The sequence below is a fragment of the Clostridium sp. MCC345 genome (assembly GCF_018785345.1).
GTDB classification, from domain to species: domain Bacteria; phylum Bacillota; class Clostridia; order Lachnospirales; family Anaerotignaceae; genus Anaerotignum_A; species Anaerotignum_A faecicola.
This window is the reverse complement of the sequence record NZ_WQPP01000017.1, coordinates 1-115,343: the sequence shown is the minus strand read 5'-3', so window position 1 is coordinate 115,343 and position 115,343 is coordinate 1. Positions and strand designations below refer to the sequence as shown.

The following is a 115,343-nucleotide window of genomic DNA, read 5'->3' as shown; positions in this document are numbered from 1 at the left end:
GCTGGCGGCGTTTGGCTATAGTGTGGTTTTGCCGCGTGTGCTGCCTTTGCAGTATCGGGATATTGTGGAGCAGTATGCGGCGGAATATGGCTTGGAGGAGGCCTTTGTGTATGGTGTAATTTTCTGCGAAAGCCATTTCGAGCCGGATGTCATATCCTCTGCGGATGCCATTGGGCTGATGCAGGTGACGGAGGAAACGGGAAAATGGGCAGCGGCACAGATGGGACTTGACCCCGCAGCCATTGACCTGACCGATCCGGATACGAATATCCATATCGGCTGCTGGTATTTAAGCTGGCTGACAGAAAAATTCGGCGGTGTTTCGGAAACGGTTCTGGCAGGCTATAACGCAGGGCATGGCAGCGTGGCGCGGTGGCTTGCGGATGAGGAAATGAGCTGGGACGGCATTACGCTGGATGAAATTCCATACGAGGAAACGAAAAGCTATGTGAAACGGGTGAAGCTGGCGGAGCAGGCATATCGGCTGCGGCTGCGCCTGCAAGCGTATCTGGAGGAAACTCCGCTTGGTGTGTATGCAGACAGAACTGCGGATTTGGAAGGAAATGAAGAATGATGAAAAAAAGGATTTTTCTCCTTTTGCTGATTTTCTGCCTTGGGCTTGGCGGCTGTGGCAAGAAGGAGGAGCAAACGAAGAAGAAAACGACGGCAACAGAGGAAACAGGCATTGCATCCAAAGACGCAATGCTGACGCTTTCCATGCGGATTCCGGAAACGCTGAATCCGTTGCTGAACAGAGAAGAAACGGTTGATCGTATCCTCAAGCTGCTGTTTCTGCCGCTGGTTGATTTTGACGAAAGCGGCAAGGCATGCCCTGCCGTGGCGCAGAATTGGGAATTTTCGGCGGATGGCAGAAGCCTTTCCATGAATCTGAACAGCAATATCAGATGGCAGGATGGAACGGCACTGACGGCAGATGATGTGGTCTATTCCGTCAATACCCTGCGAAATGCCCCGGAGGATGCGGTGTATAAGCAGGTGATGAACTATGTGAGCGGCTGCAGCAAAACGGGAACGAATTCCGTTGTGATTACCTTCCGCGACAGCTTCAGCTCAAATATTGATGCGCTGCGATTCCCGATTATTCCTGCCGGCTATTACAGCGGACAGAGCGATACGAATACGAAGCCTGTCGGGGATGGCCCGTATGAAATGGAATCCTATCAGCAGGCATCGGAAATGAAGCTGAAGGCAAGTGCGTCCTATTATGGGAGTACGCCGCAGATTTCCGAAATTCGCGTGAAGATGACTGCCGGAGAGGAAACGGATATCAACGCGTTTGAGCAGGGCATGACAGATGTGCTTGTGACAAACGCTATGGATGCAGGCAAATATGCAGACGAAAGCGTTTCGGGGATGCATCAGTTTACCTCAAATCAGTATGATTTTATCGGCTTCAACTTCCGCAAGGAGCTTTGGAAGGATAAATCTGTCAGACAGGCGGTTGCGTATGCGGTGCCGCGGGATAATCTTAAGGAAAGCGTGTATCTGAATTATGCCGCTATGACGAATACGCCCATCAACCCGAAAAGCTGGCTTTACGAGGAAAACGTGGCGACGTATGAATATAATCCAACAATGGCGACAACCTTCCTGAAAAACAGCGGCTGGACGGATGCGGATAAGGATGGCAAGCTGGAAAAGGAAATCAGCGGCATAAGGCAGAGCCTGCGCGCGACCATTCTGGTAAATCAGGAAAACACGGGGCGGGTACAGATTGCCTCGAAGCTGAAGGAGGAGCTGACGGCGATCGGTTTTGAGGTGACACTGGACAAGGTGGACTTTGAAACCTATCAGCAGAGCTTGGAGAGCGGACAGTTTGACCTTGTGGTGGGCGGCTGGAAATGCTCAGAGGTGACGGATTTAACACCATTTTTCGGCACGGGCGGCAGCCTAAATTATATCGGCTACAGCGATGCGGATATGGATACCCTGCTGACGGCGGCAAGGACGGCAGTCGGCGAAGGGCAGACGCTTCTGGCTTATAGCAGCTTGCAGAAAAAGCTTGCCGAGGAGCTGCCTTATATCAGCATTGCCTACCGCAATCAGGCGGTTTTTGCATCTAAAAATATCGGAGGAGAAGTACATCCTGTGGAAAGCAATGTGTTCCGTGGGATTGAAGCGTGGACGTATCAGAAGGGGGAATAAGGATGTCTGAAATCAGAACAAATCCTTTTACGGGCGAGATGTCACTTTATGCGGAGAACAGAAGAAATCGCCCCTATGAATTTGTCCATAATACAGAAAGAAAACATGCAAACAGCGAGAAATGCCCCTTCTGCGGCGGACATGAGGCATGGACACCGGATGCCATTTATCAGGATGGCCCTAACGGGGCATGGCAGATGCGCGTGTTTCCGAATAAATTTCCGACTGTCCGAGAGGATTGTACGGATGCGGCAGAGGAGCCGTTTTATACCCAGACCGCAGGAAGGGGAAGGCACGAGATTCTGGTGGATACGCCTGACCATGATGCTACGATTGATACCTTCGATGCGGCGCATATCGCAAGCATTTTGCAGGTATTACAGGATAGACTGCATTTTTTCCGCAATCGTGCAGATACGCAGTATGTGCAGATTTTCAAAAACTGCGGGCCCTCCGCAGGGATGAGCATGCACCATTCGCATTGGCAGGTGGTGGGGCTGCCTGTTGTGCCGAAGCGTGCGGCAACCATGGCGGAGGCTATGCGCAGAGAGGACTGCCTGTTCTGCAAAATGCTTGCCTACGAAAAGGAAACGAACAGGCGTATTGTGGCGGAAACAGAGCATTTTCTTGCGCTTACGCCCTACGCCGGACGCTTTGCCTATGAGCTCTGGCTTGCCCCGAAGGCACATCAGCGTGATTTTGGCGAAATGAGCGCGGAAGAACGGCAGGAGCTTGCGGCACTTTTGCGGAAGATGCTTGGAAGGGTAACGGGGATTCGTGAGGATATTGGCTATAACATTTGCGTGATGGATGGCCCGAGAGATACGGATTTCCATTGGCATATTGAGATTTTGCCAAGAATCGGCGGCTTTGCCGGGTTTGAATTTGCGACCGATTGCTATATCTGCATGGTCAGCCCCGAAAATGCCGCGGTGTATTATCGGAAAGAGGAAGCAGAATAAAAAATAGAAAATGAAAAAGGGCGTTTCTCAAAGAAAGAGAAGCGACCTTTTTGGTTAGAGTGATTTTTGTTACAGCAATTCCTTGTAATCGCGGAAGGAGCAGTCTGCCAGTGCGGTGATTTTATCCACATCCGTCTGTCCGCGAAAGTCCTCATCCAGAACGGCATATACCCGGAAGCCTGCCGCCTTTGCGCCTCTTACTGCATAGAGCGCATCCTCGAATACGGCAGTTTCCTCCAATGTGCCACCCATTTTTTCCATGGCGGTCAGAAATGCCTTACCATCCTCCTTGTAAACCCCCAGCTCTGTGCAGGTCAGGATGCAGTCGAAATATTTGCGGATATCCAGACGGTCTAACGCAGGCTGGATATACCCTGCTTCGGATGCTGTGAGGATGCACATCTTCACACCCTTTTTTGCCATTGCCTCCAGATATTCCTTCGCGGAGGGACGCAGGGGAATAGTGTATTTATATGCATCTGTTACATAGGATGTAATTTCATCCACAATCTGCTGTGCGTCAAACGGAACGCCTAAATCATTCCTGAAATATTCCGCCGTCTGGTAAAGCGTCAGTGTTTTTACAACATCATGGATATCCTCCGGCACTGCAAAGCCGTGTTTTTCCAGAAAGGCTGCGCCGGTGCCGTGCCATGTGGGCATGGAATCAATAAGAGTGCCGTCTAAATCAAAAATAATATACTTCATGTCTAAAATTCCTTTTCTTATCTGTATTTGTCGATTTTTTTCGTTGGTGGTCAATGCGCCTGCAAAAATTTTAGCATTTTTCATGGAAATTGACAAGAGCGAGATGGGCGGCGAAAAATGGCGATTCTGATTTATTCCCTTCGGAAATATATTGTTAGAAAAAACAACGCGGAGGGAAATTCGTATGAAGGCTTGGAAACGGATACATATCACAAAAAAACGGGCGGCATGCGGCGTGCTGGGGCTTTTGCTGCTTGCGGCAGCGTATATGGGCGTGCCAAGGGCGGCGGAGAAGGTTTTTGCCGTTGCAGAGGGGGAAAGAAGGCTGCCGATTTATTGCGTGCAGACGGAGAAGCCACAGGTTTCCGTCAGCTTCGATGCGGCTTGGGGAGCCGATGATACGGATGAGCTGCTGCGGATTCTGAAGGAAAATGGCGTAAAGGCAACATTTTTTCTTTGCGGCTATTGGGTGGAAAAATATCCGGAGGAGGTGAAGAAAATCGCCGCGGAAGGGCACGATTTGGGCAACCATTCCGCTACACATCCGCACATGAGTCGGATTTCCTCCGAGGAAATTGCGCAGGAATTGCAGAAGTGTCATGAAAATGTGAAGAAGCTTACGGGAGTGGAGATGGAACTGTTTCGCCCACCCTTTGGGGAATATGATAACCATGTGATTGAAACAGCGGAGCAGAATGGGTATTATACCATTCAGTGGGATGTGGATAGTCTGGATTGGAAGGAACAGGGAGCGGAGGCGGAAATCAGGCAGGTGTTGGAGCATAAGCACCTGGGCAATGGTTCCATCATTCTGTTCCACAATGATGCGAAATACACCCCTAAGGTATTGGACACGATTCTCAAGGGAATCAAGGAAAAGGGGTTTGAGATTGTGCCGATTTCCCAGTTAATTCATCGGGAGAATTTCGAGATGGATCATGAGGGACGGCAGATTCCGAAAGGTAAAGATGTATAAAATCAGTCTGAATACGAGAGAAGTTATAAACAACAGGCGTATTCCGATACTGTATTTTTAGGCAATCAGGGGTGCAATGTTCGATTTCGAACACTGCACCCCTTGTTTGTCCATTGTTCTCTTTGGACTTTTTTTATAAGATAAAAATGATGAAACAATAATTCGTCCACACCTAATGCCGAGGTTTGGATGGATGGCTATGTTGGAGTGTTTCTCTGAAATGAAAACATCAGAGGGAAGCCCGGAGGTTTGGTCGGTACCAATGGGGCGGCATTCTTCCGACAGCAATTTGCTGCGGATAAAATCACCTGAGGACAGAGCGGAAAGAAAGGAAGAAAGACTATGAACGTTGCAAATACCATCAAAAAATTGGGTCTGGAACAGGCGTTTGATTACCTGTATAAAGACCCGGAAAACAACCTGCTGAAGCTAATGAATTGGGCGGACAAATTTTCCGATGGGGAATTTGTATCCCAACGTAAGGCAATTCGGGAAGCAATAGAAAATCCTGCGCACCCTTACCATGACTATATCCTGCATATCATCCATGATATCGACCCGGAGGTCATGAAAACGTTAGCTGTTAATTTCTTCATCAATGCCAGCTTAATCGGCTGGTCGAAGCAGGAAGGAAACCGAGCAAAGTATAACTGTAATGTTCCCTGGGCGATTCTTTTGGACCCTACATCTGCCTGCAATCTGCACTGCACCGGATGTTGGGCTGCCGAGTATGGCAATAAGCTGAATCTTACCTTTGATGAGATTGACAGCATTATTCAGCAAGGCAAGAAATTGGGTGTCTATATGTATATCTATACCGGCGGTGAGCCGCTGACGAGAAAGAATGATCTGATTCGGCTGTGCGAAAAGCATAATGATTGTGTATTCCTTTGCTTTACGAATGCGACATTGATTGATGAAAAGTTTGCCGATGAAATGCTGCGCGTGAAGAACTTTATTCCTGCCATTTCTTTGGAGGGGGACGAGGTTTCCACGGACAGCCGCCGCGGACAAGGAACCTATCAGAAGGTCGTTCGGGCAATGAAGTTGCTGCATGAGAAAAAGCTGCCCTACGGCATTTCCTCTTGTTATACCAGCGTGAATTACGAGAAGATTACATCGGATACATACTATAACAGTCTGATTGACATGGGTGCTTATTTCATCTGGTACTTCCATTATATGCCGGTTGGCAATGATGCTGCGCCTGAACTGCTGCCAAATCCCAAGCAGCGTGAAACCGTTTATCACCGTATTCGCCATCTGCGTGCCACGAAGCCTTTGTTCGCCATGGACTTTCAAAATGATGCGGAATATGTGGGCGGATGTATTGCCGGAGGCAAGCGGTATCTGCATATCAATGCAAACGGGGATGTAGATCCTTGCGTGTTCGTGCATTATTCCAACGCTAACATTCGGGAATGTACGCTGTTAGAGGCACTGCAAAGCCCGATTTTTATGGCATATCATGATAATATGCCTTTTAATGATAATATGCTCCAACCTTGCCCTATGCTGGAAAACCCGGAACGCCTGCGGAAAATGGTTGCGGAAACCGGCGCACATTCCACCGATCCGCAATCTCCGGAAACGGCGGATCATCTGTGTGGGAAGTGTGATTCCTATGCGAAGTGCTGGGCACCGGAGGCTGAACGGCTCTGGAGGGCTGAACAGGAAGAAAAAAAGCACATATAAAGGATGAGCGCCGCAGGAGACTGCGGCGCTTGCTTATTCTTTTATAGCCGACTTAACGGCAGTCTGCCCGATGGATTTTTGTAGAGCGCGAGTTTCTACGCCCTCCATTAAGGAGCAGATTCGTTCGATATCCGTTTCCAGATCATACTGCATTTCGGCATCCAGCCAATCCAGTAAATAGCCGACTACGATACACTTATAATGGTGATTCAGGATTTCGGCATCCCTTGCGGGAATGGAAATCGTTTTGGAAATACTGGCAAAATATGCATTGACCGCGTACTGTGTCAGTCGGTTGATATAAAACAGAAAGGTTTCCAAGGGGACTGCGCGGTATACATGAAGGATTGCTTGCTTATGTGCCTCCCCATATTGCAGAACAGGCTTAATGCAGTCCAATGGGCGACCCGGTGTGTAATGGTACGCAATCAGAGCGTTGACCTTTTCCTCCATCATTTCCAAAAGCAGGGAGGGAATATCCGGAAAATGATAATAAAAGGTGTTCCGGTTGATGTCGCAACGGTTTACGATATCTTTCACTGTAATTTTATTGATAGGGCGTTCTTCTAAAAGCTGAGCAAACGCCTCTATAATAGAAGCTCGTGTTCGTCGCATATTAACCTCCAGACTATACGGCTTGAGTTCATCCAAATTAGTTGCCTGTTTTATTCCATCGTTCTACAATAGCAGACAATATAATGGGATTATAACAAAAATTGCTTTGGAAAACAAGAAAACATCGCTGGAATTGGGAAATGCAAATGGTATGGGGGATAAAAACAGGAAAAATCGGATGCATGGATAATCGGCTGCATGGCTGCATGAAGAGAAGCCGTAAAACGAAGGACAATTTCCATTTCCTGTGTATGCAGATAGGGAAGATTTATTGCTGTGGAAAAGGAAGATGGGATTATTGTACCCAAAAAGAGAAAGAACCACAATATTTAGTTTTCAACATTCTTGTACATACTAAATATCGTGGTTTTCATTCAAATAAAAAATCATCCGACGCATTTCTTACAGGGGGTCAGCCCTCTTGCGAGCGCCTTCTCCAGCGTAGATGCAATATAGGTGCCGCCATTGCAGGAGCCGCTATAGTGGTACCGTTCGTTTTGTCACAAAAGATGACAATTTAACAGAAAAAGTCGATTTATTTCGGCAGTCTCTGCCGCACAACCTCATACAGCAGTACCCCTGCGGCAACAGAAGCATTCAGGCTTTCTGCCTGCCCCGGCATGGGAATTTTCACCCACGCATCGCAGAGTGCGGCGGCATCCTCACTGAGACCGCGTGCCTCGTTGCCAATGAGAAAGGCACAGGCATCCTGTAAGGGCAGAGCATAGGGATAGCGATTGCCCTTCAGATGTGCGGCGTAAAGCGGAATCTGCTTTGCCTGCATTTTTTCCGAAAGGGTATGCAGGTCGATATTTTGGAAGACAGGCACATGGAACAGACTGCCCATGGTGGCGCGCAGCACCTTCGGGTTATAAAGATCAACACTGCCCTTGCTGAGAAAAACGGCATCTGCACCGCAGGCATCCGCCGTACGAATGACCGTCCCCAGATTGCCGGGGTCATTCAGCTCTTCCGCCAGAAGGAGAAAGGGCGTTTTTTTCGCAAGCACCGCATCTGCATCCCAATCCAGCTTTTTGCAGACCGCCAGAATTCCCTGTGGGTTTTCCGTATCGCAGACGGCGGCAAAGAGCGCATCTGTCAGACAAAGCACCTCTGCCTTTTCTTCGTAGGGGGAAAGGTCGTTTTCTGCGGCAAAGGCATCGCTCACCGCATACGCAAGCACCTCCCAATTCTTCGGGATTTCGCGGATAAAGCGCAGTCCTTCCGCGATGAAAAGCCCCTCCTTATCGCGATTTTTCTTTATTTTTAAGCCGTTCAGCCGCTTGATCCATTTGTTGTCGCGGCTTTCGATTCGTTTCATGGTATCACCTCGCTTTCTATGATAAAGGAGAAGCTCCTGCTTTGCAAGAAAAAGGATGCAAGCGACGGGAAAATATGGTACAATCAGGGCAAAGAGAGCAGAAAAAGGAGGTTTTTACCTATGACACCACAGGAAAAAAGAAAAGAGCTTTTGAGCGCAACTCTGTTGAAAAAGCTGGAACGCCGCCATTTTGAAGCATACTACTGTCCCACAGCGACAGAAGCCATCGAAAAGGTGCTGTCCCTCATTCCGGAAGGCAGCAGTATCACATGGGGTGGCTCCATGACCATTCGCGATATGGGGCTGACAAAGGCGGTAAAGGAAGGCAATTATAACGTCATTGACAGAGATACCGCGGCAAATCCTGCCGAAATGCGTGAAATGATGCGTCAGGGACTCTTGTGCGATTACTATTTGACCAGCACCAATGCCATTTCCGAGGATGGCGTTCTGGTAAATATTGATGGGACAGGCAACCGTGTTGCGTCCATCTGCTTCGGGCCGAACAATGTGATTGTTCTGGCGAGCCTGAGCAAGGTGGCACAGGATGTGGATGCGGCAATCAAGCGCGTGAGAGGGTACGTTGCACCTGTCAACAGCATGCGCTTCATGGGGAAAACCCCTTGTGCAGTGGACGGCACCTGCCATAACTGCGTTTCCGAGGAATGTATTTGTAATCAGATTCTGGTGACAAGAGTCTGCCGCCCGGCAGGCAGAATTAAGGTGATTCTGATTGGCGAGGAATATGGATATTAAGATTTAAGTTGAAAACGGGCGCACCTTTTGTGGGAAGGCTTTTTCAGAAAGAGGGTTGCAAATGAACAAGCAAAAGCATATCAGTATTCGTATAGACGAAGAAGTATTGAAAAAATTTCATTATGTTTCCAGATACAACGGACGTTCCGCCAGCGGGCAGATTTTATACCTCATCAATCAATGTATTCGCGAATTTGAGAAGGAGCAGGGCGAAATCGAATTGGAACGCCCGAACCCTTGATTTTTCTCCCCAATCTGCTACAATAATGAGGTTAGGAGAGTACGATTTACGAAGGAGAAAAAATAATGGAAGAAATGGTTTTTCAGATTGGGCCCATTCGTCCGCCCAGTGAGGCAAACAGCCTGCTTTTGCGCGTGACGGTGAACTGCCCTTGGAATAGATGTAAATTCTGTATGCTGTATAAAAAATACGATTTTCATACCCGTTCCGTTGCGGAGGTGAAGAAGGATATCGACACCATGGCGGAGCTGCGTGACCGTATTTTGCAGTATAAAACGGCGAACGGCTGGGATATACAGGCAATCAACAACGAATATCAGACTTTGACGACAGATGATCAGCGTTGGTGCTATCAGATGGTGTTCCGCTGGATGACAGAGGGGGACTGCAATTCCATCTTTTTGCAGGATGCGAATACGATGTGTCTGCGTGCGGATTGGCTTGCGGAAATCATCCGTTATGTGCGCGTGAAGCTGCCCGAAATCAAGCGGATTACCTCCTATGGCAGAGCAAACACGCTTGCGAAAATTACCCCGGAGGATTATAAAATGCTCAAGGAGGCAGGCCTAGACCGTATCCATTCCGGCTACGAATCTGGTTCCGATAAGGTGCTTGCGCTGATTGAAAAGGGCTGCACGCAGGAGGAACAGATTATCGGCGGCAGAAAGGTGAGAGAGGCAGGGATTGAGCTTTCTATCTACTTTATGCCCGGTGTCGGCGGCAGGGAGCTTTCCGATGACAACGCCATTGAAACGGCGAAGGTTATCAATGCGGTGAATCCGAATTTTGTCCGCCTGCGTACCTTTGTGCTGCGTACCGGCTCACTGATGGAGGAGGTGCGCGATGCCGGCGGCTGGACGGAGGATACCGATATGAATAAGCTTTTGGAAATTCGCAAGCTCTTAGCGCATATCGACCCGACAAAGGCAAACGGCAGAATCACAAGTGACCACATCATTAACCTTTTACAGGAGGTCAACGGCGATATGGATACCGACCTGCCCTGGATGCTGGAATATATTGATTCCTTCCTTGCCCTGCCCAAGCTGGAGCAGAGAAAATATCAGATGGCGCGCCGCATGGGCTTCCCTCTGGACTGGAAGCAGCTTTGGCGGATGCGCGAGAGTGACCAGAAAATCGTTGAGGATTTAGCGAAAAATATCGTAGATGAAAAGGATTGGGAAAAGAAACTCCATACCTATATGGATCATTATATTTAAGGAGGTGCCGCAATGGCAAGAGAAACGGTTTTTACGGCAATTATCCCTGCAATTCTAATCTTCTTTCTGGTCTTCTTTAATATCAGAAAAATGCAGAAGCAGGCGAAGATTATGAAAATGGAGCATGAGGGCAAATGCGGCGGAGGCTGTGCAGGCTGCGCCCACAGCAAAAGCTGTCATTCCGAGAAGAAGGATTTATAAGAAAAAAAGAATCACCTCAAACTGATTTTTCTGTCAGCTTGAGGTGTTTTTTTATGCTTCTCCCTTTGTTTTGCTTTCGTGCTCGTTGCGGTAGCGTGTCATTAAGCCGTGGAACAGCTCTTCTGCCGTCGGGGGTGTAAAGCTGATGGCATTTGCGCCTGCCGCTACGGTTTCACGGATGCTTTCCTGCGAGGGACCGCCTGTTGCAATGATGGGCAGGTCGGGGTAGCGTTCGCGCAGAATCCGCACTACCTCCGGCGTGCGTGCCGCTGCAGATACATTGAAAATCGTCGCACCTGCTTCCAGACGAGCATCGATGTCCGTATTTTCATCCAGAACGGTTACAACAATGGGAATATCGATGATATCTGCAATTTGCGCGATGACATCGTTCGTTGTCGGCGCATTCACCACAACTGCCATTGCCCCGAAGGCTTCGGCATCCTTCGCAAGCATGACAACGCGCGCGCCTGTGGTTGTGCCGCCGCCTACGCCGCAGAAAACGGGCAGGCTGGAGGTGGAAACAATCGCATCAGCAATAATCTGCTGGGGCGTAAAGGGATATACCGCAAGTACAGCATCTGCGTTGCAGTTGCGAATGGTGGCAATATCGGTAGAAAAAATCAAGGACTTGATGCGTCGCCCCATAATCACAATCCCGCTGGCGGCATAAATTTCATCCGGCATGGTTACGATATGGTGGCTTCTCAGCTTTGTCTTGACGTGGGGAATCTTTTTTTCACGGTCGAGCTTGATATGGTTCATTGGGGCACTTCCTTTCTGCATTTTATTTTTCCTAGCGTTCTTCTATATTATACGGCAGAGAAAATACACTTGTCAATAAATATGGAAGGAACTGGAAGGCTGCCGCCGTACTTGACAGCAGGACGCTTTTTCATTAAACTAGAAAAAAGAATCAGAAGGTAATATGTATTTTGAAAATTTTTAAAGGAGGATGACCTTGGAGACTTATATAGGTCTGATACTTTCCGTTTTGCTCAACATCATTTCGTTGGTGCTGATTGGGAGGTATCGTGTACAGGAAAACGAAAAGGATGTGACGGAGGAGGAAATCCGTCAGATGGTGGACGCAGGCGGTGACAGCGGTACGATTGATGAAAACGTGAAGGAGATGCTCAATAATATCTTTGAGCTGAGCAACAGCTCCGCAGGGGATATTGCCACCCATAGAACCGATATTGTTGCTGTTCCCGTGGATGCAACTCTGGAGGAAATCAAAAACGTCACGGCGGAGGAAAAATATTCCCGTATCGTGGTGTATGATGATAATATCGATAATATTGTCGGGGTGTACCATGTGAAGGATATGGTGAAATATATCCTTGCGGATGTAACCCGTGTGGAGGAGGGGCATTTCCATCTGAAGGAAATCCTTATGAAGCCCTATTTTATCCCATTTTCCAAAAAGGTGGACGAGCTGCTTGCGGAAATGAAGGTGAAGAAGGTACACATGGCAATCGTCATTGATGAATACGGCGGCACGGCAGGCATTGTCACCATGGAGGATATCATGGAGGAAATCTTCGGGAATATCTTCGATGAATATGACGAGGAAGAGGAAGAGGACATCACTGAGGTTTCGGAGGGTGTTTACCGCATTGACGGCTCGACCGATTTGCAGGACGTAGAGGAACAGCTTGGCATTACCTTCGAGGAAAATGAGGACTACGATACCCTTGGCGGCTATCTCATCGGGCAGCTGGGGCATATCCCTGAGGAGGGCGAAACGATAGAAATGAAGCTTTGCGGCTGGCTCTTTAGCGTAGAGCTGTTTGAGGAGAAGCGTATCCTCAAGGTTCTGGCAACAAAGCTGCCGGAGGAGGAAAGGGAAGAAGCCGAAGCAGAAAAAAAGGCTGACGAGGAATAAAAAAACGGACACGATTGATTTTTTTTCGGTCGTGTCTTTTTTGTGCCTGCATAGAACCTGCACAGAAGATTTTGTCCATCCATACCTTAAAGTAGAACACAAAAAAGCAGAACGCAAGGAAAGGATGGAATTTCTGATGCCCAATAATAATCGGTATGAAATAAGTGAAGCTTTACAAATGCCCCTGCCGCTGACCAAGGAAGAAGCCATGCAGGAAACGCTGACGCAGGAGGAGAGCGCCGCGCGCCGCTTTCCGATTCTGCCGAGCAATGCAAATGTGACGGTGATTCCCATTATTCCGGGGATTACGCTTTTTGGCTACATCCGCTTTCTGAATGCAAGCCCCGTGGAAACGCGCGTGGATATTTACGCCAACGGGCGGAAGGTGGCTGCTGATTTGCGCTATCAGCATTTTACGGAATATATGAAGCTGTTTCCGGGGTGGTACCGCATTGCAATTTACCGCGCAGGAACCGTCACAAATCCTCTGACCGTTCTGCGCTTGCAGGTGCAGTCCGGCGGCATTTATACCGTTGCGGTGACAGGTCTGGCAGATGCGCTTTCTACGCTGACCATCGAGGACAGCCACCGTTACCTCAGCCCTAATCGGGCGTATATCCGCTTTGTGCAGCTTTCACCGACTGCCCCTGCTATGGATGTTTACTGGGATGACCGCATGGTGCTTTCCGATTTACGCTATGAGGAAATCAGCCGCTACCTCACCACAGCTCCCGGCAGTCATAATCTTAAGCTGCGCGAGACTGACACAGGCAAAATCCTTGTGGAGCATCCCAAAGTGAACCTCAAGGGCGGCAAGGCGTATACGGTTTATGTGGTTGGCAGCCGCGCGGACAGGGCAGGTCTGCAGGTGCTGATCCCCCTTGAGGGTGTGACCTATCTGGACTTCGGAAAGTGAGAAATTTATGGATTTTTTCTCAAAAAACCTGTACGAATGGCGTATCCTTTGTTATACTATTGTCAATACCTATCGTGAAAAATCACGATAAATTTCAGTATAACCGAATAAAGGAGAATCATCATGTTAAAAGGGAAAACTGTTGTTCTGGGTGTAACAGGCAGCATTGCTGCGTATAAAATGGCAAATGTGGCAAGCATGCTCGTGAAGCTGCATGCGGATGTGCATGTGATCATGACGGAAAATGCCTGCCAGTTTATTACGCCTGTTACCTTTGAAACACTGACCGGCAATAAATGTATGGTAGATACCTTCGACCGCAATTTCCAGTTCCATGTGGCACATATTTCCATCGCGAAAAAGGCGGATGTGCTTCTGGTTGCGCCTGCTTCCGCAAATGTGATTGGCAAGCTGGCAAACGGCATTGCGGATGATATGCTGACGACAACGGCTATGGCCTGCACCTGTCAAAAAATCGTTGCGCCTGCCATGAATACCAATATGTATCATAACCCCATTTTGCAGGATAATCTGAAAAAGCTGGAGGGCTATGGCTTTACGGTGATTGCGCCCGAAAAGGGACTGCTTGCCTGTCGGGATATCGGGGATGGAAAAATGCCCTCTGAGGACGTTCTGGTGGGGCATATCCTGCGTGAAATCGCGCATGAAAAAGACCTTGCCGGCATGAAAGTGATTGTCACCGCAGGTCCGACACAGGAAAGCGTAGACCCTGTGCGTTATATTACAAACCACTCCACAGGAAAAATGGGCTATGAGCTGGCGAAGGCGGCAATGCTGCGCGGCGCGGAGGTAACACTTGTCAGCGGTGTGACAAATCTGGAGCCCCCTATGTTTGTGGATTATGTGCAGGTAAAGAGCGCAGGGGATATGTTTGAGGCAATGAAGTCTCGTTTTCTGGATAACGATATCATCATCAAGGCGGCGGCGGTTGCGGATTATAAGCCCAAAAGCTACAGTGATGAAAAAACAAAGAAAAAGGACGGCGAAATGTCCATCGAGCTGGACAGAACACAGGATATTCTGAAATATCTGGGCGAGCATCGCAGAGAAGGTCAGTTCTACTGCGGCTTCTCCATGGAAACCCAGAATATGCTGGAAAATTCCCGCGTGAAGCTGGATAAGAAGAATATTGATATGGTTGTCGCCAATAACCTTAAGATTGCAGGCAGTGGTTTCGGCACGGATACGAATGTGGTAACGATGATTTCCAAGGAGGAGGAAATTCAGCTGGAGCTTCTGAGCAAGGCTGAGGTTGCACATAAGATTCTGGATGAAATTTTGAAACTGAAGGCAATGAAGGGCTGAAAACAGAATGGCTGGAAATAGAATAGCTCTGTCGCATGGAAGGTCTGCGGCAGGGCTTTTCTTGCGAAATAGGCAGATTGCATAAAAAAGAGACGGAATTTTTGTATGCGATAACGTCTGTTTTATTCGTAAAAACGGTCAAAACAGATTGACAAAGACAAATGCAAATGATACAGTAACAGTAGAAATGCGTCATAACGCACGCATTTGCGCCATTGACCTTCGATGGCGGTTGGTTCGAACCAAGGAGGAAACACATGGATGCGATGAGCAGCAGAATCTCGGAAAATCTCAGACAGATTCGGAAGGAAAAGAAGCTTAGCCTTGACAGCATGGCAGAGCAGACGGGAGTCAGTAAAAGCATGTTGGGGCAGATTGAAAGAGGGGAATCCAGCCCCACGGTGGCAACGCTCTGGAAGATTGCGACTGGGCTGCATATTTCCTTTACCGCTCTTTTGGAGGGCAGGCAGACAGAAACCCAGCTCATCCAAAGGGGCGAGGTTTCCCCGCTTTTGAGCGATGAGGGGCGGTTTCGGCTGTTTCCCTTTTTTCCCTACGATGCAGAAAGAAGATTCGAAATGCTCAGCATTGAGCTGGAGCCGGGCACTCGCTCGGAATCTGTTCCCCATGAGGATGGAACAGAGGAATTTGTACTTGTTTTTGAAGGCGCACTGCGGCTGACTGTGGATGGTGTGGAATATGTGGTAGAGGCGGGCGAAGGGATTCGCTATCTTGCCAATAAGCCCCATGTTTATGAATGTCACGGCACGCAGAAGACAAAAATCTGTATGGTCATTTATTATGACAAATAAAAAATAACCGTTATAACGGATTTTTTGCGCCGAAGCGAAGAAAGGGCTAGGTGAATCAGATGAGCATTACACCCAGAATTGAGAAAATCCGTCAGAACTATATCAATACCAAGCCGTCCATTTCCTATGAACGCGCAAGAATCTGGACAGAATCCTTCAAAAGAACGGAAGGCATGCCTGCGCAGATTCGTACCGCACAGGCGTTTTATGATACCTGTAATGAGCTTTGCGTCAATATTTTTGAGGGCGAGCTGATTGTCGGCGCAAGCGGCGAATATCGCAAATGCGGCATTTTGACACCCGAATTTGCGTGGAAATGGGTCGATGATGAAATGGATAACTTTCCGAGCCGTCCACAGGACCCCTATGAAATGACGGACGAGCAGAGAGCCTATATCAGAGAAAATATCTTCCCTTATTGGAAGGGAAAATCCGTTGAGGATGCTTTTCTGGCGCGCACCTCCGCGGAAACAAAGAAAATCGGCGTAGATACGGGCTTTGTGGATACCGACTCCAAATGGCGCAACGGCATCGGCGAAATGTCCCCGGACTATGTGGATCAGCTGTTCCCCAAGGGCTTCGGCGGCATTAAGAAGGAAGCAGAGGGCTACATGGCAGAGCTGAACGAAGCGATCCCCGAAGAAAAGGATAAGCTGATTTTCTATCGTTCCATCGTTCTGGTTTGCGATGGTATCGTGCGTCTGGCAAACAGATATGCCGAAAAGGCAAGAGAAATGGCGGCAGAGGAAAAGGACGAAGCGAGAAAGGCGGAGCTTCTGGAAATTGCGGCAACCTGTGAAGCCGTTCCCGAAAATCCCCCGAAATCCTTCCGTGAGGCAATCCAGTTCACATGGTTCGTACAGCTGGGCGGCATTATCTCCGAAAACCCTCTGGCATTGAACCCCGGACGCTTCGACCAGTATATCTATCCTTATTATAAAACAGATTTGGATGCAGGCAAAATTGATTACGATACCGCACTGGAACTGGTAGAGTGCCTGTGGCTGAAATACAGCGAATGGGCTTGGACGATTTCCGCAAACACAGCGGACTTCTTCGCAGGCTATACCAACTTTGAAAATCTGACCGTCGGCGGCACCACAAAGGACGGCAGGGATGGCACAAATGATATTTCCTATATGGCAATTCAGGCAACGAAGGAAACGAAATGCCATCAGCCGACCCTGAGCTGCCGTATCCATGCGGATTGTCCTCCCGCATTTATGGAGGCAGTGACAGACCTTGTTTCCACAGGCAGTGGCTTCCCTGCAATCCATAGCGACAGAACAGGCTACGAAATGCTCCGTAATCTGGGCTATGAACCTGAGGACGCAAGAGACTGGAATAACTGCGGCTGTGTTGTACCTCATTCCAGAAAGACCTTTGAATGGACCTCCTCCTGCAATATCAGCTTTGCGGCGGCATTGGAATTTGCGCTGAATGAAGGCAAGAGCCGCCTGACGGGTGAACAGGTTGCCCTGCCCGAAAAAGACCCGAAAACCTTTACCTCCTATGAGGAAATCGAGGCTGCGTTGTTCAGACAGTTCTCCTATATGGTAAAGCATGGCGTGATCAGCCTGCTGACTGCGCAGAAAATCCATAAGGAACAGGCACCCCGTCCGTTCCTGTCCGCCTGCAATGAATATTGCGTGAAAAACGGCAAGGATCTGGTGGACGGCGGCGCAAAATACAACATCGGGCCTGTATTCACAGGCGTTGGGCTTTCCGTTACGGCAAACTCTCTGGCTGTAATCAAAAAGCTGGTATTTGAAGAAAAGAGCGTAACGCTTTCCGAATTGATTGATGCACTGAACAACAACTGGGAAGGCTATGAAGCCCTGCGTGCAAAGGCGCAGGCGGTACCCAAATACGGCAATGACGATGATTATGTGGACAGCATTGCGAAGAAGCTGGCAGATTATTTCTATCATGATGTAACATCCTATAAGGATATCTACGGGCATCATTTCGTAACGGCGTTCATGGGTATTTCCAACTACCTGCCGACCGGTAAGGTGCTTGGCGCAACACCCGACGGCAGAAGGGCGAAGGACCCCATCAACGAGGGCGTTTCCCCTTATACCGGCACAGATACCTCTACCTGCCTTGCGGCACTGCGTTCCTCCGCAAAGCTGAATCACGATATTCACAGCGGCGGCACACTGCTGAACCTGCGTCTGAATCACGATTTGGTTGCAACAAAGAGAGGGCGCGCAAACCTTGGCGCAATGCTCCAATCCTATTTTGCACTGGGCGCATTCCATGTGCAGTTCAACACCATTTCCAACGAGGTGCTGAAGGATGCACAGGCGCATCCCGAAAATTACAGAGACCTGCTGGTTCGTGTGGCAGGCTACAGTACGCAGTTTGTCAATTTGTCGAAATCCATGCAGGATTCCATCATGGCAAGAAACGCACATGAGGAATTTTAAGACAGCATAAAAATTGCCGCAGATGCAAAGCGTCTGCGGCTGTCGATGAAAAAGAAAGAAAGGGAATGGCTATGAAGGGTTATCTGATGCAGATGCAGCCGTTTTCCGTCAATGACGGGGATGGGATTCGTACCACGATTTTTCTGGCAGGCTGTCCGCTGCACTGCAAATGGTGCGCGAATCCGGAGGGACTGAGGCAGCACCCTGTTGTCGGCTTTTACGCAAGGCTGTGCATCGGCTGCGGCGCGTGTGCGGCGGTCTGTCCCAAGGGAATCGGCATTGACCTGAATGCAGAACGGGGAAAATGCGTCAGCTGCGGTGCATGTGTGGCGGCTTGTCCCAAGGGGGCAAGAAAAGCGCTTGTTTCTCTGGCGGATGCGGATGAAATCATTGCGGAAGCGGCAAAGCATCAGCTTTTTTACCGCAATTCCGGCGGCGGCATTACCTTTTCCGGCGGCGAAGCAACGGCGCAGCCTGAGCTTCTGGAGTATCTTTCCTCCCGTCTGTATGATATGGGCTTCAGTCTGGATATAGAATCCTGCGGCTATTTTGAATTTGAACGGGTACGCAGCTCTCTGGAACGGATGGATTTGATTTTTATGGATTTGAAGCACATGGATTCTGCCCTGCATGAAAAATTTACGGGTGTTCCCAATGAACGGATTCTGGAAAATATCAAGCGGCTGGCGGAGCTTTCGGCAAGAGTGGTCATTCGGATTCCGACGATTGAGGGCGTGAATGCGGATGAGGAAAATATCCGCAAAAGCGGCGAATTTGTGAAGAAATATCTGCCGCGCGCCGAAATGGAGCTTCTGCCGTATCATAAATTTGGCTTTGGGAAATATGAGGCACTGGGGATAGATTTGCCCGATGCCGCATTTGGAACTCCCACAAAAGAAAAAATGGAGCATCTGAAGGGGATTTTGCGGGAAATCGGCATTTCTCTTGCGGACTTCAAATAAACAAAAGAAACAGACATCCTGTCACAGGTGGGCGCACCTTCCTGACGGGATGTCTGTTTTTATCTGTTTTTGCCTTATATATGATAGTATTCGTATTTCTTGACGAAGCAGAAGCCTGTTGCCCCCGGACCGGTGTGGGTGGAGATGGTCGCGCCAATCTGGAAGGGAGGCAGGAATTCCATGCCGGGAACCGTTTCCTGCAGCAGAGCATAAAAGCTGTCCATATCGTCCCAGATGGTATTTGTGCCGGGCATTGCGATATAATGTGCGGGATTTTCGCCGGTTTCCTTGAAATGCTTTGCGGTGATGGATGCAATCTGTGCAAGTCCTTTTTTTCTGGCACGGCAGATACCGCCTGCGCAGATTTCGCCGCCCTTTAAAATGATGATGGGCTTGATTTTCAGAAGTCCTGCGGAAATGGTAGCAACCTTGCCGATGCGTCCGCCAATCTCAAGATAGCTTAAATCCCCGACCATGAAATGAATGCGGGCATCCTCTCTTGCTTTTTCCGCGTATGTAATCACCTCATTCAGAGATTTTCCGTTCTTCTGCATCCGCGCCATTTCCATCAGAAGCAGGGCCTGCGCGCCTGTTGCCACCCAGGAATTGATGACGTGAATCTGCGCATGAGGGAATTCCTCCTCCAGCATGGATTTTGCCGTTACCGCAGATTCCAGAGAGGCGGTCAGCGTGCGCGTCATGGTGATGCAGATGATGTCCTTGCCTGCTTCGAGGGCAGGGCGGAATGCATCCATATAATCCTGAATGGAGGGCAGGGAGGTTTTGGGGTAGCCCTTTTCCTCTGTCATATAGCGAAAATATTCCTCTAAAGAGATTTCTTGAATTTCCTTATAATAAGTTTCATGGTCTATCGAAATATAAAAGGGAATCAACCCGATTCCTAATTCCTTTGCCTTTGCAAAGCCGATATCACAGGCACCATCGCTGAAAATTTGATACTCTGCCATACTATTCTCTCCTTACCTTCAGACGTTCAAATGATTCTGCGGAAATGGTCTTCCGCGGTGGTCTTGCTATACTATAACAAATCAGAACGGAAATTTCAACATCAGAAACACATTATGTAGTATAAAAAACCACAAAATATTGTTTGTGCATGAAAGCACTGCGTTTCTGCTGCTTTTTTGCAGAAAAAATGACAGGATTTTCTGTACGGGAATTTAACGGGAGAGAAGGGAAAGAACTCCTTGCCAAACAAGAAAAAATAAGTTAGACTAAAATAAGGGGAAGTACCCCCAAAAAGAAAAGGAGGTGAAAACATGAAACGAGTATTAGAGCTGATTATAAGCTTGATTGCAACAGCGGCGACCTATGCGTTAATGCATGTAGTGCTTTTTATGGACTTATTCAAATTTCAACATAAATTGCCGGTATATGTACCTACGGTGATAGCGGTAATTGTCGGACTTATATTTTATTTTCTACTTGCTACGCCATTGGCAGGTCTGCTCCTGAAACGGCTGAATCAGACAGAGGAACGCCTTTCCAAAATGAACTTGAAGGAGCTTTCGCTTTCCGTTATCGGCTGTATTGTCGGGCTGGTTCTGGCGAACCTCATCGGCATGGCATTCAATGGCTTTGGCGCACTTGGCACGTTTATCGTGGTGCTGTTGAACATCCTGTTCGGGATTCTGGGGATTCGCGTTGCCAGAAGAAAGAAGGATGATGTGAACGTGCGTACGCTGAAGGAGGTGCTGATGACAACCCCTCCCAGCACGGCGGAGGATTCCATTTACGGCAGACCGAAAATTCTGGATACCAGTGTTATCATTGACGGAAGAATTCTGGATTTGCTGCAAACAGGCTTTATCGAAGGGAAAATCATCATCCCTGATTTTGTTCTGGAGGAGCTGCGCCATATTGCGGATTCTGCGGACAGCCTGAAGCGTCAAAGAGGGCGCAGAGGTCTGGATATTCTGAACGAAATTCAGAAGCAGCTGGCAGTTCCTGTAGAAATTCAGAGCTTTCATCCCGGTCAGCAGATGGAGGTGGATTCCATGCTGCTGAAAATGGCGGACAGCATGGATGCCTTCGTGGTGACGAATGACTTTAACCTGAATAAGGTTGCGGAATTTCAGGGCGTGCGTGTGCTGAATATCAATGAGCTTTCCAACGCGGTGAAGCCTGTGGTTTTGCCGGGAGAAGAAATGGTGGTTACCATCATCAAGGCAGGCAAGGAAGCAGGACAGGGCGTTGCGTATCTGAACGACGGCACGATGATTGTGGTAGACGGCGGCAGTAAGCACATCGGCGAGACGATTACGGTGATTGTGACGAGCGTATTGCAGACAGCGGCAGGACGTATGATTTTTACAAAAATGATTGCTGCGGCATAAATAAAGAGAGCAAAAGTGCGAAATCAGCCTGTTTGATTTCGCATTTTTGCTGAATCGGGAGGAAAAAAAGATGAGCATCAGTACGGCTGTGATTGTAGCGGCAGGAAAGGGCAGACGCATGGGAACGGAAATCAGCAAGCAGTTTCTGCCCCTTTGCGGAAAGGAAATTCTTGCACATACGGTTGAAAAATTTGAAAAAGCGGCGTGTATTCGGGATATCATTCTGGTGACAGGAGGAGATGCCCTGCAGGATGTGCGGCAGATGGCGCAGGAATACGGCTGGAAGAAAATCATTTCCGTAACGGAGGGGGGAAAGGAACGGCAGGATTCTGTATTCCTTGGCTTGCAGCAGGTGCCGCAGGATACGGAAATTGTGCTGATTCATGATGGTGTGCGTCCGTTTGTGACGGAGGAAATTCTGGAACGCTCCATTGCGGCGGCAAAGGAGACAGGCGGCTGTGTGGCAGGGGTGCCTGCGAAGGATACGATTAAGGTATGCGATGCGGAGGGTTTTGCGATTGCCACGCCGGACAGAAGTACCCTCCGGCAGATACAGACTCCGCAGACCTTCCGCCGAAAGGAAATTCTTGCGGCATACGAAAAAGCGAAGGCGGACGGCTTTCTGGGAACGGATGATGCCTCTGTTGCGGAGCACAGCGGCTTTCCTGTGCGGGTTATCATGGGCAGCTACCGCAACATCAAAATCACGACAAAAGAGGATTTGCTGATTGGCGCGGCATTTTTGAAGGAGGAAACCGAATGAAAACAGTGACGATTTATACGGACGGCGCATGTTCGGGCAACCCAGGCCCTGGCGGCTATGGCGTTGTGCTGCTGTATGGCAGTGCAAAAAAGGAGCTTTCCGCAGGCTATCGTCTGACAACAAATAACCGCATGGAGGTGCTTGCGGTTATCAAAGGACTGGAAGCATTGAAGGAGCCTTGCAGGGTGAACCTCTACAGTGACTCGAAGTATGTGGTGGATGCGATAGAAAAGGGCTGGGTTGTGAAATGGCGGCAGAACGGCTGGATGCGGAACAAAAAGGAGAAGGCTTCAAATGTTGACCTCTGGGAGCGGCTGCTTTTGCTGCTGGAAAAGCATCAGGTGACCTTCCTCTGGGTGAAGGGGCATGCGGACAACCCCGGCAATGAAAGATGCGATGAACTGGCGCGGATGGCAATCCAGAACGGAGCCCTGCAGGAGGACGAAAATTATGGGAAAATGTAATGCTTTGTCGAGCGAATCCCAAGTGATTCACTGGAAATCGGATTGACACTGACGGAAATTTATGCTAATATCAAACTGTAACAAATTTTTATCTATCTCAAGTAGGAGGATTTTAAAGAATGAAAAAAGGTACAGTAAAATGGTTTAACGCAGAAAAAGGTTTTGGTTTCATCTCCGTACCTGGTGAAGACGATGTATTCGTACATTTCTCCGCAATTCAGGCTGAAGGCTACAAAACACTGGAAGAAGGCCAGGAAGTTGAATTTGAAGTAGTACAGGGTGCAAAAGGCCCTCAGGCTGCAAACGTAACACGTGCTTAATCGATTTTCTTTATTTGACCTAAGTGCGAAAGCATTCAGACATATATTTGAGCTTGGTTATGCAACAAAGAGGCTCTCCGTCAGGAGAGTCTTTCTTTATGCCGAAAAAGTGTATTTTTTTGGAAATTATCGGCAGATGGGGGCGTTTTTTTCTTTGGAATCGTTGCATCCGAGAAAATGGTGTGCTACAATTAAGTGTCACACAGAAGATAATGTAAAAGAAAAACTTGAAACGATTGGAGTAATTCTAAATGAGTCAGAATATTGAAAATATCAGAAACGTAGCGATTATTGCCCACGTTGACCACGGCAAAACCACATTGGTGGATCAGCTGCTCAGACAGAGCGGTATCTTCCGTTCCAATCAGGAGATACAGGAAAGAGTCATGGACAGCGGCGATATTGAACGGGAAAGAGGGATTACCATTCTTTCCAAAAACACAGCCGTAAACTATGGCGATACCAAAATTAACATCATTGATACCCCCGGACATGCCGATTTCGGCGGCGAGGTAGAGCGTGTGCTGAAAATGGTAGACGGCGTTGTGCTGGTGGTGGATGCGTTTGAAGGCCCTATGCCCCAGACAAAATTCGTTTTGCGCAAGGCATTGGAGCTGAATCACCCTGTTGTTGTTTGCGTAAATAAGGTGGACAGACCCGAAGCACGCCCTGATGAGGTTGTGGATGAGGTTCTGGAGCTGTTCATGGAGCTGGATGCAAACGAAGACCAGCTGGATTCTCCCTTTGTATTCGCATCTGCAAGAGGCGGCTATGCGTCCGAGGATGCCAATGCAAGAGAAGGGGATATGAAGCCCCTGTTTGAAGCAATCATCAACCACATTCCTGCACCCAAGGGGGACGTGCATGCACCTGCACAGGCTCTGATTTCCACGATTGACTACAGCGAATATCTGGGCCGTATCGGCATCGGTAAGATTGAAAACGGCGTACTGCGCGTCAATGACGAGGTTGTCGTTCTGAATATGCACAATGCGGAAACACAGAAAAAGGTTCGTATCACAAAGCTGTACGAATTTCAGGGCTTGCAGAGAGTGGAGGTAAAGGAAGCGAGCGTCGGCAATATTGTTGCGCTTAGCGGCATTGAAAATATCATGATCGGGGATACCATCTGTTCCCCCGAAAAGCCCGAACCTCTGCCCTTTGTGAAGATTTCCGAACCCACACTGGCAATGAATTTCTCTGTAAATGACAGCCCCTTCGCAGGGCAGGAGGGGAAATATGTTACCTCCAGACAGATTCGTGACAGACTGTTCAAGGAGCTGAATACAGATGTCAGCCTGCGTGTAGAGGATACGGATAATTTGGACAGCGTGAAGGTTTCCGGCAGAGGGGAGCTGCATCTTTCCATTCTGATCGAAACACTCCGCAGAGAAGGCTACGAATTTCAGGTTTCTAAGCCGGAGGTGCTGTTCAGAGAGATTAACGGCAAGAAATGCGAGCCTATGGAGGCGGTAACGATTGACGTTCCTGAGGAATTTGTCGGCAATGTTATCGAAAAGCTGGGCAGCAGAAAGGGCGAAATGACAAATATGTATCCTGCAAAGGGTGGCTATACCAGACTGGAATTTTCTATTCCTGCAAGAGGTCTGATTGGCTACCGCAGTGAATTTATGACGGATACCAAAGGCAACGGCATTATGAACTCCCTGTTTGATGGCTACGAACCCTATAAGGGGGATATCGTGACCCGTTCGCAGGGCTCTCTGGTTGCGTTTGAAAGCGGCGAAGCAATCACCTATGGTCTGTATAACGCGCAGGAACGTGGGGATCTGTTCATTGGCGCAGGCACAAAGGTTTACGAGGGCATGGTTGTCGGCAGAAATGCCCGTGCGGATGATATGGATATCAACGTATGCAAGAAAAAGCAGCTGACAAATACCCGTGCGAGCGGCTCTGATGATGCGCTGAAGCTGACACCGCATATCACGATGTCTCCGGAGCAGTGCATGGAATTTATCAGTGATGATGAGCTGCTGGAGGTAACACCCCAGAATCTGCGTATGCGGAAAAAGATTCTGGATAATACCCAGCGCAGAAAGGCGAAAAACCGCGCAAACAGCTAAGAAGCGGTTCTGATTAGGATTTTTGGGAAAGAGGTGCACCATGGCGGCAAAAGCGAAGAAAAAGGGCGGCAGCTTCGTAAAACAGGCGGCAATTCTGGCGGCAGCCAGCCTGCTGGTACGTTTTTTGGGCTTTATATACCGTTGGCCCTTAACCAATATGATTGGGGACGAGGGGAATGCGATTTATGCCGGCGGCTACTATATCTATACCTTTCTGCTGATTTTGTCCTCGGCAGGACTGCCTGCGGCAATTTCTAAGCTGGTTTCCGAGCGAATCGCACTGAAGCAATACCGAAACGCACACCGCGTCTTTCAGGCGGCATTGGTGATTTCCACCTGCTTTGGCACGTTCTTTGCAGTTGTGATGGGACTTGGCGCACACCGACTGGCAGATATGATTGATATTGCGGACAGCTATTATTCCCTGCTGACGCTTTGCCCGACTTTGGTGATTGTTGCTATCATGTCCGTATTCCGCGGATATTTCCAAGGGATGCGTACCATGGTGCCGACCGCGATTTCTCAGATTGTAGAGCAGGTGTTCAACGCCTTTTTCAGTGTGTATCTGGCATGGGTGTTTATGAGCATCAATATTCCGGAAGGGATGACGAAGAACATTCCTCTGGCATCTGCCGGTGGTACGATGGGGACGGGCATTGGCGCTTTGGCAGGTCTGGTTGTGGTGGTCTTTGCCTACTGTCTGATTCGCCCGTATCTGCTTTGGAGAGCAGAGCGATGCAAGCAGCCCTACGAGGAAACGAAGCGTGAGCTGATGGGCAGAGTTTTGCAGACGGCATGGCCCATCATCGCAGGTACGGCGGTATTCAGCATTACCAACCTGATTGATATGGGGATGGTGGTAAGAATTTTGCAGCAGATTGGATTTTCCGAAGCGAACGCAAAGGCTTTGTACGGACAGCTTTCCGGGAAATATGTCACGCTGACCACACTGCCCGTTACGATTTCTACGGCGGTTGCAACAGCGGCTTTGCCGAGCATTGCCACATCGGTAAAATTGAAGGAGCGGAAGCAGGTACGCAGAAAAATGGCGCTGACCTACCGCATTTCCATGATTATTTCTGTGCCTGCGGCGGTTGGTATCAGTGCGCTTGGGCCGCAGATTATCCACATGCTGTTTCCCAGTGCAAGCGACGGCGGTACACTGCTGACGGTTGGCGGTGTTTCGATTATCTTCCTTGCGCTCTGCCAGACCTCTACGGGGATTTTGCAGGGGATTGGACATATTAAGGTGCCCGTGGTCGGTGCGATTCTGGGTGCCATTACAAAGGTGATTCTGAACATGGTTCTGATTCGGATTCCTTCTATTAACGTTCTGGGGGCGGTGCTTTCCACAACGGGCTGCTATCTGGTTGCAGGCGTTTTTGATGTAATCATGCTGAGCAGACTGACGGGAACGAAATTTGATATCATGGGTAGCTTTCTCAAGCCGATTATCGGCTCTGCTGCCATGGCGGCGGCAACACTTGGCAGCTATCATGTGTTCTATCAGCTTTTGCAGAGCAACACCATCGCGACACTGCTTGCAATCTGCATTGCGGTTGCGGTGTATGGTCTGGTGATGCTGCTCATCAAGGGTATCGTGGAGGAGGACTTGCAGACAGTGCCCGGCGGCGGCAAGCTGATTCGCGTTTGCAGACGGCTGCATTTGTTATAAAAACAGAAATCCACCGAATGATTTTGCGGAAGATTCGGTGGATTTTTCTATAAAAAAGGATTTTTTTGGATACATTTTGAAAAAATATAAAATCTGTTGTTGACAGAAAGAATATCCTGTGGTAACATGTAAAAGTCGCTGAACAAAAGCGGTAAAAAATATCGAGGCGTGGCTCAGCTTGGTAGAGCGCTACATTAGGGATGTAGAGGTCGCAGGTTCAAATCCTGTCGCCTCGATTTTTATAAAAGATTTATAAAAAAATTCTTTCGGAAGCTTTTGAAAGAAGAAAAAAGAATTGACAGGAATATAATCCTGTGGTATCATAATTAAGCCGCTGAATAAGCGGTAGGAATATCGAGGCGTGGCTCAGCTTGGTAGAGCGCTACATTAGGGATGTAGAGGTCGCAGGTTCAAATCCTGTCGCCTCGATGGCAGTTTAAGAGACGAATATGATTCGTCTCTTTTTTCATATTCGGCAGTGATTTGAAAAAAATTGGAAAAAGAGAGAATCGGCACGACCTACGGAGGTGAACCGTTTATGACCGACCAGAACGAGGCACGATTGGTCAAGAGGGCGAAGCAGGGGGACATGCACGCCTTTGAGGAACTCATTTTACAGCATGAAAAGATCGTTTATAACGTGGCACTGCGCATGATGAACCACAGCGAGGATGCGAAGGATATTTCGCAGGAGGTGTTTCTGAAGGCGTATCGGAATATCGGAAATTTTGACGAACGGTCGCAGTTTTCTACATGGATTTACCGCATTACGGCGAATACCTGCATTGATGAAATGCGAAAGCGGAAGGGCAGGCAGAGTTTTTCGCTAGAGGAAGAGCTGGAAGGCGAGGAAGGCAGCATGCAGCGGCAGGTTGCGGATGCGGGCGAAACACCGGAGGAAAGCATGCTTCGAGAGGAGCAGAAAAGCGAGGTTTTACAGGCATTGGAGAGCCTTTCGCCGGAGCATAAGGTGGCGGTTATCCTGCGGGATATCAAGGGGCTTTCCTACGAGGAAATTGCGGAGATTCTGGAGCTTACGCTGGGAACGGTGAAGAGTCGTATTTCCCGTGGGCGAAATCAATTAAAGCAGGAAATTTTAAAATTACGGGAACAAGATGCACATTTTATTCGTCATAAGAGAGGAAAGGAGGGAAGGCAATGAATTGTGATAAAGTGAAAGAGCTGCTCTGGGCGTATTTGGAAAACAAAACCACGGCAGAGGAAACAGCAGAAATCGAAACGCATCTGGAAGGCTGTGCGGCTTGCAGAGAAGAGCTGGCGCAGCAGAAGGAAATGAAAAACGCTTTGGCGAGCCTTCCTGACGAGGAACTCCCTGAAGGCTATCATACAGAGCTGATGCAGAAGCTGCAGGCGGAACGCAAGATTGTGCCTTTCCCTGCAAAGAAGAAGCATGGCTGGAAGCAGATGAGCATGATCGCGGCGGCGGTGCTTGTGGTTGTGGTGGCAGGCGGCACGAGGGGGATGCTGGAAATGCGGCAGAACCAGAACGAGGAGATAGAGCAGATTCTGTTTGAGAATACTGCGCTGACGGCGGATACGGGCGAGGAAGCGGCAGAACAGATTGCGGCGGACAGCGCGACAGAGAACAATGCGGCGGAAAAATCCGATACCAAGGAGGATTTTTCTGAGCAGGAAACAAAGAAGGTAAAAAAACCTGTTTCGCAGAAAGTAGCACCAAAAGAAACAACTCCGAAAGAAACAACTCCGAAAGAAACAACTCCGAAGGAAACGGCAAAGTCTTTTCTGCCGGAGGGAGCGGCAACCATGCCGAAAGCAGCTTTATATGCAAGTGAAGCGGAAAATGCGATGGACAGCGAGACATTGGTGAGCGGCACACGCGCTGCGGACAGCGATGCGGCGGACAGCATGACACTTCAGGTGGCGGAAAAAGAGACAGCCTTGCAGGCAATTCGTAAGAGCATAGAGGAAGCCGGCGGTTATGAGGGAAGCAGTGTGGATGATGTGATTCAGGCGGTGATTCCTGTGGCAAATTATGCGGATTTTCTGGAGCAGGTCGGCAAGCTGGGCGAAATACAGGCGCTTTTCCAAGGCGAGGCGGACGGTGCATCGCACACAATCAGCATTTCGGTAACGGAAAAATAAAAAGGGACACGGTGGATTTTTGCGAGAAAAGCCGTGTTCTTTTTTTGCTGAAATTTTCTTGGGGACAGAGAATTTTGATATGTTTTGCAAAAAATAGCTTGACAAATCTCTGACAAACGCATATACTGGTCTCGTAAATAAATAGAATCTTCAGGGCAGGGTGAAAGTCCCTACCGGTGGTACAGCCCACGAGCCGCAAGGCATGATTCGGTGAAACTCCGAAGCCGACAGTATAGTCTGGATGAAAGAAGATGGATGAACGTAGGAAAAGTGTTTCTTTTCTGTGTCTTTTTGAGATATCTGCTCTGGATTGTTTTTGAACATTCCGGAGCTTTTCTTATTTGGGCACAGGGAGTCTTTTGGTGTGTGTTTCTGATGCTCTGAGCGATTCTGTTCGGAGCATTTTTTATTTTGTATTTTTGAAATCTGTCTGGAGGGATTCTATGAAGGATTCAGAATATATGGAGCTTGCACTCATGCTTGCGAAAAATGGGCTCGGATGGACGGCACCGAACCCGATGGTAGGGGCAGTGCTTGTGAAGGATGGTGAAATCATCGGTCAGGGGTGGCATGAAAAATGCGGTGAGCCGCATGCAGAGCGAAACGCATTGGCAAATTGCAAAAAATCGCCGCAGGGAGCGACGCTTTATGTCACATTAGAGCCTTGCTGCCATCAGGGTAGACAGCCGCCCTGTGTAGATGCCATTCTGGAGGCAGGCATTCGGCGCGTGGTGGTCGGTTCGGCAGACCCCAATCCGCTTGTGGCAGGAAAGGGAATTCGGATTTTGCGAGAGCATGGCATAGAGGTAACGGAGCACATGCTGGAGGAGGAATGTGATCGCTTGAATGAGGTGTTTTTCCACTATATTCAAACAAAGCGTCCCTTTGTGGTAATGAAATATGCGATGACGATGGACGGAAAAATTGCAACCTACACAGGTGCATCCAAATGGATTACATCGGAAACGGCAAGAGCACATGTGCAAGAGCAAAGGCATAAATATACTGCAATTATGGTGGGTGTGGGAACGGTATTGGCAGATAATCCCATGCTGAATTGCAGGATGGAGGGCGGAAAAAATCCGATTCGCATTATTTGCGATACACACCTTCGCACACCGTTGGATACGCAAATTGTTGCAACGGCGAAGGAAATACCGACCATCCTTGCAACCTGCTGTGCGGATAGGGAAAAACAGGAGGCATATCTGGCGGCAGGCTGTCAAATCCTACAGGTGAACGAAAAAAACGGGCATGTTGATTTGCAGGAATTGATGCAAAAATTAGGTGAGCGGGAAATTGACAGCATTCTGATAGAGGGTGGCGGCACACTCCATTGGACAGCATTGGAGGAAGGCATTGTGCAAAAGGTACAGGCATATATCGCACCGAAATTATTCGGCGGACGGACGGCAAAAACCCCCATCGAGGGGCAGGGCGTTGCAACGCCGGCGGAGGCATTTTATTTAAAGAACAGCAAAATCATTCCTCTGGGAGAGGATTTTCTGATAGAGAGCGAGGTGAGCAGAGATGTTCACGGGAATTGTTGAGGAAATCGGAAGGGTTGAGAGAATCAAGCACGGACAGCATTCTGCGGTCTTGACCATTCATGCGGATACGGTTTTGGAGGGAACCAAAATCGGTGACAGCATTGCGGTCAACGGCATTTGCCTGACGGTAACAGAGCTATTTTCGCATGGCTTTTCCGCAGATGTGATGCACGAAACGCTGAACCGTTCCTCTCTGGCAGGGCTGACAATGGGAACGCCTGTGAATCTGGAAAGAGCTATGGCGGCAGACGGACGCTTTGGCGGGCATATCGTTGCAGGCCATGTAGACGGTGTGGGAAAGGTGATCCGCGTGCGTCGGGATGATACAGCCATTTGGTATACCATACAGGCGAAGGCGGAGCTGATGCGATATATCGTTGAAAAGGGCTCCATAACCATTGACGGCATTAGCCTGACAGTGGCGGAGGTCGGAGAAAGCGAGTTTTCCATTTCTGCCATTCCGCATACGGTCAGCCAAACCATTTTGAAGAACCGCAGAGAAGGCGATTTGGTAAATCTGGAAACGGATATCATTGGAAAATATGTAGAAAAGCTGATTTGTCCGAAAGCAGAGCAGCAGCCGAAAAATACAATTACAATGGATTTTTTATCGAAATACGGATTTTAAGGAGGAGAATACATCATGCAGTTTAACACAGTAGAGGAAGCGCTGGAGGAATTGCGCAACGGCAAAATCATTTTGGTAACAGATGATCCCGATAGGGAAAACGAAGGGGATTTCATCTGCGCGGCAGAATTTGCAACCACAGAAAACATCAACTTCATGGCATGCTATGGCAAGGGCTTGATTTGTATGCCTATGTCTGAGGAATATGTGCGGAAATTGCGGATTCCGCAGATGGTACAGCAGAATACGGATAATCACGAAACAGCATTTACGGTTTCCATCGACCATGTGGCAACCACAACAGGCATTTCTGCGGCAGAACGCTCTATCACAGCGCTTGCATGCGTTTCGGATGATGCAAAGCCTGAGGATTTCCGCAGACCGGGTCACATGTTCCCTCTCCTGGCAAAGAAAAACGGCGTTCTGGAACGGGAAGGGCACACCGAAGCAACCGTTGATTTATGCAGACTGGCAGGCTTGAAGGAATGTGGGCTGTGCTGCGAAATCATGCGTGAGGATGGTACCATGATGCGTACGCCTGAGCTGATGAAGCTGGCAAAGCAATGGGATATCAAATTCATTACCATTCGGGATTTGCAGAATTACCGCAAATGCCATGAAAAGCTGGTAGAACAGAAGGCAGCTGTTAAAATGCCCACGAAATACGGTGATTTTATGGCGTATGGCTTCGTCAATCTGCTGAATGGCGAGCATCATGTAGCACTGGTAAAGGGCGATATCGGCGATGGCAAGGATGTGCTTTGCAGAGTTCATTCCGAGTGCCTGACAGGGGATACCTTCGGCTCCCTGCGGTGCGACTGCGGACAGCAGTTTGCCGCTGCTATGACGCAGATTGAAAAGGAAGGGCGCGGCATCCTGCTTTATATGCGGCAGGAGGGGCGCGGCATCGGCTTAATCAATAAGCTGCGCGCCTATGAATTGCAGGAGCAGGGTATGGATACCTTGGAAGCAAATCTTTCCCTTGGCTTCAAGGGCGACCAGAGAGAATACTATATCGGCGCACAGATTCTGCGCGAATTGGGCGTAAAAAGCATGCGTCTTTTGACCAACAATCCCGATAAGGTATATCAGCTGGAGGAATTTGGGATTGAAATTACAGAGCGCGTGCCGATCCAGATGGATGCAACAACACATGATTTATTCTATCTGAAAACAAAACAGGAACGCATGGGGCATTATCTGAAATATTAAAGAATCTGAAATATTAAGGAAAAAATGAAAGAAAAGAGGGAATAAAAATGAAAACATTTGAAGGTAAACTGGTATCGAAGCAGATTAAAATCGGTATTGTAGCGGCAAGATTCAACGAATTTATCACAGCAAAGCTGTTGAGCGGCGCGATGGACGGTCTGGTGCGGCATGATGTAGCGGAAGAGGATGTCAACGTGGCATGGGTGCCCGGCGCATTTGAAATTCCCCTGATTGCATCCAAAATGGCGAAAAGCGGCAAATATGATGCTGTGATTTGCTTAGGCGCAGTGATTCGTGGCTCCACCAGCCATTATGATTTTGTCTGCAACGAGGTTTCCAAGGGGATTGCGGCGGTTTCTCTGGAAACAGGCATTCCTGTGATGTTTGGCGTGCTGACAACGGAAAACATCGAACAGGCGATTGAACGTGCCGGCACAAAAGCAGGCAACAAGGGCTACGATTGTGCGGTCAGCGCGATTGAGATGGTAAACCTGATTCGGGAACTGGAGAAATAAAAGGGCTCTTCGGATATAGATTTGGCAAATAGGCTGCTTCTGCTATTAAATAGGTAGAAACAGCCTATTTTATTGTAGAAAAAGCGGAAAAAGACAAATGTCCACTAGACAGAATGCACAAAAACGTGTAGACTATATTGTAAAATTTGAGGGATATGCTTTAGCGTTCTACTTGACTAAAGCGTTAAAATGCGATACACTATTTTCAGAACAGAAAGGGTGTGGAATTTGAATGAAACCGGAAGAAATGCTTTTGAAAAAAGAGGAGCGGGTCAGCTTCAGCCTGCGTGCCTTATTTGAACAATATGGCTATCGAAAATTTAAGATGAGCAAATTTGAGGAGTACGATTTTTATGCGGAGAACAGAAGCTTTCTGCACAGCGAAGCCATCCTGACCTTTACGGGACTGGACGGCAAGCTTTTGGCACTCAAGCCGGATGTGACCCTTTCTATTGTGAAGAATACGAAGGGAAGCCGAGATACGGCAGAACGCGTGTATTATAACGAAAATGTATACCGTGCCAGAAAGGGCGCAGGTGAATACAAGGAAATCATGCAGGTTGGCTTGGAATATATCGGCGAGGTGGATGCATACGCCACGCTTGAGGTGCTTTTACTGGCGCAGAAAAGCCTGAAAACCATCAGCGACGCTTACATACTGGACGTTTCTCACATGGGCTTTGTGGCAGGGCTGATGGAGGAGGTTGCTTTGCCTTATGCACAGCAGGATAGAATCCTCGATTGCATCAGCGAGAAGAATATTAACGGGATTCGCGCAGTTTGTAAGGAAAACGGCGTTGCGGCGGATTTGACTGAGAGATTGGAGGGACTGGCGAGTCTGTATGGCAGTCTGGAGGAAACCCTGCCGCAGGCGAAGGCACTTTGCTGTAATGAAAAAATGGAGCAGGCGGTGCAGGAGCTGGGAAATATCCTGCGGTGTCTGAAAATCGGCGGCAATGAGGAAAAGGTGAACCTCGATTTTTCCATCGTGAACGATATGGATTACTATACGGGCATCATTTTTCAGGGCTTTATCAACGGTGTGCCCAGCAGCATTCTCAGCGGCGGCAGATATGACAACCTGCTGCGGAAATTGGGTAAGGATGCGGATGCCATCGGCTTTGCGGTTTATCTGGATTTGTTGGAACGCTTTGATTCCAAGGAAAAGGAATACGATGTGGATACACTCCTGCTTTATGAGGAGGGCGCGGATGTGGCGGCTCTGGCGCAGGCGGCGCAGATGCTGACCGATAACGGGCAGAGCGTTCTGGTGCAGAGAAAAAATACGGGAAACGTGAAATATAAGCAGCTGCTTTGTATGAAGGATAGGGGGCTTGAAATCGTTGCGGAACTGGATTAACATCGCACTGCCGAAGGGCAGATTAGGCGAAAAGGCGTATGATATTTTTGAGGCAATCGGCTATGGCTGTCCTTCTATTCATGAGGGCGGCAGAAAGCTGATTTTTGAAAACGAGGAAAACGGCGTGCGGTATTTCTGGGTAAAGCCCTCGGATGTGGCGGTTTATGTGGAACGCGGCGCGGCGGATATCGGTGTAGTCGGGAAGGATATTCTTCTGGAGCAGTCCTCGGATGTGTATGAGCTCTTGGATTTAGGCATGGGCAAATGCCGCATGGCGGTGGCAGGCGTGAAGGGAGAACGTCCCGATGGGGGACATACCCTGCGCGTGGCAACAAAATTCCCCAATATCGCAAGAGAATTTTACAGAAAGCAGAGCAGAGAAATTGATATTATCGAATTACATGGTTCGATTGAGATTGCCCCGATTCTGAAAATGAGTCATGTCATTGTAGATATCGTGGAAACGGGAACAACCCTCCGAGAGAATAATCTTGAGGTGATTGAAACGGTTGTGCCAATCAGCGCAAGGCTGATTGCGAATAAGGTCAGCTATAAGTTCAATAATGCAAGGATTCGCGAGCTGTGCGACAGGATTGCGGAGAATCTGGAAAAAAAAGACTGATAAGAAGAAATGAGGTGAAGGCATGATTCGAACCTATGCTTACAAAGACATTAAAATAGGAGAAATTTTTGCAAGAGAGGAAGAAAAAACGAATGTGGCGGACGTGGTTTCGGAGATTATCGCAGAGGTACGCAAAGGCGGCGATGCGGCACTGAAACGCTATGCAGAGCAATTCGATGGCGCGGCACCTGCGGTGTTTGAGGTTTCCGAGGAGGAACGGGCGGCGGCGTATGCACAGGCGGACGCGGCGTTTCTGGAGGTTTTAAAGGAAGCGGCGGCGCATATTCGTGCCTTCCATGAAAAGCAGAAACGGATGGATTTTGTGCTGACGGAGCGCGAGGGTGTTGTGCTTGGGCAGAAAATTATTCCTCTGGACAGAGTGGGACTTTATGTCCCCGGGGGGACGGCAAGCTATCCCTCTACGGTGCTGATGGATTGTATTCCTGCAAAGATAGCAGGGGTCAAGGAGGTTTGCATGGTAACGCCGGCGAAGGATGGGAAATTAAACCCCGATATCATTGCGGCGGCGGAAATCGCAGGGGTTGACCGTATTTTCAGAATCGGCGGCGCACAGGCGGTTGCGGCGCTTGCGTATGGCACGGAAAGCATCCCTCGTGTGGATAAAATCGTAGGCCCCGGCAATGCCTTTGTTGCAGAAGCGAAAAAGCAGGTGTTCGGGCAGGTTTCGATTGATATGATTGCAGGGCCGAGCGAAATTCTTGTGATTGCAGATGGCAATTCCGATGCGGAAATCATTGCGGCGGATTTGCTTTCGCAGGCGGAGCATGACAAAATGGCTTCGGCGGTTCTGGTGACGGAAAGCGAAGCCTTGGCACAGGCGGTAACGGCAGAGCTGGAACGGCAGATTGCACTGCTCCCCAGAACGGAAATCGCAAGAGCATCCATTGACAATAACGGAAAGATTATTCTGGTAAAGGATATCGCGGAAGCCATCGCGGTTTCCAATGAAATTGCACCGGAGCATCTGGAGGTTTCGGTGGATGAGCCGTTTCGTTATTTGGCGGATATCCGCCATGCCGGCTCGATTTTCCTTGGAAGAAACGCACCCGAAGCCTTGGGAGATTATTTCGCAGGGCCGAACCATACCCTGCCGACAAGCGGTACGGCGCGGTTTTCCTCTCCCTTGGGCGTGGATGATTTTGTGAAGCGTTCTTCCTTTACTTACTATACAAAAGAGGCACTGGCGGCGGAGGCGGAGAAAATCGGTTTCTTTGCCAGAAGAGAGGGCTTGGAGGCACATGCCCGTTCCGCTCTGGTGCGAAAAGATAAGGGGGTTATCCAATGAGCAGATTTATGAGTCCCCGTTTTACGGGCTTGGAGGCATATACACCCGGCGAACAGCCACAGGATCAGCAGTATGTAAAGCTGAATACGAATGAATCGCCCTATCCGCCCTCGCCTGCGGTGGTGGCGGCGATTTCTGCCGAGGAGGTCAGCAGGCTGAACCTTTACCCCGACCCGACAGGCAGGGTGCTGAAGGAAAAGCTGGCGGCGCTTTATGGCGTGAAAGCAGAAAATATCTTCCTTTCCAACGGCTCGGATGATATTCTGAATTTCGCCTTCATGGCGTTTTGCGACAGCGAAAGAGGGGCGGCATTCCCCGAAATCAGCTATGGTTTTTATCCTGTTTATGCCGACCTTTATCATGTGGACTGTGTGAAAATCCCTCTGAAAGAGGATTTTGGCGTGGATTATCGGGATTACTGCAATATCGACAGAATGGTTGTGATTGCGAACCCCAATGCGCCCACAGGGATGGAAATTTCCCTTGCGGAGATTGAGGAAATTCTGAAAACGAACCCGAACCGAATTGTGCTGATTGATGAGGCGTATATTGATTTCGGCGGCACCAGCTGTGTGGATTTGATTCGGAAATACGATAACCTGCTTGTGGTACAGACCTATAGTAAATCGCGCTCCATGGCAGGGGCAAGATTGGGCTTTGCCATTGCAGATGCAGGCATCATTGCGGATCTGGAAAAAATCAAGTATTCCACGAATCCCTATAATATCAACCGTTTGACACTGCTTGCAGGCGAAGCGGCGGTGGAAAGCAATGCTTATTATGTGGAAAATGCGAAGAAAATTGCGGCAACCAGAGATATGACGACTCAAAAACTCCGCGAGATGGGCTTTACCGTTCTGGATTCCAAGGCGAATTTTATTTTTGCAAAAAGCAACGCCGTCAGCGGCAGGGTGCTTTATGAGGAATTGAAGAAAAAAGGCGTTCTGGTGCGCTTCTGGGGCAAGGAAAAAATTGAGGACTTCCTGCGCATTACCATCGGCACGCCCGAACAGATGGAGGTTTTATTTGCGAAAGCAGCGGAGATTTTGCAGGAGCAGAAAGGGGATTGACATGAGACAAAGCGAGATTATCAGAAAAACCGCGGAAACGGATATTTGCCTTTCCCTTTTGCTGGATGGGTCGGGAAGGAGCAGTGTGAACACAGGCGTTGGCTTTCTTGACCACATGCTGACGCTTTTCGCAAAGCATGGCAGATTTGATTTGGATGTGGTCTGCAAGGGCGATATTGAGGTGGATGACCACCATTCCGTAGAGGATATCGGGATTTGTCTGGGACAGGCGTTTGCCGATGCTCTGGGCGAGGGCAGAGGAATTGCCCGTTACGGGGACATCACTCTGCCGATGGATGAAGCGCTGCTTCTGGCGGCGGTTGACCTTGGCGGCAGAAGTCATCTGGAATATGGTCTGGAAATTCCGACGGAAAAGGTTGGCACGTTTGATACGGAATTGGTGGAGGAATTTTTCATTGCCTTTGTGCGAAATGCAAAGCTGAATCTGCATCTCTTACAATTCAGAGGAAAAAATTCCCACCACATTATAGAAGGAGCCTTCAAGGCAACGGCGCGCGCCTTAGCGAAGGCAGTCGCGGTGCAGAAGGATTATGCGGATGAAATTCCATCCACGAAGGGGGTGCTTTGATGATTGCGATTATTGATTACGGCGTGGGGAATCTGTTTTCCCTGCAAAGCTCTCTGAAATTCATCGGGGCAGACGCGGAGGTCACGAATGATATTGCCAAAATCAAGGCGGCGGATAGAATCATCCTGCCCGGCGTGGGTGCGTTTGCGGATGCGATTCGGAAGCTGCGTGAAAGCGGCATGGAGCAGGTTGTTCTGGAGGAAGCGGCAAACGGCAAACCCTTGCTTGGCATTTGCTTAGGGATGCAGATGCTTCTGGAAAAAAGTTACGAATATGGCGAGCATGCAGGCTTAGGCTTGGTTGGCGGCAGTGTAAAGCCCATTGCGCCTATGATTGGGGAAGGGCTGAAGGTGCCGCATATTGGGTGGAATCGGCTGATTTTTCCGAAGGGCAGAGAAAAATCTAAGCTGTTTCAATACATCAATGAGGGCGACTGTGTCTATTTTGTACATTCCTACGCAGGGGTGGATTGTGATGCCTTTGTTTCTGCGAGAACGGAATACGGCGCAGAGCTGACAGCGGCGGTGGAGCGCGGCAATGTATACGGCACGCAGTTTCATCCCGAAAAAAGCGGCGAGGTCGGCTTGCAGATTCTAAAGGCATTTTGCGAATTGTAAGAAAGGGGGAAGGATTCGATGGAATTATTTCCTGCGATTGATTTGATTGACGGCTGTGCGGTGCGCCTGGTGAAGGGCGATTATGCACAGAAAACGATATACAGCGAGAATCCTGCGGCAGTAGCGCGCTCCTTTGCGGCGGCAGGGGCGAAATATCTCCATGTGGTTGATTTGGAGGGCGCGAAGAACGGCGGTACGCCTAATCTGGAAACCATCCGCACGATTGTGAGGGAAAGCGGGCTTCTGGTTGAGGTCGGCGGCGGCATCCGTTCCGAGGAAGTCATCAAGACCTATCTGGATGCAGGCGTATTCCGTGTGATTCTGGGGACAGCGGCGGTGCAGAACCCTGCCTTTCTGGAGGAAATGGTGCGGAAATACGGTGAGAAAATCGCGGTCGGCGTAGATATCAAGGATGGAAGGGTTGCCATCAAGGGCTGGACAGAGGTTTCCGAGGAAAGCTGCTTTGCCTTCTGCGAAAAGCTGCAGAAAATCGGCGTGAAAACGATTATCTGCACGGATATTTCCAAGGATGGTCTGCTTTCCGGCACGAATCTGGAATTATATCGACAGCTTTCCGAAAAATGCAAGGTGGATATCGTTGCAAGCGGCGGTGTAACTACGCTGGATGATGTGAAAAAACTTGCGGAGATGAAGCTTTATGGCGCGATTCTCGGCAAGGCACTTTATACGGGCAATATTGACCTCGCGGCTGCCGTGACACTCACAAAGGAGGGAAACGAATGATTACAAAAAGAATCATCCCCTGTCTGGATGTCAAGGATGGCAGAGTAGTCAAGGGGGTCAAGTTTGAAGGGCTTTCGGATGTTTCCTCTCCTGTGGAGCTAGGGAAATACTACAGCGACTGCGGCGCAGATGAATTGGTGTTTTATGACATTACGGCATCGGCGGAGGGCAGGGTGCTGTTCACCGATATCCTGACAGAGGTGGCGCAGAATATCTTCATTCCGCTGACGGTTGGCGGCGGCATCAACACCCTGGAGGACTTTGACCGCGTGCTGAAATGCGGCGCGGATAAGGTGAGCGTGAACAGCGGCGCAATCAGAAACCCTGAGCTGATTCGCGAGGCGGCGCAGAAATACGGCAATCAGTGTGTGGTGCTTTCTGTGGATGTGAAGCGCGTGGATGGGAAATTCATGGTATTTGCCAAGGGCGGCAGAGAAAACACCGGCATGGAGGCATTGCCTTGGATTGCGCGCTGCGTCGAAATGGGCGCAGGCGAGGTGGTTGTCAACAGCATTGATACGGACGGCGTGAAGCAGGGGTTTGATTTAGAGCTGCTGAAGGAGGTCTGCGCTTTGGTGAATGTGCCCGTGATTGCATCGGGCGGCGCAGGCTGTATCGAGGATTTTGTGACGCTGTTCCGGGAAATTCCCGATATTGATGCAGGGCTTGCGGCATCCATCTTCCATTTCGGTGAGGTGGAAATTTCCGCATTGAAGGAACGGCTTGCGGCGGAGGGCATTATCGTCCGCAGATAAGAGAAGGAAGGGAGAGAAAACCGTGGTAAACATAGATGAATTGCGTTTTGATGAAAAAGGGTTGATTCCTGCGGTTGTAGTGGATACCTACAGCAAAAAGGTTTTGACCGTGGCATATATGAACAAGGAAAGCCTTGCCATCAGCATGAAGGAGGGCAGAACCTGCTTTTGGTCGCGCTCTCGTCAGGAGCTTTGGCGCAAGGGCGAAACGAGCGGCAATGTGCAGCATATTGTCTCCATTACGGCGGACTGCGACAGGGACGCGCTGACGGTTGAGGTTGTGAAGGAAGGCCCTGCCTGCCATCTGGGGACAGAATCCTGCTTCTCCGATTTCGTGTATCTGAATCCTGCGTATCAGTCCTTCTCGGTGGATGGCTTGATGGAAATGCTGGAGGGCAGAAAAAAGGAAAAGCCCGAAGGCTCTTATACGACCTACCTTTTTGAAAAGGGCTTGGATAAGATTCTGAAAAAGGTCGGCGAGGAATGTACTGAGGTTATCATTGCGGCAAAGGCGGAGGACAGAGCCGAAACGATTTATGAAATTGCGGATTTGACGTACCATGTGATGGTGCTGATGACAGAGCAGGGGATTTCCCTTGCGGATATCCGCAAGGAGCTGGCAAAGAGACACATCATTGACCATAAGGTAAAGCAGGAGAAGATGACAAAATGAGATTTCCGAACATGAATTTTCATACCCACACCACCTACTGCGACGGGAAGGAAACGGCGGAGCAGATGGTGCAGGCGGCGATTGCGAAGGGCTTTACGCGCCTTGGCTTTTCGGGGCATGGGTTCAATGATTTCCGCCCGGAGGATCAGGAGGTCTGGTGCATGCGTCCGGAGGATGTGCCGAAATATCAGGCGGAGGTGCGCGCCCTTGCGGAAAAGTATCAGGATAAGATTGAAATTCTCTGCGGCGTGGAGCAGGATGCCTGTTCGACTGCGCTGACAGAGGGCTTTGATTATGTGATTGGCTCTGTGCATTATGTGGAGAAGAACGGGATGTATTACTGCGTGGACGAAAGCCCTGAGGTGCTGGAGCAGGGCATCCGCGAGGGCTTCGGCGGTGATGTATATGCGCTGACGAAGCGGTTCTTTGAGATAGAGGCGGAGGTAGTCTCCCGAACAAATGCGACCTTTATCGGACATTTTGACCTTGTGACGAAATTCAACGAGGGCAGCCGTTACTTTGACCCCATGGATAAACGTTACAGAACGGCGGCGCTTTCCGCAATGGATGCCCTTTTGGAAACAGGAAGGCCGTTTGAAATCAATACCGGCGGTATGTATCGCGGTCTGCGGACGGAGCCGTATCCCTCCTTGCAGCTTCTGCGTGATTTGAAGGAGCGAAGGGGGAAAATACTGCTTTCCAGTGACAGCCATAACGGGGCTTCTCTTGGCTTCCGTTTTGCCGAGGTGGCGCAGGCGGCGAAGGAGATAGGCTTTGACTCTGTTCTGGTGCTGAAAAAGGACGGCTGGGAGGAGTTTAAATTATTATAGGAACTTAAATTATTATAAAAGAGGAATTAAAAAATGCTGTCTGCAAAGGAAAATCTGCAAACAGCATTTTATTTTTGATGAAGCTTTGATGTTTTCAGCCGTTACAGCGGAACTTTGCCGCCACATCGGGATTTTTTTCGGCATATTCTGCCGCCATATCTGCCAGAGTGATATTATCTACAACCTCATCCAGTGCCACCTTCATTTTCTTCCAGATGGAAAGGGAAACGCAGTGGTCGGAATTGGCGCAGTTGGGATGGTCAACACAGTCCACAGGGGACAGAGAGCCTTCCAGCACACGCAGTATCTCGCCGACGGTGGTTGCTTCGGGAGGATTGGTCAGCGTATAGCCGCCCTGTGCGCCACGGAAGCTTTTTACCAGACCGGACTTGGTCAGTGGGTTGATAATCTGTTCCAGATATTTTTCGGAAATACCCTGATCCTTGGCGATTGTCTTTAAGGGAATCGTGCCATTGTTGTAATTCAAAGCCAGTGCAAGCATCAGACGGATGCCGTAACGGCCTCTTGTTGAAATCTTCATAAGGTCACCTCGCTCGTCTTTCGTATGATTTCGGTGGGTATGATGTTACGCTTCTTCCTGCCAGCCCTTGCAGATATCGACCCATTCTACGCAGTTGCCGTAATGATAAAGCTCATCGCAGGTCAGCTCGATTGCGGAATTGCTGCTGCCTGCCGCAGGGAATACGGTATCAAAGCGCTTCATAGAGATATCGGCATAAGCCTTTGTGCCTTCGGGCAATGCGAAGGGACAGACACCGCCGACAGCATGACCGGTTGCTTCTAGGGTTTCTTCAGGAGAGAGCATTTTTGCCTTTAGACCAAAGGTATCCTTGAATTTGCGGTTATCAATCTTGGTATCGCCTGCAACACAGATAACGATGGGGCCCTCCTTGCTCATCAGACAAAGCGTTTTTGTGATGCGTGCAGGGATAACGCCTGCTGCCTGTGCCGCCAGCTCAACGGTTGCGCTGGATTGCTCAAATTCAATAACCTCCTTGGGGCAGTTCATATTCTTCAGATATGCTCTTACTTTTTCGATAGACATGGTACCTCTCCTTTGTTTCCTTTTTGTTTCATTTTGTTTCTTTTTGCTATTTTATCGGGGAAATTTCTCCGAATGGTTTCTATTCATACTCAGCATAGCAGAAAAGCAGCCTTTATGCAAGCAAAATACTAGGAAAACAAGGAAAAGAAAAAGTGGTTGTTTTTTTAAGAAACCTATGGTAAAATATTTTTAAACTTTGCTTATGGCGTGATTGCAAAGCAAAGCGATTGCATCGGTATTGTTATGCAAAGTCTTTAAGAATTCCTAACCATGCGAAAGACGAAGCGATGATGATACAAGGAAAGGCCCTTTTATATCCCCGTATAAGAGGGCTTTTTATTTTTTGGAGGGCTTTTTATTAGGTATAATTTTTTTCGGGGAAACAGAAGACGGATTTTGTGTTCTCATTCTTGACGAAGGAATTTTCAGATGCTATACTCAAACTTGATTTAATATGGAATAAGAATCGAGGAATGAATATGATTCGAAATATACTGGAATATCTGGAGAAGACGGCGAAACGCCTGCCTGATAAAATCGCTTTTTCCGGTGCGGAGGGGACGATTACCTTTGCAGAGCTGGAGGAGACGGCAAAGCGCATCGGCACATACCTGACACGATTCGGCGGCAGAAGCTGCCCAATCGCGGTGATGATGCAGAAAACGCCTGTTTCTGTGGCGGCATTTCTGGGTGCGGTCTACAGCGGCAATTTCTATACGCCCATTGATGTGACCATGCCGAAGGAGCGTGTGCTTTCTATTCTGCATACCTTACAGCCGCAGGTGCTTCTGATTGATGAAAAAAGCCGAAAGGCGGCAAATCATCTGGGCTATGAGGGGGAAATCATCGTTCTGGAGGAGCTTCTGGAAACGGAAATTGATGATGCACTTTTGCGGAAAATCCGCCGCTCTGTGATTGATACAGACCCTCTGTATGCGCTTTTTACCAGCGGCTCAACAGGGGTACCCAAGGGCGTTGTCATCAGCCACCAAGCTGTTGTGAATCTGACGGAATGGTACACCGAAGCGTTTTCCATTTCCGATGCGGAAATCATCGGCAATCAGGCACCGTTTTATTTTGATTCCTCTGTAAAGGATTTGTACGCGGTGCTGAAAACGGGCGCGCAGATGGAAATTATCCCGAAGATGCTTTTTTCCTTCCCGAAAAAGCTTCTGGAATATCTGGAGGAAAAGCAGATTAACTATATCGACTGGGTGCCTTCTGCACTGTGTATTGTGGTGAATACAGGGGCGCTGGAGAATTTCCAACCCTCCTATCTGAAGAAGATTATGTTCTGCGGCGAGGCAATGCCGACCAAGCAGTTCAATCAGTGGAGAGAAAAATATCCCGATGCTATGTTTGCGAATATCTATGGCCCGACGGAAACAACGGTGGACTGCACCTATTATATTGTAGACAGGGAATTTGCGGATGATGAGCCTCTGCCAATCGGCTATGGCTGCCGCAATACGGATGTATTCATTTTGAATGGGGACAGGCTTGCGGCAGAGGGGGAAAGCGGTGAGCTTTGCGTGCGTGGCAGATGCCTTGCGCTTGGCTATTATAATAACCCCGAAAAAACGGCAGAAGCCTTTATCCAGAACCCTTTGAATCCGTATTATCCCGAAAAAATTTATAAAACGGGAGATATTGTGAAATATAATGAACGGGGCGAAATCGTCTTTCTGGCAAGGAAGGATCATCAGATTAAGCACATGGGACACCGCATTGAGCTGGGCGAGATTGAAACAGCTGTCAATTCCATTGAGGGGATTGAAACGGGCGTTTGCCTTTATGACGAAGGAACACAGCGGATTCTGCTGTTCTACTGCGGCACGGAGGAAATGACACAGGCATATATTCTGAAATGCCTGCGCGATAAGGTGCCGAAATATATGTTCCCGAATCTGATGTTAAAATTGGAAAAAATTCCCCAGACTTTGAATGGAAAGATAGACAGATTGGCTTTAAAGGAGTATTATGATAACGATAAGCAAAATACCTGATGGAAAAAGCTGGGTAGATGCAATCGCTCAGTATCGTTCCAAAGGAATGCGGACAAATTTTTACGCTGCGGCGGAGGAATTCCTTCCGCAGTTGCAGTGGCTTTCCGAACTGAAATTTGACGGCGGCTGTTATCTGTTCCATGAAAAGGAAAAGCAGATTGACCTGTATTTCTTTCTGGAGCAGGGGAGAAAGGCGGAACAAATCCCTGTGTTTGACAAGTCTGTACTTCTGGAGCAGGTCGGCGTGACGAAAGCACCGCCTGATTTGGCAGAATGGGAGGAAATCGGCTTTGTGCGCTATTTGCAGCGAAAACGGCTCTTTCTTTCCGCAAGGAATGTGGAAAAAACAGAACGCGTACCTTCCTTTGCAAAAGAAGAAGAAGCGGAAACAATTCTCGCGTTGATGCAGCAGTCCTTTGAGCCGTATACCTCGGCTTTGCCCGATTTGGACACCCTGCGGCAGGATATCCGTGAAAACCGTGTGCTTGCGGCAAGGGAGGGGGAGAAGCTTCTTGGTTTTCTGCGCTTCGGCAGAGAAAAGAAGGTATCCGTCCTCTGGCAGATTGCGGTTGCGCTGGATGGCAGAGGAAAGGGCATTGGAAGCGGTCTGGTGCAGGATTGGCTTGTCATAGAGAGAGATGAGGCTGCAAAATTTCAGCTTTGGGTGCGGGAGGATAACCCTTCTGCGTTAAGGATGTATGAAGCATCGGGCTTTTTGCCGGACGGCAGAATCGCTCCGGTGATGATGAAAAAGTAAGAGAGAGAAAGGAAATGAAACATGGAAACATTACTGAAAATTCTGGCAGAACTGAGACCTGACGTAGATTTTGAGGAGAACAAGGAATTGGTTGACAGCGGCGAGCTGGATTCCTTCGATATTGTTTCTCTGGTAGGCGAGCTGTGCGATGAATACGATATCGAAATCGGCGCAGATGAAATTGTTCCCGAAAACTTTAACTCTGTAGAAGCAATCTGGGCATTGGTGCAGAGATTGCAGGAGGACTAATCAATAAGAATTATGGAGGAGTAAAGCGGTATGGCATTTACATCATTTCGATTTATCGTTTTTCTTGTACTGGCTGCCGCAGCATATTTCCTGACACCGAAGCGTTGCCGATGGGTAACGCTTTTTGTTGCTAACTATGTATTTTATTTTATTTCCGGTGGGCGGATTTTTATTTATCTGCTGGCAACCACGGTGACTACATATCTGGCAACGGTGAAAATCGGGGATATGGCGGCGAAAAACAAGATTGCCTTTAACGAGGCAAAGGCGGAATTGGATAAAGAGGGCAAAAAGGCATGGAAAGCCGCCTTTGCAAAGAAAAAGAAGCGGATTCTCATCCCGACCCTGTTGTTCAACTTTGGGATTCTGGCAGTGCTGAAATATTCCGGCTTTGTGACAGAAAACCTGAATCTGCTGTTTGCAAAAATCGGCATTGGGACGGAGCTGCCCGTTTTTCGGTTTCTTCTGCCCTTGGGCATTTCCTTCTATACCTTTCAATCCATGGGGTATCTGATTGATGTTTACAGAGAAAAGCAGGAGCCGGAGCGGAACTTTTGCAAGCTGGCGCTGTTTATTTCCTTTTTCCCTCAGATTGTGCAGGGGCCTATTTCTCGCTTCGGCACATTGGCGGAGCAGCTGTTCCGCGCGAATGAATTTTCCTATACACGCATCAAGTTCGGCGTACAGCTGATGCTCTGGGGTGCGTTCAAGAAAATGGTCATCGCGGATAGAGCGGCGGTTCTGGTGGATAATGCGTTTGGCTTTCCCGAAACCTTCGGCGGCACCTATGTTGCGGCAGCGGCGTTGGCGTACGCCATCCAGATTTACGGCGATTTTTCCGGCGGGATTGATATTGCAACAGGTGCGGCGCAAATTTTTGGCGTAACGCTGGATAAAAACTTTGAACGCCCCTATCTGGCAACCTCAATTCCCGATTATTGGCGCAGATGGCACATGACGCTCGGCGCATGGTTTCGGGATTATGTGTTCTATCCCTTGTCCCTGTCGAAATTCTTTTCCCGTCTGGGGAAGAAATGCAGAGGGATTTTCGGGAATTATATCGGCAAGCTGATTCCCGTGCTGATTCCGCAGTTTATCATATTCTTCCTCATCGGTATCTGGCATGGGGCAGAATGGAAATATATCGCCTTCGGCTGCTATAACGGTACGCTCATCGTGCTTGGTATTCTCTTTGAACAGCCCTTGCAAAAGCTGGTGAAAAGGCTGGCGATTCGCACGGACTGCATCAGCTGGCGGATTTTTCAGGTGCTTCGCACGCTGATTCTGGTTGCAATCGGCAAGATTATCACGCGCGCACCCGGCGTTTCCGCAGCGAAATATATGATTACCTCCATGGTAAAGAACTGGAATACGGATGTCCTGCTTGAGGGCGGACTTTTGACGATGGGTCTGGATGTGAAGGATTTATGGGTGCTGTTCCTGTCCTGTCTGGTTCTGCTTTCTGTCAGCCTGATGCAGGAAAGCGGCATCAGAGTAAGAGAGACCCTCGCGAAGCAGAACCTCTATTTCCGTTGGGTGATTTATCTGGGTGCCTTGTTCTCCCTGATTCTTTTTGGCGTGTATGGCTTGAATTATAACGCCGCTGACTTTATTTACAGGGGGTTCTGAGTATGAATAGGAAAGAGTGTTTGAAAATTATGGTAAGATGTGTTGCATTTGTGGTGGTTTTCTCCATGCTCTTTGGCAATGCGACGGATTTGCTGATGCGGCATGATGATGAATCCAATGAAATTCATGCCTTTTACAGTGAACCGGAGGATACGATAGATGTGCTGTATGTCGGGAGCAGTCCGCTTCTGCGTGGGGTATCTCCGATGGTGATGTGGCAGGAGCATGGCTTTACGGGCTATGTCCGCGCGTCGGCATTGCAGGCACCCTCTGTCAGCTATGGACTTTTGGCGGAGTCGCTGAAATATCAGAATCCCGAGCTGGTAGTTCTGCTCTGCGATAATATCTTTTCGGATTACGATTATGCAGAGCGGGAAGGGGATTTACGCCGTGGACTGGACGGCATGAAGATGTCGAAATATAAGCTGGATATTATCAAAGAGGTGACAGCTGCGGATGAATCGCAGTCCATGCTGTCCTATGCCTTTCCGCTGATGCGCTACCATGACCGCTGGAAGGAAATCAATCTGGCGGAGGATAAGCCGGAGCCCCTGCTGGAGCATTCCTTTAAGAAGGGAAATGTTTATCTTAGAGAGATTGCGCCGCAGGCCTACCCCGAAAACTTCATGGAGCCGACAGGGGAAACTGCCTCCTTTGACGAGAGCGCAAAGGACTATATTGAAAAATCCATCGCGCTTTGCAAGGAAAAGAATATTCCCGTTCTGCTGCTGCATCTGCCGAAAATGAGCTGGACGTATGCGCAGAGCGAGGCACTGGAGGGTTTTGCTGCGGCGCAGGGTGTAACCTATCTGGATCTGGACAGAGCGGAATACAGAGAACAGCTTGGCTTAGACCCGCAGGTTGATTATTATGATCAGGGACACATGAACCTCACGGGGACAATCAAGCTTTCCCGTTGGCTTGGCGCTTGGCTCGATGCGCAGTATAACCTGCCAGACCATAGAGAGGATGCCGCAATCAGCGCGGAATGGAACGCGGATTTCAAGGAATACGCCGAGAAAACAGGCTTACAGGAATAAAAAAGAGAACGATGCTTTTCCCGTGGGGAAGGACACCGTTCTTTTTTATTTGGTGAGATTGAGGACTGTTTTCTTCTGCTTTTTGGCAAGGCTTGCGAATTGCGCTGCGCCGCCCCAATCATGCGTGATATAGGTCACAACGAAATGCGATTGTTTCAGCATCCATTTGTTGCGGTAGGAAATGGCGAAACGTTTCGGAGCGGCTTCAATGCCATCGGGCAGAAGGGAAGGAAAGGGATACGCAAGCTTTTTTGTGGGGAGATAGGCAAGCACCACCGCACAGCGAATGTGGGGGTAGTCCTGCATGAGTTCCGCCAGAGTGGAACGCACCATTGCATCAAATGCGCCATGATTGCCGACATAGAAGGTATCAACGGACTGCGCATCAATCAGATGGATGAGGGCTTGCTTCAGATTTGGCTCTATGGAGGATGGGCAGTCGCGATGCCCAAAGAATGTACAGACAGACATAAACTCACCTCAAAATAATATTACCCATATACGGGTAACTCTATTGTAAATCTTCTTTATTTCATAAGTCAACCCAAATTCGGGTAAGGTGCAATTATTTTGTTGTTATTATCATATCAACCTATATATGGGTAATGATGATAACGAGGCGATAATCATGGACTACTCGGAGATTTACAGAAAACGAATACGAACGCTTTGCGAAGAACGGGGCATTTCCATTAACAGGCTTGCAACAATGAGCGGCGTGAGCCAATCCACGCTGGACAACATTATGCGTGGGTTATCGAAGAACCCGAATGTAAGGACGATGCACAAGGTTGCCAATGCTTTTAACATGACCTTGGCAGAGTTTCTGGATTTTGAAGAGCTGAACGAATATTCCTTTGAGGATCATATGGAAGAACAATAAAAAAGGAGCCTTTTGGCTCCTTTTTTCTATCATTTTCTCTTTTTCCCGTAGGTTTTTTCTTTTTTTGCAATTTCGATATGCACCCGCTTGCCCTTGATTTTTGCGTGCTTCATGCCATGCAAAATATCTCTGACAAATTCGTTCGGCACATCCACAAAGGTGTATTCATCAAAAATGGCAATTTCACCCAGTGTTTTCCCCGGAATACCTGCCTCATTCGCAATCGCACCCACGATATCCTTCGCGCGGATTTTGCTTTTTTTGCCGGCATTGATGAACAGGCGTACCATTTTTTCGCCTTCGCCGCCGTAAAGCTCCGTGCCGCCCAGATTGATATCATCCAGTGCATCAATATCATCTGCATTGACATCAGAAAGATGATCCTTCAATAACGCCGCCGCAATGTCAATGCTGGTGTAATCCTCCTCCATCAGGCGGTCAACGAGGTGGATATATTTCGTCAGATGTCCTTCCTCAATGATACCCTTGATTTTTTCAAGATAAATATTGGTTTTCATTTCCTCTACATCGCTGAGGGTAGGCAGTTTTTGCTGCTGAATCTTCGTTTTGGTGTAGCGCATGATGTCGCGCAGCTTGTAGATTTCCTTGCCGACGCAGAAGGTAAATGCCTTGCCTGCCTTGCCTGCACGCCCTGTACGCCCAATGCGGTGTACATAATATTCCTCATCCTGCGGTACATCATAGTTGAATACCACATCAATATCGTCAACGTCAATCCCTCTTGCGGCAACATCTGTCGCAACCAGAATTTCAATCGTGCCGTTGCGGAATTTCTGCATGACCTTATCACGCTGTGCCTGCTTGAGGTCGCCATGCAGCCCTTCTGCGAAATAGCCGCGTCCCTGCAGCATTTCCACTAAATCATCCACGCGTTTTTTAGTATTGCAGAATACCATTGCCAGCTTGGGGTCATACACATCAATGATGCGGCAGAGGGCATCCAGCTTTGTTTTTTCCTTTACGTCAAAATAATATTGCTCGATATTAGGAACGGTCAGCTCCTTGCGTACGATTTTGATAAATTCGGGGTTCTTCTGGAACCGCTTTGTGATATCCAGAATTTCGGGGGAAAGTGTTGCGGAGAAGAGCAGTGTCTGATGCTCCTCCGGAATTTTCACCAGAATGGTTTCGATATCTTCGCGGAAGCCCATATCCAGCATTTCGTCCGCTTCATCCAGAACCATCATCTGTACGGTTTCTGCCTTGATGGTTCTTCTTCTCATGTGATCCATCACGCGCCCGGGTGTACCGATGACAACCTGTGTGCCTTTTCTCAGTGCGGCAATCTGCCTGTCGATAGGCTGTCCGCCGTAAATGGGCAGAACGCGGATGTTGTCCTTATATTTCAGCAGCTTGCGGAATTCCTCGCTTACCTGAATCGCCAGCTCTCTGGTGGGGCAGAGGATGAGCGCCTGCAAGCGTCTGTCCTCAGGGTTAATGCGTTCCAGAAGGGGAATTCCGAAAGCGGCGGTTTTGCCTGTCCCTGTCTGAGACTGTCCGATGATGTCCTTGCCTTCTAAAATAACGGGAATCGCCTGGCTCTGGATGGGGGTTGCTTCTTCAAAGCCCATATCCAGCACTGCGCGGCAGATTTCGTTGGAAATATTCATATCTTCAAATCTTAAGTGTTCCATGTTTTCTTCCTTTCTCAAATTAAAGCCATAGATTTTTATAATAACAGGAAAATGCAGGGATTGCAAGCGATTTTTCTTGATTTATCAAGGGATTCTGCGGGGTTTCGGCTTTTTTATGCGCAGAATTTATGGTACAATAATAAAATAGCGATAGGGGGGATGAGGATGACAGTATTTTTTCATGCACATATAGACGAACTGGAGTATATGCTGCGTATCGCGATTGCGGCACTGTGCGGCGGCATCATCGGCTTTGAGCGCAGCCGTATGCGCAAGGAGGCAGGTTTGCGGACGCATATTATTGTTGCAGTTGGTGCTGCACTTCTGATGATTGTTTCCAAATACGGCTTTACGGATATTTTGGATACGCCCGGAATACGGGTGGATGGCTCTCGTGTGGCAGCAAATGTCATTACGGGGATTTCCTTCCTTGGGGCAGGGGTTATCTTCGTGCGCGATGTTTCTATTAAAGGGCTGACAACGGCGGCAGGACTATGGTCGATGGCAGGGGTTGGGCTTGCGATTGGCGCAGGGATGTATGCAATCGGGATTTTCTCCACCGCGCTGATTATGCTGATTCAGGTGTTCGCGCGCGGAAAGCTGCGCAAGCTGGACGGCCCTGTCCGTGATACCTTCAGCATTACCTACGAAAATATGCCGAATGGCTTGGAGGCGTTGAAGGCACAGCTGAAAAACCGCAATATTTTTATTCATCATATTGAGATGGAAAAGAATCCGGATGGGACGGTAAAGGTGATACTGGATGTCAGCCGTGAGCATGCCATCACCTGTACGGATTTGGCAGATATCTTCGCGGAGGATGAAAAAATTAAGGCGTTCCGCTTATAATGAGAAAGAGAACCGAGTGTTTAGGTGTGTTCCAATAAGAAAACGTGAAGAAAATGAAATAGCTGAAAGTTTGCGGATACAAGGAAGTTTCCCGCAGACATCCTTTGACTTAGGCTGTCAAGGGGAACTGACGCAATAGCCGCAGCTTTCAGCATTTCAGAATTCAAGGTTTCTTATTTGGGCGCACCTTTAGGAGCATTCGGTTTTTTTATTGCCCGAAAGCCTGCATACTTTCCCAAAACCCTGCCATACTAACCAAAACAGATGGGAAAGGCGGGGTGAAATGGATATTTATATTAAGCCTGCGGAAAAGGTGCAGCTTGTGGGGAAGCGAGAGGTGCTTCTGCGCGACGTTGCGGAGGTTTTTCTGAGCGGACAGACGGCAGGCGAGGCAGAGCGGCTTGTGGTTTTTCGGATTCCGGAGGAGCGAAAAAAGACGTATCTCCTCTCTGTGGTGGATTTGATACAGGCGCTCAATCGGAAATACCCCGATGCAACAGTGAACAACGTCGGGGAAATGGATATCCTGATTGAATATCTGCCGCAGGCAGAGGGGCGCAATCTGCTCTGGGTCTGGACGAAGGTGGCGTTTGTTTCTCTGGTGCTGTTCGTGGGAGCCTCCACAACGATTATGTGCTTTCATTCGGATACACAGCTGCCGCTGATTTTTGAAAATATGTATTATCTCTTTTTTGAGGAAAGCAAGGAGGTGCCGAAGCTGCTTTCCATTCCCTACAGCATTGGTCTGGGGCTTGGCATTATCGTTTTCTTCAACCATTTTTCAAAAATCACGCTCACGCAGGACCCGACCCCCATTGAAATTGAAATGACGACCTACGAGAAGGAAACCAACGCCAGCGTGATTGACCATCTGAACCGCCGTAAGGGGGGCGCATGATGCTGAAAACGATTTATCTGATATTTTTGGGGCTGACCTCCGGCTGCATGGTAGCGGCAGGCACATTTGCCTTTATCGCTGCCATCGGCATTGTGCCGCGCATGGCAAAGCGGACGGAAACACAGCGGTTCATCCGCGTCTATGAGGATGCCATTGTGCTTGGGGGAATCTGGGGGACAACGGCAATGTTTATCAGGTATCGTCTGCCCTCTGTGCCGCTGCTTCCGGGCTGCTATGCGCTCTGCACGGGGATTTTCGTGGGGGTGCTTGCAATGGCACTGACAGAGGTGCTGAATGTCATTCCGATTCTGCTGCGGCGCACAAGGCTGACAAAGGGTCTGCCGTGGCTCATTCTTGCGTTTGCGCTGGGGAAGGTGTGCGGCTCTCTGGTGTATTTTCTGGTGGACGGATTTTATGTGCTTTAAAGCTATTGAAAAGGGGTGATTTGATTGGATACATCCAAGCAGGCACAGCAAAGCTATGATGCAATGGTAAAAAAGGCTTCGCCCAACAGTCCGATTCTGAGCAACTGCGTGAAAGCGTTTATTTCGGGTGGTCTGATTTGTGTTCTGGGGCAGGCGTTGCTGATGCTTTATACGAAAAAGGGGATTTCCGAAACGGATGCGGCACTCTGGGTTTCCATCACGCTGATTGGAATTTCTGCGGTGCTGACTGCCTTCGGTTTGTATGAAAAGCTGGGAAAATTCTGCGGCGCAGGCACGATTGTGCCGATTACGGGCTTTGCCAATTCCGTTGTTTCCCCTGCGATTGAGTTCAAAAAGGAGGGGATGGTATTCGGCATGGCGGCGAAAATGTTTATTGTCGCAGGCCCTGTCATTGTTTACGGCACGCTGACCTCTATGGCGGTCGGGCTGATTTATTATCTGGTAAGGGTGGTGTGAGGATGAGCAAGAGGATAGGCAGGCAGACGGTGCGTCTTGCGGAAGGAGTTGTGATTCTTTCCGCGGCATCCACCGTAGGCCCGAAGGAGGCGGAAGGCCCTCTGGGGAAATATTTTGACCAAAAGACAGAGGATGCGCTTTTTGGGGAGGCTACATGGGAGCTGGCAGAAAGCAAATTTGTGGAGAAAAACATGGCGCTGACCTTACAGAAGGCAAATCTGAAGGCGAAGGAGGTCGATTATATTCTCTGCGGCGATTTGCTGAACCAATGCACCGGCTCAACCTTTGGTGTACGGCAATTTGAAATTCCGTTTTTCGGCTTATTCGGTGCCTGCTCCACGATGGGCGAAGCCATGAGCCTTGGGGCAATGCTGATTGACGGCGGCTTTGCGAACCACGTTCTGGCAGGAGCATCCAGTCATTTCTGCGCGGCGGAAAAGCAGTTTCGCTTTCCTCTGCCACTGGGGACACAGCGTCCGCCAACCGCGACATGGACGGTGACGGGGGATGGCGCGGTGGTTCTGGCGCGAAAGGGGAATGGACCGAAAATTGTAGAAATCACTACGGGGAAAATTGTGGATATGGGCGTAACGGATGCGAATAATATGGGAGCGGCAATGGCTCCTGCCGCGGCAGATTTATTGCAGACACATTTTGCGGATACGGGCAGAACGCCGCAGGATTATGATGTGATTGCAACGGGAGATTTGGGAACGGTCGGCAGAGAGCTGGTGGTCGAGCTTCTGGCGAAGGCAGGCTATGAAATGGACAGCCGCTATACGGACTGCGGCATTGAAATTTTCGATAACGAAACGCAGGATACCCATGCAGGCGGCAGTGGCTGTGCCTGCTCTGCGGTAACATTCTGCGCCTATTTTTATCCAAGGCTGCTTTCCGGGGAAATCGGGCGCATGCTGTTCATCCCGACAGGGGCATTGATGAGCCCTACTTCTTCTCAGCAGGGGCAGTCTATCCCCGGCATTGCGCATGGACTTGTGATAGAGGGCTGCAAAAAGGGGGCGAAGAAATGACGGAGCTTTTGAAGGCTTTTTTAGTGGGAGGCTTGCTTTGCGTCATCGGACAGCTTCTGATTGATAAGACAAAGCTGATGTCGGGGCGGATTCTGGTGCTGTATGTCTGCATCGGGTGCATCCTTGGCGGCTTGGGAATTTATCAGAAAATCGAAGGCTTCGGCGGCGCAGGGGCAACCGTTCCGCTTACGGGCTTTGGCTTTCGCCTTGCGGAGGGGGTCATGAAGGAGGTTGAGCACGCAGGGATTCTCGGCATTTTTACGGGCGGCATCAAGTCCGCCGCGGCAGGGATTACGGCGGCTGTTTTCTTTGCATTTTTTTCCGCGCTTTTTGCAAATCCAAAAGAAAAATAAAATAAAAGGTGCGCCCAAATAAGAAAACTTGAATTCTGAAATGCTGAAGGCTGCGGCTACTGCGTCAGTTTCTTCCTGTTTTCTTATTGGACATACCTAATGCAAAATTTATGGTTTTTGCAGAAAGACCTGCAAAAATCGAAAGGATGAGCAATCCTCTCTGAATTATTGCCAAAAAATTCTATGCAAGTTTATGTATTATTCAATATACATTTTGCGGCGAACGTGCTATAATAAGGATAACAAAAAAATAAAAAGGAAGTGGAGCCCATGCACAGCGCTATTGGGTCCCGCAAGGATTTCAATAACTTGGATGAAGATCAGTTGTTGGCGGAGTATAAGGTGTGTCTGGAAGGACTTCTGGAACACGAGCAGGTTCTCAAGCTGGACTTGCATACACAGCATTGCAATACAAGCAGACTTCAGCATAGTATAAATGTATCCTATTACAGCTTTCTGATTTGCTACAAGATGGGGTGGGATTATCATTCCGCAGCCAGAGCAGGGTTACTGCATGATTTGTACTTTTATGATTGGCGGGTAAAGAAATATATTCGTTCCAGCCATTCCTCTTGGCATCCGCGCATTGCGCTTCTGAATGCACAGAAAATCACAAAGCTGAATAAGGTCGAAATGGACGCGATTCGTAAGCATATGTGGCCTTGTACACTGATTCCGCCCCGTTATATCGAATCCTATGTTGTTACCTTCGTTGATAAAATCTGTGCTGTCTGCGAATTTGCAGAACGCAGCTACGCAGAGGCAGCAAAGAAAGTCGTACGGAGATTCAGAAGAGGCTTTGTTTCTTAATCCTTGACGGGACGTATGCAGACAGAACATTACAATTTCATACGTTTTTTTGGAAGTGACAGAAAAATAATCAATCAAACAGATAAAGCAGAAAAAGGAATCCTCCGTATGAGAAATCTACGGAGGATTTTTTATGTGCGAAAAATATCAGCCGTTTTGTCTGGGGTAGACCATATTTTCCTCTTTGATGCAGGAAAGCACCTCATCCACGAATTTCTGACATTCGATTCTGGTGATGCCGAGGTTGTGGTCAAGGTAATTGCCGCACATTTCGGGCTTTGCGGCAGGGATTTCCTCGTCAAAGTCCGCCATATACTGATAGCAGTCCTTCATAATTTCCGCCACATCCGCAGATTCCAGATCTCCCTTGAAGATGACATACATCCCTGTGCGACAGCCCATGGGGCCGACATAGATGGTTTTATCCGCCCAGACGGGGTGCGCGCGGAAGAAGGTTGCCATCAGATGCTCGATGGTGTGCATCACGGAGGTATCCATCACCATTTCGCGGTTCGGCTCCTTCATGCGAACATCAAAGGTTGTCAGAATGCCGTCACCGACGGTATCCTTTCTGGAAACATAAATTCCGCGGAGCAGTCGATTGTGGTCAATGCCAAAGCTTGTTACGTCCATTTTTTTCATCCTTTCCAATTTGTGTTTCATTGCTTTTCATTGTACCTATTTTCTGTTCGGATTGCAAGGGCTTCCAATAATACTGTATACCTATAGGAATTGCGTTGCATAATAGAAAAAAGTTCGCTATAATGTGAAAAAGCAACATTTTTTCGGAAACAAAAGATAAAAGAGAGAGAAAGAAGGCATGCAATATGGGCAAGGTTTTGACAAGAGAGGAAGCTTGGGAATTACTGAACGAATATAATAAGGAGCCATTCCATCTGCGCCACGGCGAAACAGTTGAGGGCGTGATGCGCTATCTGGCACAGGAGCTGGGCTATGGCGACGAGGTGGATTTCTGGGGCAATGTCGGTCTGCTGCACGATTTGGATTTTGAACAGTGGCCCGAGGAGCACTGCGCCAAGGTGCAGGAGCTGATGCGGGAAAGAGATATTGACGAAAGAATGATTCATGCGGTGGCAAGCCATGGCTACGGCATCTGCTGCGATATTGAGCCGGAGCATGAAATGGAAAAGGTGCTTTTCGCTGTGGATGAGCTGACAGGGCTGATTGGTGCGGCGGCGCTGATGCGTCCCTCCAAGAGCGTAAAGGATATGGAGCTGAAATCCGTAAAGAAAAAATTCAAGGATAAGCATTTTGCCGCAGGCTGTGACAGAGAAATCATCAAAACAGGCGCAGAACGTCTGGGTTGGGAGCTGGATGAGCTGATTCAGAAAACACTGGACGGCATGAAGGCGGACGAAAGAAACGCATAAAGCGTATAGTGGACAATGGTGGACACATAATAGACAATAGTGGACACATACCGGATATATAGTGGACAATAGTGGACACATACCGGACACCTCTTTTCGGGAGAACGATTCTTTCCGAAGGAGGTGTTTTTCTTTTCGGAAAAATAAGAAAAAATCAAGCACTTCTTAATAGAAAATTTCTTTTTTATGGGGGAATTTTGTTGTATACTATAAAATAAGGCGGAATATTTACAAAAGAAACGGAGATGAGGTTTGTGAGAGAGCATTTGAAGGATTGCAGGCGCATTGTTGTGAAGGTAGGCACCTCCACGATTACCTATCCAAACGGCAGGCTGAACCTGAAACGGGTGGAGGAGCTGGCTTGGGTGCTGACGGATTTACGCAACCGCGGCAAGGATGTTATTCTGGTTTCGAGCGGCGCGATTGGGGTCGGCGCAGTGCGTATGGCAATGAAAACACGCCCGACTGCTGTGCGCGAAAAGCAGGCGGCGGCAGCTGTGGGACAGGCAATGCTGATGCAGATTTATCATAATTTTTTCGACAGGTATAATCAGACGGTGGCACAGGTGCTTCTGACAAAGGAGGAGTTGAGCAGCGACAGCCGCTATGAAAATACAAAAAACACACTGGAAACCCTTCTGGAAATGGGCATTATTCCTATCGTCAATGCAAACGATACCATTTCCACCTACGAAATTGAAATTTCCGATAATGACCGCCTTTCTGCCATGGTAGCGGAAATCATTCATGCGGATTTGCTGTTGCTGCTGACGGATATTGATGCGCTTTATGATAAGGACCCGCGCAACAATCCCGATGCAAGGCGCGTGGCACATGTGGCAGCGGTGACGGATGAAATCAGAGCCATGGCGGGGGAGAAAAAGGGCTCGGAATTCAGCGTAGGCGGCATGAAAACAAAGCTGCAGGCGGCAGGCATCTGCCTTGCGGCAAATGTAAAAATGGCAATCGCCAACGGCGAAGATCCGAAGGTCATCCACCGCATCATCGATGGAGAGGACATCGGTACGCTGTTTGGCTGATACAGGAAATGATGAAAAAAGAAAAGCTTGAGAAAAATTGGAGGTTCACACAATGAGTTATTGCCCGAATTGCGGCAGACAGATTCTGGATGAAAGTCTGGGCTGCCCTGTATGTAATGTAAGAAATAATATTGACCCGACCAAAAAGCCCGTACCCACGGAACAGACGGATGAATATAAGGAAGGCAACAGCTTTCGGGAGGAAGCAAAAGCGGAGCAGGCGGAAACCGTGGATTCCTTTACCGTAGAGGAAGCCGACGGCAAAACACACCACTTTGAGACCAACGAGGAAACCGGTGATGCCGAATATAAAAAGAAAAACACCGTAGATGCGGATGCAAAAATCCCGACTGCAATCAAAGTTCTGGTTATCGTGCTGATTGTTGCGGTTGGCGGTCTGGGCGCGATTGCGGGCTGCGTGGCAGGCGTTGCGCTGAGCAAAAGCCCCTCTGAGGATTACCGCCACTTCGGGAAAACCATGATGACGGTCAGCATTGTGATGCTGGTGCTTTCCTTTATCTGCTGTGTGCTCGGCACAGCGGCAGGTGCGTTCTCCAACATCATGTACGAAACCTTTTGATAGGCTATGTTTCTGACAAGAATGGGCTCTGCTGTCTGTCACAGGATGGCAGAGCGTAGCTTTCTCTGGGGGCAGGGAACAATGCCACTTTGCGCCCGCTGTACGGGAATTTATGTCGGGGTGCTTCTGGCGTTTTGCTTTCTGCTTCTGAAAAGACGGATGGACGCAGGAAGACCCTTTTCCAAGGGACAGGCAATGCTGACGGCGCTGATGATTCTGCCGATTGGGATAGACGGACTGGGCAGCTATTTCGGCTTTTGGGAAAGCAATCAGCTGATGCGCGTGCTTTCGGGCAGTCTGGTGGGGGCGGTTGTCCCCGGTTTTCTGCTGCTGGCGGTCAATTTTGACCCTGCACAGGGCAACAAACAGCCGATTTATGAGCATACAACGGAGCTGCTTCTGCTTTTGCTGCTTTCCGCAGGGCTTGGCTTTGGTCTGTGGCTTGGTCTGCCGTTTGCAGGCGTGCTTGCGGTTGCTTCTGTTCTGGGGGAAATTCTGCTCTGGGGCGGCTTTGTCTGGCTGCTTCTGAAAAATCTCTGCGGCAGGAAACGGCTTCCGTTCTGGCAAATCTCTTTGGCGGCGGCGTTTCTGGGTCTGTATGCGATAGGAGGTTTGATGCAGTGAAAAAGGAATTACGGCAAAGGGCACTTGCGGTACGCAATGCCTTAGAAAAACGGGAGGAAAAAAGCAGACAGATTGCGGCGCATATTCTGGAGAGTGCGGCATATCAGAATACAGAGCGGATTTTTACCTTTGTGAGCATGGGCTCCGAGGTGGAAACGGAGGAAATTATCCGACAGGCGTGGCAGGATGGGAAAGCTGTTGCCGTGCCGAAAACGGAGAAGCACAGAGAAATGCACTTTTATGAAATCCGATCCCTTGCGGAGCTTTCGGAGGGGCGTTTCGGCGTAAGAGAGCCGAAGGGCGGCGCAGTCTGCGTCCCGAAGGAGGGAGATTTGCTGCTTGTTCCCGGCTTATTGTTTGATGGAAAAAAGAACCGCCTTGGCTATGGCGGCGGTTATTATGATACCTATTTTGCAAAGCATAAGGAAGGAAAGAGAATCGGGCTTGCGTTTGCGGCGCAGCGTTTCGCGGAGGAATTGCCGACGGAGGAAACGGACGTGCCGTTAGATGCAGTCATAACGGAAAACGGATGGGAGGAATGAAGATGAGCAGCTTGATTGAAATGGGACAAAGAGCGAAGGATGCGGCGGTGGTTTTGGCAACCCTGTCCACCCCTGCGAAAAATAAGGCGTTGCTTGCCTCTGCGGATGCCCTGCTTGCGGCAAAGGCAGAGATTCTGGCGAAAAATAAGGCAGATGTGGATGCGGCAGTGGAAGCAGGCATCAAGGGCGCATTTATCGACAGACTGACGCTGACCGAGGCGCGCCTTGCGGATATGGCAGAGGGGCTGCGGCAGGTGGCAAAGCTGGATGACCCTGTAGGCGAGGTGCTGTCCATGAAAACACTGGACAATGGACTGGTGATTGGACAGAAGCGTGTCCCCATGGGTGTCATCGGGATTATTTTTGAAGCACGCCCGAATGTGGCGGCGGATGCCTTCGGACTTTGCCTGAAAGCCGGCAGTGCGGTTATTCTGCGCGGCGGCAAGGAAGCCTTTCAGACGAATCAGGCGGTGATTTGCGCTCTGCGCGGCGCATTGGCGGCAGAGGGTCTGCCGGAGGACTGTGTGCAGATGGTTCCCGATACCTCCCGTGAAACGGCAAATGAAATGATGCGGCTGAATGGCTATTTGGATGTGCTGATTCCGCGCGGCGGCGCAGGCTTAATCAACAGCGTGGTGCAGAACAGCACCGTTCCCGTCATCCAGACGGGCGTTGGCAACTGCCATGTGTTTGTGGATGAAAGCGCGGATTTGGAAAAGGCGGCACGCATCGTCATCAATGCGAAAACACAGCGCCCCGGAGTTTGCAATGCCTGCGAAAGTCTGCTTGTGCATGAAGCCATTGCGGAGAAATTCATGCCGGAAATCGGGAAGGCATTACAGGAAAGGAAGGTCGAAATCCGTGGAGATGAAGCCACACAGGGATTGGTTTCGGGCGCAGTGCCTGCAACGGAGGCGGATTGGGCAACCGAATATGAGGATTATATCATTTCCGCAAGGGTGGTAAAGGATATTGACGAAGCCATCCGCCATATCAGAAAATACAGCACCGGTCATTCCGAAGCCATCGTGACGGAAAATTATACCAATGCACAGCGTTTTCTGAATGAGGTGGATGCGGCAGCGGTGTATGTCAATGCGTCTACGCGGTTTACGGATGGCGGTCAGTTCGGCTTCGGTGCGGAAATCGGCATCAGCACGCAGAAGCTGCATGCGCGCGGCCCTATGGGGCTGAAGGAGCTGACAACGACAAAGTATATTATCTACGGAAATGGTCAGATCAGAGAATAAGCAGGAGGAAAAATCCATGCAGGACAAACATTATTTGGATGACTGGATTCATGTGCCCATTTGCCAGAAGGGGGATAAGCTGTATCATTACACAACGGCGGAAGGCATCCGCGGCATTGTGGAGAATCGGGAATTTGTGGCAACGAAAAGCGATTTTCTGAATGATAAGATGGAATTTCAATATGCCGTTGAGGTGATGGAGCGGCTGATTGAAAGATATATTGTGAATACGGATTTGCGCATGCAGTTTTCCGCAAAGCTGAAGGCGGAAATTGACCGTATCGGCATTATTTCTTCTGCTCATGCCGCTTTGGATGAGGATGAAATGAGCTTTTATGTGGTGGCATTTTCCAAGCAGAATAATAATTCTCTGCTCTGGGCAGAATTTACGGATTTTCGCGGCTATTGTCTGGAATTTGATTATGAAAAGATTGTAGAGGGCTTCCGGCATCGCGTATTCCTGCACGGAACGGTGATTTATGATGAGGAGGAGCAGATGAACGGGCTTCTGGAAAGTCTGCTTTCCTGCATCCATAGCCTTGTGGAAAAGGGAGCGAAGGATTTGCAGGGCTTTTTCGAGGAGGACGCAATTCCTTCGGAGGAATCGCTGAATCAGCTGGTCGATGCAATGGCGGTGGTCTGCTCTGTGTATACAATGTTTTTCAAAAAAAGCTATTTTGCAGGGGAGGAGGAATATCGGTTCATTTTTCCGCCGCTGCATTATGAGAAGGGGCAGGATAGACCGCAGTTTCGCCTGCTGGATCAGATTTTTCTTCCCTATATCATGGTGGAGCTAGAGACGGAGCAGCAGGAGCTTCCCTTGCAGAGTGTCATGGTTGGCGCAAAAAACAACAGCGATATTGCCGTGCGTGGCATGAAATATTTTCTGAAAACACAGGGACTGGATATTCCCGTTTTGCTTTCGGATATTCCTCTGCGGTATTAAAAAAAGAACAGCCTGTAGGAAGTTGCTTTCGTACAGGCTTTTTTGTTGGATTTGACTAATTTCTGCCCTTCGGGTAAAATATAACAATACGGCATTTTGCCAAAAACTATCGCAGAGAGGATTTGAAACTATGAATGGTTCTTTTTTGGTAATACTTCTGGGGATTCCGGGGATTCTGGTGGCGACAACCGTCCACGAATTTGTCAGAGCACTGACCTCAACGGTTCTGGGGGATAATTACCCCAAAAGTCAGGGACAGGTGACGCTGAACCCCGTCAAGCATTTTGAGCCCATCGGCTTTCTGATGATGCTCTACAGCGGCGGCTTCGGCTGGGGCAAGCCTGTGGAAACGAGTGCATTATATTATAAAAACAGAAAAAGAGATACGCTTCTGGTTGCGATTCTGCCGACCGTAGTCAATCTCATTCTGGGTCTGGTGTTCCTTTTTGCTTACGGCACATTCCGGAGCAAGGGGTATTATATCGGCACACTGCTTCATTATCTGGCATATTATAATGTTGCGCTGGCGGTGTATAATGTACTGCCTGTTGCGCCTATGGACTGCACAAAGGTGCTTGCGGTGCTGCTGCCGGCAAATCAGTATTTCAAATATATGCAGAATGAAAAGCTGATTCAGATGCTGTTTCTGTTCCTGCTGTTCTTCGGGATGATTACAGGCTTCATGGATAAAATCATTTACGCGGTGCTTTCCCTGTTCGGCGGCATGATTGGTTTGATGTAAGCATAAGGAAGGGAATTCTATGGAGACAATCAATATCAGACTGGCAGCGTTTGAAGGCCCTTTGGATTTGCTATATCATCTGATTGAAAAAAACGAAATTGATATTTATGATATTCCCATTGCGGCGCTGACAGAACAATACCTCGCCTATCTGGATGCGGCAGAGGACAGGGATATGGACGGCATGAGCGAATTTTTGCTGATGGCGGCAACGCTGCTTGAAATCAAAAGCAAGCTGCTCCTGCCCAAGCCGAAGGCAGAGGAGGAGGAAGGCCCCGACCCCAGAGAGGAGCTGGTACAGCGCCTGCTGGAATATAAGCGGATTAAGGACGCAACGGAGACCCTCAAGGAGCGCGAGGAGGAAGCGGCGCTTGTGTACTATAAGGAAGCGGATGCCTCTGTGGCAAAGCTGAAGGAACAGCCGCCGCAGGAATTGGAGGATTTATTGCAGGGCATCACCATGGATGACCTCTATCAGGCGTTCCGACAGGTGATGGCGAGAAAGGAAACCAAGGAGGATAAGGTGCGCAGCTCCTTCCGTTCGGTGCAGAAGGATTTATTTACCGTTGGCGAAAAGATGGAATACATCCGCGATATGCTGATTCTGCATCCGCATGAAAAAACAGCCTTCCATACCATTTTCCGCAGAAATGCAGGGAAGATGGAAAGGGTTGTGACCTTTCTGGCGCTGTTGGAGCTGATTAAGCAGAAGGAAGTGCAGATTACGCAGGAGAAAAACTTTGGTGAAATTTTCATCAGCAGATATGATGAAGGAGGGGCAGAATGAGATTATCGGAGCTAGAAGCGGTTGTGGAGTCCCTGCTGTTTATTGCCGGTGACGCGGTGCCCTTGGCATCCATCGCGCAGACGATTGAGCTGGATCAGGCAACGACGCGGGCAGTCGTGCTTTCCCTTGCGGATAAATACGAGAAGGAAAAACGGGGACTGCGGATTGTGGAGATTGCGGACGCGTATCAGATGTGTACGGCGGCGGAATGCTTTGAATATATCCGCAATATGTATAAAAGCCCACAGCGGCAGGGACTGACGCAGTCCCTTCTGGAAACGCTGGCGATTATCGCCTATAAGCAGCCGATGACGCGCGCGCAGGTGGAGGAAATTCGAGGGGTCAATTCTGACCATGCGGTGACGAAGCTTCTGGAAAAGCGGCTGATTTGTGAGATCGGGCGGGCAGATACCCCCGGCAAGCCGATTTTGTTTGGCACAAGCAAGGAATTTCTGCGGTATTTCGGCTTTAAGAGTATTCGGGAGCTGCCGCCTTTGGAGGAAGAAAATTCGGAAGAAGCCAAGGAGAAGGATGCGGAAACAGAGTTTCATACATAAGCGAAAAACAGAATAAAGATAGCAGGAGGAGGGATGCCTATGAAACGGAGAGCAATTCTTTTTTTCCTGCTTTTTTTATTGCAGATGGGAAGTGTGCCGACCCTTGCCGCAGAGCCGACCGTTGCGGCGCAGGGTGCAGCGTTGATTGACGGAAAAACAGGGCGGCTGTTGTGGGGGAAGAATGCGGACGCACCCCTTGCGATGGCAAGCACCACGAAGATTATGACGGCGATACTGGTTCTGGAGCAGGCAAGCCTGACGGAGGTTGTCACGGTCAGCAAAAACGCGGCACAGCAGCCAAAGGTACACATGAGCTTGCAGGAGGGAGAGCAGTGGCAGGTCGGAGATTTGCTTTCTGCCATGCTCCTGCGCTCCTATAATGATGCGGCGGTGGCACTGGCGGAGCAGACTTCGGGAAGCGTGGAGAAGTTCTGCGCGGAAATGACGAAAAAGGCAAAGGAAATCGGCGCAAGGGATACGGTTTTTGGCTCGCCCAACGGACTGGACAGCCACCTGACAGCGGAGCAGCACCACTCCACCGCCTACGATATGGCGTTGATTGGGGCGTATGCGCTGGAAAACGAAACCTTTCGGGAGATTATCGCACAGCAGGAGATTTATGTGTCTGATTTGACGGGAAAGCACTCTTGCAGTGTGACAAATGCAGACCGCTTTTTGCAGGAATACAGCGGTGCGCTTGGCATTAAAACAGGCTACACCAATCGGGCAGGGCATTGCTTTGTCGGCGCGGCGGAACGGGACGGCGTGCGGCTGGTTTCGGCGGTGCTTGGCAGTGGCTGGGGGGATGCAGGCAAGCAGAAAAAGTGGACGGATACGAAAGCCCTGATGGACTATGGCTTCGCGGTCTTTCATCCCTACGAGGCAGTGCAGGCAGGGGAGAGTTTCGGGGAAATCCGCATTACCGATTCCCCGACAGCGCAGATGGAAACAATTCTTGCAGAGGGCTATACGGCGTTATTTTCTGATGCGGAAATCGAAAAACTGTACCTGACGGCAGACTTGCCAAAGGAGCTTGCCGCGCCTGTGCAGCGGGGCGAAAGGCTGGGGCAGGCGGTGCTTTGGCTTGGAGAGGAGCGGCTTGCGGCGGTGGATTTGCTTGCGGCAGAGGATGCAATGCCTTATACCCTTGCACAGCGACTGCTTCGCCTTGCGGAGAGGTGGCTCGGCTGGAGAGATTGGGAAGATTAGAGAAACTTTTGACTTTCTGCGAAGGCTCATGTATACTGAGGAAAATCGAATGAAAAATACAGGTTGAGAACGGAGTTAAGATATATGGAAGAAAAATTGGAACGATTGCAGAAATTTCTGGCTGAGGCAGGCGTGGCATCCCGCAGAAGGGCAGAGGAGCTGATTGCACAGGGAAAGGTGAAGGTCAACGGGAAGGTTGTAACCGAAATGGGGCTGAAGATTGACCCCGAAAAGGATGAGGTGTCCTATCTGGACAGGAAAATCAGCAAAAAGGACACCAAGCTTGTCTATCTTATGCTGCATAAGCCGGTCGGCTATGTGACAACGGCGAAGGAGCAGTTCGGCAGACCTGCGGTGGTAGACCTCATTAAGGGCGTGAACGCGCGCATTTTTCCTGTCGGGCGTTTGGATTATGATACATCGGGGCTTCTGCTCTTGACAAATGACGGAGACCTGACCTATAAGCTGACGCACCCCAAGCATGATGTAGAGAAAACCTATATTGCGAAGCTATACGGTGTGCCCGATGAGGGGGCATTGCAGAAATTCCGCAGGGGCGTTGTGATTGATGGAAGGAAAACGAAGCCTGCGAAGATTCAGATTCTCGAAAGAGAGAAGGACGGACGCTTCTGCACGGCGGAAATCGTGATTCATGAGGGCAGAAATCGACAGGTGCGTAAAATGTGCGAATCAATCAAGCATCCTGTGGCACAGCTGCAAAGGGTGGCAACGGGAGAACTTACGCTGGGGGATTTGCCGAAGGGGAAATATCGACATCTGACAGAGAAGGAAATCAGATATTTAAAGAGATTATAAAAAGAAGGGACTGCTTTGGGAGTTTTCCAAGGCAGTCTTTTTTACTTGAAAGGCGGTAGTGCTTGCCGTATAATATATACTTAGGAAACTATTGAGAATAAGGAGGAAAAGCCTCGTGGAACAGAACAAAACAAGATTTTACCTCATTCGTCATGGGGAAACGGATTGGAACAAGGGCGGTCGTTATCAGGGCTGCACGAATATACAGCTGAATGATGCAGGCAGGGAGCAGGCGCGTCTTCTGGGGGAACGCTTCAAATTCCTGCCGCTGGATGTGGTCTATGTATCCCCTCTGGACAGGGCGGTGGCAACTGCGGCACCGTTGGCGGCGGCGCATGGGCTGACCCCCATTCAGGATGCACATTTCAGAGAAATCAACTTCGGCGAATGGGAAGGACATACCATCGCGGAGCTGAAGGAAAAATATGGCAAGGCATATATAGATTTTTTTGAAAATCCTTTTGACCATCCTGTGCCCGGAGAAGGTTCCTTTCAAAATGCGATGGATCGCGCATTGGAAGGCTTTGCAGCACTGGCAGAGCGCCATAAGGGGCAGAATGTCGCGATTGTTTCACATGGCGGACTGCTGCGCGTGATGCTGGTCGGTCTGCTTGGCATGGGGGATGAATTTTACCGTAAGACATGGATGACAAATACCTCTGTGACGATGGTGGATGTGATGGAGGACGGCAGAAAGCTGCTCATGACCTTAAACGATAAGGCGCATCTGGAAATGGCAGAGCTGTTTGAAAAGGGTGAAGAAAAATGAAGAAGAAAATTATCGTGGTCGGCGGCGGTGCGGCAGGGCTGATGGCGGCAGGACGCGCGGCAGAACGGGGACATGAGGTACACCTCTACGAAAAAAATAACCGCATCGGGAAGAAAATCCTGATTACGGGCAAGGGACGCTGCAATGTGACGAATGACAGCGATGTGGAGGGGCTTCTGGAAAATATTCCCGGCAATCCCTATTTTTTATACAGCGCCTTTTACCAGCTGGACAGCTTCGGCTTGCAGGAATTTTTTAAGGAGCAAGGGTTGGAGCTGAAGGTGGAGCGCGGCAAGCGTGTATTTCCTGTGTCTGACCGTTCTCTGGATGTGGTGTTGGCATTGGAAAAATACCTCAAGAAAAATGGGGTAAAGCTGCATCTGGAAAGTCCTGTGGAGGGTATTCTGATTGCAGACGGCAGGGCAGAAGGGATTCGGCTGAAAAACGGAAAGGAAGAAAGGGCAGACGGCGTGATTGTCTGCACGGGCGGTCTTTCCTATCCCGGTACAGGCTCTACGGGGGATGGCTACCGCTTTGCGAAGGCGGCAGGACATCATGTGACGAAGCTGTACCCCTCTCTGGTGCCGCTCAGAACAGAGGAGGACTGGTGCCATGAGCTGATGGGGCTGAGTCTGAAAAATATTGAAATTACGATAAAAAATAAGAAGGGCAAGAAGGTTTACAGTGACTTCGGGGAAATGCTGTTTACGCATTTCGGCGTTTCCGGTCCTGTGATTCTGAGCGCGAGCAGGCATATCATTCTGACGATAGAGGAAGGATATCGGCTTTACATTGACCTCAAGCCTGCGATGGATGAGAAAAAACTGGATGCGCGTATTCTGCGCGATTTTGAAAAATTTGCGAATAAGGATTTTGCAAACGCACTGGATGCGCTTCTGCCGCAGAAGCTGATTCCCGTTATCATTCGTCTTTCGGGGATTGATGCGCGCAAAAAGGTAAACAGTGTGACGAAGGAAGAAAGAAAGCGTCTGGTTGGGCTTTTGAAGGAACTGCCGCTCACGATTACGGGGACAACGGGCTATAACGAAGCGGTTGTGACCTGCGGCGGGATTCAGGTGAATGAGATTGACCCTGCGACGATGGAGAGCAAATTTGTGAAGCAGCTGCATTTTGCAGGTGAGGTTCTGGATGTGGACGCATATACGGGCGGCTTTAATCTGCAAATTGCATTTTCCACAGGCTTTGCGGCAGGGAATGCGGTTTGCGCGGAATAAGGAGGAAAAAAAGCATGAAACGATTTGCCATTGCGGTGGATGGGCCTGCCGGCTCAGGAAAAAGCACCGTTGCGAAGATGGTTGCCAAGAGACTGGGCATTATTTATGTGGATACGGGCGCGATGTACCGTACGGTTGCGCTGTTCTGCACGGAGAAGGGCATTGCCCTTGCGGATGAAGCGGCTGTGGTTGCGGCGCTGGCAGATTTGCAGATGAAAATTGTACCGGAGGAGGGCGGTCAGCGCATTTTTCTGAACGGAAGGGACGTTACGGCGGAAATCCGCACGGCGGAAATCGGAAAGGGTGCATCCACGGTTGCGGCGTATCGGCAGGTGCGTGCGCGGATGGTGGAGCTGCAGCAGGAAATGGCGCGGGAGCATTCTGTGATTATGGATGGCAGAGATATCGGGACGGTTGTTCTGCCCGATGCCGAGGTGAAGATTTATCTGGATGCCGGCGTGGAGGAGCGTGCGCGCCGTCGTGTGGGCGAATTGCAGGAAAAAGGCGAAACGGCGGATTTTGAAGAAATCAAGAAAATGATTCTTGAGAGGGATTACAACGATATGCACAGAGCGCACAGTCCCTTGAAAAGGGCGGCAGATGCGGTTTCTCTGGATTCGACAGGCATGGGCATTGATGCTGTGCTACACGCCATTTTAGATATTGTTGCGGAAAGGGTGAAAGAAAAATGAAGGATACAGAAAAGAAATCATGGGTCTATTATGTAGCGATTTTTCTGGTGAAAATCTGGTATGCCATTATGTTCAAGGTGGAAATCATCGGGAAGGAAAACATTCCCGAAACCGGCAACGGTGTGATTTGCAGCAACCATTACAGCAATTATGATCCTGTTTCCACGGCGATTTATCTGGACAGGCTGCCGCATTATATTGCAAAGAAGGAATTATTTAAAAATAAGCTGTTTTCATGGGTGCTTGACCAGTTGGGCGTATTCCCGATTGACCGCAAGGTTTCTATGGATATGAAGGCGGTCAAGACAGCAATCAAGCTTTTGAAGGAAGGCAAGATTGTCGGCATTTTTGCGGAAGGCAGACGGGTAAAGGCAGGCGAGGACGTTGCGGCAAAGGCAGGCGTGGCGCTTTTTGCGATGAAGGGAAATGCACCTGTGATTCCCTGCGCCATCAGCGGCACCTATAAATTCCGCAGCAAGCTTACGATTCGCTATGGTGAGCCGCTGACGTTGGATGAATTTCGGGATAAAAAGCTGACAACAGAGCTGATGGGAGAAATCACGAAGGTGATTATGGATAAGGTGGAAGAATTGAAGGTGAAGGAATGAGCAATGTAACACTGGCGGCATCCGCAGGGTTTTGTTTTGGCGTGAAGCGTGCGATTGAGATGGCGTATGCGGAAATAGAAAAAAATAACGGCGCACCGCTGTATTCCTATGGTTCTCTGATTCATAACAAGGAGGTCACGAAGGACCTGGATGCCAAGGGGCTGCATATCATTGAAAGCCTGGACGGGATTGACGAGGGTACGGTTGTGATTCGTTCGCACGGTGTCGGAAAGTTTCTGTATGATGCGCTGGAGGAAAAGGGCATGCGAATGGTGGACGGCACCTGTCCGTTTGTCAAGAAGATACACACGATTGTGAATGAAGCGTGGAATCAGGGCAAAAGCATCATCATTGCCGGAGACGGCAAGCACCCGGAGGTGCAGGGCATTAACGGCTGGTGCGGCAATACAGCCGTTATTCTGGAAAGCCCTGAGGAGGCAAAGGCGGCGGTGCTGGATACGGAGAAGGACTACGCCGTTGTGGTGCAGACAACCTTCCGCCAGAGCAAGTTTGACGATATGCTTGCCATTTTGCGGCAGAAGGGTCTGAAAATGGAAATTTCCCAGACCATTTGCTCTGCGACGGAAAAGAGGCAGAAGGAAGCCATGGAGCTTTCCCGGAATGTGGATAAAATGATTGTCATCGGGGACAAAAAAAGCTCTAATACACAAAAATTGGTTGAGATTTGTAAAAAAAATTGCGAGAATACGGTTCATATTGAAACAATTTGCGATTTAGTGTTGAAAACTTTCAAGAAGGATGATAGAATAGGGATAACTGCGGGTGCGTCCACACCACCTGCAATAATTAAGGAGGTAGTAGTTACTATGAGCGAAATTGAAAATGTAAATGTTGAAGAAGTGAGTTTTGAGCAGATGCTGGAAGATTCTCTTGTTACCCTGCACACAGGCGATGTTGTAAAAGGCACCGTTATTCAGGTTGTAGGCGAAGAGGTTTCCGTTAATCTGGGTTTCAAATCTGACGGTGTTATCCCCAGAGGCGAATTCAGCAGAGATACAACAGTAGTTCCCAGCCAGGTTGTACAGCCCGGTGATGAAATCGAAGTTTTCGTTGTTCGTGTAAATGACGGCGATGGCAATGTACTTCTGTCCAGAAAGCGTATCGAAGAACAGAAGGGCATGGAAGATATCGAAAAGGCATTCAATGAAAAAACAGTTGTTACAGGTACTGTAACAGACGTTGTAAAGGGCGGTCTGATTGCAGTTGTAAACGGCGTAAGAGTATTCATTCCTTCCTCTCAGGTTTCCAACAGATTCATCGAGGATCTGAGCGTATTCAAGGGTCAGGAGCTGGAATTCAATATCATTGAAATGGATAGAGTAAAACGTCGTATTATCGGCGGCAGAAAAGATCTGGTTGAAAAGGAAATCGCAGCAAAGAAGGCAGCTCTGTTTGAAACAATCGCAGTTGGCTCCAAGATTGCAGGTACTGTTTCCAGACTGACAGACTTCGGCGCATTCGTTGATCTGGGCGGCGTAGATGGCCTGATTCACATTTCCGAAATGAGCTGGGGCAGAATTTCCAACCCCAGAGAGGTTCTGAAGGAAGGTCAGGAAGTTGAAGTATTCGTTCTGGATGTAGATAAGGAAAAGGGCAAAATCAGCCTGTCCCTGAAGGATGCAGACAAGAACCCTTGGAAGCTGGCAGCTGACAAATATGCAGTTGGCTCCATCGTTGAGGGTAAGGTTGTTCGTATGGTACCCTTCGGTGCATTCGTTGAACTGGAACCCGGCGTAGATGGTCTGGTACACATTTCCCAGATTGCAAACAAGCACGTTGTAAAACCCGAAGATGAACTGAAGGTTGGCGAAATCATCAACGTGAAGGTTCTGGAAGTAAATTCCGACCAGAAAAAAATCAGCCTTTCCAAGAGACAGGCAGATGCTCCTGTGGAAGAAGCTCCCGCAGCAGAATAATCCCGTGTGCAAAAGCTCCCATTGTGGCGTGACCATGGTGGGAGTTTTTTATTGATATTTTTTATTGAAATTTTATATATGCAAATTTTGAATAATATTAAAAATTTTCATAAAAATGCGTAATTGATAGAAAAAACATTAAAAAATGATAAAAAAACCGACATTGTTATGTCTGCATTTTTATGGTATACTTTTTAGGTAATTTCGTGGGATAAAGGAGGAAAGTGCATGAATAAGCATGAAATTTTCCGTTTTATTGACCATACTCTGCTGAAACAGAACGCAGTCTGGGAGCAAATCCGTGAGATTTGTCAGGAGGGAATGGACTTTGGAACGGCCTCGGTATGTATCCCACCTTCTTTTGTGAAGCAGGCCGCGGAATTTGCGGGAGAAAGACTTCCTATCTGCACGGTGATCGGGTTTCCGAACGGATACCAGACAACGGCAGTGAAGGTCTTTGAAGCAGCAGAAGCGGTACAAAACGGCGCAGCGGAGATTGATATGGTCATCAATATCGGCTGGGCAAAGGCAAAAAGCTATGATGCGATTTTGCAGGAAATCAATGCGGTGAAGGATGCCTGTGGTGAGAAGCGGTTAAAGGTCATCATTGAAACCTGCTTGCTGACAGAAGAAGAAAAAATTGCTCTTTGTGATGTGGTGAGCCGCTCTCGGGCGGAATTCATCAAAACCAGCACAGGCTTTGCCGGCGGCGGGGCAACGCTCGCGGATATTCGGCTGTTTAAAAAATATGTAACAGGGGATACGAAGATTAAAGCGGCAGGAGGCATCAAATCAGTTGCCGATGCGGAGGCTTTTCTTGCGGCAGGGGCTGACAGACTGGGCAGCAGTTCCCTTCTTGCCATGCTTCGGCAGGAAATCAAGCAGTAAGGCTGCGGAGGGAAGCTTCGGCAGCTCGTAAAAATGGGAAAAAGAAAAAGGGAGGAATTTATAATGAGTTTATTAAAGAAATTTGCAGCTATGGCAATGGTAGCAGTAATGGCAGTTGGCATGACAGCATGCGGCGGCGGTGATGATGCTGCGGACACAAAAACATATGTAATCGCAACAGATACAACCTTTGCGCCCTTTGAATTCCAGAATGACGCAGGCGAATATGTAGGCGTTGATATGGATCTGCTGGCTGCAATTGCAGAAGACCAGGGCTTTAAATATGACCTGCAGTATTTGGGCTTTGATGCGGCTGTACAGGCACTGGAATCCGGTCAGGCTGACGGTGTTATCGCAGGTATGTCCATCACACCCGAAAGACAGAAGAAATTCGACTTCTCCGATCCTTATTTCGACAGCGGCGTTGTTATGGGTATCGCAGAATCCAATAACGATATTAAATCCTATGAAGACCTGAAGGGCAAAAAGGTTGCCGTTAAGAGAGGTACAGAGGGCTATGATTTTGCTGAATCCATTAAGGATAAATATGGCTTTGAAACAGTTGTATTCGATACCTCCGATGCAATGTGCATGGATGTTAAGGTTGGCAACAGCGTAGCCTGCTTTGAAGACTACCCCGTACTGGGCTATGGCATCACACAGGGCAACGGTCTGAAAATGGTAACAGATAAGGAACAGGGCAGCTCCTACGGCTTTGCAGTTGGCAAGGGCGAAAATGCAGAGCTGCTGAAAATGTTCAACACAGGTCTTGCTAACCTGAAAGAAAATGGCAAATATCAGGAAATTCTGGATACATATATTCAGGAATAATTCCTTAAGGAGTAGTGCCTCATGAGTAGTTTTTTTGAGTATGTGGGACAGTGTATGCCGCAGCTGACATTAGGGCTGAAGCTTACACTGCAAATGACAGTCTTTTCATTGATTTTGGCTGTGGTTGTCGGTATGGTGATGTGCTTGTTCAGCATTTCCAAGGTGAAGCCTCTGAACTGGATTTCGGGTATTTATCTGAGCCTGATTCGTGGGACTCCCCTGATGGTACAGGCATTCTTCATCTATTTCGGTATCACAGGTGCGTTACATATCCGGATTACATCCTTTAGTGCAGCGATTCTGGTTCTTTGCCTGAATGCCGGCGCATACCTTTCCGAAATTTTCAGAAGCGGTATTGCAGCAGTCAACAAGGGACAGATGGAAGCGGCGAGAAGCTTGGGCTTGCCTTATGGCGTTGCGATGCGAAAAATCATCCTGCCGCAGGCAATCCGTATCGTGATTCCTTCCGTGCTGAACCAGTTTATTATCACTTTGAAGGATACCTCTATCCTTTCCGTTATCGGCTGCGGTGAGCTGATGCGTCAGGGTCAGCTGATTGTATCAAGAAACTATCAGAGTTTCCAGACCTATGCGATTGTTGCGGTTATGTATTATGTTGTTGTAATCGTGCTGACAAAAGCATTCCAGCTGGTTGAAAGGAGGTTGTCAAACAAATGATTAAGGTAAAAGTAGAAAAATTGCAAAAAAGCTTTGGCAGCCTTGAGGTTTTGAAGGGGATTGATCTGGAAGTCAAGGAAGGGGAAGTCGTTTGTCTGATTGGTCCTTCCGGTTCCGGCAAATCTACATTTCTGCGTTGCCTGAATCGTCTGGAAGAAACGACTGCAGGTACTGTTATTGTTGACGATAATGATATTACAGATCCCAAATGCAATATCAATAAGGTGAGAGAAAATATCGGCATGGTATTTCAGCAGTTTAATCTGTTCCCTCATCTGAATGTATTGGAAAATATTATGCTTGCGCCTGTGGACAGAAAGAAGCTGACAAAGGCGGAGGCAAAGCAAACAGCGGAACGCCTTCTGGCTACAGTTGGACTGGCGGAAAAGGCAGGAGAATATCCGCCGAATCTTTCCGGCGGACAGCAGCAGCGTGTTGCCATTGCACGAGCTTTGGCAATGAGTCCCGATATTATGCTGTTTGACGAGCCTACTTCCGCGCTTGACCCCGAAATGGTCGGCGAGGTTTTGGAGGTTATGAAGCAGCTTGCAAGGGATGGCATGACCATGATTGTAGTAACGCATGAAATGGGCTTTGCCAGAGAGGTTGCTGACCGTGTGATTTTTATGGACGGCGGCTATATCGTGGAGCAGGGGACACCGGCAGAGGTGTTTGGCAATCCGCAGAATAAGAGAACGCAGGATTTCCTGAATAAGGTTCTGTAAATACAATCCTATCCATACAAAAACAAAGTCTCGGATTTTTTATCCGGGACTTTTTTATGTATACGTTTTTCTTTGCATAAAGCAGGAAGGTATTGGGAAAAGTGAAATTGAATTTAACAAAGATTTTACAAAACTCATGCGAAATGACAAGTGCAGAAAAGAAAATTTGTTAAGATTCTGTTCATTCGGTGGAAATTGCCAAAAACCGATGATTTTTCATTGCGGCTGTCTATTGTTTATGATATCATTATTCAGGATGTAAAACAAAGATTTTACATGGTTTTTAGGAAAATTTTACAATCGAATCGAAGAAAAAACGGAGGAAAAAATGAGTTCTATAGTAATTCCCTTTATTGGTGGTCTGGCGATGTTCATTTATGGCATGAACATCATGGCGGATGGCTTACAGCACGCTGCCGGCTCCAAAATGAAGAAGATTCTTGAAGTGCTGACGCAGAATAAGCTGATGGGCATTGCGCTGGGTGCATTGGTTACGGCGATTATCCAAAGCTCCTCTGCCACAACGGTTATGGTTGTCGGCTTTGTAAACGCAGGGCTGATGAATCTGACACAGGCAATCAGCGTTATCATGGGTGCGAATATCGGTACAACCATCACGGGTTGGTTGGTTTCCGCAGGTGAATGGGCAAAAATGTTCAGCCCCTCTACACTGGCACCAATCGCAGTTATGGTCGGCGTAATCATAACGCTGGTGGGGAAAAGGCAGCAAAGCAAGGATGTAGCCGGTATCATCATTGGGTTTGGTATCCTTTTTATCGGTATGAATACCATGTCTGATGCGGTTTATCCCCTGAGAGAATCCGAGGTATTTAAGACAGCCTTTATTTCTATGGGCTCTAATCCTTTTCTGGGGATTCTGGTCGGCGCAGGCGTAACGGCGATTATCCAGAGCTCCTCTGCATCACAGGGTATCCTGCTCTCTCTGGCATCCGCAGGGCTGGTTCCTACGAATGCGGCAGTATTCATTATCATGGGGCAGAATATCGGTACCTGTGTGACTGCAATTTTAAGCTCTGTCGGTGCAAGCAAAAATGCAAAATGCGTTGGTACGATGCATCTGACCTTCAATATTGCGGGTACGATTATTTTCAGTATTCTTGCAATGTTTCTGTTTGCGAGACTGGACCCTTCCTATGGCGAGGGCATTATCAATATGACGCAGATTTCCTTTATCCATACGGTTTTCAACGTGGGTACAACGATTATCCTGATGCCCTTCAGCGGCTATATCATCAAATTTGCCATGAAGGTAAACGGCCTCAAGGCGGTGGAAACAAAGAGCGACGAGGCAGAGCTGGTGCATCTGGACAAGCGTATGATGTCCACTCCTTCTGTTGCGGTAGAGGGCGCAAAGCTGGAAACCATCCGCATGGGGCGTATTGCGAGAGAGAACCTTTCCTTGGCACTCTCTACGCTTTCTGACCACGATGAGGAAAAGATGGCAGATGTAAAGCAGAGAGAGTTTGTCATTGATAAGCTTTGTGATAATATTTCCAAGTATCTGATTGATTTGTGTATGTTGCATTTGAGCGATAAGGATAATGAAATGGTAACCTCCTTGCTCAACACAGTCAGCGACATGGAGCGTGTGGGCGACCATGCGGAAAATATCGTGGAATTGGCGGAAGAAATGAAGCAGGAGGGGATTTCCTTCTCCGATACGGCTTTGGAGGAGCTGAACGAAATGTCCACTACAACACTGGGGGCATACGACAATGCGGTGAAGGCGTTGGAGCTGGACGATATCACCTATGCCGTAAAGACCTCCTTCTTAGAGGATCAGGTTGATGCGATGGAAAAGAAGCTGCGCGCAGGGCATATCGAGCGTCTGTCCAATGCGGAATGCAGTGTTAACGCCGGGATTCACTTCATCGACCTTCTGGGGAATCTGGAACGTGTTTCCGACCATGCAATGAATATTGCGCAGGTTGTGCTGAATGAGCATAGAGCGGAAAAGAATTTCCATGAAGAAAAAAACGTGGAATGATTGACAATATAAAATGAGAACGGAGCCTTAGATTTTCAGGAGTCTTGCAGACCCCTTTGGGTCTAAGGCTTTTTTTGAAAGGGGGAAGCAATATGACGGCTTTGATGAAGATACAATCCTTTATTCAGGCGTATGTGAAGGCGATTGCGTCCATTCTGGATGTAGATGTTACGATTGTGGATAATGAATTGGTTCGTGTGGCTGGAACAGGCATTTATGCGGACGAGATTGGCAAAACTGTGACTCACGCGAATTTTTTTCATCATATTCTGGTTTCCGGCGAGAGCGGCAGTATTACGGACAGCATGGTGGATTTGAATTGCAAGGGCTGCGAAAAGCGCACAACCTGCAGAGAGCTTGCGAATGTTGCCTATCCCATTTTCAAGGAGGGGGCTGTGGTCGGCATCATTTCCATCATCGCCTTCAGCGAGGGGGAACGAAAAAACCTTCTGGAAAACAGAGGGCAGATGGAGGAATTTCTGAAATATATGTCTGTCCTGCTGGAAAGCAAGCTGTATACGGACGAGGCGAAGGAGCGTCTGGAACAGCAGCTGCAGGTGGTGCATGATGCGGAAAAGGGATGGTCCTTCGTTGGGGACAGCCCGAAAATGAAGGAAGCCATTCGGATTGGCAAAAAGGTCGCAAAATCGAATTCGACCGTTTTTCTGCGCGGTGAAAGCGGCACGGGGAAGGAGATTATGGCGAAGATGATTCATGCCCTGAGTGACCGTCGTGATAAGCTGATGATTTCTATTAACTGTGCAGCAATTCCCGAAAATTTGGTCGAAAGCGAATTATTCGGCTACGAGGAGGGCGCGTTCACAGGGGCGAAAAAGCATGGCTCCATCGGGAAATTTGAGCTGGCGCATGGCAGTACGATTTTTCTGGATGAAATCGGGGATATGCCTCTGCCGGTGCAGACAAAGCTGCTGCGCGTGCTGCAGGAAAGCGTGGTGGAACGGATTGGCGGCACGAAGCCGATTCCCATTGATATCCGCGTGATTTGTGCGACGAATAAAAATATTGAGCAGATGGTGGAGGAGGGGGCGTTCCGCGAGGATTTGTATTATCGGCTGAACATCATCCCCATTGAGCTGCCGCCCCTGCGCAAGCGTAAGGAGGATTTGCCTGCGCTGATAGAATATTACATTGCGTACTATAATCAGAAGCTGGGAAAGAGCATGCGCGGCGTTTCGCCTGAGGCGCTGCAGACGCTGACAAGCTATGACTGGCCGGGGAATGTGCGTGAAATGAAAAATATTATTGAATATCTGGAAAATATTGCAGAGGGAGAAATCATTCAGCTTTCGGATTTGCCCGACCATATCGTGATGCGCTCCGGCAAGGGCTTTGAGGATTGGTCTCTGGACGAAATTGTGGAGGACTATGAAAAGCGTGTGCTGAGCAGCATGGTGAAGAAGGGCGCAACGCTGGAGGAAAAAAATCAGCTGGCAGAAAATTTGAAAATCAGCCGTGCAACGCTGTACCGTAAGCTGAAAAAATATGATTTATTATAATTCTTAAAAATGAGAATCGTTATCAGAAATGAGAATTTTTGTGTATAAAAAATACATCCATAATTTTGGATATTTCCGGTAAAAAAACAGGGGATTTTCTGCTGTGATGCAGACAGAAAAAAGAATCTGTTTTTGCATGACGTACAGGAAAAAGAACAATCCGAAGAAACCGGAATTTCATTCTCATATATGAGAAAACAGAACGAAAAAACCGCCGAAAACTGGCGGTTTTCTTTTTGGCACGATTCTTGCTCTATATATCCGCAGAAGGAAAAAATAAAATGATTGGGAGATATAGGAGGAAGAATTATGGATATGAATTTAGTATTTGACGCAATCAAAGCAGAAATGAAACCCAGTATGGGCTGTACCGAACCCGTTGCACTGGCACTGGCGGTTTCCAGAACCTGTGAGCATCTGGATGCGCCCACACAGAAGTTGGAAATGCTTATCAGCTCCAATATTTTTAAAAATGCGTACAGCGTACAGATTCCCAATGCAGGGACTTACGGCATTGAGCTGGCGTGCGTGCTGGGGATGCTGCTGAGCAAGCCCGGCAATACCATGGAAATTTGCGCGGGCATCAAGCCTGAGCATGTGGAAAAGGCGAAAAAGCTCGTTGCGGAAGGCTTTGTGCATGTAAAGGTTCTGAAAAGCAGTCAGTTCTACATTGAATGTACTGCAACAGACGGCAAGGATACCGTGCATACCATCACAGAGGACGAGCATGACAACCTTGTGTTCTGCGAAAAGAACGGCGAAGTGCTGTTGGATAAAAGAGTGAAGAAGGAAGCGGTCGACAGCGAAGAAAAGGAAGGCACCTTTGATGTAACAAAGCACACCTTCTCTGAATTTTATCACTGGGCAAACGAGGTGGATGTTGCGGATTTGCAGTTCATTAAGGAAGCCATTGACATCAATATGGAAATTGCGAAAAAGGGCATGGAGAAAAAATATGCCTTCGGCGTTGGCCCTACGGTACAGGATCTGCTGAAAAAGGGTCTGCTGAAATCTGACGTTGTAACAGCAGTCAGAAGTATTCCCGCGGCGGCGGCTGACTTCCGTATGAGCGGCGGCAACGGCTCCGTTATGACCTTCTGCGGCAGCGGCAACCAGGGCATTTCCACCACACTGCCCATGGCGGTATTCGCAGACAGAATGGGCATCCCCGAAGAAAAGCTGCTGAGAGCGGAATTCATGGGCATGCTGATGATTATGTATATGAAGAAATACGTTGGTCGACTGAGCCCCGTTTGCGGCGCAATGCTGGCAGGGACAGGCTCCGCGGCAGGCATGGCTTACATGATGGGCGGCACAGTTGCACAGGTAAGCGGCGCAGTACAGAACATGATGGGCTCTGTTGCCGGCATCTTCTGCGATGGCGCAAAGGGCGGCTGTGCGGTGAAGGTTGCAGCCTGCGCGAGTGAAGCGGTTTATGCGGCAATGTATGCAATGGACGGCAGTGTAATCGGCGTTTCCGATGGTATCAACAGCACAAAGGCAGAGGATACCGCAAAGAACCTTGCAAAGCTGAGCCATGAAGCACTGGATACCCTCGATATGAAGGTAATCGAAATCATGCAGACAAAGAAATAATCAAAAAAAGATTCAAAAAAAATTCGATAAGAAAATTCTGAAATAGCCAAACAAAAGCCCCTGTACCTTGAAAAGAAGGTGCAGGGGTTTTTATGTCCGAAAAATTATAGCTGAATCATATCGTCAATCATATTGCTGATTTTATCACGGCTGATTTTTTCGAGAATGGCTTTTTTCACAAAGCCATCCTTCGTAAAGCCAAATTCGGCAATATATTCCTCCAGCAAAGCGTAGGTTTCCGCATCCAGCGTAACGGAAAGCTTTTTGGTTGTCGGTTTTTTCGCCGTTGCTTTTTTTGCTGTTGCTTTGGTTGTGGCTTTCTTTTCTGCCATGCACACACTCCTTTTTGGTTCATTTATTTGCTCGGAAGATAGGATGCTTCCTTCAGGATAAAGCCGCCCTCCACAGGCTGATAGGTCAGCTGCAGCTCGCCGCAGGCGGTATCCGGTGCGGTTTGCAGCAAAAGGGTTGCGGTCAGCGTGTTTTCCACAATGCGATAGGTTACCATATCACTGAAAACCAGCTTGCCATAGCTGCCTAAATCGGTAAAGGTATGTACGCCTTCCTTCGTGGAAAGCTGATAGGTTCCGTCCTTTTCGGTAATCAGCGGTTCTGCGATTTCACGGGGATCGGGTACGAAATATTCCTCTAAGGTTTCTTTATCGTAAGCGACAATGCCTTCCACATGGAAGCCGCTGCCTGCGCCAACTGTGAAAATCACATAAATTTCATCCTTGCCATCGTTATTTAAGTCTGCAAGTGTAAGTGTCGGTGCATAGCTGCCGTCCACCAGACAATTTAACTGAAATTGCTCCTGCACATCCTTTGAGGTTAATACGAAATTTTCGTTTCCCTTATACACCAAAGAGATGGATTCCTCCGGAATTTCCGCAACAACCGTTGCAGCTGGGGGTACGGTTACTTTTTTCAGCATCGTAGTTACCTCTGCCTCGGCAACTGCGGCAGAAGGGAGAACATATTCCTCCGTACCAAGGAACACACCGCTGCCATACGCCCACTGAATTGCGGGAATGGCATAGGGTGTGATATCCGAAGCATCTGCAAAGCTGAGAATATTCGTGTTTTCTCCAACGGAAACATCATAGCCCTTATAAGCGGCATAGCGATAGAAAATGGCTGCAAGCTGTTCTCTTGTGATTTTCTGATTCGGCTCAAATTTTCCGTTACCGTAGCCGCTGACGATTTTGGCTTCCGCCGCCCAACGAACGGCATCTGCCGCAGTATCGGCAACGTCCGTAAAAGGCAGAGCATAATTGATGACGGGTGCGCCTTCCTGCTGCCACAGCAGGCTGATGACATCCTCTCTGGTGGCGGCATCTGTTGCTTCAGCAGCAAAAGCCGGTGCGGATGTACCCATAACCATAGCAGCACTGAGGGCGAGGAGCAGGGGGTGTTTTCGATTCATTTTGTTTCCTCCTTTATCAGAACTATGATTTTTCTTCTTTTCATCAGTATAGTGTGAGGGAAAAAAGAATGCAATAGATTTGAAAAAGTTTAAAGCTTTTGCAACAAAATTCACATTTTTTTACAAAGCTAGAAATGAAATTTTAAAAAAAGAAAAGGCTTCTGTTATGATTTCAAAAAAACAGTGCATACTAGGTTTGTACCAAATTTGAGGAGGGATTTTTATGGAACGCTGCAATGAGTGTATCAAATGTACTGTTGAGCAGTGCAGACATCACCACAACACAAAGAATTACTGTACACTGGAATCCATTCAGGTGGGCACACATGAAATGAATCCGACCAAAGACCAGTGTACGGACTGTATGTCCTTTGCTGTAAAATAACGAAATGAATGGAAGAAGCGGGTGCTTTGTACAGACAAGGTATCCGCTTTTTCTGTTGCATTGCGGCGGTATTTTATCGTACAATGGGAAGGAAACAGGAGGTAGGAGCATGAAGATTTATTTTGTACGTCACGGTGAAACGGATATGAATGCCAGAAATATGTTCTACGGCTGGTATGATGCGGATATCAATGAAAAGGGCATCGCGCAGGCGGAGGAGCTGAGAGCGGCATTTGAAACGATACATATTGATGCGATTTATTCCAGTGATCTGAAGCGCGCCTATCATACGGCGGAAATTATTGCGAACGGCAGAGAAATTCAGCCCGTTCCCGAAATTCGGGAGTTATATTACGGTGATTGGGAAAACCGCACATGGGAGGAAATGTCCGAAGCGGATTTAGAGGAATGGCATGGCTGGCTGACCGATTGGGTAGACAGAAGGATGCCAAACGGGGAAGCCTTTATGGAATTTTATGACCGCGTGATAAGAGGATTGGAGCAGATTATCAAGGAAAACAAGAGCAAGCATGTTTTAATCGTATCACATAATGGGGCTTTGAGTGCCATGCACTGCCATCTGACGGGGGCAGGCCCCAAGGCGTTCTGGCGGTTCAATTCCAAGCAGGGGCATTACAGTGCGGTCTGGGTTTCGGGAGAAAAGCGGACGTATGACTGCATGAATTACCCTGCGGTGTGGAAGGAAAATCGAAAATAAGCTGTCCACTTCATAAGGACAGACTGGCGCGAAATCGTTGATTTTATCGAAAAAACAGGAATCGGGAAAAAGTTTTTTCTGTAAAGGAAAAATACTTGACAAGGAGAGATTTCTCTGGTAGGATAGGTAAGGTGATTGTAAAGTAGTTATCCTTTACAGGAGGCAGGAAGAACATGGATGATATTTTGCAGCTGACTTTGCTTTATGATTTTTATGGCGAATTGCTGACGGAAAAACAGAAGCAGGTATATGAACTGCATTATCAGAACGACCTCTCCCTGACGGAGATTGGCGAGGAATTATCCATCAGCCGGCAGGCTGTCCGCGATCAGCTGAAGCGGACGGAGAAAATCCTTCTGGATTATGAGGAAAAGCTGCAGCTGGTTTCCCGTTTTCAGGCACAGAAAAAAGCCGTGCAGGAAATGAAGCACATCATGGAGGGACTGGAAAAGAAAAATCCGGACGCATCTGTGGTGAAGGCAATCGCAAAAATGAAAAAAATCGCTGACGATATCTTGTCCTGAAAGGAGGTCGCGATTGATGGCATTTGAAAATCTTTCCAATAAGCTGCAGGAGGTATTCAAGCAGCTGAGAAGTAAAGGCGTGCTGACGGAGGCAGATGTAAAGGCTGCCATGCGAGAAGTAAAAATCGCCCTTCTGGAGGCAGACGTTAACTTCAAGATTGTTAAGGAATTTATTAAAAAGGTAACAGAGAGAGCTGTCGGTACGGAGGTACTGCAGGGGCTGAATCCCGGACAGCAGGTTATCAAAATCGTAAACGAGGAACTGATTGCGCTGATGGGCTCCACACAGGCGCAGCTGACCTTTTCCAGAAAGCCGCCCACTGTTTTCATGATGGTTGGTCTGCAGGGTGCAGGTAAAACAACCACAAGCGGCAAGCTGGCAGGACAGCTCAGAAAGCAGGGCAGAAGTCCTTTGTTGGTTGCTTGTGACGTTTACAGACCTGCGGCAATCAAGCAGCTGCAGGTGGTTGGGAAAAATTACAACATTCCCGTATTTGAAATGGGCACAGAGGTCAGCCCTGTGGAAATTTCAAAAAAAGCATTGGAGTATGCGGCACAGCAGCATCATGATGTTATTTTAATCGATACGGCAGGTCGTTTGCATATCAATGAGGAGCTGATGCAGGAGCTGCAGGACATCAAAACGGCAGTCAGACCGCAGGAAATTCTGCTTGTGGTCGATGCAATGACAGGGCAGGACGCAGTTACGGTTGCGGAAAGCTTTGACGGTCAGTTAGGCGTAGATGGTATTATTCTGACAAAGCTGGACGGTGACGCACGAGGCGGTGCGGCGCTTTCTGTCAGAAGCGTAACCAACAAGCCTATTAAATATATCGGTATGGGCGAGAAGATGGAGGATTTGGAGCCGTTTTATCCCGACCGAATGGCATCCCGTATTCTGGGGATGGGCGATGTACTTTCTCTGATTGATAAGGTGCAGGCGAATATTGATGAGCAGGAAGCGCTCGATATGGCAAAGAAAATGCGTGCCAACGATTTCACACTTGAGGATTTTCTTGCGCAGATGCAGCAAATTAAGAAAATGGGGCCCTTGAAGGATTTGCTCGGCATGATGCCCGGCATTCCCGGAATGGGCAAGCTTGATCTGGAATCGGCGCTCAATGGGGTAGACCCCCAGAAGGAAATGGCAAGAACCGAAGCCATTATCCAATCCATGACGAAGGAGGAAAGAGCAAATCCTTCCATTCTGAATGGACCTCGAAAGAAACGTATCGCCGCAGGCTGCGGCAGAAGCATTGCAGATGTCAATCGCCTCATCAAGCAGTTTGAGGAAATGAAAAAAATGATGAAGCAGATGAACAATATGCAAAAAGGGAAAAAGGGTAAATTTCCTTTCTTCCGTTAAACAAAGACACTTATTCCGTCAGGATTAAGAAATAAAAGGCAAAGAAAAAATAAGAATTTTTAAAAGCAGGAGGACAAAATCATGGCAGTAAGAATCAGACTGAAAAGACTGGGCGCAAAGAAGGCACCTTTTTACAGAATCGTTGTAGCAGATTCCAGAACATCCAGAAACGGCAGATCTATCGAAGAAATCGGTATCTATGATCCTACAAAGGAACCCGTTGTTCTGAAGGTAGATGCAGAAGCAGCAAACAAATGGCTGGCAAACGGCGCACAGCCTTCCGATACAGTAAAGGCTCTGCTGAAAAAAGCAGGCGTAATCGGCGAATAAATCCTATTTAAGGGAGGCCGATTTATGAAAGAATTGTTAGAAGTCATTGCAAAAAGACTTGTGGAACATCCCGAACAGGTTGTGGTTGCAGAAACAAATAACGAACGTGCTTTGATTCTGGAACTGAAGGTTGCTCCCGAGGATATGGGTAAGGTCATCGGCAAGCAGGGCAGAATTGCAAAGGCAATCCGCACTGTGGTAAAAGCCGCCGGCATCCATGAAGACAAAAAAATCATCGTGGAAATTGTGCAGTAAGCAGAGGAAAACGGTGACGGCGGTGGGATTTTTCCTGCCGCCTTTTTCATATCAGATAAAAAGGAATGGGTTTCATATATGGAAAATTATTTTGAAATCGGTAAGATTACCGGAACACACGGGATTCGCGGCACGATGCGCGTTTTCCCGACCACGCAGGACCCGACGCGCTTTGAGCGGCTGAAGGAAATTACCGTGGAGATTCGCGGCAAGCAGGAGCTTTTTCACATTCAGAAGGTGGCATATCAGAAAAATATGATTCTGCTGACGGTAAAGGAAATCAATGACATCAATGTGGCGGAGCTGTATAAAAATGGGCGGATTTTGATTCCCGATGCTGCTGCGATTCCTCTGGAGGAGGATGAATATTATACCCGCGACCTCTATGGGATGCAGGTTGTGACGGATGAGGGGGAAGCGCTGGGCGAGCTTGTGAAGATTTACGAAACGGGCGCGAATGATGTGTATGCGGTGAAAAAGGATGGGGACGCAAAGGAGCTGCTGATTCCTGCCATTAAGGACTGCATTTTGAAGGTAGACATTGATGCGCGCGTGATGACGGTACATCTTTTGGAAGGACTGAGATAAAATGAAGCAGTTTTTCGTGTTGACGCTGTTTCCCGAAATGATAGAGCAGACGCTTTCACACAGTATTATGGGCAGAGCGCAGAAGGAAGGGCATATTTCCGTGGAGGCGGTCAATATTCGTGATTTTACGCTGAATAAGCATAAGCATGTGGACGATTATCCCTATGGCGGCGGCGCAGGTCTGGTGATGCAGGGACAGCCGATTTATGATGCCTATCAAAGCCTTCTGCCGAAAGCGGAGCATGCGCGCGTGGTTTTCATGACACCGCAGGGCAGACCCTTTACGCAGCGTGTGGCAGAGGAGCTGGCGCAGGAGGAAAATTTGGTTTTTCTTTGCGGACATTATGAGGGCATTGATGAACGCGTGATTGAGGAAATTGTGACGGATGAAATCTCTCTGGGGGATTTTGTGCTGACGGGCGGCGAGCTTGCGGCAATCACAATCATTGATGCGGTTTCCCGTCTGGTGCCGGGGGTGCTTGGAAAGGAGGAATCCTTTGAGGATGAAAGCTTTTCCGAGGGGCTTCTGGAATATCCGCAGTACACGCGTCCGCCTGTGTTTATGGGTAGAGAAGTGCCGGAGGTGCTGCTGAGCGGACATCATGGAAATGTCGCGAAATGGCGGAGAGAGCAGGCACTCATTCGTACTGCAAAAAAACGCCCCGATTTGCTGAAAAAGGCGGTGCTGACGAAACAGGACATTGCATTTTTGCAGAAGCAGGGCATTACAATAGAAGAAACGGAATAAAAAAAGGAGCTGTTATTCAGTTCCTTTTTTGTATACACAGATATTTATTTGCTTGATATTTATTTGTTCATATTGCGGATGTGCATATAAACGGTGTTTTTGGAAATACCCAGATGGTTTGCGATGGTGATAACGGAATCCTTCAGATTGAAGATGCCCTTCTGATACAGCAGGGAAATAATTTCCTTATTCTTATTGGAGGAAGAAATCGTGAGATTGCTGTAAACGGTTTTTTTGGCATCCTCCAGTGCATTCAGCATCAGCTCCTCTGTATTTTCTACAAAGGTTTCGGAGATATTTTCGGATTCTGTTTTCGTGATGGGCGTGAAGGTCTGCATGAAGGAAAGCAGGGGGGTATTCAGATAATAATTGATGCAGAACAGCCCGATAATCTGGTGCTTCTCCCCAAGAATGGCGGAAATAGACGCTTTAAAGGCTTCGCCGCGTTTGTTTTTGGCAAAGTAGGTGACGTGGTTCATGCCGGGGGTTGCCATCATTTTATTGACAAAATTCAGTGTAACCTCGGAAATGGGCGCACCAACCTGTCTGCCGGAAAGATGCCCATTCACAATTTTGACAACAGAAGCATCCAGCTGTGTCAGGTCATGAATGATGACCTCGCAGTTTTCTCCCCAGAATTCTGCCAATCCGTCCGCAGACAGCATATAGGATTCCAAAATGGCTTTTTCTTTTTCGCTCAGAATTGTAATTGAATGATCCATAGAGTACCTCCATGCACAAATAAGCTGTTTTTACAGCTTGAAAAACGGTTTTTATGTTCTTATCATACAGGAAAGGCAGATGTTTTTCAAGAGGGGAATCGTAATTTTGATGAAAAAATTTAATTTCGCTGAACAAATTGTTACCATAAAACAAAAATTGGAAATCCGTTAAAGGAGCGTTAAGAAAATCCGTATCCGTCTATCTTAACGGAAATTTTATAGTTTTCGGAGAGATTCTTTTTTATAATAAAAACAGGTAAAGCAAAAGCGACATAAAGGGGTGGGTCAGAATGAGAAAAACCTTGATTTATAAAAAAAGAGTACAGGATGAAACAGGCAGAGAATATATCCTGTGGTATTCTCTGGTGATTCGTGTCGCAGAGCACGGGCGGATTTATGGCGTGGAAATAGAAAAAACAAACGAATACGGACGGCAGGAGCGGGCGCTGATTGCCGGTATCTCCGAAGAAAAAAAGGAAACACAGTATTTTCTGGAAAGACTCTGGTGCGGAGCTGCCATGCCGGCAGAGCTGAATGCGCTGTATGATGATTATATCGGCGAAAAGGAATGGCAGGATGACAGAGGAATTTACGTCGCTTGCTAAGAGAAATCAAAGCCTTGGTTTAAAAGCTAAGGCTTTCTTTTTTTGCAAAAAAGCATGCTTGTAGGATATCGTGGGAGGCAAAATGGATGGTTTTTGTAGGAATTGGTGAAAAATCGGGGCGGAATGAAAAAGATTTCTCCAAAATACAAGGGGTAAAACCGTTGCAAATGGGAAATGCGACCGTTATAATGAAAAAATAAAGTGGCGGTTTTTCTACGAAAGAAAGGAACAGTATATGAGCGAAAAGGTTTCTGTACCCGAAATTTTTGGGATGAATGTATTCAACGATGCAATGATGCGTGAGCATCTGCCGAAAAAGGTTTACGAGGAATTGAAAAATACCATTGAACGTGGGGAAATGCTCAATTCCGAGATTGCGGATATTATTGCCAATGCAATGAAGGATTGGGCGATTGAGCGCGGCGCAACCCATTATACGCACTGGTTTCAGCCAATGACAGGGATTACGGCGGAAAAGCATGATTCCTTTTTAGCGCCTCCCTCCAACGGAAGAGCAATTATGGAATTTTCCGGCAAGGAGCTGATTAAGGGGGAATCCGATGCGTCCTCCTTCCCCTCCGGCGGTCTGCGTGCGACCTTCGAGGCGCGTGGCTATACGGCTTGGGACTGTACCTCTCCTGCATTTTTGCGTGAGGATGCGGCAGGGGTTACCTTGTATATCCCGACGGCGTTCTATTCCTACACAGGCGAAGCACTGGATAAAAAAACACCTCTGCTGCGTTCCTGTGAAGCGGTCAGCAGACAGGCAATGCGTATTGTGCGTCTGTTCGGCAACCAGACTGCGGAAAAGGTAACGGTCAGCTGCGGCGCAGAGCAGGAATATTTCCTGATTGACAAAAATCTTTATCAGAAAAGAAAAGACCTGATTTTTACAGGGCGTACCCTTTTTGGTGCGGCTCCCCCGAAGGGGCAGGAGATGGACGACCATTATTTCGGCAGTATTAAGGAAAGAGTTGCCTGCTTCATGCACGAATTGAATGTGGAGCTATGGAAGCTGGGTGTGCCTGCAAAGACACAGCACAACGAGGTTGCACCTGCACAGCATGAGCTGGCACCGATTTTTGAGGACTGCAACAAGGCAACAGACCATAACCAGCTAATTATGGAGGCAATGAAGCGAATTTCCGGACACCATGATATGACCTGCCTGCTGCACGAAAAGCCCTTCGCAGGCGTGAACGGCAGCGGCAAGCATGTAAACTGGTCTCTGAGCACGGATGATGGGCAGAATCTGCTTGATCCTGGGAAAACACCGCATGAAAACGCACAGTTCCTTGTATTTCTGTGCGCGATTATCAAGGGCGTGGATGAATACCCTGAACTGCTGCGCCTTTCTGCAGCCAACCCCGGCAACGATCATCGTCTCGGCTCGCAGGAGGCACCGCCGGCAATCATTTCCATCTTTCTTGGCGACCAGCTGCAGGATATTTTCGACCAGATTGAGCATGGCGGAGCAACAAGCAGCCTGCAGGGCGGCAGAATGAGGGTTGGTGTAAACACGCTGCCCGCACTGAAAAAGGACGCAACGGACAGAAACAGAACCTCTCCCTTTGCCTTTACAGGGAATAAATTTGAATTCCGCATGCCGCCTTCCTCTGCATCCATTTCCGGTCCGAATTTCTCCCTGAACACGATTGTGGCAGAGGAGCTGCAGAAATTTGCGGATGAGCTGGAGCAGGCAGAGGATTTCAACGCGGCAGTGCATGAGCTGGTACGCAGAACCTATGTGGAGCATAAAAGAGTCATTTTTGACGGCAATGGCTATTCTGAGGAATGGCTGGAGGAGGCGACACGCAGAGGGCTGCCCAATATCACCAATTCCGTGGATGCGGTACAGGCATTTCTGGATGATAAGGTGGTTGAGCTGTTCGGCAAGCATGGCGTTCTGAGCAGCATCGAATTGCAGGCAAGAGCGGAAATCCGCTATGAGGCCTATATCAAGCAGATTAACATTGAAGCAAAAACCATGCTTGATATGGCATCCAAGCAGATTCGTCCTGCGGTTGTGAAATATGCAGGGGAGGTTGCGCAGGCGATTATCGCCATGAAGGCTGTCGGCATGGATACCACCGCACAGGAAGAAATTTTGCAGGATATCAATGAAAATCTGAAGCTGCTCCACGAAAAGCTGAAGGTTCTTGAAGAAGAAACCGAGCGCGCAGGGGCATTGCAGGAGGATAATAAAACACAGGCATTCTTCTATCGTGACCATGTATTCAAAGCAATGAAGGAGCTGCGGGAGCCTGCCGACCGACTGGAGCTGCTGGTGGATGAAAACAGCTGGCCTCTCCCGACCTATGGGGAGCTGCTTTTCAACATATAAGCTTATTGTATGACAAGTTAAGAGCAAAATAAAAAAGAAACCACGTTTTTTTAAATGTATTTTTGAAGAAACGTGGTTTTTTCGCGCTTATCGACACTTTTTTGACAGACAAAGAACGATATTATTTGTATGACAAGTATCGAATAAATGCAAAAATTATAGATAAAATCATTGAAAAGTATAACTTTTTTACAAATGATAGTTCGGATACAATATATTTTTGACGGTTTATATGTCAAAAATTATGTATTTTTTTAAATACGAAGCAAAAAATCTGTGAATTTTCTTGCAACTGAGAAAAAGTTGCGTTATAATGAGACCGAGGCAAGAGAAAAACAACAAAAAAATATCTAAAATATTTTCTTGATAAAAGCATAATTTATTAAATTTTCATAGAATGGCACTTTTGAAATACATTTATTGGAAATTTTGCATAAAGGTATTGTGAGAGAAACCCGAAATGGTTTGGAGGCGAAAACGATGGTAGCTGACGACAGAAGAATCAGAATTATCACAGGTCACTACGGCAGCGGCAAGACTGAATTTGCAGTCAATTATGTCAAGAAGCTGCGCGAGAGCGTAGACGGAAGGGTAGCCATTGCCGATTTGGATATTGTAAATGTTTATTTCCGCTCCAGAGAGAAAAAAGAAGAGCTGGAAGAAAAAGGAATTCAGGTAATTGCATCCAACTTGGATACGGCAGTTGCGGATGTTCCTGCGGTTTCCGGCGCGATGACGATGCCTGTCATCAATAAGGAATATCAGTATGTGGTAGACCTTGGCGGCAACGATGTCGGCACACTGGTGCTGGGCAGAATCAAACCTCTTTTGGATCATGCGGAAGCAGACTTTTTTATGGTAGTCAATGCCTACCGCCCGAATACCTCTACACCTGAGGGTATTATCGAGCAGATGGAAAATCTGGAATATGCGGCTGGGCTGAAGGTGACAGGCTTCATCAATAACACGAACCTTGTTAGAGAGACAACGGCGGAATGTTTGCTCCATGGGGACGAAGTATTGAAGGAGGTAACAAAACGCACAGGGGTTCCTGTGAAGTATGTTTCCTATGTCAAGGATGTAATGACAGAGGAAATACCAGAAGGACTTTCTGGGGAGCTTTTCCCTATGGAGTTTAATATGAGAAAGACCTGGATGTAAATTCAAATATTTATGGAGGTGTATTTTGAATGGCAAAAGGTAAAGTAACGATCAATGAAGTGATTTGTAAGGGTTGCGGCCTTTGTGTATCTGTTTGTCCTAAGAGCGTACTTGCTCTTTCTACAACAAAAATCAATCCCGCAGGTTACAATCCCGCAGAAATGATCAACGAAGATTGTATCGCTTGCACAAGCTGCGCAAAGATGTGCCCTGATTGTGCGATTGTAGTAGAAAGACTGGACTAAGAGAGGAGGAATTTTCAATGGCAAAAGTTTTGATGAAAGGCAACGAAGCAGTTGGTAAAGCGGCTATTGAGGCGGGTTGCAGATATTTCTTTGGCTACCCCATCACTCCTCAGTCCGAAGTACCTGAATATTTATCTGTTGAATTACCCAAGGTAGGCGGCACATTCGTGCAGGCTGAATCCGAGGTGGCAGCAATTAACATGGTTTACGGTGCAGCAGCAGCAGGCGCAAGAGTGCTGACAAGCTCTTCTTCCCCCGGTATTGCACTGAAGCAGGAAGGTATCGGTTACATCAGTAACGCAGGCCTGCCCGCAGTTATCATCAACATGATGCGTGGTGGCCCGGGCCTTGGTACCATTCAGCCCGGTCAGGCTGACTATAACATGACAGTAAAGGGTGGCGCAAACGGCGACTACCACAACGTAGTTCTGGCTCCCGCATCCGTACAGGAAGCTGTTAACATGGTTATGGAAGCATTCGATATCGCTGACCAGTATCTTCTGCCCGTTATCATTCTGGCTGACGGTCTGATTGGTCAGATGATGGAACCCGTTGAATTCAACTACGTTCCCAGACCCAACCTGCCCGAAAAAACATGGGCTCTGGTAGGTCACTACGGCGCAGAAAGAAGCAACATCAAAAACCTGGTTATCGAACCCGATGAATGTGAAGCATGGAACCATGATCACTTCAAGGTATATGATGAGGTTGTGAAGAACGAACAGGCTTGGGAAGAATACAAGATGGATGATGCAGAATATGCATTCGTTTCCTACGGTACAGCTTCCAGAGTTGTTAGAACAGCAATCGGCTATCTGAGAGCAGAAGGCTACAAAGTAGGTATGATCAGACCTAAAACACTGTGGCCCTTCCCTCAGAAGGCATTCGATAAATTCAATGATAAAATCAAAAAGTTCCTGGATGTGGAAATGTCCATGGGCCAGATGGTTCCCGACGTTGCATACGCATGTAACGATAGAAACAAGGTTGCATTCCACGGCAGAACAGGCGGTAACGTACCTACTGTAGATGAAATTGTTGAATTTGGTAAAGAAGTTATGGGAGGTGACAAATAATGGCAGTTGTATTTGAAAAAACAAAAGGTTTAACAGACGCGAAATTGCATTATTGTCCCGGTTGTGCACACGGTATCGTACACAGACTGGTAGCAGAAGTTCTGGAAGAAATGGGCGAGCTGGGCAACTCCATCGTTGCAGTTCCCGTAGGTTGTGCAGTATTTGCAAACAACTACTTCAACATTGACGCAATCCAGTGTGCGCATGGTCGTGCTCCCGCAACAGCAACAGGTATCAAGAGAGTACATCCCGAACAGACAGTATTTACATATCAGGGCGATGGTGACCTTGCTTCCATCGGTACATGTGAAATCGTTCATGCAGCAGCGCGTGGTGAAAAGATTACAACAATCTTCATCAACAACGGTATCTACGGCATGACAGGTGGCCAGATGGCTCCCACAACTCTGCCCGGCATGAAGGCAACAACAGCTCAGAACGGCCGTGACCCTAAGGTAAACGGTAACCCTCTGCGCGTTTCCGAAATGCTGGCATCCCTGACAGGTCCCGCATACATCGAAAGAGTATCCATTTCCACACCTGCACAGGTAGCAGCTGCGAAGAAAGCAATCAGAAAAGCATTTGAAATCCAGAAACAGGGTCTGGGCTTCACCTTCATCGAGGTTGTAGCTTCCTGCCCTACAAACTGGGGTCTGACACCCGTAAAAGCTATGGAATTTGTAAGAGAAAAAATGATTCCTTACTATCCTCTGGGCGTATATAAAGATATCACAGTAGAGGAGGGCAAATAATTATGAGTACATTTTCTTCTATCATCGCAGGTTTCGGCGGCCAGGGCTCTCTGCTGATGGGTAAAATTATGGCTTATGCTGGCATGCTGGAAGGCAAAGAAGTTTCCTGGTGTCCTTCCTATGGTCCCGAAATGCGTGGCGGTACTGCAAACGTAAACGTAATCATTTCCGACGAAAATGTTGGTTCTCCCGTTGTTACAAAGGATGCAGACTGTATCGTAGCACTGAACCAGCCTTCTCTGGATAAATTTGTAGGCGTTGTAAAGGAAGGCGGCGCTCTGGTTGTGAATGCTGACCTTTGCACCGTTGGCGCTGTAAAGGATGGCGTTAAGGTATACGCTGTTCCCGCAAACAAAATTGCAACAGACAACTTCGGCGGCTCCAAGCTGGCTAACCTGGTTATGCTGGGTGCAGTTGTTTACGCAACAGGCGCAATTGATATTGCAGGTCTGGATGAAACATTCGCACATGTTTTTGAAGGCGGCAAAGCAAAATTCATCCCCAACAACAAAAAAGCATTTGAGTTGGGCTATGAATATGCAAAAAATCTGTAATCTTATACAGTAAAATTCGTCCTGTATCCGAAAGGGTACAGGACTTTTTTATATTTGCAGCAGAAGGGATTGTAATATTTTGTCGAAATCAGCAGAGACTTCTCTTGTTTTCTGAAATCATGCGTGCTAAAATGAAGAAAATATTCAGTATTTTGATGGATTGAAAACATGATAGGGGGGGAATGAGGATGGAAGAACAGCCGCAGCCTTTGGAAAAAGAAACGGCAGAGATAAACGGAAGCAAAACACACAGGCTAAGGGTTGTTATTGTATTTTTATTCCTGCTTACGGTATTCCTCGTTTCTGTATATACCTTTATTTTGCAGAGAAATTACAGCGAAAATACACTGGAATCGGCTGTAGAATGGAATACTCAGTGCGCTGATGCCATTCATAAGCTGGTGCTGCAAAAATTAACCGGAGAGGATTACAAAAATATTTCTACGATTGCGGATATGCAGTCAGAACGCTATCAGAGGCTGCAAAAGGAGCTGAGCGAGCTGCGAAAGCTGAATCCCACCCGCTATCTTTATACAGCGAAGATGGGGGCGGATGGCAGACCGATTTATCTGATTGATGGGCTGGATTTGGATGCAAAGGATTTTGCCTATCCCGGAACGTACATAGAAAAAGAAATGGTTCCGTATATCGAAGCGGCGCTTGCAGGAGAAACCGTTTATTCGCAGGAAATCGTGGACACCGCATGGGGGCATATTTTCACAGCCTGCTATCCGGTGCGCGAGGATACCGGCGAGGTTATCGGTGCGATTTGCATGGAAATGGATATGGAGCATACCTATAAGCTGCTGGAGCAAAGCAATCGTGCGGCGGTGAAGATGGCTATGTTTGCGGCTATTGTTTTGGTGCTGTTTGCCTTAGGTGCGTATTGCCTGATACAAAAAAGCAGAACGAAAAGCGAGGAGCAGCAGGAGCAGCTGCAAAAGGCGGTTGAGGCGGCGGATGCAGCCAATGAAGCAAAATCGGTGTTTTTGTTCAATGTGAGCCACGATATTCGCACGCCCATGAATGCGATTATTGGCTATGCCGAGCTGGCGGACAGAAATCTGGACAAAAAGGAGCTGCTGCGAAGCTATTTGGAAAAAATCGGCATCTGCGGACAGAAAATGCTGTCCATACTGGATAACGTACTGGAATTATCGAGGATTGAAACGGGCAATGTGGTGCTGGAGGAAAGCGCGGCTGAAGCAGAATCGGTTCTGGATGACTGCCTGCACATGGTCAGCGCGGAGATTGAAAAGAAGCACCAGACCTTGACCATTTCCAAGGATATCGTCTATCCGTATATTTATATGGATATCTCCCGTTTTACGGAAATCATTCTGAATTTAATCAGCAATGCGATTAAATATACAGGCGAGGGCGGTACAATTCACTGCTCCGTGCGTCAGCTTCCTGCACAGAAGGATGGCAGATGTATACAGGAGCTTTCCGTCAGCGATAACGGGATTGGCATGTCAGAGGAATTCCAGAAGCATATTTTTGAATCCTTCACCAGAGAACGCTCCTCTACGGTCAGCGGTGTGGAAGGTACGGGGCTCGGCATGGGTATCGTGAAAAAGCTGGTGGAGATGATGCATGGCGAGATTAAAATACACAGCAGAGTGGGGGAAGGATCGACCTTTACGATTCGGATTCCCTGCCGTATTGCGGCTTTTGAGGACACACAAACCAAGCGCGCACAAGCCCATCCGAATGGCAAGCCGCTTGCGGGTAAGCGGATTCTGCTTGCAGAGGATAACGATTTGAATGCGGAAATCGCGATTGCGCTTCTGGAGGAGGAAGGACTTCTGGTGGAGCGCGCGGCGGACGGCGTGAAATGTATGGAAATGCTGGAAAAGGCACCGGCGCATTTTTATGATCTGATTCTGATGGATATTCAGATGCCGATTCTGGGTGGCTATGATACCACAAGGAAAATCCGCAGAATGGCGGATGCCGAAAAGGCAGCTATTCCGATTATCGCCATGACGGCAAATGCCTTTGCGGAGGACAAACAGCGTGCGCTGGCGGCAGGCATGAATGACCATGTTGCAAAGCCGATTGATATGAATAAGCTGATTCCGACCTTGCAGAAATATATATAAGCATTTGTGAGAGGGTATCGTTTCATCAGAAAATTGACGAAAGGGTACCTTTTAAAGAAACGAAATACCGATGAAGGATAGGAGGAGCGTGCCTGTCCTTTGTTGGTATATAAGGTATTTTTTTCAATACCTTCCTTTTTATATTTCTTAAAATTTGTTTAAACGCTTGACAAAAGCATTTTTGAACGCTATTATCGAAAAGTAGTCTTGTGTAACTTTATGTCCTTTGTAGATTGCTGCAAAGGGCGTTTTTTGTTCTAAGCTTGAGGCTTTGAAGAAGGAAAGGCAATCTAACAAGGAGTTTGATACAAATGGGAAAAATAAAGTTCAAAAAGCCTGATATCAAGGGCTGTTTCGGCAAGCTGAAATCTCTGAAATGGGCAGATATGAAGAACGGTATTCGTGCGATGAAAAAGCGGCAGGCGGAAAAGGAAGCGGCATACCGCAACAGCCGCTTTGCACAGAAAATGCAGAAGCTTTATCCCTATATGAACCGCTATTCACTGATTTTGCACGGCATTTGGGCAATCGCCATCAACTTTCTGATAGAGGCAATGTCCCGTCATTCTGTGGTGGCGGCAATTTCGTATTCGCGTGTTTCCACGAAGGCATTTCTGTATAATGCGTTTATGATTTTTGTTACCTTTTCGATTGTATATCTATGCAAGCGGCGTGTGTTTGCGCGCTTCATCCTCAGCTTTCTCTGGCTGCTTCTGGGGCTGACCAATGGGCTGATGCTTTCCAGAAGGGTTACGCCGTTTAATGCACAGGATTTGAAAACGGTCTCGGAGGGGGTTTCCCTTTTCACGAATTATTTTAACGTGCTGGAGCTGGCAGGGATTGCGATTATTCTGATCCTTCTGGTTCTGGGGCTGATTCATCTGTTCCGCACGGCAGGGAGATTTAAGGGGAAAATCAATTATGTGATATCCATTGTGCTTGTGGGGGCTTCCTTCGCAGGCTATGGCGTACTGACGGATTATGTCATTCAGAACCGTATCGTTTCGACCTATTTCGCGAATATCGCGTTTGCATATCAGGACTATGGTCTGCCCTATTGCTTTGCGGCAAGTATTTTTAATACGGGCATTTCCGAGCCAAACGGCTACACGAAGGAAAAAATGATGGAAATCAGCAACAATGGCGAGATTACAAAAAGCACATCCGATGCAAAGGTGCTGCCGAATGTGATTTTCGTGCAGCTGGAGTCCTTCTTTGATGTTTCCGAATTTACGGCATTGCAGACCTCGAAGGATGCCCTGCCGAATCTGAGAAAAATGGCATCGGAATATTCCTCCGGCTATTGTCAGGTGCCTTCCATCGGCGCAGGCACGGCAAATACGGAATTTGAAATGCTGACGGGCATGAGCATGCGTTATTTCGGCCCCGGCGAATATCCTTATAAGAGCTATCTGAAGGAAAAGACTGCGGAAAGCGCGGCTACAGCGTTGGCGGCATTTGATTACGGCACGCATGCGGTGCATAACCACAGCGGGAATTTCTACAGCAGAGCGAAGGTATACAATAACATTGGCTTTGATACCTTCACCAGTAAGGAATTTATGAATTTTGACACGACAGAAACCGGTTGGGCAAAGGACGAGGTGCTTTTGGAGCATATCAAGGATTGTCTGGATTCCACGGAGCAGCAGGACTTTGTATTTACCGTCAGCGATCAGGGGCACGGCAGCTATCCTGAGGAGCGCATCATTGAGCATCCGCACCTGATGGCAGGCGGTCTGGAATCGGAGGAAAAGAACTGCCAGTGGGAATACTATGTCAATCAGGTATACGAAATGGATCAGTTTGCAGCGGATTTGGTGGACATGATGGACAAGCGCGGCGAGCCTGCGGTAGTCGTATTCTATGGTGACCATCTGCCGACTATGGGGCTGACCGAAGCGGATATGAAGAGCGGCAGCCTGTTTAATACGAATTATGTTATCTGGGACAACATCGGGCTGAAAAAAGAGGATGGCACGATTCCCAGCTATCAGATGATGTCTGTCGTGATGGATCGTATCGGTCTGCATACGGGCACGGTGTTCAATTATCATCAGGAAAGAATGGATTCCGCAGATCAGGCGGAATACCTGATGGATCTGGAGCTGCTGCAGTATGATTTGCTTTACGGCGAGCAGTATGTCTATAACGGCAATCCCGTCATTACGGAGGGACACATGACAATGGGCATACGCGATGCCGAGATTCTGTATTCGAGTGAAACGGTGGACGGGCATTATACCCTTGTGGGCGAAAACTTCACGAAGTGGAGTCAGGTTTATGTCAACGGAGAAAAACAGTCGCGGAAGTTTATCAATGATAATATTCTCAAGCTGAAAAAGAGTACGCTTAAGGATTGGGATGTCATTACCATCAGTCAGGTTGGCTCAAGCAATACGATATTCCGCACATCGCCTGAGTATGTTTATCTGGAGGGGCGCGTTGTGCCGTATACGGATGAGCTGAAGGAGGAAAAGCTGCTCTTAGATGCGGCGGATGACCCCGAGAAGCTGGCACAGCTGCGGCAGGAGCAGAGAGCCGAAAAGCGCGCGGAGAGAAGAAGCGAAGCCTATCGACAGGCAGAAGCGGCAAAGACAGCTGAATAAAAAAACGAGAACGCATATAAAAAGTATGCGTTCTTTTTTTGTGAAAATATGGAAGTTTGTGGAAACCATTGACATAGTTCGGAAAACCATGTAATATTATTCGTGATAACCGAATGAGTGGCAATGGAAAGGAAAAAAAGATGAAGCAGATTGTTCTTGTTGCAGAAACCGGCTCTGATATCAATCCCGTCTTAGCGGCGGAATATAACATAAAAATTGTACCCATGCATGTTTCATTTGACCATGAAACCATGGAGGACGGCGCATTTCCCGTCGAGAAAATTGTAGATTACTATGAGGAAACAGGCAAACTGCCGAAAACCAGCGGCAGTACGCCCGGTGACTTTGAGACTGCCTTTGACCGCATCCATGCGGAATACCCCGATGCACAGCTGCTGTATCTGGCATATTCTGCGGTGACAACCTGCTCCATGCAGAGTGCGGTTCTGGCGGCAGAGGAACGGGACTATGTCACGATTCTGGATACGAAGCAGGTTTCCGCAGGGCAGTGCAATGTGGTGATTGCCGTGGCGGAGCTTTTGCGGCAGCACCCCGATTGGACGATGGCAGAAGCAGTCCGCGCGGCGGAGGATTTGATTGCAAGGGCGAAGATGTGCTTCATGCCGGAGAATCTGGAATTTCTGCGTGCCGGCGGTCGCGTCAGCAATGTGGCATTTCTGGGGGCAAAGCTTTTAAATCTGCATCCTGTGATTGAAATTCTGGATGGCAAGCTGGTTGCAACGAAAAAATACCGTGGAAAAATGAAGAAGGTTGCCGTGCAGGTGCTGACGGAATACGCGGAGAAATATAATCTGGAACGGGACTGCCTGTGGTTTGTCTGGGTGGTCGGCTTTCCGGATGCGGTGCGGCAGGCAGTGGAGGAAGCGGCGAAGGTGCTTGGCTTCAAGAAAACCAGATGGATTCAGGCGGGCGGCGTGATTACGACGCATGGTGGCCCGGCGGCGTTTGGCTTGGCAGGGTTTACGAGGAAATAAGCCGAAATCGGGCAATAAAAGTAAAAAAAGTATGAGGAGGATTTGAAAAAAATCCTCTTTTTTTATGCTTTAATAGGATTTACAGGAAAAAATAAAAAGTCTATAATAAAAAACGGCAAGAAGAATGCCGAAAAACAGAAAAAGGAAGAACGTAAAGAAACAAAGGAGGTATCTCTATGAAAAAACGAATTGCAAGCATCGCGCTTTCGCTCGCAATGTGCCTGACATTGCTGCCGACAGCGGCGTATGCTGAGGATGTATCCGAGGGGGGGGGCATTTGACAGCCAGCCAAGCACAGGTAACGGTGCGGCTGTTTATACAAGCGAGGATACGGTTGATGATACAAACGAGGATAACGGTGTATCTTTATATAGTGGTGGCAGTGGTACAGTAACCGACCCGTGGGTAATTTCTACAGTTGATGATTTGCAGAAATTGGCGGAAACGGTAAATGACGGAGAATCTTATAGTGGGAAGTATTTTATCCAAGATACCGATTTGGATTTAATGGGAATCACATGGGAGCCGATTGGCTATACAGATGGTGGTTACTATTTTTCTGGACATTATGATGGCAAAAATCATTCTATCTCAAATGCAACAAGTACGGGTAAAGTGGATGAGGACGGACAGGCAACCGTAGGTATTTTTGGGTGTATTATCGAGGGTTCTGTGTCGAATCTTCATGTAAAAAATGTGGATTTTTTCGCAAATGGTGAAGGTGGCTATAGCCTTGCAGGCGGAATTGCGGGCATTACATTTGATTCTGATATTACAAATTGTTCAGTGGAAAATTCTTCTCTTAAAGGCGAAAAGACCCTTGTCGCTAATAATGCCTGTGTAGGGGGGATAACAGGGTATTCAGTTCATGGTATATTTCAGAATTGTGCATCTGTAAACAACAAAATTATTTCACAGACTTATGCAGGCGGTATTGTAGGTGAAATTGATGATAGCATCAGTAACAATGAAGGAGCTTCTGCATTTACAAATTGTTATGTTGCAGAAGGAAATATTTCTGCATTTGCAGATGATGTACAAGACTATAGTATTGCAGGTGGTTTTATAGGACGGGTAACAGAGGATAATCCTACTTTGGAGAATTGCTATGTTTACGATACTTCGACTTCTATAGCTGATACGAAAGCATCTTTTAAAAAAACAGGAATTATAGTAGGGAGTTGTTATATGAACCTTCCGAATTATGAAGCAAAGGTTACCACCACAAATTGTTATTATGGAAAATGTACGGTAGATGCTGATTTTACTACAGATGGTAATGCCGGTACAGCAGTAGAAAAAACAGAAGCAGAATTTGCTGATGGTACAGTGAAAGGCTTTCTTGGAGATGCGTTTATCCAAGGGGGAAAGTACCCGATTCTGGCATCTTCTCCTGCGGACTACACAAAGGTTGATGAAGCAATCGCGGTTGCTAAGGCAATCGATGGAAGCCGTTATACCAACTACGATGCTGTAGAAGCGGCAATCAATGCGGTTGACAGAAATAAGAGCGTACTGGAACAGGCAGATGTAGATAAAATGGCGAAGGATATTCGGGATGCGATTGATGCACTGGTTAAGAAAAGCAACAGTTCTTCCTCCGGCGGTGGTGGCAGCAGCACCCCCAGATATGCTGTCACAGTGCCCGACAAGACAGAAAACGGTTCTTTGAGCGTAACGCCCAAAAATGCGAAAAAGGGCAGTGACGTAACCGTCACCGCTACCCCTGACAAGGGCTATGAGGTGGATGACATCGTTGCGAAGGATGCAAAGGGCAACAAATTGACCCTCAAGGACAACGGCGACGGCACATATACCTTCACCATGCCTGCCTCCAAGGTTACGGTTACAGCAGCCTTTGCGGAGAAGCAGGCAGAACCCATTGCACCTGAGAAGCTTTTTGCGGATGTTTCTGCCGAGGAGTATTATTACGAAGCGGTGAAATGGGCAAGCGAAAACGGCGTGACAGGCGGCATTGGCGAGAACCTTTTCGGCGCAAATCTGCCCTGCACCAGAGCGCAGATTGTTACCTTCCTGTGGCGTGCGGCAGGCTCTCCCGAACCGAAGGGCATGAGCGGCTTTGTTGATGTTTCCGCAGATGCGTATTATGCGAAGGCGGTTGCATGGGCTGTGGAAGAAGGGATTGTCAGCGGCACCTCCGCAACAACCTTTGACCCCGATGCAGTCTGCACCAGAGCGCAGAGCGTTGCCTTCCTCTATCGCGCCTTTGGCGAAAAGGTGAATAAAGCGGCAGGCTTCAGCGATGTTTCCGCGGATGCGTATTATGCGGATGCGGTTGCGTGGGCTGTGGAAAACGGCGTTGCAAGCGGCATCGGCGGCGGTCTTTTTGCCCCCGATCAGGACTGCGCACGCGGTCAGATTGTGGCGTTCCTTTACCGCGCATATCAGAATAAATAAATTTGACAAAAGGGCAGGGTGAGCAATCACTCTGCCTTATTTACATATTTTTTATGGCGGAGGTTATTTATTTCTTCTCTCTTTTATGGTAAAATACCTCTTGGAAACCATCAGAGAAAAGACGAAGGGAGTTCGTATGGAAATTATCCTGCCAAAGGTGCTATATATCATTTTACTGCTGCTTGCGTGGATTGCGGCGTTGTTTTCGGGCATTGCCTTCGTTTACGGCATACAGCTTCGGAAAAGGGCGCGGGGCATCCTCGGCTGGTGCCTTGTGTTTGTCTGCTGTCTGTTTCTGATTTTCCTTCTGATGAAGGGACATATCACAGCAGGATGATAGGCTTGCAAATAAGACTGTTTTTGCGGTCTTTTTTTATTACAAAAATTTGCTTGACAGAATCGGACTACACTTGTAGTATAAAAGAAAAGGACTACAGCTGTAGGCTAGAAGGGGGGACTGGATATGGATTACAAAATTTCCGACAGCGAATGGAAGGTGATGGAAATTCTCTGGGAGAAGGGCACAGCCACGCAAGGCGAGGTGATGGATGCCCTGACGGAGGGGTGGAACAAAAACACGGTGTATACCTTTCTGAGCCGTCTGGAGCATAAGGGACTGGTGGCGGCAGAGGGCAGTCCGAAGCGGTATGCGGCAGTCATCGGGCGCGAGGAATGTGTGAGACAGGAGGAGGAAAGCTTTCTGAACAAGGTCTATCATGGCTCGGCAGGAAAACTGGTGGCGGCGTTCGTGGAGGAGGGCAGGCTGACGGAGAAGGAGAAGGCAATGCTGAAGCAGCTTCTGGAGGGGATGGACGTATGACGAATCTATGGACAGTTCTGTATTTTACCCTCGGCATTACGCTGACGGGACTGATGCTTGTGCTTTTCAAGCGGCTGTTTCGGGATAAGCTTTCCGCAAGGTGGCATTATCTGGTGTGGCTGGTGCTTCTGGTTCGCGCCATTCTGCCCGAAAATCTGCGGCTTTTTTCGACAGGCTTTGCGCTGAATACACTTTGGATTTCGGGGATGAAGCGTCTGCGTGCGACGGTGGAGCTGGGGCGAAATTCGCTGTTATCCACGCCCTTCGGGATGGGCGGCGGCGAAATCTCCCTGCTGAAAAAAATGCCGTTTTCCGCATGGTCGCTGACGGATAGGCTATTTGCGGTCTATTTGGCAGGGGTGGCGGCGGTTTTGCTGTATGATGCACTGCTGTATGCAAGGCTGCGGCTCGAAATTCGCAAGGGGGCGGCGGCAACGCCCTCCTTACGGGAGAAAATCAGAAAAACGGCGGAAAAATATGACCTTCCCACACAGAAAAGCGTGCGTATCTGCAAGGGAATCGAAACGCCGTTTCTCTGCGGCATGGTGCGCCCGATTCTGGTTGTGCCGGAAAGCATGGCGGAAACGATTGATGAAAAGGTACTTCTGCATGAAATGCTACATTTGAAGCATCATGATGTATTGGTGAATTTCCTGTTGCATCTGTTGCAGGCACTCAACTGGTTCAATCCGTTTGTTTATTGGCTGTGCCGCATCATCCGCAACGACAGCGAGGCTCTTTGCGACCAGCGTGCATTGGAAAAGCTGCGCGGTGAGGAAAAACGGGAATACGGGATGCTTCTGCTTGATATGGCGGACAGCCGCTGTGCGAGCCGCATCGGGACAACTTCTATGGCGAACGGCGCGAGGAATATCAAAACGCGCATCGGGCGAATTGCGGATTTCGGGCGTGTGCCAAAGGGGGCAGCCTTTGCAACGGCGTGTATTACGGTGGTGCTTTGCCTTGCTTCGGTCAGCTTTGCCTATCAGCCCCAATATTTCGATACCTCCAAGGTGGAAACGGCGGAGGACTTGCGGCTGACACTGGAGGATGCGCGCCTGTTCGAGATTCCCTCGGCGGAAATGGCAATTTCGATTTTTTATGAGGCGTTTGAGGAACGGGATTTGGCGAAGCTTGCGCTGACCGTGCCGGAGGAGGAATTTGACACCTATCGGGATTGGGCGCTTGCGGAATACAAAGCGGCGGAGGACACCTATCATGCCCGTCTGGATTCCGGGACAAAGGCGGACTATACATATCGCTTCTATGATTCCATGGAGATGGAGGATTTTTATCTGCTGGATGAGCAGGCGGACGGCTCGATGGACGGGATTATGCAGGTCAATGAGCTTTCGGCGGAGAAATCGGTCACCCAGCATTTCCTGCACTTCCGTATTTTTGAGGAGACGAAGGGGAACTGGTCGATTGCGCTTCTGAAAGACGAAAGCAGGGCTTTTGATATCTACGGCACTGTGAACTATGGGATATATAAGCTGGAGGAGGAAATGGCGCAGGGCAGTTATCGGCAGGTCGGCGACTGGAGGGTCGCGGATGCGGCGTATTGTCGGCAGTGGGGCTTCCTTTTCGGCAGCAACGATGTGATGAATAGTCTGCTTGGCATAAATCAGGAGATGCAGTTCAATGAAACGCTTGCGCCATCTGCGACTCATGCCGCCTATCTGGAATACACAGGCACGGCGTTAAGAGAAAAACAGAGCGTACTGCTTGCGGTGCTTTGTCCGCAGGAGATGAGTGAGGACGAATATTGGGAGAGCATCGACAGTTTACAGGTTGGCAGCGGCGGCAGCAGTTCCGCAGGCGTGGCATGGGAGATTATCAGCACAGACGAGGATTGGGACGGCAGGATTGACCTTGGGAATGACGAAAACAGCGACAATCTGGCGGATGCCTTTGCCCGTCTGGAAACGCCCTACGAGGTGCGGCTGTATACGAATCATAAGGAATTACTGGAAACGATTCCGTTGAAGGGGGGTGCATTGGATGCAGGAAACAATCCTACAAAAGGAAATAACACAGGAAAAAGAAGTACAGGAAACAACAACGCAGGAGCGGAAAACAAGTGAAGCCCTCGGCAATATCCGTACGGCAATGCTGCTGTTTCTGATTGATATTTATATCTTTGGCTTCGATATTGCCCCCGATTTTGTCGGCTGGATGAGCATGCTTGGCGCGGTGGCAATGCTCACGGGAAAAGTGAAAGGTATAGAACGTATCCGCACCTTCGGGCAGATCATGCTTGGGTATGAGGTTGCAATGGTTGTGATGAATTACATCGGCGGCATGCTCCCGTTTTACGAAATCATCATGGGCTATGTCGGGATTTTCATTCTCTGCATCCGCATGTATTTTATGTATATCATACTGACTGCGGCGGAGGAGGTCGGCATGGTAGAGGGCGGCGAGGAAAAGACGATACAGGGCATTTGCCGCAGCCGAAACCTTGTGCTTCTGGCGGAGCTGACGCTCTATCTTTACGCTGCGGTGCAGGGGACGGAAAGCATCGGCGGCTGGGGAATTCTGCTCTTTGTCGGCTATGTGGTGTTCTATCTTGCGTGCATCGTGTATCTCTCCTTTTTGAAGGAGGAGGTGCAGAAGCAGGAGAAAAAGCGGACAGAAATAACAGAAACGGCATAAATAAAAGCCTCCATTACGGAGGCTTGAGGGTGTCGACTTTGTCGACACCCTATACCACCAGTTTACTGGTGGTTATGATTTGTAGGTTTTGTTAAAAAAACAAAATCATTTGCCCTCGATTGACAGAGACTATCTTTTTTGCTATACTCGTAAAAATGGTTTTTAATACCATATAAAATAGTGAGAGATACGGTTCAAATGCAAGAGAAAAATGAGGAGGAGCTGTGATGGAAGTAAAAGCATTGAAATTTGGCGGATTAACCGCAAAACGTCCGATTGTGCAGGGCGGAATGGGGGTGGGGGTATCCCTTTCCTCTCTGGCAGGAAATGTGGCGAAATGCGGCGGTATCGGCACGATTTCCGGCGTGCATCCCGGCTACAGAGAGGCGGATTTTAAGGAAAATCCCTTTCGCGCCAATCTGAGAGCCATCGGGAACGAACTGGAAAAAGCCAAGGAGATTGCCAATGGCGGTATCATTGGTTTTAATTTCATGACAGTGATGAATCATTATGAGGAATATGTGAAGGAAGCGATTGCCGCAGGGGCGGATTTTATCGTTTCGGGGGCAGGTCTGCCTGTAAATCTGGCGAAATATGCGGCAGGCACAAGGGCAGCAATTCTGCCGATTGTTTCCTCTGCGAGAGCCTTGAAGCTGATTGTAAAGCAGTGGCAGAGAGCAGACAGACTGCCTGATGCAGTGGTGGTAGAGGGACCGCTTGCGGGTGGACACCTTGGATACCCCTATGGACACCTTGTGGACGGCACTTTTGACACCTTAGAGGACAGTCTTGTGGACGTAGTGGATTATGTGCGGGAATTAGAGGAGAAAAACGGCGTTATAATTCCTGTGATTGCCGGCGGCGGTGTGCGCAGCCATGCGGACATGGAACGGCTGATGGCACTTGGCGCGAGCGGTGTGCAGGTCGGCACTAAATTCGTTGCGACAGAGGAATGTGATGCCGCTCCGGCATTTAAGCAGGCGTATTTGCGGAGCCGAAAGGAGGATGTGCAGCTGATTGAAAGCCCTGTCGGCTTGGCAGCGCGCACCATTCGGAATTCCTTTTTGGAGAAGGTAGAGAAGCAGGGGCGGATTCCTGTGCAGAGATGCTATCAGTGCATGAACCACTGCAAGCAGGCGGAAACGAAATACTGCATCTCGCAGGCATTGATTGATGCGGTGCAGGGGAGAGAGGGGCTTGTTTTCTGCGGCGCAAATGCTTATGAAATCGAGAAACTTTCAACAGTGGAAAAAGTGATGCAGGAGCTCTGCGGAGAATAAAAAAAAGAACCATATTCGTGAGAATATGGTTCTTTTTAGGTTAATCTTATTCTTTATCGGTGATGGTGCTGTGCAGCTCCTGCAAGGATCTGACAACGCCGCAGCCGGGCTTATTCATGGATTCGATACCGGAGGCAGTTGCCTTTGCGGCAGCCATGGTTGTGATGTAAGGGATTTTCTTACGGATGGCTGCTTTACGCAGGTAGCTGTCATCCAGTGTGCCGTCTGCACCTCTGGGGGTATTGATAATCAGGTCGATTTTGCCGTTTGTAATCAGGTCGGAGATGTTGGGTCTGCCTTCGCTCAGCTTATAGACGAACTCGGAAACAATGCCTGCATCTGCCAGAACCTTCTGGGTGCCTTTTGTTGCGAGGATATGGAAGCCTGCATCTGCAAAGCCCTTTGCCACCTCCGGCAGTTCTGCCTTATCCTTATCGCAGACGGAAATCAGCACGGTGCCGCTCATGGGCAGCTTTGTCTGTGTTGCCTCCTGTGCCTTGAAGAAGGCTTCGCCGTAGAATTCGGAAAGCCCAAGCACCTCGCCTGTGGAGCGCATTTCGGGTCCCAGAACAGGGTCAACCTCCTGGAACATATTGAAGGGGAATACGGATTCCTTCACGCCGTAGTAAGGAATATTCTTTTCCTTCAGACCGGGTACGGGAGAGGGTCTGCCTGTCAGCTCGCTTGTGACGATATCGATTGCCAGAGGAACCATGCGGATGTTGCAGACCTTGGAAACCAGAGGAACGGTACGGGATGCTCTGGGGTTCGCCTCCAGCACATATACCTTATCGTTTTCGATGGCATACTGCATATTCATCAGACCCTTAACGCCCATTTCCTCTGCGATTTTTCGGGTGTATTCCTTGATGGTTTTGACATTCTTTTCAGAAATATGTCTGGAAGGAATGATACATGCGGAGTCACCGGAGTGTACGCCTGCAAGCTCGATATGCTCCATAACGGCAGGAACGAAGGCATGTGTGCCATCACTGATAGCATCTGCTTCACATTCCATTGCGTGATTCAGGAAACGGTCAATCAGAATGGGTCTGTCGGGGGTTACGCCAACAGCGGCATCCATGTATTTTGTCAGATTTTCGGGGCCATACACGACTTCCATACCGCGGCCGCCCAGAACATAGGAGGGGCGAACCATAACGGGATAGCCGATTTTTTCTGCGATATGAAGGGCATCCGCAACCGTAACTGCCATGCCGGATTCGGGCATGGGAATACCAAGCTTATCCATCATTGCACGGAAGTGGTCTCTGTCTTCTGCCAGGTCGATCACAGCAGGAGGAGTCCCCAGAATTTTTACGCCGTTCTTTTCCAAATCAGCCGCCAGATTCAGAGGAGTCTGACCGCCGAACTGCGCGATAACGCCAACGGGCTTTTCTTTTTTATAAATGCTCAGCACATCTTCCAGTGTCAGAGGTTCAAAGTAAAGCTTATCGGAGGTGTCATAGTCTGTGGAAACGGTTTCGGGGTTGCAGTTTACGATAATTGTTTCAAAACCAAGCTGCTTCAACGCCAGAGAAGCATGTACGCAGCAGTAGTCAAATTCAATACCCTGCCCGATTCTGTTGGGGCCGCCGCCCAGAATCATAACCTTGGGCTTTTCTGTGCTGATGGGGTTTTTGTCCTCTGCATTATAGGTGGAGTAGTAATACGCCTTATCCTGTGTGCCGCTGACATGAACGGGCTCCCAAGCCTCCTCCAGACCCAACGCGATGCGCTTGTTTCTGATTTCTGCTTCATCGATTTCCAGAAGTTGGCTCAGATATTTATCGGAGAAGCCATCCTTCTTTGCGGCAATCAGTACATCATCCGCAGGCAGCTTTCCTTTATTTGCCAGAAGGGCTTCCTCCTCCTCAACCAGCTCCTTCATCTGATTGATGAACCATGCCTTTACCTTTGTCAGCTCATGGATTTCTTCCACGGTTGCGCCCTTGCGCAGTGCTTCATACATGATGAAATGGCGTTCACTGGAGGGGGAAACCAGCATTTTCAAAAGTTCTTCCTTGGATTTTTTATCAAAATCCTTTGCATGCCCCAGACCATAGCGACCTGTTTCCAGAGAACGGATGGCTTTCTGGAAGGCTTCTTTATAATTCTTACCGATACTCATAACCTCGCCGACTGCGCGCATCTGGGTACCCAGCTTATCCTCTACGCCTTTGAATTTTTCAAATGCCCAGCGTGCGAATTTGATAACAACATAATCGCCATCGGGAACATATTTATCCAGTGTGCCGTATTTACCGCAGGGGATATCCTTCAGAGTCAGCCCTGTTGCAAGCATGGCGGAAACCAGAGCAATGGGGAAGCCGGTTGCCTTGGAAGCCAGTGCGGAGGAACGGGAGGTTCTGGGGTTGATTTCGATGATGATATCTCTGTCTGTTTCGGGGTCATGCGCCCACTGTACGTTTGTGCCGCCGATTACCTGTACGGAATCGACAATCTTATAGGATTTTTCCTGCAAACGCTTCTGTACCTCCTCGGAAATAGTCAGCATGGGAGCGGAGCAGAAGGAATCACCGGTATGCACACCAAGGGGGTCGATATTTTCAATAAAGCATACGGTAATCATATTGCCTTCGGCATCACGCACAACCTCCAATTCCAGCTCTTCCCAGCCGAGAATAGATTCCTCTACCAGAACCTGACCAACGAGGGAAGCCTGCAGACCGCGTGTGCATACGGTTTTCAGTTCATCTACGTTATAAACCAGACCGCCGCCTGTGCCGCCCATGGTATAAGCGGGACGCAGAACAACGGGATAGCCCAGCTTATCGGCAATGGCAAGGGCTTCGTCTACGGAATAGGCAACCTCACTTCTTGCCATTTCAATGCCAAGGCTGTCCATGGTTTTTTTGAATTCGATACGGTCTTCGCCACGCTCGATGGCATCAACCTGTACACCGATGACTTCTACATTATATTTGTCTAAAATACCGGCCTTGGAAAGCTCAGAGCAAAGATTCAGACCGGACTGACCGCCGAGATTGGGCAGCAGAGCATCGGGACGTTCTTTTGCAATAATCTGTTCCAGACGGTTGATATTCAAGGGTTCGATATAGGTTGCATCGGCGATTTCGGGGTCTGTCATGATGGTTGCGGGGTTGGAATTGACCAGAACGATTTCGTAGCCCAGCTTACGCAGCGCCTTACACGCCTGTGTGCCGGAGTAGTCGAATTCACACGCCTGCCCGATGATGATGGGGCCGGAGCCGATAATCAGAACTTTCTTGATATCCTTCTTTTGTTTCACAGGAACTCCTCCTTTTGTGGATAATAAACAAGGTGTTGTTGCTTTTGCTTCTTCTTTATTGTTTCATACGCTTCTATTATAGCACGATTTTGCATAATGAGTGTTTTTTTCTGCTTATGGGGGCAATCAGCTTTCTTATAGAATGGAAAATTGTATTTTTTTCAATGAAAACTGTTGAAAACGCATGAAAAAAAGTGCGTTTTCTGCAAAAAATTACAGTTCGGTTTGTGCAAAATTCGCAAAAACTGCTTGTTTTTTAGGGAAGCTTTGGAGAAAAAGTCAGCATACGAAAATTTTGCATACAAATTGTAAGAATATAATGGAAATGCGTCCCTTTTATAGGGACATTTGTCTATTGAATTTCAGGGGAGTTCTCAGTAAGATGGAAGAACCATTCTCAGAAAAAAGGAGGACAATCAGAATGAAAAAAGCAGTGGTAACGGTACTTGGTCAGGATAAGGTGGGCATTACAGCAAAGATTTGTGGTGTTCTGGCAGAAACAAATATCAATATCCTTGATATTTCCCAGACCATTGTTGGGGGGTATTTTAATATGGTGATGGTGGTTGATATCACCGAGGCGAAGGATACATTTGATGAAACAGCCGAAAAGCTGTATGCAGTCGGGGAAGAGCTTGGGATGAAAATCAAAATTCAGCATACAGAGATTTTTGATGCGATGCACCGCATTTAAGGGAGGCTGCGAGAATGATTACAAGGAATGAAATTCTGGAGACCAACAGCATGATTTCTGACATGAATCTGGATGTCAGAACCATTACGATGGGCATTAGTCTGTTGGATTGCGCAGATGCAGATATCAATAAATTTAATGAAAAGGTATACAAAAAAATCACAACCTACGCAAAGGATCTGGTGAAGGTTGGGGATGAGCTGGCGAAGGAATACGGTGTGCCCGTGGTGAACAAGAGAATTTCCGTAACACCCATCGCGATTGCGGCGGCAGGCTGCAAAAATGCGGATTCCTATGTGAGCATTGCTCAGACACTGGACAAGGCTGCACAGGAGGTTGGCGTAAACTTCATCGGCGGTTTTTCCGCGCTGGTGCAGAAGGGCTATACCGAAAGTGATAAAATCTTGATTGATTCCATTCCGGAGGCACTGGCAGTGACAGAAAGAGTCTGTGCTTCTGTGAACATCGGGACTTCCAGAAATGGGCTGAACATGGACGCAGTGAAGAAGATGGGCGAGATTATTGTGGAAACAGCGGAACGCACGAAGGACAACGAATGTATCGGCTGTGCGAAGCTAGTTGTATTTTGCAATGCAGTAGAGGACAACCCCTTTATGGCAGGCGCATTCCATGGCGTTGGGGAGGCAGACCGCTGTATCAATGTCGGTGTCAGCGGCCCCGGCGTGGTAAAACGTGCGCTGGAGGAGGTCAGAGGGGCTGACTTTGAAACCGTATGCGAAACCGTAAAGCGGACAGCCTTCAAGATTACCCGTGTGGGTCAGCTGATTGCGAAGGAAGCGGCAAAGAGATTGGATACACCCTTCGGCATCATTGACCTTTCTCTGGCACCGACCCCTGCGGTTGGGGACAGCATTGCAGAAATCTTCCAGGAAATGGGCCTGGAGGAAGCAGGCGCACCCGGCACAACGGCAGCACTGGCACTTCTGAATGACAACGTGAAAAAGGGCGGCGTCATGGCATCCTCTTATGTTGGCGGTCTGAGCGGTGCATTTATTCCCGTCAGCGAGGATCATGGGATGATTGATGCCTGTGAAAAGGGTGCATTGACATTGGAAAAGCTCGAAGCGATGACCTGCGTATGTTCTGTTGGTCTGGATATGATTGCTCTGCCCGGGGATACCTCTGCGGCAACACTTTCCGGTATCATTGCGGATGAAGCGGCGATTGGTATGGTGAACAACAAGACAACGGCGGTGCGTCTGATTCCCGTGATCGGCAGAAAGGAAGGCGAAAGCGTGGAATTCGGCGGTTTGCTGGGCTATGCGCCTATCATTCCGGTAAATCGTTTCAGCTGTGAAAAATTTGTGGCAAGAGGTGGCAGAATCCCTGCGCCCATCCACAGCTTTAAGAACTAAAAAAATAAAAAATAAAGTAGAAAATAGATGAAATTAGGGTTGACTTACCGGACAATGCTTGCTATAGTATTCAAAAAAATGCGTTAAAAATTTTTTTTAACACTTACAAAAGACAAAGAAACGGAGTGAAGAAGAATGAGCAATTTACAGACACCCTTCAGATATGATTTTGTAGGCAGCTTTTTAAGACCGCAGGCGTTGAAGGACGCAAAGGCGGCATATCAGGCAGGAGAAATCAGCAAGGAGGCATTTGATCGGGTTGCGGAGGAAGAGGTTGCAAAGGTTGTGGCAAAGCAGAAGGAGCTGGGCTACCATGTGATTACAGACGGGGAGTTCAGAAGAGCTTTCTGGCATCTGGATTTCATGTGGGGCTTTGAAGGCGTTGCACATGAGGACACAGGCAACGGCGTGCAGTTTGACGCTGAGCTGGCATTGCTGGAGGACACCTATCTGGTAGGAAAGATTAAGGCGAAGGCACATCCTTTTGTGGAATATTTCAAATTTTTGAAACAGTTTGAGGATGAAAACACAGTTGCCAAATATACCATTCCCGCACCTGCGCAGACCTTCCAACAGATGATTGTGCCTGCAAACTACGAAAGAACAAGAAAGATTTATGCAACAAACGAGGAGCTGATTCAGGATATTGGCAAGGCATATCAGGATGTGATTCAGCAGTTCTACGATGCAGGCTGCCGCAATCTGCAGTTTGATGACTGCACATGGGGTGCTATCGTAGGGGACGCGGCAGAACAGAGGTATCAGGCGCTTGGCATTGATTTGAATGATGTGAAGGCGCAGCTGCTTGCAGTGAATAACCTTGCACTGGAAGGAAAGCCTGCAGATATGATAATCAACTCCCACATCTGCAGAGGGAATTATCATTCTACATATTTTACAAGCGGCCCGTATGATTCCGTGGCAGATTATGTATTCGCAAAGGAAAACGTAAATGCGCTTTTTCTGGAATATGATGATGAGAGATCCGGCGGTTTTGCACCGCTTGCAAAGGTTTCCGCAGACAAGAAGGTTGTGCTTGGTCTGATTACAACCAAAACCCCTGAACTGGAGGAAAAGGAAAGAATTATTGCAAGAATCCATGAAGCGGCGAAATACATTCCGCTTGACAGATTGTGTCTGAGCCCCCAGTGTGGTTTTGCATCCTGCGAAATCGGCAATAAGCTGACAGAAGAAGAACAGTGGGCAAAGCTGAAGCTGGTAAAGGAAATTGCCGAAGAGGTTTGGGGGAAATAAGGGTGGTTGCCCACCCCTAAGTCGAAAACGGGTTTTTGAAAATAAAATATGGTAAAAATAAAATCAGTCGGGACGAGGTTTCGGCTGATTTTTTATATGGAAAAATTTTTAAAAAAATTGCATTCTCCTATTGACCTAAAGTTAGCTTTAGGGAGTATGATAGGAAATGTAAAAAAAGAAGAACAAGAAAGGGAGTGCAAGGAACGATGTATATTGAAAATATAAAAGGACCGGAGGATGTAAAAAAACTGACTTTGGAGCAATTACCCGTGCTGGCGGAAGAAATGCGCCATGCACTTTTGATTCGAGCAAGCAAGCATGGCGGTCATTTTGGCCCTAACTTCGGTATGGTAGAGGCAACGATTGCGCTGCATTATGTATTTGATTCCCCGAAGGATAAAATTGTTTATGACGTATCTCATCAGAGCTATCCACACAAGATGCTGACAGGCAGAAAGGATGCATACCTGTATGAAGAAAAATATGATGATGTATCCGGCTACAGCAATCCGCACGAAAGTGAGCATGATTTCTTTACGGTAGGGCATACGTCCACATCTGTTAGTCTGGCGGCAGGGCTTGCAAAGGCAAGAGACCTGAAGGGCGAGGACGGCAATGTAATCGCAGTGATCGGTGACGGCTCTCTGAGCGGCGGCGAAGCACTGGAGGGTCTGGATTATGCGGCAGAGCTGGACAGCAATTTTATTATTGTGGTAAATGATAATGATATGTCCATCGCGGAAAATCATGGTGGTCTGTATCAGAATCTAAAACTGCTGCGAGAAACAAGCGGACAGGCAGAGTGCAATTTGTTCAAGGCATTTGGTCTGGATTATATTTATGTAGATAAGGGAAATGACACAGCGGCGCTGATTGATGCGTTCAAGCAGGTGAAGGACAGCAAAAAGCCTGTTGTGGTGCATATCAATACACTGAAAGGGAAGGGCTACGCGCCTGCGGAGCAAAACAAGGAGCGTTGGCATTTCAGCGGCCCCTTTGACATTGAAACAGGGAAGCCCTTATATGCCGGCGGCGAGGAAGGTTATGAAGAAATTACTTGCAAGTATTTGCTGGATAAGATGAAAAAAGACCCTTCCGTGGTTGCGATTACCTCCGGTACACCTGGGGTTATGGGCTTTACCAAGAGCAAACGCGAAGAAGCAGGGAAGCAGTTTGTGGATGTTGGCATTGCGGAGGAAACGGCGGTTGCATTGGCATCCGGCATTGCGGCAAACGGCGGCAAGCCTTTTTATGGGGTGTACAGCACATTTGTGCAGAGAGCCTTTGACCAGATTTCGCAGGATCTGTGCATCAACAATAATCCCGCGACGATTGTTACCTTCTTGGGTTCTGTTTATGGCATGAATGACGTGACACATCTGGGGTTGCAGGATATTCCCATGCTGGGGAACATCCCGAATCTGGTTTACCTTGCGCCTGTAACAAAGGAGGATTATCTGGCTATGCTGGATTGGAGCATGGAGCAGAGAGAGCATCCTGTTGCAATCAAGCTGCCGGGCGGCAAGCTGATTTCTGATGGCAAGACTGTGACAAAGGACTTTGGTAAGCTGAACAAATATGAAGTAACACAGGAAGGCAGCAAGGTGGCTGTGATTGGTCTGGGTGCGTTTTATGGACTGGGACAGGCTGCGGCGGATTTGTTGCAGGAAAAAACGGGCACACAGGCAACGGTGATCAATCCTTATTATATTACAGGGGTAGATACAGGGCTGCTGGAAGGACTGAAAAAGCATCATTCTGTTGTGGTCACACTGGAGGATGGAATTCTGGACGGCGGTTTCGGTGAAAAAATCGCAAGATTCTATGGAGAATCTGATGTAAAAGTGCTGAATTTCGGCTTGAGGAAGGAATTTCTTGACAGATACAATCCCGAAGACGTTATGAAGGAAAACCATCTGACTGCAGAGCAGATTGCGGAGGATATACTGGCGGTGCTGAAATAACATAGAAGAAGGTATAAAAAGGCAGCTTTGATTCCAAGGGGAAAAGGGCTGCCTTTTCCTTATTTTGAGGGAAAGGAAAAAATATCGAAAAAAGGTGAAAAAAGTGTTGACATTTTCTGTTAAGCGTGTATAATAAATAAATGTCGCTGCACGAGAGCAGTCGGAAAAAGAGTATAGGCATTGGTCAACAGCGAATGTTTGAAAAGAAAAACATTGACAAGCGGGACTGCGGATGATATACTGATATCCGCTGACATAAACAGCGAAAACAAGCACAGAAAAATAAATAAAAAAGTGCTTGACAAACCGAATGATACTTGATAAAATATCATTCGCTGTCGAAAACAGCAAACAAAATCGAATCAGGTATAAAAAATAATACTTGACAAGAAAATGAAGATTTGATAAAATAATCTCCGCTGCTGAAAAGCAGATTGATCCTTGAAAACTGAACAATGGATATGAATAAACACAACCCATAGTCAATTCTGTCAGCGGAAGCTGATGAGATAATGAACTAGATTTTGCCGGTTTAGAAAAACCGGAGTT

General features: G+C 48.4%; 117 protein-coding genes, 2 tRNA genes and 1 riboswitch (1 of these 120 running past the window's edge). Of the genes, 105 read left to right on the top strand and 14 right to left on the bottom strand.

All coding sequences use genetic code 11. The features are described 5' to 3' along the window. The 3 genes in view from GPK49_RS04695 to GPK49_RS04685 are tightly spaced (at most 2 nt apart) and all read left to right on the top strand, a layout consistent with a single transcriptional unit that may run on beyond the window. On the top strand, positions 1–574 hold the 3' portion of the coding sequence (locus tag GPK49_RS04695) for a lytic transglycosylase domain-containing protein (RefSeq protein ID WP_016408042.1). It extends 50 nt beyond the left edge of the window; 574 of the gene's 624 nt are visible here — the last part of the coding sequence; the start codon falls outside the window, past its left edge; it ends in the stop codon at positions 572–574. Next, positions 571–2,166 carry a peptide ABC transporter substrate-binding protein gene (locus GPK49_RS04690; RefSeq protein ID WP_215676897.1) on the top strand — a complete coding sequence of 532 codons (1,596 nt, stop codon included), beginning with the start codon at positions 571–573 and terminating at the stop codon, positions 2,164–2,166. Before GPK49_RS04695 ends, GPK49_RS04690 begins: the two co-directional genes overlap by 4 nt. 2 nt (positions 2,167–2,168) lie before the next feature. Next, positions 2,169–3,128 carry a galactose-1-phosphate uridylyltransferase gene (locus GPK49_RS04685; RefSeq protein WP_215676896.1) on the top strand — a complete coding sequence of 320 codons (960 nt, stop codon included), beginning with the start codon at positions 2,169–2,171 and terminating at the stop codon, positions 3,126–3,128. Positions 3,129–3,197: 69 nt separating this feature from the next. On the opposite strand, the gene GPK49_RS04680 is transcribed toward GPK49_RS04685, so the two are convergent. Next, positions 3,198–3,836: an HAD family hydrolase gene (locus tag GPK49_RS04680; protein ID WP_118579434.1), complete on the bottom strand. Its 639-nt coding sequence runs from the start codon at positions 3,834–3,836 to the stop codon at positions 3,198–3,200. Between the two features lie 184 nt (positions 3,837–4,020). On the opposite strand from GPK49_RS04680, the gene GPK49_RS04675 reads away from it, so the two are divergent. Continuing rightward, entirely contained in the window at positions 4,021–4,812 is a 792-nt protein-coding gene (locus GPK49_RS04675; protein WP_215676895.1) for a polysaccharide deacetylase family protein, read from the top strand. 342 nt (positions 4,813–5,154) lie between these two features. Beyond that, positions 5,155–6,507 (top strand): radical SAM protein, encoded by a 1,353-nt coding sequence (locus GPK49_RS04670; protein ID WP_215676894.1) that lies wholly within the window; start codon positions 5,155–5,157, stop codon positions 6,505–6,507. A gap of 33 nt (positions 6,508–6,540) precedes the next feature. On the opposite strand, the gene GPK49_RS04665 is transcribed toward GPK49_RS04670, so the two are convergent. Continuing rightward, a complete protein-coding gene (locus tag GPK49_RS04665) occupies positions 6,541–7,122 on the bottom strand; it encodes a TetR/AcrR family transcriptional regulator (protein WP_215676893.1) in 582 nt (193 codons plus the stop codon). A 535-nt stretch (positions 7,123–7,657) separates the two neighbouring features. Further along, entirely contained in the window at positions 7,658–8,443 is a 786-nt protein-coding gene (locus GPK49_RS04660) for a TrmH family RNA methyltransferase (RefSeq protein ID WP_215676892.1), read from the bottom strand. A 120-nt stretch (positions 8,444–8,563) separates the two neighbouring features. Here GPK49_RS04660 and GPK49_RS04655 point away from each other — a divergent pair, with 120 nt between their 5' ends. The 4 genes from GPK49_RS04655 (at position 8,564) to GPK49_RS04640 (ending at position 10,861) form a co-directional block, all read left to right on the top strand. Next, complete coding sequence (locus tag GPK49_RS04655; RefSeq protein ID WP_016408033.1) at positions 8,564–9,199, top strand: lactate utilization protein; 636 nt, start codon at positions 8,564–8,566, stop codon at positions 9,197–9,199. 61 nt (positions 9,200–9,260) lie between these two features. Further along, entirely contained in the window at positions 9,261–9,440 is a 180-nt protein-coding gene (locus GPK49_RS04650; protein ID WP_016408032.1) for a hypothetical protein, read from the top strand. 65 nt (positions 9,441–9,505) lie between these two features. Further along, positions 9,506–10,660 carry a radical SAM protein gene (locus GPK49_RS04645; protein ID WP_016408031.1) on the top strand — a complete coding sequence of 385 codons (1,155 nt, stop codon included), beginning with the start codon at positions 9,506–9,508 and terminating at the stop codon, positions 10,658–10,660. Positions 10,661–10,672: 12 nt separating this feature from the next. Beyond that, positions 10,673–10,861, top strand: coding sequence for a FeoB-associated Cys-rich membrane protein (locus GPK49_RS04640; RefSeq protein ID WP_016408030.1), 189 nt, complete (start codon positions 10,673–10,675; stop codon positions 10,859–10,861). Between the two features lie 51 nt (positions 10,862–10,912). Here GPK49_RS04640 and GPK49_RS04635 read toward each other — a convergent pair whose 3' ends face one another. Further along, positions 10,913–11,626 (bottom strand): hydrolase, encoded by a 714-nt coding sequence (locus tag GPK49_RS04635; protein ID WP_215676891.1) that lies wholly within the window; start codon positions 11,624–11,626, stop codon positions 10,913–10,915. A gap of 196 nt (positions 11,627–11,822) precedes the next feature. Here GPK49_RS04635 and GPK49_RS04630 point away from each other — a divergent pair, with 196 nt between their 5' ends. From GPK49_RS04630 to GPK49_RS04605, 6 genes are all read left to right on the top strand, one after another. Next, the gene (locus GPK49_RS04630) at positions 11,823–12,749 is read left to right on the top strand and encodes a hemolysin family protein (protein ID WP_215676890.1); all 927 of its coding nucleotides are present in this window, start codon (positions 11,823–11,825) and stop codon (positions 12,747–12,749) included. Between the two features lie 136 nt (positions 12,750–12,885). Beyond that, complete coding sequence (locus GPK49_RS04625) at positions 12,886–13,665, top strand: DUF4397 domain-containing protein (protein ID WP_215676889.1); 780 nt, start codon at positions 12,886–12,888, stop codon at positions 13,663–13,665. A 123-nt stretch (positions 13,666–13,788) separates the two neighbouring features. Then, entirely contained in the window at positions 13,789–14,991 is a 1,203-nt protein-coding gene (gene coaBC / locus GPK49_RS04620) for a bifunctional phosphopantothenoylcysteine decarboxylase/phosphopantothenate--cysteine ligase CoaBC (protein WP_016408026.1), read from the top strand. 257 nt (positions 14,992–15,248) lie between these two features. After that, positions 15,249–15,803 carry an XRE family transcriptional regulator gene (locus GPK49_RS04615; protein WP_215676888.1) on the top strand — a complete coding sequence of 185 codons (555 nt, stop codon included), beginning with the start codon at positions 15,249–15,251 and terminating at the stop codon, positions 15,801–15,803. Between the two features lie 59 nt (positions 15,804–15,862). Beyond that, on the top strand, positions 15,863–18,235 hold the full coding sequence (locus GPK49_RS04610; protein WP_215676887.1) for a pyruvate formate lyase family protein: 2,373 nt from the start codon (positions 15,863–15,865) through the stop codon (positions 18,233–18,235). A 65-nt stretch (positions 18,236–18,300) separates the two neighbouring features. Continuing rightward, positions 18,301–19,197 (top strand): glycyl-radical enzyme activating protein, encoded by an 897-nt coding sequence (locus GPK49_RS04605; RefSeq protein ID WP_318283836.1) that lies wholly within the window; start codon positions 18,301–18,303, stop codon positions 19,195–19,197. A 74-nt stretch (positions 19,198–19,271) separates the two neighbouring features. On the opposite strand, the gene GPK49_RS04600 is transcribed toward GPK49_RS04605, so the two are convergent. Continuing rightward, on the bottom strand, positions 19,272–20,165 hold the full coding sequence (locus GPK49_RS04600; RefSeq protein ID WP_215676886.1) for a DegV family protein: 894 nt from the start codon (positions 20,163–20,165) through the stop codon (positions 19,272–19,274). 312 nt (positions 20,166–20,477) lie between these two features. Between GPK49_RS04600 and GPK49_RS04595 the strand changes: the two genes are divergently transcribed. From GPK49_RS04595 to GPK49_RS04480, 24 genes are all read left to right on the top strand, one after another. Further along, positions 20,478–21,554, top strand: a complete 1,077-nt coding sequence (locus tag GPK49_RS04595; RefSeq protein WP_016408021.1) for a PIN/TRAM domain-containing protein — start codon at positions 20,478–20,480, stop codon at positions 21,552–21,554. A 70-nt stretch (positions 21,555–21,624) separates the two neighbouring features. Beyond that, positions 21,625–22,317 carry a 2-C-methyl-D-erythritol 4-phosphate cytidylyltransferase gene (gene ispD, locus GPK49_RS04590; protein ID WP_215676885.1) on the top strand — a complete coding sequence of 231 codons (693 nt, stop codon included), beginning with the start codon at positions 21,625–21,627 and terminating at the stop codon, positions 22,315–22,317. Beyond that, the gene (gene rnhA, locus GPK49_RS04585) at positions 22,314–22,781 is read left to right on the top strand and encodes a ribonuclease HI (RefSeq protein WP_016408019.1); all 468 of its coding nucleotides are present in this window, start codon (positions 22,314–22,316) and stop codon (positions 22,779–22,781) included. The genes ispD and rnhA overlap by 4 nt, the downstream gene beginning before the upstream one ends. 119 nt (positions 22,782–22,900) lie before the next feature. Continuing rightward, the gene (locus GPK49_RS04580) at positions 22,901–23,101 is read left to right on the top strand and encodes a cold-shock protein (protein WP_004036546.1); all 201 of its coding nucleotides are present in this window, start codon (positions 22,901–22,903) and stop codon (positions 23,099–23,101) included. Positions 23,102–23,352: 251 nt separating this feature from the next. Beyond that, positions 23,353–25,185, top strand: a complete 1,833-nt coding sequence (gene typA / locus GPK49_RS04575) for a translational GTPase TypA (protein WP_215676884.1) — start codon at positions 23,353–23,355, stop codon at positions 25,183–25,185. Positions 25,186–25,225: 40 nt separating this feature from the next. Then, positions 25,226–26,860: a polysaccharide biosynthesis protein gene (locus tag GPK49_RS04570; RefSeq protein ID WP_215676883.1), complete on the top strand. Its 1,635-nt coding sequence runs from the start codon at positions 25,226–25,228 to the stop codon at positions 26,858–26,860. 162 nt (positions 26,861–27,022) lie between these two features. Continuing rightward, a tRNA-Pro gene (locus tag GPK49_RS04565) sits at positions 27,023–27,096 on the top strand. A 119-nt stretch (positions 27,097–27,215) separates the two neighbouring features. Next, a tRNA-Pro gene (locus GPK49_RS04560) sits at positions 27,216–27,289 on the top strand. A 109-nt stretch (positions 27,290–27,398) separates the two neighbouring features. Next, positions 27,399–28,022: a sigma-70 family RNA polymerase sigma factor gene (locus GPK49_RS04555; protein WP_215676882.1), complete on the top strand. Its 624-nt coding sequence runs from the start codon at positions 27,399–27,401 to the stop codon at positions 28,020–28,022. After that, a complete protein-coding gene (locus tag GPK49_RS04550; protein WP_215676881.1) occupies positions 28,019–28,984 on the top strand; it encodes a zf-HC2 domain-containing protein in 966 nt (321 codons plus the stop codon). Before GPK49_RS04555 ends, GPK49_RS04550 begins: the two co-directional genes overlap by 4 nt. Positions 28,985–29,126: 142 nt before the next feature. Then, a riboswitch (FMN riboswitch) is annotated at positions 29,127–29,241 on the top strand. Positions 29,242–29,427: 186 nt separating this feature from the next. Next, entirely contained in the window at positions 29,428–30,534 is a 1,107-nt protein-coding gene (ribD, locus tag GPK49_RS04545) for a bifunctional diaminohydroxyphosphoribosylaminopyrimidine deaminase/5-amino-6-(5-phosphoribosylamino)uracil reductase RibD (RefSeq protein ID WP_215676880.1), read from the top strand. Beyond that, positions 30,515–31,162, top strand: coding sequence for a riboflavin synthase (locus tag GPK49_RS04540; protein WP_215676879.1), 648 nt, complete (start codon positions 30,515–30,517; stop codon positions 31,160–31,162). Before ribD ends, GPK49_RS04540 begins: the two co-directional genes overlap by 20 nt. Before the next feature lie 15 nt (positions 31,163–31,177). Further along, positions 31,178–32,374 (top strand): bifunctional 3,4-dihydroxy-2-butanone-4-phosphate synthase/GTP cyclohydrolase II, encoded by a 1,197-nt coding sequence (locus GPK49_RS04535; RefSeq protein WP_016408012.1) that lies wholly within the window; start codon positions 31,178–31,180, stop codon positions 32,372–32,374. Positions 32,375–32,421: 47 nt separating this feature from the next. Next, complete coding sequence (ribH, locus tag GPK49_RS04530) at positions 32,422–32,889, top strand: 6,7-dimethyl-8-ribityllumazine synthase (RefSeq protein WP_016408011.1); 468 nt, start codon at positions 32,422–32,424, stop codon at positions 32,887–32,889. 232 nt (positions 32,890–33,121) lie between these two features. Beyond that, positions 33,122–34,249 (top strand): ATP phosphoribosyltransferase regulatory subunit, encoded by a 1,128-nt coding sequence (locus GPK49_RS04525; protein WP_215676878.1) that lies wholly within the window; start codon positions 33,122–33,124, stop codon positions 34,247–34,249. After that, entirely contained in the window at positions 34,233–34,871 is a 639-nt protein-coding gene (gene hisG, locus GPK49_RS04520) for an ATP phosphoribosyltransferase (protein WP_318283835.1), read from the top strand. The genes GPK49_RS04525 and hisG overlap by 17 nt, the downstream gene beginning before the upstream one ends. 22 nt (positions 34,872–34,893) lie before the next feature. Continuing rightward, positions 34,894–36,177 (top strand): histidinol dehydrogenase, encoded by a 1,284-nt coding sequence (gene hisD / locus GPK49_RS04515; protein ID WP_215676876.1) that lies wholly within the window; start codon positions 34,894–34,896, stop codon positions 36,175–36,177. Next, on the top strand, positions 36,174–37,247 hold the full coding sequence (hisC, locus tag GPK49_RS04510) for a histidinol-phosphate transaminase (protein ID WP_215676875.1): 1,074 nt from the start codon (positions 36,174–36,176) through the stop codon (positions 37,245–37,247). Before hisD ends, hisC begins: the two co-directional genes overlap by 4 nt. A 1-nt stretch (position 37,248) precedes the next feature. After that, positions 37,249–37,836, top strand: coding sequence for an imidazoleglycerol-phosphate dehydratase HisB (gene hisB, locus GPK49_RS04505; protein ID WP_016408006.1), 588 nt, complete (start codon positions 37,249–37,251; stop codon positions 37,834–37,836). Then, entirely contained in the window at positions 37,836–38,453 is a 618-nt protein-coding gene (hisH, locus tag GPK49_RS04500) for an imidazole glycerol phosphate synthase subunit HisH (protein WP_215676874.1), read from the top strand. The genes hisB and hisH overlap by 1 nt, the downstream gene beginning before the upstream one ends. Before the next feature lie 18 nt (positions 38,454–38,471). Next, the gene (gene hisA, locus GPK49_RS04495; protein ID WP_215676873.1) at positions 38,472–39,197 is read left to right on the top strand and encodes a 1-(5-phosphoribosyl)-5-[(5-phosphoribosylamino)methylideneamino]imidazole-4-carboxamide isomerase; all 726 of its coding nucleotides are present in this window, start codon (positions 38,472–38,474) and stop codon (positions 39,195–39,197) included. Next, positions 39,194–39,952, top strand: coding sequence for an imidazole glycerol phosphate synthase subunit HisF (gene hisF, locus GPK49_RS04490; RefSeq protein WP_016408003.1), 759 nt, complete (start codon positions 39,194–39,196; stop codon positions 39,950–39,952). The genes hisA and hisF overlap by 4 nt, the downstream gene beginning before the upstream one ends. A gap of 22 nt (positions 39,953–39,974) precedes the next feature. Then, entirely contained in the window at positions 39,975–40,625 is a 651-nt protein-coding gene (hisIE, locus tag GPK49_RS04485) for a bifunctional phosphoribosyl-AMP cyclohydrolase/phosphoribosyl-ATP diphosphatase HisIE (RefSeq protein ID WP_215676872.1), read from the top strand. Next, entirely contained in the window at positions 40,622–41,455 is an 834-nt protein-coding gene (locus tag GPK49_RS04480; protein ID WP_215676871.1) for a histidinol-phosphatase, read from the top strand. The genes hisIE and GPK49_RS04480 overlap by 4 nt, the downstream gene beginning before the upstream one ends. 94 nt (positions 41,456–41,549) lie before the next feature. Here the strand turns inward: GPK49_RS04480 and GPK49_RS04475 are convergent, their stop codons facing one another. After that, positions 41,550–41,996, bottom strand: coding sequence for an RrF2 family transcriptional regulator (locus tag GPK49_RS04475; protein WP_215676870.1), 447 nt, complete (start codon positions 41,994–41,996; stop codon positions 41,550–41,552). Between the two features lie 45 nt (positions 41,997–42,041). Further along, positions 42,042–42,521 carry a YbaK/EbsC family protein gene (locus tag GPK49_RS04470; RefSeq protein WP_118579215.1) on the bottom strand — a complete coding sequence of 160 codons (480 nt, stop codon included), beginning with the start codon at positions 42,519–42,521 and terminating at the stop codon, positions 42,042–42,044. A 479-nt stretch (positions 42,522–43,000) separates the two neighbouring features. Here GPK49_RS04470 and GPK49_RS04465 point away from each other — a divergent pair, with 479 nt between their 5' ends. Genes GPK49_RS04465 through GPK49_RS04445 form a run of 5 tightly spaced genes read left to right on the top strand, consistent with a single transcriptional unit; the run spans position 43,001 to position 48,202 of the window. Continuing rightward, positions 43,001–44,527, top strand: coding sequence for an amino acid adenylation domain-containing protein (locus tag GPK49_RS04465; protein ID WP_215676869.1), 1,527 nt, complete (start codon positions 43,001–43,003; stop codon positions 44,525–44,527). After that, entirely contained in the window at positions 44,502–45,284 is a 783-nt protein-coding gene (locus GPK49_RS04460; RefSeq protein WP_215676868.1) for a GNAT family N-acetyltransferase, read from the top strand. Before GPK49_RS04465 ends, GPK49_RS04460 begins: the two co-directional genes overlap by 26 nt. Before the next feature lie 21 nt (positions 45,285–45,305). Continuing rightward, a complete protein-coding gene (locus tag GPK49_RS04455; protein WP_016407996.1) occupies positions 45,306–45,533 on the top strand; it encodes an acyl carrier protein in 228 nt (75 codons plus the stop codon). A gap of 30 nt (positions 45,534–45,563) precedes the next feature. Next, positions 45,564–47,162 carry an MBOAT family O-acyltransferase gene (locus GPK49_RS04450; RefSeq protein WP_016407995.1) on the top strand — a complete coding sequence of 533 codons (1,599 nt, stop codon included), beginning with the start codon at positions 45,564–45,566 and terminating at the stop codon, positions 47,160–47,162. Positions 47,163–47,164: 2 nt separating this feature from the next. Further along, positions 47,165–48,202, top strand: coding sequence for a hypothetical protein (locus GPK49_RS04445; RefSeq protein WP_215676867.1), 1,038 nt, complete (start codon positions 47,165–47,167; stop codon positions 48,200–48,202). A gap of 45 nt (positions 48,203–48,247) precedes the next feature. Here GPK49_RS04445 and GPK49_RS04440 read toward each other — a convergent pair whose 3' ends face one another. Next, entirely contained in the window at positions 48,248–48,673 is a 426-nt protein-coding gene (locus GPK49_RS04440; RefSeq protein WP_215676866.1) for a hypothetical protein, read from the bottom strand. 157 nt (positions 48,674–48,830) lie between these two features. Here GPK49_RS04440 and GPK49_RS04435 point away from each other — a divergent pair, with 157 nt between their 5' ends. Next, a complete protein-coding gene (locus GPK49_RS04435) occupies positions 48,831–49,085 on the top strand; it encodes a helix-turn-helix domain-containing protein (protein WP_215676865.1) in 255 nt (84 codons plus the stop codon). Between the two features lie 29 nt (positions 49,086–49,114). Here GPK49_RS04435 and GPK49_RS04430 read toward each other — a convergent pair whose 3' ends face one another. Further along, a complete protein-coding gene (locus tag GPK49_RS04430) occupies positions 49,115–50,740 on the bottom strand; it encodes a DEAD/DEAH box helicase (protein WP_016407990.1) in 1,626 nt (541 codons plus the stop codon). A 165-nt stretch (positions 50,741–50,905) separates the two neighbouring features. On the opposite strand from GPK49_RS04430, the gene GPK49_RS04425 reads away from it, so the two are divergent. From GPK49_RS04425 to GPK49_RS04395, 7 genes are all read left to right on the top strand, one after another. After that, positions 50,906–51,589 (top strand): MgtC/SapB family protein, encoded by a 684-nt coding sequence (locus tag GPK49_RS04425; protein ID WP_016407989.1) that lies wholly within the window; start codon positions 50,906–50,908, stop codon positions 51,587–51,589. 283 nt (positions 51,590–51,872) lie between these two features. Further along, on the top strand, positions 51,873–52,487 hold the full coding sequence (locus tag GPK49_RS04420; protein ID WP_215676864.1) for a stage V sporulation protein AA: 615 nt from the start codon (positions 51,873–51,875) through the stop codon (positions 52,485–52,487). Beyond that, positions 52,487–52,912 carry a stage V sporulation protein AB gene (locus tag GPK49_RS04415; protein WP_016407987.1) on the top strand — a complete coding sequence of 142 codons (426 nt, stop codon included), beginning with the start codon at positions 52,487–52,489 and terminating at the stop codon, positions 52,910–52,912. The genes GPK49_RS04420 and GPK49_RS04415 overlap by 1 nt, the downstream gene beginning before the upstream one ends. Before the next feature lie 24 nt (positions 52,913–52,936). Next, entirely contained in the window at positions 52,937–53,389 is a 453-nt protein-coding gene (gene spoVAC / locus GPK49_RS04410) for a stage V sporulation protein AC (protein ID WP_318283833.1), read from the top strand. A gap of 2 nt (positions 53,390–53,391) precedes the next feature. After that, positions 53,392–54,420, top strand: a complete 1,029-nt coding sequence (gene spoVAD / locus GPK49_RS04405; RefSeq protein WP_215676863.1) for a stage V sporulation protein AD — start codon at positions 53,392–53,394, stop codon at positions 54,418–54,420. Beyond that, positions 54,417–54,773 (top strand): stage V sporulation protein AE, encoded by a 357-nt coding sequence (gene spoVAE / locus GPK49_RS04400; protein WP_016407984.1) that lies wholly within the window; start codon positions 54,417–54,419, stop codon positions 54,771–54,773. The genes spoVAD and spoVAE overlap by 4 nt, the downstream gene beginning before the upstream one ends. A gap of 270 nt (positions 54,774–55,043) precedes the next feature. After that, positions 55,044–55,583: a hD domain protein gene (locus GPK49_RS04395; RefSeq protein ID WP_016407983.1), complete on the top strand. Its 540-nt coding sequence runs from the start codon at positions 55,044–55,046 to the stop codon at positions 55,581–55,583. Between the two features lie 147 nt (positions 55,584–55,730). On the opposite strand, the gene GPK49_RS04390 is transcribed toward GPK49_RS04395, so the two are convergent. Next, on the bottom strand, positions 55,731–56,216 hold the full coding sequence (locus GPK49_RS04390) for an S-ribosylhomocysteine lyase (RefSeq protein WP_330648184.1): 486 nt from the start codon (positions 56,214–56,216) through the stop codon (positions 55,731–55,733). 194 nt (positions 56,217–56,410) lie between these two features. On the opposite strand from GPK49_RS04390, the gene GPK49_RS04385 reads away from it, so the two are divergent. The 24 genes from GPK49_RS04385 to GPK49_RS04270 all read left to right on the top strand — a co-directional run bounded on the left by GPK49_RS04385 (position 56,411) and on the right by GPK49_RS04270 (position 79,551). Continuing rightward, positions 56,411–56,974: a hydrolase gene (locus tag GPK49_RS04385; protein WP_215676862.1), complete on the top strand. Its 564-nt coding sequence runs from the start codon at positions 56,411–56,413 to the stop codon at positions 56,972–56,974. A 245-nt stretch (positions 56,975–57,219) separates the two neighbouring features. Continuing rightward, positions 57,220–58,014 carry a glutamate 5-kinase gene (gene proB, locus GPK49_RS04380; RefSeq protein WP_118579182.1) on the top strand — a complete coding sequence of 265 codons (795 nt, stop codon included), beginning with the start codon at positions 57,220–57,222 and terminating at the stop codon, positions 58,012–58,014. A gap of 52 nt (positions 58,015–58,066) precedes the next feature. Further along, on the top strand, positions 58,067–58,594 hold the full coding sequence (locus tag GPK49_RS04375) for a hypothetical protein (protein ID WP_215676861.1): 528 nt from the start codon (positions 58,067–58,069) through the stop codon (positions 58,592–58,594). A gap of 6 nt (positions 58,595–58,600) precedes the next feature. Beyond that, positions 58,601–59,218 carry a DUF2085 domain-containing protein gene (locus tag GPK49_RS04370; protein ID WP_215676860.1) on the top strand — a complete coding sequence of 206 codons (618 nt, stop codon included), beginning with the start codon at positions 58,601–58,603 and terminating at the stop codon, positions 59,216–59,218. After that, complete coding sequence (locus tag GPK49_RS04365; protein WP_215676859.1) at positions 59,215–59,760, top strand: 5-formyltetrahydrofolate cyclo-ligase; 546 nt, start codon at positions 59,215–59,217, stop codon at positions 59,758–59,760. Before GPK49_RS04370 ends, GPK49_RS04365 begins: the two co-directional genes overlap by 4 nt. A 2-nt stretch (positions 59,761–59,762) precedes the next feature. Next, positions 59,763–61,010 (top strand): glutamate-5-semialdehyde dehydrogenase, encoded by a 1,248-nt coding sequence (locus tag GPK49_RS04360; protein WP_124984415.1) that lies wholly within the window; start codon positions 59,763–59,765, stop codon positions 61,008–61,010. Positions 61,011–61,026: 16 nt separating this feature from the next. Next, positions 61,027–61,956 (top strand): DUF2971 domain-containing protein, encoded by a 930-nt coding sequence (locus tag GPK49_RS04355; protein WP_016407975.1) that lies wholly within the window; start codon positions 61,027–61,029, stop codon positions 61,954–61,956. 130 nt (positions 61,957–62,086) lie between these two features. Then, positions 62,087–62,698, top strand: coding sequence for a site-2 protease family protein (locus GPK49_RS04350; RefSeq protein WP_215676858.1), 612 nt, complete (start codon positions 62,087–62,089; stop codon positions 62,696–62,698). A 19-nt stretch (positions 62,699–62,717) separates the two neighbouring features. After that, complete coding sequence (locus GPK49_RS04345) at positions 62,718–63,485, top strand: segregation and condensation protein A (protein ID WP_016407973.1); 768 nt, start codon at positions 62,718–62,720, stop codon at positions 63,483–63,485. After that, positions 63,482–64,042 carry an SMC-Scp complex subunit ScpB gene (scpB, locus tag GPK49_RS04340; RefSeq protein ID WP_215676857.1) on the top strand — a complete coding sequence of 187 codons (561 nt, stop codon included), beginning with the start codon at positions 63,482–63,484 and terminating at the stop codon, positions 64,040–64,042. Before GPK49_RS04345 ends, scpB begins: the two co-directional genes overlap by 4 nt. Before the next feature lie 39 nt (positions 64,043–64,081). After that, positions 64,082–65,251, top strand: coding sequence for a D-alanyl-D-alanine carboxypeptidase family protein (locus GPK49_RS04335; protein ID WP_215676856.1), 1,170 nt, complete (start codon positions 64,082–64,084; stop codon positions 65,249–65,251). Between the two features lie 84 nt (positions 65,252–65,335). Then, a complete protein-coding gene (locus GPK49_RS04330) occupies positions 65,336–66,067 on the top strand; it encodes a pseudouridine synthase (RefSeq protein WP_016407970.1) in 732 nt (243 codons plus the stop codon). A gap of 115 nt (positions 66,068–66,182) precedes the next feature. Then, positions 66,183–66,836, top strand: coding sequence for a histidine phosphatase family protein (locus GPK49_RS04325; protein WP_215676855.1), 654 nt, complete (start codon positions 66,183–66,185; stop codon positions 66,834–66,836). Beyond that, positions 66,833–68,071: an NAD(P)/FAD-dependent oxidoreductase gene (locus GPK49_RS04320; RefSeq protein ID WP_215676854.1), complete on the top strand. Its 1,239-nt coding sequence runs from the start codon at positions 66,833–66,835 to the stop codon at positions 68,069–68,071. Before GPK49_RS04325 ends, GPK49_RS04320 begins: the two co-directional genes overlap by 4 nt. A 14-nt stretch (positions 68,072–68,085) precedes the next feature. Further along, positions 68,086–68,763, top strand: a complete 678-nt coding sequence (gene cmk, locus GPK49_RS04315) for a (d)CMP kinase (RefSeq protein ID WP_215676853.1) — start codon at positions 68,086–68,088, stop codon at positions 68,761–68,763. Next, positions 68,760–69,371, top strand: coding sequence for a lysophospholipid acyltransferase family protein (locus GPK49_RS04310; RefSeq protein ID WP_016407966.1), 612 nt, complete (start codon positions 68,760–68,762; stop codon positions 69,369–69,371). The genes cmk and GPK49_RS04310 overlap by 4 nt, the downstream gene beginning before the upstream one ends. Beyond that, a complete protein-coding gene (locus tag GPK49_RS04305; RefSeq protein ID WP_215676852.1) occupies positions 69,368–71,308 on the top strand; it encodes a bifunctional 4-hydroxy-3-methylbut-2-enyl diphosphate reductase/30S ribosomal protein S1 in 1,941 nt (646 codons plus the stop codon). The genes GPK49_RS04310 and GPK49_RS04305 overlap by 4 nt, the downstream gene beginning before the upstream one ends. Positions 71,309–71,536: 228 nt before the next feature. Continuing rightward, the gene (deoC, locus tag GPK49_RS04300; RefSeq protein WP_215676851.1) at positions 71,537–72,196 is read left to right on the top strand and encodes a deoxyribose-phosphate aldolase; all 660 of its coding nucleotides are present in this window, start codon (positions 71,537–71,539) and stop codon (positions 72,194–72,196) included. Positions 72,197–72,259: 63 nt separating this feature from the next. After that, on the top strand, positions 72,260–73,027 hold the full coding sequence (locus GPK49_RS04295; protein WP_215676850.1) for a transporter substrate-binding domain-containing protein: 768 nt from the start codon (positions 72,260–72,262) through the stop codon (positions 73,025–73,027). A gap of 21 nt (positions 73,028–73,048) precedes the next feature. Further along, positions 73,049–73,705, top strand: a complete 657-nt coding sequence (locus tag GPK49_RS04290) for an amino acid ABC transporter permease (protein WP_215676849.1) — start codon at positions 73,049–73,051, stop codon at positions 73,703–73,705. Beyond that, entirely contained in the window at positions 73,702–74,430 is a 729-nt protein-coding gene (locus GPK49_RS04285) for an amino acid ABC transporter ATP-binding protein (protein ID WP_215676848.1), read from the top strand. The genes GPK49_RS04290 and GPK49_RS04285 overlap by 4 nt, the downstream gene beginning before the upstream one ends. Before the next feature lie 328 nt (positions 74,431–74,758). Then, complete coding sequence (locus GPK49_RS04280; protein WP_118579140.1) at positions 74,759–76,438, top strand: Na/Pi cotransporter family protein; 1,680 nt, start codon at positions 74,759–74,761, stop codon at positions 76,436–76,438. A 92-nt stretch (positions 76,439–76,530) separates the two neighbouring features. After that, positions 76,531–77,955, top strand: coding sequence for a sigma 54-interacting transcriptional regulator (locus GPK49_RS04275; RefSeq protein WP_215676847.1), 1,425 nt, complete (start codon positions 76,531–76,533; stop codon positions 77,953–77,955). 309 nt (positions 77,956–78,264) lie between these two features. Then, complete coding sequence (locus GPK49_RS04270) at positions 78,265–79,551, top strand: L-serine ammonia-lyase, iron-sulfur-dependent, subunit alpha (RefSeq protein ID WP_215676846.1); 1,287 nt, start codon at positions 78,265–78,267, stop codon at positions 79,549–79,551. 104 nt (positions 79,552–79,655) lie between these two features. Here the strand turns inward: GPK49_RS04270 and GPK49_RS04265 are convergent, their stop codons facing one another. Both GPK49_RS04265 and GPK49_RS04260 read right to left on the bottom strand, forming a co-directional pair. Continuing rightward, positions 79,656–79,883 carry a hypothetical protein gene (locus tag GPK49_RS04265; RefSeq protein WP_016407957.1) on the bottom strand — a complete coding sequence of 76 codons (228 nt, stop codon included), beginning with the start codon at positions 79,881–79,883 and terminating at the stop codon, positions 79,656–79,658. 23 nt (positions 79,884–79,906) lie between these two features. Then, a complete protein-coding gene (locus GPK49_RS04260; RefSeq protein ID WP_118579131.1) occupies positions 79,907–80,977 on the bottom strand; it encodes an S-layer homology domain-containing protein in 1,071 nt (356 codons plus the stop codon). Positions 80,978–81,200: 223 nt separating this feature from the next. Between GPK49_RS04260 and GPK49_RS04255 the strand changes: the two genes are divergently transcribed. The 8 genes from GPK49_RS04255 (at position 81,201) to trmD (ending at position 85,891) form a co-directional block, all read left to right on the top strand. Next, entirely contained in the window at positions 81,201–81,362 is a 162-nt protein-coding gene (locus GPK49_RS04255; protein WP_016407955.1) for a DUF1540 domain-containing protein, read from the top strand. 109 nt (positions 81,363–81,471) lie between these two features. Continuing rightward, complete coding sequence (cobC, locus tag GPK49_RS04250) at positions 81,472–82,080, top strand: alpha-ribazole phosphatase (protein ID WP_215676845.1); 609 nt, start codon at positions 81,472–81,474, stop codon at positions 82,078–82,080. Positions 82,081–82,253: 173 nt separating this feature from the next. Then, positions 82,254–82,604 (top strand): YlxM family DNA-binding protein, encoded by a 351-nt coding sequence (gene ylxM, locus GPK49_RS04245; RefSeq protein WP_016407953.1) that lies wholly within the window; start codon positions 82,254–82,256, stop codon positions 82,602–82,604. A gap of 16 nt (positions 82,605–82,620) precedes the next feature. Further along, positions 82,621–83,970, top strand: a complete 1,350-nt coding sequence (ffh, locus tag GPK49_RS04240) for a signal recognition particle protein (RefSeq protein ID WP_016407952.1) — start codon at positions 82,621–82,623, stop codon at positions 83,968–83,970. Positions 83,971–84,051: 81 nt separating this feature from the next. After that, positions 84,052–84,300, top strand: coding sequence for a 30S ribosomal protein S16 (rpsP, locus tag GPK49_RS04235; RefSeq protein WP_016407951.1), 249 nt, complete (start codon positions 84,052–84,054; stop codon positions 84,298–84,300). A 24-nt stretch (positions 84,301–84,324) separates the two neighbouring features. Further along, the gene (locus GPK49_RS04230) at positions 84,325–84,555 is read left to right on the top strand and encodes a KH domain-containing protein (protein WP_016407950.1); all 231 of its coding nucleotides are present in this window, start codon (positions 84,325–84,327) and stop codon (positions 84,553–84,555) included. 78 nt (positions 84,556–84,633) lie between these two features. Further along, positions 84,634–85,143 (top strand): ribosome maturation factor RimM, encoded by a 510-nt coding sequence (rimM, locus tag GPK49_RS04225; protein ID WP_118579125.1) that lies wholly within the window; start codon positions 84,634–84,636, stop codon positions 85,141–85,143. Position 85,144: 1 nt separating this feature from the next. Then, complete coding sequence (gene trmD, locus GPK49_RS04220; RefSeq protein WP_215676844.1) at positions 85,145–85,891, top strand: tRNA (guanosine(37)-N1)-methyltransferase TrmD; 747 nt, start codon at positions 85,145–85,147, stop codon at positions 85,889–85,891. Positions 85,892–85,950: 59 nt separating this feature from the next. On the opposite strand, the gene GPK49_RS04215 is transcribed toward trmD, so the two are convergent. Further along, positions 85,951–86,613, bottom strand: coding sequence for a helix-turn-helix transcriptional regulator (locus GPK49_RS04215; RefSeq protein WP_118579122.1), 663 nt, complete (start codon positions 86,611–86,613; stop codon positions 85,951–85,953). A 290-nt stretch (positions 86,614–86,903) separates the two neighbouring features. On the opposite strand from GPK49_RS04215, the gene GPK49_RS04210 reads away from it, so the two are divergent. From GPK49_RS04210 to GPK49_RS04130, 17 genes are all read left to right on the top strand, one after another. Beyond that, positions 86,904–87,218, top strand: a complete 315-nt coding sequence (locus GPK49_RS04210; RefSeq protein ID WP_215676843.1) for a DUF6514 family protein — start codon at positions 86,904–86,906, stop codon at positions 87,216–87,218. Positions 87,219–87,453: 235 nt separating this feature from the next. Continuing rightward, the gene (locus GPK49_RS04205; RefSeq protein ID WP_215676842.1) at positions 87,454–89,562 is read left to right on the top strand and encodes a glutamine synthetase III family protein; all 2,109 of its coding nucleotides are present in this window, start codon (positions 87,454–87,456) and stop codon (positions 89,560–89,562) included. A gap of 480 nt (positions 89,563–90,042) precedes the next feature. Next, positions 90,043–90,723, top strand: a complete 681-nt coding sequence (locus GPK49_RS04200) for a hypothetical protein (RefSeq protein ID WP_016407944.1) — start codon at positions 90,043–90,045, stop codon at positions 90,721–90,723. A 29-nt stretch (positions 90,724–90,752) separates the two neighbouring features. Beyond that, the gene (locus GPK49_RS04195) at positions 90,753–90,968 is read left to right on the top strand and encodes a 4Fe-4S dicluster domain-containing protein (RefSeq protein WP_016407943.1); all 216 of its coding nucleotides are present in this window, start codon (positions 90,753–90,755) and stop codon (positions 90,966–90,968) included. Between the two features lie 17 nt (positions 90,969–90,985). Further along, positions 90,986–92,044 carry a 3-methyl-2-oxobutanoate dehydrogenase subunit VorB gene (gene vorB, locus GPK49_RS04190; RefSeq protein WP_016407942.1) on the top strand — a complete coding sequence of 353 codons (1,059 nt, stop codon included), beginning with the start codon at positions 90,986–90,988 and terminating at the stop codon, positions 92,042–92,044. Continuing rightward, entirely contained in the window at positions 92,044–92,796 is a 753-nt protein-coding gene (locus GPK49_RS04185; RefSeq protein WP_016407941.1) for a thiamine pyrophosphate-dependent enzyme, read from the top strand. Before vorB ends, GPK49_RS04185 begins: the two co-directional genes overlap by 1 nt. Before the next feature lie 2 nt (positions 92,797–92,798). Further along, positions 92,799–93,350, top strand: a complete 552-nt coding sequence (locus GPK49_RS04180; protein WP_016407940.1) for a 2-oxoacid:acceptor oxidoreductase family protein — start codon at positions 92,799–92,801, stop codon at positions 93,348–93,350. A gap of 188 nt (positions 93,351–93,538) precedes the next feature. Beyond that, positions 93,539–95,455, top strand: a complete 1,917-nt coding sequence (locus tag GPK49_RS04175) for a hybrid sensor histidine kinase/response regulator (protein ID WP_215676841.1) — start codon at positions 93,539–93,541, stop codon at positions 95,453–95,455. A 311-nt stretch (positions 95,456–95,766) separates the two neighbouring features. Further along, the gene (locus GPK49_RS04170) at positions 95,767–98,064 is read left to right on the top strand and encodes an LTA synthase family protein (protein ID WP_215676840.1); all 2,298 of its coding nucleotides are present in this window, start codon (positions 95,767–95,769) and stop codon (positions 98,062–98,064) included. 140 nt (positions 98,065–98,204) lie between these two features. Beyond that, positions 98,205–99,059, top strand: a complete 855-nt coding sequence (locus GPK49_RS04165; RefSeq protein ID WP_215676839.1) for a DegV family protein — start codon at positions 98,205–98,207, stop codon at positions 99,057–99,059. A gap of 42 nt (positions 99,060–99,101) precedes the next feature. Then, the gene (locus GPK49_RS04160) at positions 99,102–99,239 is read left to right on the top strand and encodes a hypothetical protein (protein WP_215676838.1); all 138 of its coding nucleotides are present in this window, start codon (positions 99,102–99,104) and stop codon (positions 99,237–99,239) included. A 75-nt stretch (positions 99,240–99,314) separates the two neighbouring features. Beyond that, positions 99,315–101,477, top strand: a complete 2,163-nt coding sequence (locus tag GPK49_RS04155) for an S-layer homology domain-containing protein (RefSeq protein ID WP_215676837.1) — start codon at positions 99,315–99,317, stop codon at positions 101,475–101,477. A gap of 136 nt (positions 101,478–101,613) precedes the next feature. Next, positions 101,614–101,814, top strand: a complete 201-nt coding sequence (locus tag GPK49_RS04150; protein ID WP_016407935.1) for a hypothetical protein — start codon at positions 101,614–101,616, stop codon at positions 101,812–101,814. Between the two features lie 126 nt (positions 101,815–101,940). Then, positions 101,941–102,297, top strand: coding sequence for a BlaI/MecI/CopY family transcriptional regulator (locus GPK49_RS04145; protein ID WP_215676836.1), 357 nt, complete (start codon positions 101,941–101,943; stop codon positions 102,295–102,297). Next, positions 102,294–104,381: a M56 family metallopeptidase gene (locus tag GPK49_RS04140; protein ID WP_215676835.1), complete on the top strand. Its 2,088-nt coding sequence runs from the start codon at positions 102,294–102,296 to the stop codon at positions 104,379–104,381. Before GPK49_RS04145 ends, GPK49_RS04140 begins: the two co-directional genes overlap by 4 nt. After that, positions 104,299–104,952, top strand: coding sequence for a hypothetical protein (locus tag GPK49_RS04135; RefSeq protein WP_215676834.1), 654 nt, complete (start codon positions 104,299–104,301; stop codon positions 104,950–104,952). Before GPK49_RS04140 ends, GPK49_RS04135 begins: the two co-directional genes overlap by 83 nt. A gap of 227 nt (positions 104,953–105,179) precedes the next feature. After that, entirely contained in the window at positions 105,180–106,232 is a 1,053-nt protein-coding gene (locus GPK49_RS04130) for an NAD(P)H-dependent flavin oxidoreductase (protein ID WP_215676833.1), read from the top strand. 46 nt (positions 106,233–106,278) lie between these two features. On the opposite strand, the gene carB is transcribed toward GPK49_RS04130, so the two are convergent. Continuing rightward, complete coding sequence (carB, locus tag GPK49_RS04125; RefSeq protein ID WP_215676832.1) at positions 106,279–109,506, bottom strand: carbamoyl-phosphate synthase large subunit; 3,228 nt, start codon at positions 109,504–109,506, stop codon at positions 106,279–106,281. A gap of 421 nt (positions 109,507–109,927) precedes the next feature. On the opposite strand from carB, the gene GPK49_RS04120 reads away from it, so the two are divergent. From GPK49_RS04120 to GPK49_RS04105, 4 genes are all read left to right on the top strand, one after another. Then, on the top strand, positions 109,928–110,200 hold the full coding sequence (locus tag GPK49_RS04120) for an ACT domain-containing protein (RefSeq protein WP_016406789.1): 273 nt from the start codon (positions 109,928–109,930) through the stop codon (positions 110,198–110,200). A gap of 14 nt (positions 110,201–110,214) precedes the next feature. Next, on the top strand, positions 110,215–111,576 hold the full coding sequence (locus GPK49_RS04115; protein WP_118581789.1) for a PFL family protein: 1,362 nt from the start codon (positions 110,215–110,217) through the stop codon (positions 111,574–111,576). Between the two features lie 135 nt (positions 111,577–111,711). Further along, the gene (locus GPK49_RS04110; protein WP_016406787.1) at positions 111,712–112,830 is read left to right on the top strand and encodes a 5-methyltetrahydropteroyltriglutamate--homocysteine S-methyltransferase; all 1,119 of its coding nucleotides are present in this window, start codon (positions 111,712–111,714) and stop codon (positions 112,828–112,830) included. Positions 112,831–113,036: 206 nt separating this feature from the next. Further along, entirely contained in the window at positions 113,037–114,794 is a 1,758-nt protein-coding gene (locus GPK49_RS04105; RefSeq protein ID WP_215676831.1) for a 1-deoxy-D-xylulose-5-phosphate synthase, read from the top strand. The last annotated feature ends 549 nt before the right edge of the window (positions 114,795–115,343 follow it).

Coding starts and splice junctions, on each gene's coding strand:
- GPK49_RS04690 (WP_215676897.1), top strand. CDS start 571: ATGATGAAAAAAAGGATTTTTCTCCTTTTGCTGATTTTCTGCCTTGGG.
- GPK49_RS04685 (WP_215676896.1), top strand. CDS start 2,169: ATGTCTGAAATCAGAACAAATCCTTTTACGGGCGAGATGTCACTTTAT.
- GPK49_RS04680 (WP_118579434.1), bottom strand. CDS start 3,836: ATGAAGTATATTATTTTTGATTTAGACGGCACTCTTATTGATTCCATG.
- GPK49_RS04675 (WP_215676895.1), top strand. CDS start 4,021: ATGAAGGCTTGGAAACGGATACATATCACAAAAAAACGGGCGGCATGC.
- GPK49_RS04670 (WP_215676894.1), top strand. CDS start 5,155: ATGAACGTTGCAAATACCATCAAAAAATTGGGTCTGGAACAGGCGTTT.
- GPK49_RS04665 (WP_215676893.1), bottom strand. CDS start 7,122: ATGCGACGAACACGAGCTTCTATTATAGAGGCGTTTGCTCAGCTTTTA.
- GPK49_RS04660 (WP_215676892.1), bottom strand. CDS start 8,443: ATGAAACGAATCGAAAGCCGCGACAACAAATGGATCAAGCGGCTGAAC.
- GPK49_RS04655 (WP_016408033.1), top strand. CDS start 8,564: ATGACACCACAGGAAAAAAGAAAAGAGCTTTTGAGCGCAACTCTGTTG.
- GPK49_RS04650 (WP_016408032.1), top strand. CDS start 9,261: ATGAACAAGCAAAAGCATATCAGTATTCGTATAGACGAAGAAGTATTG.
- GPK49_RS04645 (WP_016408031.1), top strand. CDS start 9,506: ATGGAAGAAATGGTTTTTCAGATTGGGCCCATTCGTCCGCCCAGTGAG.
- GPK49_RS04640 (WP_016408030.1), top strand. CDS start 10,673: ATGGCAAGAGAAACGGTTTTTACGGCAATTATCCCTGCAATTCTAATC.
- GPK49_RS04635 (WP_215676891.1), bottom strand. CDS start 11,626: ATGAACCATATCAAGCTCGACCGTGAAAAAAAGATTCCCCACGTCAAG.
- GPK49_RS04625 (WP_215676889.1), top strand. CDS start 12,886: ATGCCCAATAATAATCGGTATGAAATAAGTGAAGCTTTACAAATGCCC.
- coaBC (WP_016408026.1), top strand. CDS start 13,789: ATGTTAAAAGGGAAAACTGTTGTTCTGGGTGTAACAGGCAGCATTGCT.
- GPK49_RS04615 (WP_215676888.1), top strand. CDS start 15,249: ATGGATGCGATGAGCAGCAGAATCTCGGAAAATCTCAGACAGATTCGG.
- GPK49_RS04610 (WP_215676887.1), top strand. CDS start 15,863: ATGAGCATTACACCCAGAATTGAGAAAATCCGTCAGAACTATATCAAT.
- GPK49_RS04605 (WP_318283836.1), top strand. CDS start 18,301: ATGGCTATGAAGGGTTATCTGATGCAGATGCAGCCGTTTTCCGTCAAT.
- GPK49_RS04600 (WP_215676886.1), bottom strand. CDS start 20,165: ATGGCAGAGTATCAAATTTTCAGCGATGGTGCCTGTGATATCGGCTTT.
- GPK49_RS04595 (WP_016408021.1), top strand. CDS start 20,478: ATGAAACGAGTATTAGAGCTGATTATAAGCTTGATTGCAACAGCGGCG.
- ispD (WP_215676885.1), top strand. CDS start 21,625: ATGAGCATCAGTACGGCTGTGATTGTAGCGGCAGGAAAGGGCAGACGC.
- rnhA (WP_016408019.1), top strand. CDS start 22,314: ATGAAAACAGTGACGATTTATACGGACGGCGCATGTTCGGGCAACCCA.
- GPK49_RS04580 (WP_004036546.1), top strand. CDS start 22,901: ATGAAAAAAGGTACAGTAAAATGGTTTAACGCAGAAAAAGGTTTTGGT.
- typA (WP_215676884.1), top strand. CDS start 23,353: ATGAGTCAGAATATTGAAAATATCAGAAACGTAGCGATTATTGCCCAC.
- GPK49_RS04570 (WP_215676883.1), top strand. CDS start 25,226: ATGGCGGCAAAAGCGAAGAAAAAGGGCGGCAGCTTCGTAAAACAGGCG.
- GPK49_RS04555 (WP_215676882.1), top strand. CDS start 27,399: ATGACCGACCAGAACGAGGCACGATTGGTCAAGAGGGCGAAGCAGGGG.
- GPK49_RS04550 (WP_215676881.1), top strand. CDS start 28,019: ATGAATTGTGATAAAGTGAAAGAGCTGCTCTGGGCGTATTTGGAAAAC.
- ribD (WP_215676880.1), top strand. CDS start 29,428: ATGAAGGATTCAGAATATATGGAGCTTGCACTCATGCTTGCGAAAAAT.
- GPK49_RS04540 (WP_215676879.1), top strand. CDS start 30,515: ATGTTCACGGGAATTGTTGAGGAAATCGGAAGGGTTGAGAGAATCAAG.
- GPK49_RS04535 (WP_016408012.1), top strand. CDS start 31,178: ATGCAGTTTAACACAGTAGAGGAAGCGCTGGAGGAATTGCGCAACGGC.
- ribH (WP_016408011.1), top strand. CDS start 32,422: ATGAAAACATTTGAAGGTAAACTGGTATCGAAGCAGATTAAAATCGGT.
- GPK49_RS04525 (WP_215676878.1), top strand. CDS start 33,122: ATGAAACCGGAAGAAATGCTTTTGAAAAAAGAGGAGCGGGTCAGCTTC.
- hisD (WP_215676876.1), top strand. CDS start 34,894: ATGATTCGAACCTATGCTTACAAAGACATTAAAATAGGAGAAATTTTT.
- hisC (WP_215676875.1), top strand. CDS start 36,174: ATGAGCAGATTTATGAGTCCCCGTTTTACGGGCTTGGAGGCATATACA.
- hisB (WP_016408006.1), top strand. CDS start 37,249: ATGAGACAAAGCGAGATTATCAGAAAAACCGCGGAAACGGATATTTGC.
- hisH (WP_215676874.1), top strand. CDS start 37,836: ATGATTGCGATTATTGATTACGGCGTGGGGAATCTGTTTTCCCTGCAA.
- hisA (WP_215676873.1), top strand. CDS start 38,472: ATGGAATTATTTCCTGCGATTGATTTGATTGACGGCTGTGCGGTGCGC.
- hisF (WP_016408003.1), top strand. CDS start 39,194: ATGATTACAAAAAGAATCATCCCCTGTCTGGATGTCAAGGATGGCAGA.
- GPK49_RS04480 (WP_215676871.1), top strand. CDS start 40,622: ATGAGATTTCCGAACATGAATTTTCATACCCACACCACCTACTGCGAC.
- GPK49_RS04475 (WP_215676870.1), bottom strand. CDS start 41,996: ATGAAGATTTCAACAAGAGGCCGTTACGGCATCCGTCTGATGCTTGCA.
- GPK49_RS04470 (WP_118579215.1), bottom strand. CDS start 42,521: ATGTCTATCGAAAAAGTAAGAGCATATCTGAAGAATATGAACTGCCCC.
- GPK49_RS04465 (WP_215676869.1), top strand. CDS start 43,001: ATGATTCGAAATATACTGGAATATCTGGAGAAGACGGCGAAACGCCTG.
- GPK49_RS04460 (WP_215676868.1), top strand. CDS start 44,502: ATGATAACGATAAGCAAAATACCTGATGGAAAAAGCTGGGTAGATGCA.
- GPK49_RS04455 (WP_016407996.1), top strand. CDS start 45,306: ATGGAAACATTACTGAAAATTCTGGCAGAACTGAGACCTGACGTAGAT.
- GPK49_RS04450 (WP_016407995.1), top strand. CDS start 45,564: ATGGCATTTACATCATTTCGATTTATCGTTTTTCTTGTACTGGCTGCC.
- GPK49_RS04445 (WP_215676867.1), top strand. CDS start 47,165: ATGAATAGGAAAGAGTGTTTGAAAATTATGGTAAGATGTGTTGCATTT.
- GPK49_RS04440 (WP_215676866.1), bottom strand. CDS start 48,673: ATGTCTGTCTGTACATTCTTTGGGCATCGCGACTGCCCATCCTCCATA.
- GPK49_RS04435 (WP_215676865.1), top strand. CDS start 48,831: ATGGACTACTCGGAGATTTACAGAAAACGAATACGAACGCTTTGCGAA.
- GPK49_RS04430 (WP_016407990.1), bottom strand. CDS start 50,740: ATGGAACACTTAAGATTTGAAGATATGAATATTTCCAACGAAATCTGC.
- GPK49_RS04425 (WP_016407989.1), top strand. CDS start 50,906: ATGACAGTATTTTTTCATGCACATATAGACGAACTGGAGTATATGCTG.
- GPK49_RS04420 (WP_215676864.1), top strand. CDS start 51,873: ATGGATATTTATATTAAGCCTGCGGAAAAGGTGCAGCTTGTGGGGAAG.
- GPK49_RS04415 (WP_016407987.1), top strand. CDS start 52,487: ATGCTGAAAACGATTTATCTGATATTTTTGGGGCTGACCTCCGGCTGC.
- spoVAD (WP_215676863.1), top strand. CDS start 53,392: ATGAGCAAGAGGATAGGCAGGCAGACGGTGCGTCTTGCGGAAGGAGTT.
- spoVAE (WP_016407984.1), top strand. CDS start 54,417: ATGACGGAGCTTTTGAAGGCTTTTTTAGTGGGAGGCTTGCTTTGCGTC.
- GPK49_RS04395 (WP_016407983.1), top strand. CDS start 55,044: ATGCACAGCGCTATTGGGTCCCGCAAGGATTTCAATAACTTGGATGAA.
- GPK49_RS04390 (WP_330648184.1), bottom strand. CDS start 56,216: ATGGACGTAACAAGCTTTGGCATTGACCACAATCGACTGCTCCGCGGA.
- GPK49_RS04385 (WP_215676862.1), top strand. CDS start 56,411: ATGGGCAAGGTTTTGACAAGAGAGGAAGCTTGGGAATTACTGAACGAA.
- proB (WP_118579182.1), top strand. CDS start 57,220: ATGAGGTTTGTGAGAGAGCATTTGAAGGATTGCAGGCGCATTGTTGTG.
- GPK49_RS04375 (WP_215676861.1), top strand. CDS start 58,067: ATGAGTTATTGCCCGAATTGCGGCAGACAGATTCTGGATGAAAGTCTG.
- GPK49_RS04370 (WP_215676860.1), top strand. CDS start 58,601: ATGTTTCTGACAAGAATGGGCTCTGCTGTCTGTCACAGGATGGCAGAG.
- GPK49_RS04360 (WP_124984415.1), top strand. CDS start 59,763: ATGAGCAGCTTGATTGAAATGGGACAAAGAGCGAAGGATGCGGCGGTG.
- GPK49_RS04355 (WP_016407975.1), top strand. CDS start 61,027: ATGCAGGACAAACATTATTTGGATGACTGGATTCATGTGCCCATTTGC.
- GPK49_RS04350 (WP_215676858.1), top strand. CDS start 62,087: ATGAATGGTTCTTTTTTGGTAATACTTCTGGGGATTCCGGGGATTCTG.
- GPK49_RS04345 (WP_016407973.1), top strand. CDS start 62,718: ATGGAGACAATCAATATCAGACTGGCAGCGTTTGAAGGCCCTTTGGAT.
- scpB (WP_215676857.1), top strand. CDS start 63,482: ATGAGATTATCGGAGCTAGAAGCGGTTGTGGAGTCCCTGCTGTTTATT.
- GPK49_RS04335 (WP_215676856.1), top strand. CDS start 64,082: ATGAAACGGAGAGCAATTCTTTTTTTCCTGCTTTTTTTATTGCAGATG.
- GPK49_RS04330 (WP_016407970.1), top strand. CDS start 65,336: ATGGAAGAAAAATTGGAACGATTGCAGAAATTTCTGGCTGAGGCAGGC.
- GPK49_RS04320 (WP_215676854.1), top strand. CDS start 66,833: ATGAAGAAGAAAATTATCGTGGTCGGCGGCGGTGCGGCAGGGCTGATG.
- cmk (WP_215676853.1), top strand. CDS start 68,086: ATGAAACGATTTGCCATTGCGGTGGATGGGCCTGCCGGCTCAGGAAAA.
- GPK49_RS04310 (WP_016407966.1), top strand. CDS start 68,760: ATGAAGGATACAGAAAAGAAATCATGGGTCTATTATGTAGCGATTTTT.
- GPK49_RS04305 (WP_215676852.1), top strand. CDS start 69,368: ATGAGCAATGTAACACTGGCGGCATCCGCAGGGTTTTGTTTTGGCGTG.
- deoC (WP_215676851.1), top strand. CDS start 71,537: ATGAATAAGCATGAAATTTTCCGTTTTATTGACCATACTCTGCTGAAA.
- GPK49_RS04295 (WP_215676850.1), top strand. CDS start 72,260: ATGAGTTTATTAAAGAAATTTGCAGCTATGGCAATGGTAGCAGTAATG.
- GPK49_RS04290 (WP_215676849.1), top strand. CDS start 73,049: ATGAGTAGTTTTTTTGAGTATGTGGGACAGTGTATGCCGCAGCTGACA.
- GPK49_RS04285 (WP_215676848.1), top strand. CDS start 73,702: ATGATTAAGGTAAAAGTAGAAAAATTGCAAAAAAGCTTTGGCAGCCTT.
- GPK49_RS04280 (WP_118579140.1), top strand. CDS start 74,759: ATGAGTTCTATAGTAATTCCCTTTATTGGTGGTCTGGCGATGTTCATT.
- GPK49_RS04275 (WP_215676847.1), top strand. CDS start 76,531: ATGACGGCTTTGATGAAGATACAATCCTTTATTCAGGCGTATGTGAAG.
- GPK49_RS04270 (WP_215676846.1), top strand. CDS start 78,265: ATGGATATGAATTTAGTATTTGACGCAATCAAAGCAGAAATGAAACCC.
- GPK49_RS04265 (WP_016407957.1), bottom strand. CDS start 79,883: ATGGCAGAAAAGAAAGCCACAACCAAAGCAACAGCAAAAAAAGCAACG.
- GPK49_RS04260 (WP_118579131.1), bottom strand. CDS start 80,977: ATGAATCGAAAACACCCCCTGCTCCTCGCCCTCAGTGCTGCTATGGTT.
- GPK49_RS04255 (WP_016407955.1), top strand. CDS start 81,201: ATGGAACGCTGCAATGAGTGTATCAAATGTACTGTTGAGCAGTGCAGA.
- cobC (WP_215676845.1), top strand. CDS start 81,472: ATGAAGATTTATTTTGTACGTCACGGTGAAACGGATATGAATGCCAGA.
- ylxM (WP_016407953.1), top strand. CDS start 82,254: ATGGATGATATTTTGCAGCTGACTTTGCTTTATGATTTTTATGGCGAA.
- ffh (WP_016407952.1), top strand. CDS start 82,621: ATGGCATTTGAAAATCTTTCCAATAAGCTGCAGGAGGTATTCAAGCAG.
- rpsP (WP_016407951.1), top strand. CDS start 84,052: ATGGCAGTAAGAATCAGACTGAAAAGACTGGGCGCAAAGAAGGCACCT.
- GPK49_RS04230 (WP_016407950.1), top strand. CDS start 84,325: ATGAAAGAATTGTTAGAAGTCATTGCAAAAAGACTTGTGGAACATCCC.
- rimM (WP_118579125.1), top strand. CDS start 84,634: ATGGAAAATTATTTTGAAATCGGTAAGATTACCGGAACACACGGGATT.
- trmD (WP_215676844.1), top strand. CDS start 85,145: ATGAAGCAGTTTTTCGTGTTGACGCTGTTTCCCGAAATGATAGAGCAG.
- GPK49_RS04215 (WP_118579122.1), bottom strand. CDS start 86,613: ATGGATCATTCAATTACAATTCTGAGCGAAAAAGAAAAAGCCATTTTG.
- GPK49_RS04210 (WP_215676843.1), top strand. CDS start 86,904: ATGAGAAAAACCTTGATTTATAAAAAAAGAGTACAGGATGAAACAGGC.
- GPK49_RS04205 (WP_215676842.1), top strand. CDS start 87,454: ATGAGCGAAAAGGTTTCTGTACCCGAAATTTTTGGGATGAATGTATTC.
- GPK49_RS04200 (WP_016407944.1), top strand. CDS start 90,043: ATGGTAGCTGACGACAGAAGAATCAGAATTATCACAGGTCACTACGGC.
- GPK49_RS04195 (WP_016407943.1), top strand. CDS start 90,753: ATGGCAAAAGGTAAAGTAACGATCAATGAAGTGATTTGTAAGGGTTGC.
- vorB (WP_016407942.1), top strand. CDS start 90,986: ATGGCAAAAGTTTTGATGAAAGGCAACGAAGCAGTTGGTAAAGCGGCT.
- GPK49_RS04185 (WP_016407941.1), top strand. CDS start 92,044: ATGGCAGTTGTATTTGAAAAAACAAAAGGTTTAACAGACGCGAAATTG.
- GPK49_RS04180 (WP_016407940.1), top strand. CDS start 92,799: ATGAGTACATTTTCTTCTATCATCGCAGGTTTCGGCGGCCAGGGCTCT.
- GPK49_RS04175 (WP_215676841.1), top strand. CDS start 93,539: ATGGAAGAACAGCCGCAGCCTTTGGAAAAAGAAACGGCAGAGATAAAC.
- GPK49_RS04170 (WP_215676840.1), top strand. CDS start 95,767: ATGGGAAAAATAAAGTTCAAAAAGCCTGATATCAAGGGCTGTTTCGGC.
- GPK49_RS04165 (WP_215676839.1), top strand. CDS start 98,205: ATGAAGCAGATTGTTCTTGTTGCAGAAACCGGCTCTGATATCAATCCC.
- GPK49_RS04155 (WP_215676837.1), top strand. CDS start 99,315: ATGTATCCGAGGGGGGGGGCATTTGACAGCCAGCCAAGCACAGGTAAC.
- GPK49_RS04150 (WP_016407935.1), top strand. CDS start 101,614: ATGGAAATTATCCTGCCAAAGGTGCTATATATCATTTTACTGCTGCTT.
- GPK49_RS04145 (WP_215676836.1), top strand. CDS start 101,941: ATGGATTACAAAATTTCCGACAGCGAATGGAAGGTGATGGAAATTCTC.
- GPK49_RS04140 (WP_215676835.1), top strand. CDS start 102,294: ATGACGAATCTATGGACAGTTCTGTATTTTACCCTCGGCATTACGCTG.
- GPK49_RS04135 (WP_215676834.1), top strand. CDS start 104,299: ATGCAGGAAACAATCCTACAAAAGGAAATAACACAGGAAAAAGAAGTA.
- GPK49_RS04130 (WP_215676833.1), top strand. CDS start 105,180: ATGGAAGTAAAAGCATTGAAATTTGGCGGATTAACCGCAAAACGTCCG.
- GPK49_RS04120 (WP_016406789.1), top strand. CDS start 109,928: ATGAAAAAAGCAGTGGTAACGGTACTTGGTCAGGATAAGGTGGGCATT.
- GPK49_RS04115 (WP_118581789.1), top strand. CDS start 110,215: ATGATTACAAGGAATGAAATTCTGGAGACCAACAGCATGATTTCTGAC.
- GPK49_RS04110 (WP_016406787.1), top strand. CDS start 111,712: ATGAGCAATTTACAGACACCCTTCAGATATGATTTTGTAGGCAGCTTT.
- GPK49_RS04105 (WP_215676831.1), top strand. CDS start 113,037: ATGTATATTGAAAATATAAAAGGACCGGAGGATGTAAAAAAACTGACT.